General features: G+C 42.5%; 104 protein-coding genes, 5 tRNA genes and 2 pseudogenes (2 of these 111 only partly in view). 98 read left to right on the top strand and 13 right to left on the bottom strand.

The window, feature by feature from the left end; translation table 11 throughout:
* From JOD02_RS02085 to JOD02_RS02065, 6 genes and pseudogenes are all read left to right on the top strand, one after another.
* Positions 1–63 carry the end of a trimethylamine methyltransferase family protein gene (locus JOD02_RS02085; protein ID WP_204486472.1) on the top strand. 1,338 nt of this gene lie to the left of the window's left edge, so only the last 63 of its 1,401 coding nucleotides appear in the window; the start codon falls outside the window, past its left edge; it ends in the stop codon at positions 61–63.
* A 12-nt stretch (positions 64–75) separates the two neighbouring features.
* Positions 76–1,221, top strand: coding sequence for a uroporphyrinogen decarboxylase family protein (locus JOD02_RS02080; RefSeq protein ID WP_204486470.1), 1,146 nt, complete (start codon positions 76–78; stop codon positions 1,219–1,221).
* Between the two features lie 118 nt (positions 1,222–1,339).
* A pseudogene (locus tag JOD02_RS11845) lies at positions 1,340–1,492 on the top strand (MarR family transcriptional regulator); the annotation flags it as partial.
* A gap of 129 nt (positions 1,493–1,621) precedes the next feature.
* Positions 1,622–2,503 carry an ROK family protein gene (locus JOD02_RS02075; protein ID WP_243426265.1) on the top strand — a complete coding sequence of 294 codons (882 nt, stop codon included), beginning with the start codon at positions 1,622–1,624 and terminating at the stop codon, positions 2,501–2,503.
* 48 nt (positions 2,504–2,551) lie between these two features.
* The gene (locus JOD02_RS02070; RefSeq protein WP_204486466.1) at positions 2,552–3,826 is read left to right on the top strand and encodes an alpha-glucosidase/alpha-galactosidase; all 1,275 of its coding nucleotides are present in this window, start codon (positions 2,552–2,554) and stop codon (positions 3,824–3,826) included.
* Positions 3,827–3,872: 46 nt separating this feature from the next.
* The gene (locus JOD02_RS02065; protein WP_204486464.1) at positions 3,873–4,595 is read left to right on the top strand and encodes a glucosamine-6-phosphate deaminase; all 723 of its coding nucleotides are present in this window, start codon (positions 3,873–3,875) and stop codon (positions 4,593–4,595) included.
* Between the two features lie 132 nt (positions 4,596–4,727).
* Here JOD02_RS02065 and JOD02_RS02060 read toward each other — a convergent pair whose 3' ends face one another.
* The gene (locus JOD02_RS02060; protein ID WP_204486462.1) at positions 4,728–6,884 is read right to left on the bottom strand and encodes a glycoside hydrolase family 3 N-terminal domain-containing protein; all 2,157 of its coding nucleotides are present in this window, start codon (positions 6,882–6,884) and stop codon (positions 4,728–4,730) included.
* Between the two features lie 340 nt (positions 6,885–7,224).
* Here JOD02_RS02060 and JOD02_RS02055 point away from each other — a divergent pair, with 340 nt between their 5' ends.
* From JOD02_RS02055 to JOD02_RS02000, 12 genes are all read left to right on the top strand, one after another.
* Positions 7,225–8,220, top strand: coding sequence for a LacI family DNA-binding transcriptional regulator (locus JOD02_RS02055; protein WP_204486460.1), 996 nt, complete (start codon positions 7,225–7,227; stop codon positions 8,218–8,220).
* A 246-nt stretch (positions 8,221–8,466) separates the two neighbouring features.
* Entirely contained in the window at positions 8,467–9,984 is a 1,518-nt protein-coding gene (locus JOD02_RS02050) for an ABC transporter substrate-binding protein (protein ID WP_204486458.1), read from the top strand.
* Positions 9,985–10,091: 107 nt separating this feature from the next.
* Positions 10,092–13,010, top strand: a complete 2,919-nt coding sequence (locus JOD02_RS02045) for an extracellular solute-binding protein (RefSeq protein ID WP_204486457.1) — start codon at positions 10,092–10,094, stop codon at positions 13,008–13,010.
* A gap of 6 nt (positions 13,011–13,016) precedes the next feature.
* Positions 13,017–13,961, top strand: coding sequence for a carbohydrate ABC transporter permease (locus tag JOD02_RS02040; RefSeq protein WP_204486455.1), 945 nt, complete (start codon positions 13,017–13,019; stop codon positions 13,959–13,961).
* A gap of 19 nt (positions 13,962–13,980) precedes the next feature.
* Positions 13,981–14,853 carry a carbohydrate ABC transporter permease gene (locus JOD02_RS02035; RefSeq protein WP_204486453.1) on the top strand — a complete coding sequence of 291 codons (873 nt, stop codon included), beginning with the start codon at positions 13,981–13,983 and terminating at the stop codon, positions 14,851–14,853.
* An 11-nt stretch (positions 14,854–14,864) separates the two neighbouring features.
* On the top strand, positions 14,865–16,898 hold the full coding sequence (locus tag JOD02_RS02030; RefSeq protein ID WP_204486452.1) for a YIP1 family protein: 2,034 nt from the start codon (positions 14,865–14,867) through the stop codon (positions 16,896–16,898).
* Entirely contained in the window at positions 16,882–19,149 is a 2,268-nt protein-coding gene (locus tag JOD02_RS02025; RefSeq protein WP_204486450.1) for a DUF5696 domain-containing protein, read from the top strand. Before JOD02_RS02030 ends, JOD02_RS02025 begins: the two co-directional genes overlap by 17 nt.
* A 30-nt stretch (positions 19,150–19,179) precedes the next feature.
* Complete coding sequence (locus JOD02_RS02020; RefSeq protein WP_204486448.1) at positions 19,180–20,025, top strand: carbohydrate ABC transporter permease; 846 nt, start codon at positions 19,180–19,182, stop codon at positions 20,023–20,025.
* Between the two features lie 25 nt (positions 20,026–20,050).
* Complete coding sequence (locus JOD02_RS02015) at positions 20,051–20,983, top strand: ABC transporter permease subunit (protein ID WP_204486447.1); 933 nt, start codon at positions 20,051–20,053, stop codon at positions 20,981–20,983.
* A 29-nt stretch (positions 20,984–21,012) separates the two neighbouring features.
* Entirely contained in the window at positions 21,013–22,095 is a 1,083-nt protein-coding gene (locus tag JOD02_RS02010; RefSeq protein ID WP_204486445.1) for a hypothetical protein, read from the top strand.
* Positions 22,096–22,110: 15 nt separating this feature from the next.
* Entirely contained in the window at positions 22,111–24,522 is a 2,412-nt protein-coding gene (locus JOD02_RS02005; protein ID WP_204486444.1) for a beta-galactosidase, read from the top strand.
* Between the two features lie 132 nt (positions 24,523–24,654).
* The gene (locus JOD02_RS02000) at positions 24,655–26,004 is read left to right on the top strand and encodes a glucoamylase family protein (protein ID WP_341534507.1); all 1,350 of its coding nucleotides are present in this window, start codon (positions 24,655–24,657) and stop codon (positions 26,002–26,004) included.
* Positions 26,005–26,109: 105 nt separating this feature from the next.
* On the opposite strand, the gene JOD02_RS01995 is transcribed toward JOD02_RS02000, so the two are convergent.
* The 4 genes from JOD02_RS01995 to JOD02_RS01980 all read right to left on the bottom strand — a co-directional run bounded on the left by JOD02_RS01995 (position 26,110) and on the right by JOD02_RS01980 (position 30,921).
* Positions 26,110–27,345 carry a phenylacetate--CoA ligase family protein gene (locus tag JOD02_RS01995; RefSeq protein WP_204486443.1) on the bottom strand — a complete coding sequence of 412 codons (1,236 nt, stop codon included), beginning with the start codon at positions 27,343–27,345 and terminating at the stop codon, positions 26,110–26,112.
* Positions 27,346–27,426: 81 nt separating this feature from the next.
* Positions 27,427–28,005: an indolepyruvate oxidoreductase subunit beta gene (locus JOD02_RS01990; RefSeq protein WP_204486442.1), complete on the bottom strand. Its 579-nt coding sequence runs from the start codon at positions 28,003–28,005 to the stop codon at positions 27,427–27,429.
* On the bottom strand, positions 28,002–29,807 hold the full coding sequence (gene iorA / locus JOD02_RS01985) for an indolepyruvate ferredoxin oxidoreductase subunit alpha (RefSeq protein ID WP_204486441.1): 1,806 nt from the start codon (positions 29,805–29,807) through the stop codon (positions 28,002–28,004). The genes JOD02_RS01990 and iorA (JOD02_RS01985) overlap by 4 nt, the downstream gene beginning before the upstream one ends.
* 346 nt (positions 29,808–30,153) lie before the next feature.
* A complete protein-coding gene (locus JOD02_RS01980; protein WP_204486440.1) occupies positions 30,154–30,921 on the bottom strand; it encodes a DNA-methyltransferase in 768 nt (255 codons plus the stop codon).
* Positions 30,922–31,188: 267 nt separating this feature from the next.
* Between JOD02_RS01980 and JOD02_RS01975 the strand changes: the two genes are divergently transcribed.
* Entirely contained in the window at positions 31,189–32,406 is a 1,218-nt protein-coding gene (locus JOD02_RS01975) for an IS110 family transposase (protein ID WP_204486439.1), read from the top strand.
* A 102-nt stretch (positions 32,407–32,508) separates the two neighbouring features.
* On the opposite strand, the gene JOD02_RS01970 is transcribed toward JOD02_RS01975, so the two are convergent.
* The gene (locus JOD02_RS01970; protein ID WP_204486437.1) at positions 32,509–32,724 is read right to left on the bottom strand and encodes a hypothetical protein; all 216 of its coding nucleotides are present in this window, start codon (positions 32,722–32,724) and stop codon (positions 32,509–32,511) included.
* A 108-nt stretch (positions 32,725–32,832) separates the two neighbouring features.
* On the opposite strand from JOD02_RS01970, the gene JOD02_RS01965 reads away from it, so the two are divergent.
* Positions 32,833–33,417, top strand: coding sequence for a BsaWI family type II restriction enzyme (locus JOD02_RS01965; RefSeq protein ID WP_204486436.1), 585 nt, complete (start codon positions 32,833–32,835; stop codon positions 33,415–33,417).
* A 268-nt stretch (positions 33,418–33,685) separates the two neighbouring features.
* Here the strand turns inward: JOD02_RS01965 and JOD02_RS01960 are convergent.
* Positions 33,686–33,761 (bottom strand) — tRNA-Arg (locus tag JOD02_RS01960).
* Positions 33,762–34,011: 250 nt separating this feature from the next.
* On the opposite strand from JOD02_RS01960, the gene JOD02_RS01955 reads away from it, so the two are divergent.
* From JOD02_RS01955 to JOD02_RS01810, 30 genes and pseudogenes are all read left to right on the top strand, one after another.
* Positions 34,012–37,023, top strand: a complete 3,012-nt coding sequence (locus JOD02_RS01955; RefSeq protein WP_204486434.1) for a hypothetical protein — start codon at positions 34,012–34,014, stop codon at positions 37,021–37,023.
* Positions 37,024–37,111: 88 nt separating this feature from the next.
* A complete protein-coding gene (locus JOD02_RS01950) occupies positions 37,112–38,527 on the top strand; it encodes an FtsW/RodA/SpoVE family cell cycle protein (protein ID WP_204486432.1) in 1,416 nt (471 codons plus the stop codon).
* Entirely contained in the window at positions 38,466–39,968 is a 1,503-nt protein-coding gene (locus tag JOD02_RS01945; RefSeq protein ID WP_204486430.1) for a peptidoglycan D,D-transpeptidase FtsI family protein, read from the top strand. The genes JOD02_RS01950 and JOD02_RS01945 overlap by 62 nt, the downstream gene beginning before the upstream one ends.
* A 210-nt stretch (positions 39,969–40,178) precedes the next feature.
* Complete coding sequence (locus JOD02_RS01940) at positions 40,179–40,685, top strand: ECF transporter S component (protein WP_204486429.1); 507 nt, start codon at positions 40,179–40,181, stop codon at positions 40,683–40,685.
* A 173-nt stretch (positions 40,686–40,858) separates the two neighbouring features.
* On the top strand, positions 40,859–42,730 hold the full coding sequence (gene uvrC / locus JOD02_RS01935) for an excinuclease ABC subunit UvrC (RefSeq protein WP_204486427.1): 1,872 nt from the start codon (positions 40,859–40,861) through the stop codon (positions 42,728–42,730).
* A gap of 63 nt (positions 42,731–42,793) precedes the next feature.
* Entirely contained in the window at positions 42,794–42,994 is a 201-nt protein-coding gene (locus JOD02_RS01930; RefSeq protein ID WP_243426264.1) for a PspC domain-containing protein, read from the top strand.
* A 36-nt stretch (positions 42,995–43,030) separates the two neighbouring features.
* Positions 43,031–43,843 (top strand): Cof-type HAD-IIB family hydrolase, encoded by an 813-nt coding sequence (locus tag JOD02_RS01925; protein WP_204486426.1) that lies wholly within the window; start codon positions 43,031–43,033, stop codon positions 43,841–43,843.
* Positions 43,840–44,769: an HPr(Ser) kinase/phosphatase gene (gene hprK / locus JOD02_RS01920; RefSeq protein WP_204486424.1), complete on the top strand. Its 930-nt coding sequence runs from the start codon at positions 43,840–43,842 to the stop codon at positions 44,767–44,769. Before JOD02_RS01925 ends, hprK begins: the two co-directional genes overlap by 4 nt.
* 202 nt (positions 44,770–44,971) lie before the next feature.
* A complete protein-coding gene (locus JOD02_RS01915) occupies positions 44,972–46,219 on the top strand; it encodes an ABC transporter substrate-binding protein (protein ID WP_204486423.1) in 1,248 nt (415 codons plus the stop codon).
* Positions 46,220–46,290: 71 nt separating this feature from the next.
* Positions 46,291–47,205, top strand: a complete 915-nt coding sequence (gene murB, locus JOD02_RS01910; protein WP_204486421.1) for a UDP-N-acetylmuramate dehydrogenase — start codon at positions 46,291–46,293, stop codon at positions 47,203–47,205.
* 12 nt (positions 47,206–47,217) lie between these two features.
* Positions 47,218–47,967, top strand: coding sequence for a PHP domain-containing protein (locus tag JOD02_RS01905; RefSeq protein ID WP_204486419.1), 750 nt, complete (start codon positions 47,218–47,220; stop codon positions 47,965–47,967).
* A gap of 76 nt (positions 47,968–48,043) precedes the next feature.
* Complete coding sequence (gene rapZ / locus JOD02_RS01900) at positions 48,044–48,907, top strand: RNase adapter RapZ (protein WP_204486417.1); 864 nt, start codon at positions 48,044–48,046, stop codon at positions 48,905–48,907.
* Between the two features lie 5 nt (positions 48,908–48,912).
* Positions 48,913–50,019: a gluconeogenesis factor YvcK family protein gene (locus JOD02_RS01895; protein ID WP_243426263.1), complete on the top strand. Its 1,107-nt coding sequence runs from the start codon at positions 48,913–48,915 to the stop codon at positions 50,017–50,019.
* A 19-nt stretch (positions 50,020–50,038) separates the two neighbouring features.
* Entirely contained in the window at positions 50,039–51,004 is a 966-nt protein-coding gene (gene whiA, locus JOD02_RS01890; RefSeq protein ID WP_204486413.1) for a DNA-binding protein WhiA, read from the top strand.
* The gene (locus JOD02_RS01885) at positions 51,005–51,292 is read left to right on the top strand and encodes an HPr family phosphocarrier protein (protein ID WP_341534506.1); all 288 of its coding nucleotides are present in this window, start codon (positions 51,005–51,007) and stop codon (positions 51,290–51,292) included.
* A 97-nt stretch (positions 51,293–51,389) separates the two neighbouring features.
* A complete protein-coding gene (locus tag JOD02_RS01880; protein WP_204486411.1) occupies positions 51,390–52,688 on the top strand; it encodes a DRTGG domain-containing protein in 1,299 nt (432 codons plus the stop codon).
* A 13-nt stretch (positions 52,689–52,701) separates the two neighbouring features.
* Complete coding sequence (locus tag JOD02_RS01875; RefSeq protein ID WP_204486405.1) at positions 52,702–56,193, top strand: DNA polymerase III subunit alpha; 3,492 nt, start codon at positions 52,702–52,704, stop codon at positions 56,191–56,193.
* 33 nt (positions 56,194–56,226) lie between these two features.
* Positions 56,227–56,463, top strand: coding sequence for a trp RNA-binding attenuation protein MtrB (mtrB, locus tag JOD02_RS01870; RefSeq protein ID WP_204486404.1), 237 nt, complete (start codon positions 56,227–56,229; stop codon positions 56,461–56,463).
* A gap of 28 nt (positions 56,464–56,491) precedes the next feature.
* Complete coding sequence (locus tag JOD02_RS01865; RefSeq protein WP_204486402.1) at positions 56,492–56,692, top strand: hypothetical protein; 201 nt, start codon at positions 56,492–56,494, stop codon at positions 56,690–56,692.
* A gap of 52 nt (positions 56,693–56,744) precedes the next feature.
* Positions 56,745–57,704 (top strand): 6-phosphofructokinase, encoded by a 960-nt coding sequence (gene pfkA / locus JOD02_RS01860; RefSeq protein ID WP_204486399.1) that lies wholly within the window; start codon positions 56,745–56,747, stop codon positions 57,702–57,704.
* Between the two features lie 62 nt (positions 57,705–57,766).
* Positions 57,767–58,186, top strand: a complete 420-nt coding sequence (locus tag JOD02_RS01855) for an acyl-CoA thioesterase (RefSeq protein WP_204486397.1) — start codon at positions 57,767–57,769, stop codon at positions 58,184–58,186.
* The gene (locus JOD02_RS01850) at positions 58,183–59,139 is read left to right on the top strand and encodes an asparaginase (RefSeq protein WP_394355727.1); all 957 of its coding nucleotides are present in this window, start codon (positions 58,183–58,185) and stop codon (positions 59,137–59,139) included. The genes JOD02_RS01855 and JOD02_RS01850 overlap by 4 nt, the downstream gene beginning before the upstream one ends.
* Positions 59,140–59,243: 104 nt before the next feature.
* Positions 59,244–60,116 carry a sugar phosphate isomerase/epimerase family protein gene (locus JOD02_RS01845; RefSeq protein ID WP_204486394.1) on the top strand — a complete coding sequence of 291 codons (873 nt, stop codon included), beginning with the start codon at positions 59,244–59,246 and terminating at the stop codon, positions 60,114–60,116.
* 112 nt (positions 60,117–60,228) lie between these two features.
* Positions 60,229–61,113: a LysM peptidoglycan-binding domain-containing protein gene (locus JOD02_RS01840; protein WP_243426262.1), complete on the top strand. Its 885-nt coding sequence runs from the start codon at positions 60,229–60,231 to the stop codon at positions 61,111–61,113.
* Positions 61,114–61,370: 257 nt separating this feature from the next.
* Entirely contained in the window at positions 61,371–62,750 is a 1,380-nt protein-coding gene (gene rlmD, locus JOD02_RS01835; RefSeq protein WP_204486392.1) for a 23S rRNA (uracil(1939)-C(5))-methyltransferase RlmD, read from the top strand.
* Between the two features lie 196 nt (positions 62,751–62,946).
* Positions 62,947–63,042, top strand: a pseudogene (locus tag JOD02_RS11840) (Csac_0668 family 2Fe-2S cluster-binding (seleno)protein); the annotation flags it as partial.
* A gap of 204 nt (positions 63,043–63,246) precedes the next feature.
* Positions 63,247–63,723, top strand: coding sequence for a DUF6803 family protein (locus JOD02_RS01825; RefSeq protein ID WP_204486391.1), 477 nt, complete (start codon positions 63,247–63,249; stop codon positions 63,721–63,723).
* A 184-nt stretch (positions 63,724–63,907) separates the two neighbouring features.
* Entirely contained in the window at positions 63,908–64,720 is an 813-nt protein-coding gene (locus JOD02_RS01820) for a creatininase family protein (protein WP_204486389.1), read from the top strand.
* A 222-nt stretch (positions 64,721–64,942) separates the two neighbouring features.
* Positions 64,943–65,899 carry a ComEC/Rec2 family competence protein gene (locus JOD02_RS01815; protein WP_204486387.1) on the top strand — a complete coding sequence of 319 codons (957 nt, stop codon included), beginning with the start codon at positions 64,943–64,945 and terminating at the stop codon, positions 65,897–65,899.
* Positions 65,900–65,917: 18 nt separating this feature from the next.
* Positions 65,918–66,145: a DUF3006 domain-containing protein gene (locus JOD02_RS01810; RefSeq protein WP_204486386.1), complete on the top strand. Its 228-nt coding sequence runs from the start codon at positions 65,918–65,920 to the stop codon at positions 66,143–66,145.
* On the opposite strand, the gene JOD02_RS01805 is transcribed toward JOD02_RS01810, so the two are convergent.
* Genes JOD02_RS01805 through JOD02_RS01790 form a run of 4 tightly spaced genes read right to left on the bottom strand, consistent with a single transcriptional unit; the run spans position 66,131 to position 70,172 of the window.
* On the bottom strand, positions 66,131–67,222 hold the full coding sequence (locus JOD02_RS01805) for a GerAB/ArcD/ProY family transporter (RefSeq protein ID WP_204486385.1): 1,092 nt from the start codon (positions 67,220–67,222) through the stop codon (positions 66,131–66,133). The genes JOD02_RS01810 and JOD02_RS01805 overlap by 15 nt on opposite strands.
* Complete coding sequence (locus JOD02_RS01800; protein ID WP_204486384.1) at positions 67,222–67,434, bottom strand: hypothetical protein; 213 nt, start codon at positions 67,432–67,434, stop codon at positions 67,222–67,224. The genes JOD02_RS01805 and JOD02_RS01800 overlap by 1 nt, the downstream gene beginning before the upstream one ends.
* A gap of 4 nt (positions 67,435–67,438) precedes the next feature.
* Positions 67,439–68,593 carry a Ger(x)C family spore germination protein gene (locus JOD02_RS01795; RefSeq protein ID WP_204486383.1) on the bottom strand — a complete coding sequence of 385 codons (1,155 nt, stop codon included), beginning with the start codon at positions 68,591–68,593 and terminating at the stop codon, positions 67,439–67,441.
* Positions 68,583–70,172 carry a spore germination protein gene (locus JOD02_RS01790; protein ID WP_204486382.1) on the bottom strand — a complete coding sequence of 530 codons (1,590 nt, stop codon included), beginning with the start codon at positions 70,170–70,172 and terminating at the stop codon, positions 68,583–68,585. The genes JOD02_RS01795 and JOD02_RS01790 overlap by 11 nt, the downstream gene beginning before the upstream one ends.
* Before the next feature lie 190 nt (positions 70,173–70,362).
* On the opposite strand from JOD02_RS01790, the gene JOD02_RS01785 reads away from it, so the two are divergent.
* The gene (locus tag JOD02_RS01785; protein WP_204486381.1) at positions 70,363–71,001 is read left to right on the top strand and encodes a transposase family protein; all 639 of its coding nucleotides are present in this window, start codon (positions 70,363–70,365) and stop codon (positions 70,999–71,001) included.
* Here JOD02_RS01785 and JOD02_RS01780 read toward each other — a convergent pair.
* Positions 70,969–72,195: an IS256 family transposase gene (locus JOD02_RS01780; protein ID WP_204486379.1), complete on the bottom strand. Its 1,227-nt coding sequence runs from the start codon at positions 72,193–72,195 to the stop codon at positions 70,969–70,971. The two genes, JOD02_RS01785 and JOD02_RS01780, sit on opposite strands and share 33 nt — an antisense overlap.
* 134 nt (positions 72,196–72,329) lie before the next feature.
* Between JOD02_RS01780 and JOD02_RS01775 the strand changes: the two genes are divergently transcribed.
* The 31 genes from JOD02_RS01775 to atpC all read left to right on the top strand — a co-directional run bounded on the left by JOD02_RS01775 (position 72,330) and on the right by atpC (position 103,180).
* Positions 72,330–73,004, top strand: coding sequence for a transposase (locus JOD02_RS01775; RefSeq protein ID WP_204486377.1), 675 nt, complete (start codon positions 72,330–72,332; stop codon positions 73,002–73,004).
* A gap of 160 nt (positions 73,005–73,164) precedes the next feature.
* Positions 73,165–74,292: an HD domain-containing protein gene (locus tag JOD02_RS01770; protein ID WP_204486375.1), complete on the top strand. Its 1,128-nt coding sequence runs from the start codon at positions 73,165–73,167 to the stop codon at positions 74,290–74,292.
* Between the two features lie 70 nt (positions 74,293–74,362).
* Positions 74,363–74,971, top strand: a complete 609-nt coding sequence (locus JOD02_RS01765) for a serpin family protein (RefSeq protein WP_204486373.1) — start codon at positions 74,363–74,365, stop codon at positions 74,969–74,971.
* Between the two features lie 80 nt (positions 74,972–75,051).
* Entirely contained in the window at positions 75,052–76,005 is a 954-nt protein-coding gene (locus tag JOD02_RS01760; RefSeq protein ID WP_204486372.1) for an ROK family protein, read from the top strand.
* A 200-nt stretch (positions 76,006–76,205) separates the two neighbouring features.
* Positions 76,206–77,570, top strand: coding sequence for a thioether cross-link-forming SCIFF peptide maturase (gene scfB / locus JOD02_RS01755; RefSeq protein WP_204486368.1), 1,365 nt, complete (start codon positions 76,206–76,208; stop codon positions 77,568–77,570).
* 85 nt (positions 77,571–77,655) lie between these two features.
* Positions 77,656–78,840: a glycerate kinase family protein gene (locus JOD02_RS01750; protein ID WP_204486367.1), complete on the top strand. Its 1,185-nt coding sequence runs from the start codon at positions 77,656–77,658 to the stop codon at positions 78,838–78,840.
* Positions 78,841–78,918: 78 nt separating this feature from the next.
* Positions 78,919–80,010 (top strand): Gfo/Idh/MocA family protein, encoded by a 1,092-nt coding sequence (locus JOD02_RS01745; RefSeq protein ID WP_394355730.1) that lies wholly within the window; start codon positions 78,919–78,921, stop codon positions 80,008–80,010.
* 82 nt (positions 80,011–80,092) lie between these two features.
* Positions 80,093–81,064: an ROK family protein gene (locus JOD02_RS01740; RefSeq protein ID WP_204486364.1), complete on the top strand. Its 972-nt coding sequence runs from the start codon at positions 80,093–80,095 to the stop codon at positions 81,062–81,064.
* Positions 81,065–81,077: 13 nt separating this feature from the next.
* Positions 81,078–81,716: a D-sedoheptulose-7-phosphate isomerase gene (locus JOD02_RS01735; RefSeq protein WP_243426260.1), complete on the top strand. Its 639-nt coding sequence runs from the start codon at positions 81,078–81,080 to the stop codon at positions 81,714–81,716.
* A gap of 78 nt (positions 81,717–81,794) precedes the next feature.
* Positions 81,795–81,968 carry a DUF1540 domain-containing protein gene (locus JOD02_RS01730; RefSeq protein WP_204486362.1) on the top strand — a complete coding sequence of 58 codons (174 nt, stop codon included), beginning with the start codon at positions 81,795–81,797 and terminating at the stop codon, positions 81,966–81,968.
* 213 nt (positions 81,969–82,181) lie between these two features.
* Entirely contained in the window at positions 82,182–83,909 is a 1,728-nt protein-coding gene (gene iorA, locus JOD02_RS01725) for an indolepyruvate ferredoxin oxidoreductase subunit alpha (RefSeq protein ID WP_204486360.1), read from the top strand.
* Between the two features lies 1 nt (position 83,910).
* Positions 83,911–84,492, top strand: a complete 582-nt coding sequence (locus JOD02_RS01720; protein ID WP_204486358.1) for an indolepyruvate oxidoreductase subunit beta — start codon at positions 83,911–83,913, stop codon at positions 84,490–84,492.
* 67 nt (positions 84,493–84,559) lie between these two features.
* Positions 84,560–85,861: a phenylacetate--CoA ligase family protein gene (locus JOD02_RS01715; RefSeq protein WP_204486356.1), complete on the top strand. Its 1,302-nt coding sequence runs from the start codon at positions 84,560–84,562 to the stop codon at positions 85,859–85,861.
* Positions 85,862–85,882: 21 nt separating this feature from the next.
* Positions 85,883–86,317, top strand: coding sequence for an ACT domain-containing protein (locus JOD02_RS01710; RefSeq protein WP_204486354.1), 435 nt, complete (start codon positions 85,883–85,885; stop codon positions 86,315–86,317).
* Between the two features lie 21 nt (positions 86,318–86,338).
* Complete coding sequence (gene alr, locus JOD02_RS01705; RefSeq protein ID WP_204486352.1) at positions 86,339–87,454, top strand: alanine racemase; 1,116 nt, start codon at positions 86,339–86,341, stop codon at positions 87,452–87,454.
* Between the two features lie 20 nt (positions 87,455–87,474).
* A complete protein-coding gene (locus JOD02_RS01700) occupies positions 87,475–88,062 on the top strand; it encodes a 5-formyltetrahydrofolate cyclo-ligase (RefSeq protein WP_204486350.1) in 588 nt (195 codons plus the stop codon).
* Between the two features lie 186 nt (positions 88,063–88,248).
* On the top strand, positions 88,249–89,424 hold the full coding sequence (locus JOD02_RS01695; RefSeq protein WP_204486348.1) for a sensor histidine kinase: 1,176 nt from the start codon (positions 88,249–88,251) through the stop codon (positions 89,422–89,424).
* Positions 89,425–89,431: 7 nt separating this feature from the next.
* On the top strand, positions 89,432–90,088 hold the full coding sequence (locus JOD02_RS01690; RefSeq protein ID WP_204486346.1) for a response regulator: 657 nt from the start codon (positions 89,432–89,434) through the stop codon (positions 90,086–90,088).
* An 88-nt stretch (positions 90,089–90,176) separates the two neighbouring features.
* On the top strand, positions 90,177–90,716 hold the full coding sequence (locus tag JOD02_RS01685) for a hypothetical protein (protein ID WP_204486345.1): 540 nt from the start codon (positions 90,177–90,179) through the stop codon (positions 90,714–90,716).
* Between the two features lie 231 nt (positions 90,717–90,947).
* Positions 90,948–91,757, top strand: coding sequence for a cyanophycinase (locus tag JOD02_RS01680; RefSeq protein WP_204486343.1), 810 nt, complete (start codon positions 90,948–90,950; stop codon positions 91,755–91,757).
* 5 nt (positions 91,758–91,762) lie between these two features.
* Complete coding sequence (gene cphA, locus JOD02_RS01675; RefSeq protein WP_204486341.1) at positions 91,763–94,420, top strand: cyanophycin synthetase; 2,658 nt, start codon at positions 91,763–91,765, stop codon at positions 94,418–94,420.
* Positions 94,421–94,519: 99 nt separating this feature from the next.
* Entirely contained in the window at positions 94,520–95,419 is a 900-nt protein-coding gene (locus JOD02_RS01670) for a phosphatidylglycerol lysyltransferase domain-containing protein (protein WP_204486340.1), read from the top strand.
* Between the two features lie 4 nt (positions 95,420–95,423).
* Positions 95,424–96,581: a GNAT family N-acetyltransferase gene (locus tag JOD02_RS01665; protein ID WP_204486338.1), complete on the top strand. Its 1,158-nt coding sequence runs from the start codon at positions 95,424–95,426 to the stop codon at positions 96,579–96,581.
* A gap of 210 nt (positions 96,582–96,791) precedes the next feature.
* Entirely contained in the window at positions 96,792–97,106 is a 315-nt protein-coding gene (locus JOD02_RS01660) for a hypothetical protein (RefSeq protein WP_204486337.1), read from the top strand.
* A complete protein-coding gene (locus JOD02_RS01655) occupies positions 97,094–97,771 on the top strand; it encodes a F0F1 ATP synthase subunit A (RefSeq protein WP_204486336.1) in 678 nt (225 codons plus the stop codon). The genes JOD02_RS01660 and JOD02_RS01655 overlap by 13 nt, the downstream gene beginning before the upstream one ends.
* A 44-nt stretch (positions 97,772–97,815) precedes the next feature.
* Positions 97,816–98,034 (top strand): ATP synthase F0 subunit C, encoded by a 219-nt coding sequence (gene atpE, locus JOD02_RS01650; protein WP_204486335.1) that lies wholly within the window; start codon positions 97,816–97,818, stop codon positions 98,032–98,034.
* Between the two features lie 132 nt (positions 98,035–98,166).
* Positions 98,167–98,646 (top strand): F0F1 ATP synthase subunit B, encoded by a 480-nt coding sequence (atpF, locus tag JOD02_RS01645; protein ID WP_204486334.1) that lies wholly within the window; start codon positions 98,167–98,169, stop codon positions 98,644–98,646.
* Entirely contained in the window at positions 98,646–100,433 is a 1,788-nt protein-coding gene (gene atpA, locus JOD02_RS01640; RefSeq protein WP_204486333.1) for a F0F1 ATP synthase subunit alpha, read from the top strand. Before atpF ends, atpA begins: the two co-directional genes overlap by 1 nt.
* Before the next feature lie 25 nt (positions 100,434–100,458).
* On the top strand, positions 100,459–101,334 hold the full coding sequence (atpG, locus tag JOD02_RS01635; RefSeq protein WP_204486331.1) for an ATP synthase F1 subunit gamma: 876 nt from the start codon (positions 100,459–100,461) through the stop codon (positions 101,332–101,334).
* A gap of 19 nt (positions 101,335–101,353) precedes the next feature.
* Positions 101,354–102,760, top strand: coding sequence for a F0F1 ATP synthase subunit beta (atpD, locus tag JOD02_RS01630; RefSeq protein ID WP_204486329.1), 1,407 nt, complete (start codon positions 101,354–101,356; stop codon positions 102,758–102,760).
* Positions 102,761–102,766: 6 nt separating this feature from the next.
* Positions 102,767–103,180: an ATP synthase F1 subunit epsilon gene (gene atpC, locus JOD02_RS01625; RefSeq protein WP_204486327.1), complete on the top strand. Its 414-nt coding sequence runs from the start codon at positions 102,767–102,769 to the stop codon at positions 103,178–103,180.
* 17 nt (positions 103,181–103,197) lie between these two features.
* Here the strand turns inward: atpC and JOD02_RS01620 are convergent, their stop codons facing one another.
* On the bottom strand, positions 103,198–104,001 hold the full coding sequence (locus tag JOD02_RS01620) for a histidinol-phosphatase HisJ family protein (protein ID WP_204486325.1): 804 nt from the start codon (positions 103,999–104,001) through the stop codon (positions 103,198–103,200).
* Positions 104,002–104,182: 181 nt separating this feature from the next.
* Here JOD02_RS01620 and hisZ point away from each other — a divergent pair, with 181 nt between their 5' ends.
* The 16 genes from hisZ to JOD02_RS01540 form a co-directional block, all read left to right on the top strand.
* A complete protein-coding gene (gene hisZ, locus JOD02_RS01615) occupies positions 104,183–105,406 on the top strand; it encodes an ATP phosphoribosyltransferase regulatory subunit (RefSeq protein ID WP_204486323.1) in 1,224 nt (407 codons plus the stop codon).
* 78 nt (positions 105,407–105,484) lie between these two features.
* Complete coding sequence (gene hisG, locus JOD02_RS01610) at positions 105,485–106,141, top strand: ATP phosphoribosyltransferase (RefSeq protein ID WP_204486618.1); 657 nt, start codon at positions 105,485–105,487, stop codon at positions 106,139–106,141.
* The gene (hisD, locus tag JOD02_RS01605) at positions 106,125–107,429 is read left to right on the top strand and encodes a histidinol dehydrogenase (RefSeq protein ID WP_204486322.1); all 1,305 of its coding nucleotides are present in this window, start codon (positions 106,125–106,127) and stop codon (positions 107,427–107,429) included. The genes hisG and hisD overlap by 17 nt, the downstream gene beginning before the upstream one ends.
* Positions 107,422–108,483: a histidinol-phosphate transaminase gene (gene hisC, locus JOD02_RS01600; RefSeq protein WP_204486320.1), complete on the top strand. Its 1,062-nt coding sequence runs from the start codon at positions 107,422–107,424 to the stop codon at positions 108,481–108,483. Before hisD ends, hisC begins: the two co-directional genes overlap by 8 nt.
* A 3-nt stretch (positions 108,484–108,486) precedes the next feature.
* On the top strand, positions 108,487–109,080 hold the full coding sequence (gene hisB, locus JOD02_RS01595; RefSeq protein ID WP_204486318.1) for an imidazoleglycerol-phosphate dehydratase HisB: 594 nt from the start codon (positions 108,487–108,489) through the stop codon (positions 109,078–109,080).
* Between the two features lie 35 nt (positions 109,081–109,115).
* Positions 109,116–109,829, top strand: coding sequence for a 1-(5-phosphoribosyl)-5-[(5-phosphoribosylamino)methylideneamino]imidazole-4-carboxamide isomerase (hisA, locus tag JOD02_RS01590; protein WP_204486317.1), 714 nt, complete (start codon positions 109,116–109,118; stop codon positions 109,827–109,829).
* Between the two features lie 46 nt (positions 109,830–109,875).
* Entirely contained in the window at positions 109,876–110,634 is a 759-nt protein-coding gene (hisIE, locus tag JOD02_RS01585; protein ID WP_243426259.1) for a bifunctional phosphoribosyl-AMP cyclohydrolase/phosphoribosyl-ATP diphosphatase HisIE, read from the top strand.
* 164 nt (positions 110,635–110,798) lie between these two features.
* A tRNA-Phe gene (locus JOD02_RS01580) sits at positions 110,799–110,874 on the top strand.
* 17 nt (positions 110,875–110,891) lie between these two features.
* Positions 110,892–110,966, top strand: a tRNA-Gly gene (locus JOD02_RS01575).
* Between the two features lie 4 nt (positions 110,967–110,970).
* Positions 110,971–111,045, top strand: a tRNA-Cys gene (locus tag JOD02_RS01570).
* A gap of 7 nt (positions 111,046–111,052) precedes the next feature.
* A tRNA-Leu gene (locus JOD02_RS01565) sits at positions 111,053–111,142 on the top strand.
* Positions 111,143–111,322: 180 nt separating this feature from the next.
* Positions 111,323–112,027 carry a FadR/GntR family transcriptional regulator gene (locus JOD02_RS01560; RefSeq protein WP_204486315.1) on the top strand — a complete coding sequence of 235 codons (705 nt, stop codon included), beginning with the start codon at positions 111,323–111,325 and terminating at the stop codon, positions 112,025–112,027.
* 228 nt (positions 112,028–112,255) lie between these two features.
* Positions 112,256–113,170: a 4-hydroxy-tetrahydrodipicolinate synthase gene (dapA, locus tag JOD02_RS01555; RefSeq protein WP_204486313.1), complete on the top strand. Its 915-nt coding sequence runs from the start codon at positions 112,256–112,258 to the stop codon at positions 113,168–113,170.
* Between the two features lie 81 nt (positions 113,171–113,251).
* On the top strand, positions 113,252–114,184 hold the full coding sequence (locus JOD02_RS01550; RefSeq protein WP_341534505.1) for a dihydrodipicolinate synthase family protein: 933 nt from the start codon (positions 113,252–113,254) through the stop codon (positions 114,182–114,184).
* Positions 114,185–114,286: 102 nt separating this feature from the next.
* Positions 114,287–115,270, top strand: a complete 984-nt coding sequence (locus JOD02_RS01545) for a hypothetical protein (protein ID WP_243426258.1) — start codon at positions 114,287–114,289, stop codon at positions 115,268–115,270.
* A gap of 14 nt (positions 115,271–115,284) precedes the next feature.
* A protein-coding gene (locus JOD02_RS01540) for a bifunctional heptose 7-phosphate kinase/heptose 1-phosphate adenyltransferase (protein WP_204486311.1) crosses the window boundary here: on the top strand, positions 115,285–115,343 show its 5' portion. It continues 979 nt past the right edge of the window; the window shows 59 of its 1,038 coding nt (coding positions 1–59); it begins with the start codon at positions 115,285–115,287; the stop codon falls past the right edge of the window.

Here is a 115,343-nt window from a genome sequence, read left to right as displayed (position 1 = left end):
GCTTCAAAGTATGAGGAAATTGAATATATAGTAGAGCGTGCAAAAAAAGAACTATGTAAGTAGGAGAGTAGTGCTATGGATTATAGGGAGCACAATGAGAAAGCCAAAGCTGTGTGGAATGCCTATTATAAAGGAGAGCCATTTAAAGTGCCAGTGTATATCTATGCTGATGCACGAAATTGGATCTTTGAAAGAGAATTAAACAAGGAAGGCATAACTTTGTGGGATTATGTGAATTCGCCGGATGTCATGTTTGAGACTCAAGTGAAGGCTCAAGAATGGATTAGGCTTAACATCATGTCTGATAGCCCAATGGGATATCCAGAGGAGGAAGGCTGGTCTGTCAGGGTGGATTTTGAAAATTTTACTGAATTGGCTTGGCTGGGGGGTAAAGTAGAGCCTGGTATTGAGCCTCACGTGCGGCCTTTTTTGAGTGATGATGATAAACGGAAAATATTTGATAAGGGTATACCTTCGGCTTTTGATGGCTTTGGGGAAGAGGTGTTAAGGTATTATGAATACTTCCTTGAAAAGGCTAAAACCTTTGTATATAAGAATATACCTGTAAAGAACGTTTCTATGCCATATAATTTTTATGGAACAGATGGGATATTTACAACTGCATGTGGGATAAGAGGCATGACTAATTTGATAAATGATATCTACGAGGATCCAGATTATGTAGAGGCTCTTTTAGACTTTGTGACAGAGGCTATTATCAGTAGGATGAAGGAAGTAAGGAGGTATCTTGGGGAAGAAATAAAAAGTGAGAGTTTTGGCTATGCTGATGATGCTATTGTTTTGCTTTCTCCTTCCTTATTTAAGCAACTTGTATTACCAAAAATAAAACGAATATATGATGAATTTACAATAGAAGGTGGCAGGCGTTCCATTCATTTGTGTGGCGATGCCCAGCGTTTCTTCCCAATACTGCAAAAGGAATGCGACATAGTGATGTTTGATACCGGCTATCCGATAGATTTTGAACATTTGTACGATGAACTACACCCCGATACCGAAATATGGGGAGGTCCCAGCGTAGTATTGCTGAAAAACGGCAATCCTGAGGACATTAAAAATGAGGTAAGGAGAATACTTCAAACAGTGATGCCAAGGACAAAGAAGTTTGTTTTAAGAGATGCTAACGCTTTGATTCCAGGTACTCCACTTGAAAATGTAAATGCTATTTATGAAGCGTGTGAGGAATGGGGTTATTATTGAGTCTATTGGGAAAGAGGAAGAGATTGCTAAAGATATTTTATTGCTGGTATTGTATTAGGAAGCGTAAAAGAATAAAATTTATGACAGATAAGTTTTTAAACAAGGGTGCTGATGAAAGATGATAAATGACATAATAGATATCAAACAAAAAAACGTTAAAGATGTGATCAAGTGTATAAGGTTTAGTGATGACCTTACAAAAAAGGATATTTCGCAAAGGACAGGGCTTAGTTTTTCGACGGTGTCTAACATATGCAATGCTTTAAAAAGTAAGGGAGTGGTAGATGAGGTTAAAGATGTCAACAACTATAGCGTAGGAAGGACCCCTCACTTTATAAGGCTCAATTATGACCGCTTTTTTGTGCTGTGTTTGGACCTTCAACTTGAGGGTTTCTTAAAGATGGCATTGATGGATTTAAGGTATAACATCGTATTCAAACATGAGGAATATGCACTGATATTTAAAGATGCATCTGAAATTATCAGCTACAGCTACGAAAAGTTTAAATATTACGTTGGAAAACTAGGAGTTATAACAGACAATATAATAGGAGTAGGTGCTGCTATTTCAGGTATTTTTGATACCGAAAAGGAGACTGTGGTTAGTTGTGCAGTACCTATGTTTGAAAATCAACCATTAAAGCGGATGATAAGCGAATTATATGGAATGCCTGCTTATGTTGATAACGAATCTAACTTGAGCGTTATAGCCGTAAGTGCTCAAGAAGGTTTGGATAAAAACATAGTATATGTTTATATTGGAGAAGGAACAGGTCTTGGCGTTATCGTTGATGGCGTATTGTTAAGAGGACACAGGGGTTATGGTGCTGAAATAGGACATATACCTATTGGAAGATTACGTAAGGTATGTGAGTCCTGTGGAAGCTATAATTGTGTAGAAACTGACCTCAGTATCAAAGGTTTCCTATATAAATACTATGGCCGTGATGGGCTGAAAGATATTTCTGCAGGTTGGAATAAATTTGTGAGCAGTGTTTTAAGCGAAGAAAAGAAAGCCTTGGAAGTGATAAATGAAAATGGAACTATATTGGGTGAGTTGGTGTCTATCCTTGTTAACATGTTTGATCCAAGTGTAGTATATATAGGTGGGGTAATAACTCCTATATTTGATAAGCTTTTGCCTTTTGTTCAGGCAGAAGTGGAGAAAAGGTTAGTTGTAAGAGGAAGTGAGGTGCCGCCAATAAAATGTGATTACGAAAGTGACTATAGTATGTTTAAAGGTAGCTGTGAAATTTTAGTAGAAAAGTGGAACCCCATATAAAATTTACTACAATATTAAAACCAGAAATACATAGGGGAGGTATTGAAGTTGAACAAGACAAAAATTGTGTTCATTGGAGCAGGAAGCATGTCATTTGGACTGAGCGTGTTTAGGGATATATTCACTACTGATGAACTAAGAGGAAGTGAGCTGTGCCTTGTTGACATCGATAACGATAACCTTATGAGGATGTATAGGCTTGCTTTGAAGATGAATGAAGCATCAGGCGCAGGCATAAAAATCACCTGTACTACCAATAGGCGAGAGGCCCTTGATGGAGCACAATTTGTAATCAACTCCATTGCCATAGAGCGCTGCCGTCTTTGGAAATACGACTTTGAGGTGCCCAAAAAGTACGGAATTAGGCATACGCTAGGGGAAAACGGTGGGCCTGGAGGCCTTTTCTTTACGATGCGCACCCTGCCGGTCATTTTCGATATAGCAAGGGATATGGAAGAGCTGTGCCCTGACGCTTATTTCCTTAACTTTTCTAATCCCGAGAGCAGAATAATATTGGCGCTTAGCAAGTACACTAAGATTAAATGCATGGGGCTCTGCCATGGTATATTTATGGGTAGGGATACCGTAGCAAGGATCATGGGGGTTGACGAGGATAGCATTGATGTATTAGGTGCAGGGCTTAATCACTTCCAGTGGCTACTTCAGATAAGGGATAAATCCACAGGGGAGGACTTGTATCCTTTGTTGAGAGAAAAGAACAAGGCATATGACCCAAATTTTATGCCATTTTCAAGAAAGTTGTTTGAAATATTCGGATTGTTTCCGTCGTGCAGCGATGATCATATAGGAGAGTATTTGGCATATGGATGGGAAGCTGGAGAAGAGGGTTATGACTTCGAGTGGGACGAAAGGAACAGGGTTACGCTGAGAAAAGAGATAGAAGAAAGGATAGAAGGGATAAAGCCTATTCAAGATTGGTTTACGCCTTCTGGGGAAAGGGTTGTTCATGTTATTACAGGCATTCTAAACAATAAAAAGTCTTATATAGAATCGGGGATAGTTTACAACAAAGGAAGTATATCCAACTTGCCCTATGATGCTGCTGTAGAGGTTCCTGTTGTAGTGGATGCGCACGGTATACATCCTATATCTGTAGGAGAGTTACCGAATGCTATTGCTGCTCTGCTATCAACTCAGGTGTTTGTTCAACAATTAGCGGTAGAGGCAGCCGTAAAGGCTTCAAAAGAAATAGCTTTGCAGGCTCTGCTTGTAGACCCTGTGGTTAACAGCATAGATGCGGCTTATAAAATACTGGATGAATTGTGGGAAATTAATAAGCCATATATACGTCCCTGCCTATAAGCAAGGATTTGGTGAATGCAAAATGATGGGAGCAAGGTGATAATATATGGATTTAAGGATATATAGTGATTATAAAGAATTGTCGAAAGAAGCAGCAAAGTTGATAATGAACGTAGTTAATGCGAACCCGACAGGTTTATTGTGTTTGGCAGCAGGACATACACCTATAGGCATATATAAATGCCTTGTAGACTTTGCCAGAGAAGGAAAGGTTGATTTTTCAAGGTGCAAATTTGTAAGCTTAGACGAATGGGTAGGTTTGGGCATGCAAGATGAAGGAAGTTGTATAAAATTCATGCACGATAATTTATTTAACCCCCTTGGGATTTTGGAATCAAATATCGCGTTTTTTAATGGCCAAGCTTCAGACCCTGAATTAGAGTGCAAAAGGATAGATGAGTTTGTGCTTAAAAATGGACCCATTGATGTGGTGCTTTTGGGGATAGGCATAAACGGCCATATTGGCTTTAATGAACCTGGCTCTCCTTTCGATGCTTATTCCCACGTGGTTGTACTTGATGAGATAACAAAAGAAGTGGGTAAAAAGTATTTCACTGTGCAAAGGCAGCTTGAGAAAGGGCTTACTCTCGGAATAAAACACTTTTTAGAGGCTAGAAATGTTATACTTGTGGCTAGCGGAGCAGGAAAAGCTGAGATTATAAAGAAGACGGTAGAGTCACCACCTGATACTAGCCTTCCTGCTACAGCATTAAAGCTGCATAATAATTTTTATTTGCTGTTGGATAAAGAGGCTGCTTCGTTGTTGTAAAATGGTAAGTTAAAATTGGGATGAATTTTCATAGCCTAAGGTGTATGAAGCAAATATTTTTATTTATTTTGGTAATAAAAAAGGATGTGATGTCTGTTTTGATATCACATCCTTTTTCAGTTTTATTTTACATTATTTTACCAATGAAAACTCTATTGACAAGTAGTCCTTTGAGTTTTTACCCACCATTGCGATGAATTTGCCTGGTTCAGAATCAAATGTTCCATCAAGGGTTGTAAATCTTAGCATATCTTCGGTTATGGTAAAGGTTACCTTGCAAGATTCACCAGGTTCAAGCTTTACTTTTTTAAAGCCTTTAAGTTCCATAATGGGTCTAGAGCGGCTTCCTACTAAGTCTCTGATATATAGTTGGACGGTTTCGACTCCTGGCCTGCGACCGGTATTTTTGACGGTTACTGAGACATTAATTGCGTTGTCGGGAGTAAGTATATTATTATCAATTTCTATATTGCTATACTCAAAGGTTGTATATGTCAAGCCGTATCCAAAAGGAAACAGAGGAGCATTTGGGATGTCTAGATACATGGAGTAGAAGCGATCAGTACAATCTTCGCTTGGCTTTGGACGCCCCGTATTCAGTTGGTTATAATATACGGGGATTTGCCCTGTGCAATAAGGGAAGCTCATAGTTAATCGACCAGATGGAGACCTAAGTCCTAGCAATACGCTGGCTATAGCTGATCCCCCTTCAGTTCCAGGGAACCATGCCTCAAGTATGGCATGCGAATGTTTAACGACATCTCGCAAGTCCAAAGGACGCCCGTTAAATAGCACTACCACCACTTTTTTGCCCAAAGCATAAACGGCTTCTAACAGTTCTTGTTGGCGACCAGGTAGGGTTAAAAATGCCCTGCTACCGGCTTCACCGCTCATGTCTGGATGTTCTCCTAATGCCATAATTATTACGTCGCATTGCTGAGCAACTTTTAATGCTTCAATTAATTGTTCATCAGTACCGTCTTCTATTCCGCAACCGGTGGCTACCAGTAAAGTATCAGGCGGTACTAAAGCCTCAAGTCCCTGACGTAAGGTAATTGCTTCTTCATTGCGGCCTTCGCAAGACCAACCACCTAATATGTGATTTGCTTCAGCGTAGGGCCCTATTAAACCTATTTTTTTGCCTTTTACGTCTAAAGGAAGTATTTCATCATCGTTTTTGAGTAATACCAACGAAGCTACCGCTACTTCATAAGCAAGTCTCCTATGTTCTTCGCACAATAATAGCTTTTCTTCTTTTTCTGGGTCAGCAAAACGGTATGGGTTATTGAACAAACCAAGTTTCTGCTTGAGCTCTAATATACGCTCAACTGCTTCATCAATTAATTGTTCACTAATTTTTCCCTCCGCAATAAGTTTTTCAACGCAAGTTAAGTAAGTTAAACTCATCATCTCTATATCTACGCCGGCAAGTATAGCTTTTAGCGCGGCTTCTTCTTCGTTTTCGGCAACCCCATGAGGAATAAGCTCGCGTACTGCATCCCAGTCTGAAATGACGACTCCCTTAAAACCCCATTCTTTTCGTAACAAATCTCTTAAAAGCCATTTATTGCAGGTAGACGGTACGCCGTCTAGCGTGTTAAACGAGGTCATTACCATTTCACAACCTTCTTCGACAGCTGCTTTATATGCTGGCAAATATTGATCCCTTAAAGTCGAAGGGCTGAGTTCAACGGTGTTATAATCCCTGCCCCCTTCTGCACCGCCATAGCCAGCAAAGTGTTTAACACAGGACGCTACAGTGCCAAATTGATTTAAGCCACCTTTCTGATATCCCCTTACAAAAGCTCTAGCAAATAACGAATTAAGGTAAGGGTCTTCACCTGTTGTTTCCATTACACGACCCCACCGCGGGTCGCGCACTAAATCTACCATTGGCGAGAAAGTGACGTGTATGCCGGCCACACATGCTTCTTTTGCAGCAACTGATGCCGCTTGCTCCACCAATTCAGGGTCCCAGGTACAACCCATTGCAAGTGGTATAGGGAAAATTGTACGATAACCGTGTATAACGTCAGCCATGAAAATGAGGGGTATACCGTGACGGTTGTTTTTCATATAGTTTTTTTGGATTTCAATGACTTGTTTGGCCCCGCTTGTGCCTAATACTGAACCGATGCTATACAGGTCTTGCTTGCTGATGTTCATTTCTGACAAAGGACCGGTTACAGCAGAATCCACATCTTCAAAGAATGAGCCGGTTAACTGAGTCATTTGTGCCAGTTTTTCTCGTAGAGTCATATTTTTGACGATTTCTTTGAGCGATAGCATCAGCTTCCCCCTCTCGATGTATATGTGATTAGTTGAAATTGTAAATGAATTGAAGATGAACTACTTTTATAAATTTGATTATATCAAACGTTTAGTAAAAAGTAAACAATAAATTAAGTGAAATAAGAGCTGTGAATTAAGTGAAATTAAGTGCAGAGTTGTACTAAAAACAGCATTTACATTACCTTGTTTTACCAATTAAATTTTATTTAAAGCCGTGTTGACAAAAAGCGTTAACACGTTTATAATATAATCAGAAAACAATTTATATTTCACTTTTTGTTAATTTAAAAAGCTTGTGTTTTTTAAATATCCTTTATATAAAGGAGTAAATAAAGAAATGGCCACTTTGAAAGATGTTGCGCTAAAAGCAGGTGTGAGCTTAGCTACCGCATCCTATGTGATCAACGGAAAAGGCAAAATAAGTGAAGAGACGGCAAGAAAAGTATTGCAAGCAGCTAGCGAATTAGGATATATCAATTCAAAAAATCAGTTATTGAGGAAGCATTTGCCAATGAAAAACATAATAGGAATTGCTACTTCCAACTTTAAAGGGCCATTTTTCAGTGAATTGTTAGCGTGTATTGAAGAAAGTGCTATATCTAATGGTTATGTATTGATTGGCTATACCACTGCGTTTATTAGCAATGATTACTCGTTACGGCATATCTTTGACACTCACAGACCTAATGGCCTGATCGTTACAGCATATAATATCTCTGATAAAGTTCTGCTTAAGTATTCGTCTAGTGATTTTCCTATCGTAACGCTTGATAGAAAGATAGAGGGGGATTACATTTTTTCAGTAACTATAGATAACTATAAAGGTGCTTACAATATAGTAAAATACCTGCTGGAATGTGGACATAGAGAGATTGCCTTTATGGGTGGTTCCTACATGACTTATGAAACTCAAATGAGATACAAAGGATATTGTGACGCTTTAAAAGAATGTGGTATTGATCCCTCTACTCAAATTTATTGTCAAGGAGGTCGTACTATAGAAGGAGGATACAATACTGCTAAGTTACTTATAGCTCAAAACCGTATTCCGGAGGCCATGTTTTGTGATAATGATGAAATGGCAATAGGAGTAATAAAAGCTTGCGACGAAGCAGGTATAAAGATTCCAGATGACCTTTCGCTGGCAGGTTTTGACGACATTAATTTGGCAACCCATGTTAAACCGGCTTTAACTACGGTAAGGCAGCCAATAAAAGAATGGGCTAATGTAGCCGTTCAAACTTTGATAATGGCCATGCATGGAAGTAAGACGATGAAACATCTAGAGCTCACTCCTGAAATAGTGATTAGGGATAGCGTTAAAATGAAGTGATTTAAATCAAAGCCTTGTTCTAATGTGCTTTTTTACTAAAGAAAGTAAGTCTTCTCAAATAACAATAAATTTAATAATTGTTATAACAAAAATTGTGATAAGTAAAGTAGTAAATTCCAAATCATCTGCCTTTACAAATAAAAGATGAGTTATAAAGATTGGAAAGAAAGGTGTTTAGATGTCAGAGTAAAACTCTCTTCATGAGAGTTTTACATAAAAAGTCTAAAAAGGGGGTAAAAACTGGTTATGAAAAGATTATCACTGCTGGTTGTATGTATTTTAGTGGTTTCTTTAGTTTTAGCGGGTTGTGGTAAGAGTACCAACACCAAAGATACCAATCAGCCATCACAGCAAAACGGCGCATCTTCTGAAAACAAACAGGAAACATCTCAAAGTGGTACAGAAAAGAAAGAACCGGTAGTAATAAAATGGGCTACATGGGAAAACATCGTCATGGCTGAGGAGTTGGCTGCCAAATTTAACGAAAGGAACCCTGATATTAAAGTAGTAGTAGATGACTTTGGTGGATGGTTTGGAAATGAAGCTTTAGCGAAGAGAATTGCTTCAGGAGAAATGCCAGACGTATTTGAAGTCGAAAACCCATTTATTCCAATCCAGAACAAGTGGATCATAGACCTCAAGCCATTCCTGGAAAAGGATGCCGAAAAGAAGTATTACCAGAACTTGATAGATACTGCCACGTTTGATGGAAAGGTTGTTATGTTGCCTACTTATGTGTTCCTGCACGGGTTTATAGTGAACAAGTCGCTGCTTGAAGCGAATAACATCCCTATTCCTGATTATACATGGACAATTGATGAGTATAAGGATATTTTGATTAAAACTACTAAAGGTCAGACCATAGGGACCAACAGTATTGTCGAAATTCCTAAACACTTGCCGGCTCAGATGAATGACAAGCTTGGTTGGGGCTGCTGGGACGGAAGTAAATATGTGTTGGGAGACGAATGGATTTTTGCTGTAAACCTTACAAAAGAGTTGCATGATAGGAATATCGCTTTGTGGCAAATCGAGGAGCAGTTCCCCAATCCGTGGGACTTGCCAGAAGGTGCTGAAAGGGATGCCGTCTTTGAAAAAATAAAGAATGCTTATAAGGAAAAGTTTGGAGAAGAGGAATCGTACAGCGTGTTCTTAAAAGGTAATGTTGCTCTTTGGATGGATTTCTCATGGGGATTGTCTTTTGATAAAAACGAAAAATACAGTGGGTTTGATTGGGACTTCTATCCGTTCCCGGTGGCAGAGAAAGGGGATATACCACGTCCTGGTATCGTGTGTGACTCCTATGCCATATCTGCTAGTACCAAGAATCCCGAGGCGGCATTTAGATTTATCAAGTATTTGTCCTATGACCCTGCAGCTTTCGATGATAGGATAGAAATTATCGAGAATTACAATAAAGAAGAGGCAAAGAAGAAGTATCCCAATATTACTGAAGATAGGATACCGGACTTTTTAACTTTTGACCACATTCCTGCGGTTAACGATCCAACTGTGAGGGAGAAGTGGTGCAACTACAATAATGTAAAACCAGGTGTTAAGTTTATGCTTGACAATCTAGAAAGAGGATACGTTGATGGTTTCAAGTTTGTGCCTGACTTCGATACTGCTTACCACAAGACAATTGAGAAGGCTATGAGGGAAGAAATCTTTACAGGAAAGAAGACGGCTGCTGATTTAGCTGCCGAGCTTGAGAAGAAAGCCAACGACATCACCCAAGAAGCTATTAAGCGCATGCGGCAGTAATTTTAAACGTATGTAGGAGGTGTATACTGACAGTATACACCTCCTACATACCTTAATTATCACTATTTTATACATGCTTTATCTTTGTTGCGGAGGGAAAAAATAAATTGAAGGAGACAATTTCTTTAATAAACATATTATTAGCATTGACAGTACTTTTTATATATTGTTTTCAGGTAAATGAGGTATATGCAGAGATACTGGAACCAAAATATTTTGAGGTTTTGCCTGAACACAATTTGGTAAAGGATGGCCAAGTTGTAATTGTAAGGCCTGCTGATATTGCTGCTCAAGGCGGTTCAGGAATAGAGGTATTGCCTAAGGAAATGAGTAAGGGATATGGCGAGGATGTCATCTTCCTTCCTCCGCAATCAAGTTTAACTTTTGAGGTGAATATACCAAAAGGCGGAGGTTATCATATTGCTGTAGATTATCTTATTGCCCAAAATACGATGGAAAACCTAAATATTTCTGTGAGTATCAATGGTGAATATCAATTCTACGAGAGCAGGAATATAAAGTTGCCTGCTATATGGCGGGATAAGACCAAGCAGTATAAACAGGATGACTACGGCAATGACGTTTATCCATCTTCAGAAAGGGTTTTCAAATGGCAAACCGCCGTGCTGAATACCAGTATTTATAATTTAACACAACCACTAGTATTTAACTTTAAAGAGGGAAAGAATACTGTTACTATAAAGAATAATCATGTAGAACTAATGCTAGGTAGGATTACCATTTTACCCAAAATTGATACTATTTCCTATTCTCAATATAGAGAACAATATAAGGACAAACCGGTAATAGAAGATGAAATGCTGATTATCCAGGGTGAAGATTATGCAGAGAAGTCAGAGTCTTATATAAGAGGAGCCAAGAGCAATGACCATAATGTATATCCTTATCATCCGGTAAAGAAGAAAATCAACTATTTGGATCCTGAGACGTGGGCTAATCCTGGAGAGTCGGTTACTTATATATTTGAAGTGAAAGAAAGTGGACTTTATAATATACATTTTAAATACAAACAAGCTGTAAAAAAGGATTTTCCTGTGTTCAAGCATATTTATTTAGATGATAAAGTGCCTTTTGCAGAGTTAAGTGAGTATGCTTTTCCTTACAGCGGTGAAAAATACCGAAATGAAACTCTGTCTTTAGGAAATGAGAAGGTGTTGATATATTTAGAAAAAGGTACGCATAGGCTAACTGTTGAATCGACTGCGTCGCCTTATTTTGAAACCTATGAAAGCTTGGTTGGCGTTATAAAGCTTATATCCGATATAGCATTGCAAATAAAGTTTGTCACGGGAAATAAAGTGGATAAAAATAGGGATTGGAATATAGAGGAGTATGTTCCTACAATTAAGGAGGATTTGCTAAAAAGCGCAGAAAAATTGCAGAAGGAGTATGAAAGACTGTCACAAATTGCTAATAAAAAAGACAGTTATGTCCTTTCTACATTGAAAATTGCAATAGACAGATTAAGGGTATTTGCTGATGAACCTGACAAACTGGTAAACAACATAGATCAATTTTACTTAGGGGGCAACTCCATTGCACAACAGATTGCATTGCTGCTTCCCGAATTATTGAAGCAACCGATGGCAATAGATTGTATCTATGTAACCGGCGTTAATGCACAACTGCCCGAGCCTAACGTCAATTTTATGCGTTCAATTATAGAAGGTACTAAAAAGTTGGTGTTGTCCTTTACTGCAGAGAGGGAAACCAGCCAAAAAATAGAAGAGGATAAATTAAACGTATGGGTCAATCGCTCGATACCCCACGTAGAGGTATTGAGAGAAAAAATCGAAAATGAATTCACCCCCAAGACGGGTATCAAAGTCAATGTTTCGACTATGCCTGATGAGCAAAAACTCTTGCTGGCTAATTCAGCAGGTAGAGCTCCAGATGTTGTGTTGGGCGCTTCGTCATATCGGCCTTTTGACTTTGCATTAAGGGGAGCACTGTATGACTTGAGGCAGTTTGAAGATTTTGGTAAATATATAAGGGATTATCCATCTGAAATGTTCATTCCTTTTTCTATAGGAGACAGTTGCTATGCTATGCCTGAAACCGTCAATGTAAGCCTTCTGTTTTATAGAAAGGATATCCTAGAAAAGCTGAAATTGGAAGTTCCCGAGACGTGGGATGATGTTGTAAAGATGTTGCCTACCCTGTCTCGTTACGGTATGAGTTTCAATACCATGATCGCCAATGTCGGAGGATTGAAACACTTTGGAGTTACTGTGCCTTTCATCCACCAATTTGGAGGCAAGATTTACTCTGAAGATGGTATCAGGGTGGAATTAGGAGATCCTAACACCGTAAAGGCCTTCAAGTTTATGACGGATCTGTACACAAAGTATAGTTTGCCTGAAAATATAGAGAATTTTTACAACAATTTTAGATACGGCGTGACCCCCATAGGTATGTCAGATTTCAACACTTATATACTGCTTAAAAATGCTGCTCCAGAGATAATGGGGCAATGGGGCATAGCTCCGAGCGTAGGCGTCAGAAACGAGGAAGGAGAAGTCTTAAGGTATCATCCTGCGGTCAATACCTCATGTGTGATAATGAAAAGCACTAAACGCCCTAAAGAAAGTTGGGAGTTTATAAAATGGTGGATGGACACAGAAACGCAGGTAAGTTATGCCAATGAAATGCAACTAAGATATGGTCCAGAGTATATATGGACTAGTGCTAACTTAAAGGCTTTTATGCAGTGTTCTGTGATAGACCAAAATGACAAAGAGGTCATTTTAACGCAGTACCGGTATATTAAAGAGATACCAAGGAATCCCGCATATTTTGCGGTGGAACGTGAGCTGTCAAACGCATGGAATAAAGTGGTATTCGATGGTGTGCCCCCGCGTATAGCGTTGGACCAAGCCATTATTCTTTCCAACAGAGAGATCAGAAAAAAACTCAAAGAGTTTGGATATATAGACGGTGAAGGTAATCTTATCAAGCCTTTTGAGACCATCACAGCTAGTAAAATTGATAGTTGGAAGGAGTAAGTATCCATGGAGCTAGCGTTTAAGAAAAAAGAGGTAAGTCTGGAGTTTGAAAAGTTAAGCACTCAAAAAAGGTATGATAGAATAGCTATCTATACCATGTTGGTTCCTTATTCTACTTTGTTTATAATGTTTATTGCTGTGCCGGTATTGATAGCCATTATATTGTCTTTTACCTATTTTAATACGGTACAGAGGCCCAAATTTGTAGGGTTGGAAAACTACATTGCTATACTGACGCAAGATGAGGTATTTCTAAAACATGTTTTACCAAATACTATAAAATTTTCACTGATTGTTGGTCCTTGTGGGTATATACTCCAGTTTTTGTTGGCGTGGATTCTAGCTCAAATTCCAAAATGGCCCAGAACATTTTTTGCCTTGATATTCTACTCTCCTTCCCTCACTTCTGGGGTTGCGATGTCGGTAATATGGAGGGTCATATTCGCGGGCGATCAGTTTGGCTATCTGAATAATCTGTTGCTTAGTTTGAATATCATAGAAAAGCCTATACAGTGGTTACAAAATCCAGATTATTTAATGAATATAATGGTCATAGTGGCGTTGTGGGGCAGTATGGGTATAGGTTTTCTTGCCATGCTTGGAGGTATATTGAACATAGATCCTGAATTATATGAAGCGGCATATATAGATGGTATAAAAAACCGCTTTCAAGAAATCATCTATGTAACCGTGCCTTCCATGAGGCCACAGATGTTGTTTGGAGCAGTTATGGCTATAGTCAACGCTTTTAGCTCTGCTACAATTGGAGTTGACCTTACGGGTTCCAACCCCACACCTCAGTATGCCGGTCAACTCATGGTGAATCATATAGAGGATTATGGCTTCTTAAGGTATGATATGGGGTATGCAGCTGCATTGTCTGTGTTGCTATTGTTGCTGATCTATGGCTTTTCTAAGCTGGCTAATAAGATGTTTGCAAGTAATGATTGAGGGTTTGAGGTGATATTCTATGAAGTATCAAGGTACAAAGATTAACCCATCTAGGTTTGATAGGAGCCAAATCAAATTTTTTATAATATTGACGGTGCTCTCTGTATTTATGGTATTGCCTATCTTGTATATAATATCCACGGCTTTCAAGCCTTTGGATGAGCTTTTTGCCTATCCTCCAAGGTTCTTTGTAAGGCGACCAACTTTAGATAATTTCAGGAAGCTTTCAACTGTGGTCATGGAGTCAGGCATACCTCTTTCCAGGTATCTCCTTAACAGCATAGTGTCATCGGGTTTAGCGGTAATTTTATCGGTTTTTATATCGGCATTTGCTGCATATATACTGTCCAAGAAAAACTTTAAGAGTAAAAGACTGTTGTTTGAGATCAATACGCTTGCCCTTATGTTTGTACCTGTGGCTGTTAGGATTCCACGGTATCTCATTATAGAAAAGTTAGGGTTGCTTGATACATTTTTAGTTCTGGTGTTGCCGCTTATTGCTATGCCGGTAGGCGTTTTCTTGGTAAAGCAGTTTACTGACCAGGTACCCAATTCATTGATAGAGGCGGCTACTATCGATGGAGCCAATGATTTTTATATCCTCTATAGAATAGTGATGCCTGTAATTAAGCCTGCGCTTGTTACTGTAGCCATATTAGCCTTCCAGATATCGTGGAATACTGCTGAACCATCATCGCTTTATATTAATGATGACAGCATGAGGACTTTTGCTTTTTATCTAACGGCAATTACGACCGCTACCGGTAATACCGTGGAAGGGAGAGGAATTGCAGCTGCAGCATCCCTTATATTGTTTATCCCCAATTTGCTGATATTTATTCTCATGCAAAGCAAGGTAATAAACACCATGGCATATTCAGGCATTAAGTAGGAGGTATAAGTGTGTTTAGAAAGGTTATTTGCGTTTTAGCAATGATGTTATTTATCACATTTAATATAGATATTGTGTCGGCTTCGGACAGCACTCAATCCACCAGCTATACTTATACCTATTCTATAAATGGCAAGCTGGAGATAGCACAAGACGCATACCTTCCTACAATGCTTTATCTCGACTTGGGGCTTAAAGAACCTCAGGATTTATATATTTACGAAAATAAGATGTATATAGCGGATAAAGGCAACAAGAGGATAGTTGTTGTTAATTTGGATACGTCGGAGATAGAAGTTATAGGAGAGGGAATTTTGGAAGAACCTGTTGGTGTGTCTGTGGACAGGGATGAAAGGATATATGTAGCCGATTTTAAAAAGTCAGTGGTGTATAGGTTCAGTAAAGATGGGGCCCTTGAATTTACTTTTGAAAGGCCTAAAACCCCTAATTTTGGTAAAAGTGAGAGTTTTAAACCTAAAAAGGTAGCTCATGCAGACGATGGAGGAGTCTATATAGTCAGTGAGGGTACGACAGCGGGTATTATTCATTTGAGCGGGAATGGCGACTTTTTAGGGTATTTTGCTTCAAACGAGGTATACGTCAGCATTCTTCAAAAGTTGCAAGACATTTTCCTCACAGAAGCTCAAAAGAGGGTATTCTTAAGAAGGACTCCTCCTGCGTTTGGCAATATATTCAGAGGGTATGATGGGTTGGTTTATACGGTCAATAAGGGAAGCGGCGTCAACGTAAAGAAACATAGTATAAACGGGTTAAACATGCTGAAAAGGACCAAAACCAGCATCAAACTGGAAGACCCGGCTGACCTTTATGTTTGTGAAGATGGCAGAATATATGTGTTACAGGGAAATGGGCTTATCACTGAATTGACCAATGAGGGGAATCTTATTTGTACATTTGGTGGAAATTCAGAGAAGACCGATAGGGTGGGGTTGTTTGAGGTACCTAGGGGTATAGCGGTTGATAAAAATGACAATGTGTACGTATTGGACGAACAAAAAGGATTAATTCAAGTTTTTACACCTACTCCTATTCAATTAAATATTCACAAAGCAATAGATAAGTATAACAATGGCTTATATTCTGAAAGCAAGAAGCTGTGGGAGGAAGTATTGAGGTTTAACAATACTTCTTTCCTCGCCCATTTGTATATGGGAAGAATATATATGCAGGAAATGAATTACAGGGAAGCCCTTGAACACTTTAAAATAGCAGGGGTTAAGGACGAGTATTCGGCTGCTTTCTGGGAAATCAGGTATATTTGGCTGCAGGAACATCTTGGAAAAGTACTGGTGGTATTTTTGTGCCTCTTTATAGTAGGCAATGTAATTAAAGCAGTAAACAAGAAGAGAAACTTGGTTCGATTAGTTAAAACTTGGAAAGAAAGAGCGTTGAGACATAAGCTGATATTTGATATCGTGAATTTAAAATATGCACTGTATCATCCTATTGATAATGCTTATGATGTAAAGGTGGGTAAGAGAGGGTCGATTTTAGCAGCCACTATCATATACACAATGCTGTTTATTCTGTTGGTCTTAAGACAGACAGCAAGCGGGTATATCTTCTCGGTTGATGTTAAGGAATACTCTGTAATTAACACTTTAATTGCTTATGTGTTGACAATAGGGCTGTTTATAGTATGTAACTATTTGGTAGGGTTAATTCATGATGGAAATGGTACGCTAAGGTCTTTGTATATCGGTACTGCTTACAGCTTTGCGCCGGCAATTATGTTGATGCCCTTTGTTATTTTGCTTAGCAATGTGGCTACTATCAATGAAAGCTTTTTTATCTCTGGCGTGACTGATATTATAATCTGCTGGTGTGCCGTAAACATTTTCTTGATGATTGCTGAAATGCACGAGTATGAGTTTAGCAAGGCGATTTCAAATGTGCTTGTTACGTTATTTTGTATGGCAGTAGTTATTTTGGCGGCTTCGATGTTTTATTTGTTCTTGCGGCAGGTGTGGAACTTTGTGGTGGAGCTGGTTATGGAGGTGTTGATTCGTGCCAAGACGTATTAGTGTAATCCTGGCATTGGTGGCTTTGGCAAGCAGTCTGTTATGCCTTCACGCTTTAGGGGACAATTCTATACAAGGTTCTGAAGTACCAAGGGGAATAAATAAAATTGAGAAGATGGACTCAAGGGTTCCAATGGCTGACCCTGGTGGAATGGCACGAGGTGCCGATATTACCTCGCAGGATGTGCTGATTGCCAGCAACGATAGGTTAGAGCTTTATTTGAATGAAAAAGACTTGATTGTCAAAGTTAAAGATAAATCAAATGGCTATGTATGGTCCAGTGCGGCTCCCAAGGATAAAATGCAATCTTTAAATTTTGAGTGGCAAAGGATTGCTACCTCCCTTTTGACGGTTGAATATATAAATCCGTCAGGGTCTATAAGCCGTTCACCGCTTAAGCACAGTAACGCCAAGAAGCCTAAAATTAGCATAGACAAAAATGGCTTTTCTGCTGAAGTGGAATTTTACGAGGCCAAGATTGCTCTGACTGTTCGCGTGGAATTGACAGATTTGGGAATTAAAGTAACGGTGCCAGACGAGAGTATCGTTGAAAAAGGCAAAAACATACTTCACAAGTTGTATATTATGCCTTTCTTTGGGGCTGCTTACAGAGATGAGTTTCCAGGCTATGTATTAATACCCGATGGTTGCGGTGCTTTGATTAGATTTTCAAAACCAAGGCCTTATATATCGTCGTATGTTGAGCGGATTTATGGCCCTGATTTAGGTATGAAACGGCCTCCAGTGAAGACATCAATTACTAGGCAAACCGATAAAGAGAGGCTTACCATGCCGGTATTTGGAGTTGCTCATGGAGGCAAACAAAATGCCTTTTTGGCTGTAATTACCAGTGGAGAACCATATGCTGAAATAAACGTGAACCCGGCCAATTCTATTATTGACTACACTTGGGTGTGTGCGGCGTTTATTTATAGGGAACAGTATATACAGCCAATAAGCAAAACAGGCGGAAGCGTTTTTACTGCTTTGCAACCCCATAAAAACGCTGTGAATGCTACAATAGAGTACATCTTCTTATCGGGTGAAGACGCTGACTATGTGGGTATGGCAAAGGCTTACAGGCAAAAACTCTACAAAGAGGGAATTTTAACTAAATCGACAGCTGAAGGCTCTCATATTAAGTTACTGATAGAGGCGTTAATGGCTGAACCCTATAAGGGATTTATTGGGAATCGCCTAGGCGTTATGACACGATTGGTTGACGTTGAACGGTGGATAAGAGAACTTTATGATGAAGGCATAAATTCTATGTCTGTAGTATTGTGGGGTTACGAGAAAGGAGGCGTTAATGGTCATAGGTTAACAGAAACGGCAGTAGACCCTGCAGTAGGCAGCCTAAAAGATGTAAAGCGTTTAAGCGATTATCTTAACTCTAACAACGGTGAGCTGTTGTTGAAAAAGGAGATATTTAGCGGTTATGAGCATCAAATAGATAAAAGCAAATTGGCTTATCATATAGATGGCGGGGTAATAGAAAAAATAGATGCCACTATGCCCATGTTCCAACGGACATACTATCAAAGCATGCGAGGGGTACGTGAAGTACTTGATTCACTTGAAAAATATCCATATTTTATGAAAAATATAGCGTTCAGCGGGTTAGCCTCTAATCTGTTTTCTGACTTTAAAAGAGGAAATGTTACTTTACGGCATCAAATAGAAAAACAGATAGATGAAATGTTTAAAATGTCAAGTGATAGCCTTAATGAAATTGCAGTGTATGACCCTAACATATATGCTGTGAAATATGCCAACAAGATTTTTGATGTACCTATGCAGCATTCACAGTTTGCTTTTGAAACTGACATGGTACCGTTTATGCAAATAGTTTTAAGCGGCAGTAAAGAGTATTATGCTCCTCCTTTAAATTTTGGAGTTAACTCCATTGATGATGTTTTAAGGTTGATCGATTACGGGGCATATCCATCATATGTTTTAACTGAGGAGTATTCAAATAAGCTGGCATCCACGAATTTAAATTATATATATTCGTCAAGGTATAATGATTGGAAAGATTATATAATTGCAACCTATAAGATGGTGGATAATATATTATCGAAAGTTAAGGGAAAAGCCATTACAAAAAGAACAGTACCTGAAAACGGCATAGTGCTGGTTGAATATGAGGATGGTACAACGATAGCAATCAATTATACTGACAAAGATTGGAAATATAACAATGAGATTGTTGAAGGAAAATCTGCAAGAATTATAGGCATGGGTGTAAAATAATTATGACTAAGGGTGATGAAAGTGGTAAAAATGAGTTTGAGGACTAAAGAGCAGTTGATAGGGTTGGGCTTTGTATCGCCGTGGATTATCGGTTTTATAGTATTTATGATATATCCAATATTTAATACCATATTATATAGTTTTAGCGAAGTTAGATTTTTATTGAATGCTGTTCAGACTACCTTTGTTGGTTTTTTTAACTACACTGATGTGCTGTTGAAGGACCCTGACTTTAAATTGGCGTTGCCTCAATATTTTATGCAATTGCTGTTATTTGTTCCCATGGTGGTAATATTTTCGTTGATGTTATCGCTGTTGTTAAATAGCAAATTAAAAGGGCGCAGCTTTTTTAGGGCTTTGTTTTTCTTGCCGGTCATAATAATGAGTGGGCCTGTGGTTGATAACTTGAAATCCATGAATGCCATTACCCTTCAAGGGCTATTTAATTTTCCTGTTTATAAATTCATTGCTCAATATTTGCCCAGTTTTGTTTCGGTACCCATACTCTATGTTTTTAATAATGCGGTTTTAATATTATGGCATACAGGTGTGCAAACTCTTATTTTTCTATCAGCATTGCAGAAAATTGATAGGAGCATGTTTGAGGCTTCTATGGTGGATGGAGCCTCAAGTTGGCAACAGTTTTGGAAGTTAACACTACCAGTATTAAGGCCGTTTATCTTTTTGAACATTATTTACACTGTAATGGATGTTTCAATGTCAACGCTCAATCCAATAATCGTTCAAATTAAATTAGCCATGTTCAACATTAGGAAAGGGTTTGGGTTTGCTGCTGCAGCTTCATGGATCTATTTTATTATAATTTTGTTTGCTGTAATGCTTGCATACTTGTTGTTTGGTAGAGAAAAAGAGTAGCTTGCTTGAGAAAGGAGAGACTATTGTGAACGCAGGATATTTGGTAAATAAAGTAAGGAGGTATTTGATTGTAGCTAAAAAACACGGGTTAATTTTTAGAATTATTGTGTATTTACTGATGATAGGTATAGGATTTGTCTTCGTATATCCATTGCTAATTATGCTTGCCGAAAGCATGAAGGATGTGTATGACATTGTAAATCCGCTTGTAAAATGGATACCTACTAAAATATATTTCAGCAACTTCATTAGGGCATGGAATGTCCTGGGTGGATTTGATGTATTGTTGACTTCTAGTTTTTATATGTTACTTATTGCGGCTTGTCAAACTATTTCCTCAGCGCTGATAGGATACGGCTTTGCCAAGTTTAGCTTTAAGTTTAAAAGAGTCCTGTTTTTCCTTGTGATATGTACCTTTATAATTCCTGATCAGGTAACCTTCATGCCTAAATACTTGATGTTTAAGTCTTACGGGATGCTAAGGACCATATTTCCTTTTCTTGTGCCCGCATTATTTGGACAGGATATAAGAAACACAATATTTATTCTCATATTTTATCAATTTTTTAAAATGATTCCTAAATCGTTGGATGAGGCTGCACAAATAGACGGTGCTGGATTTGTTAAAATCTTTGCTGGTATAAATCTGCCGCTAGCTATCCCTGCTATAGTTGTCGTATTTGTCTTTTCATTTGTCTGGCACTGGAACGAGACATATTTGGCTGATTTGTATTTCGAGACAGCTATAAGGACATTCCCATTGACGCTGCAGAGATTTACTGAGTATTTTGCAAAACTCTATCCGGTGTCAGAGTCTGCTAATCCTCTATTGAGGTTGAATGAAAGCGTGCGCATGGCGGGAACGCTACTGTGCATAGTGCCTCTAGTAATTCTCTATGCATTTCTTGAAAGGTATTTGATTGAAAGTCTGGATAAAGTTGGTATAACAGGAGAATAAGAATCATAAATAAGGGAGAGGTAGCATACATGAAGTACGCATTGAAGGAAAACGAGAAGGAAGCACGTGAAAGATTGAGGGCTTTTTGGGCTGGTGAGAGTCTAGGGCGGCCAGCCCTTTATGTGACGGCATCCAAACACAAATATGACTTCACCTTTGAAGATAAAGGGAAAAGCAAGAAGGAATTGGATTTTTCGCCTGAATGGCATATAAAATACAATGAGTGGCAACTTGATAACACTGTATATTTAGCAGAAGCCATGCCGTGTGCCGATATTATATGGGGTGCCAACATAAGCTTGCCAGCAGTTTTGTGTGGAAGCGATTATGAATATGATGCAAATGGACAGGCATGGGTAAAACCTATGCCTGATATTTGGGAAAGGGAGTTACCCAAGTTTGACAAAAACCACCATATAATCAAGTCATTGGAAAATTGCTACTATAGGCTGGCTGAAGCAATTGGTAACAAAGGATATATAAACCCTCCTGTCATGCTGGATTCCCTTACGACGTTGTCTTTGCTGCGAACCCCAGAGGTATTATGTTTGGATATAATCGAGAGGCCAGAAACAGTGAAGAAATGGAGCAGTGTGCTAACAGATATTTATATACAGGCGTATGAACATTTTTACCAACTGCTATTAAGTCTTGGTTATGGCGAAACCAGCTCGTGGATAGGCTTAATGGCTGAAGGGCGTTTTGAAACCGTTCAATGCGATTTTGCTGTAATGATATCAACAGATATGTTTAAGGAATTTGTGATACCTGATTTGTGCAGGGTTGTTGAATATCTCGATTATTCGCTGTACCACTTAGATGGTACGAGTCAAATGAGGTTTATAGACTTAATAGCAGGTATTCCTAAATTGAATGGGATACAGTGGAATCCCGAGCCTGGAGCGGGTTCCCCGGTATCGTGGATTGAGGCATTTAGAGAGATACGAAAACGCAACTTATCTCTATACATATACTGCAATAAAGATGAGGCAATAGAGATTACAAGAGAATTGGGACCAGATGGCCTAATGTTTGTGTTGCCGCATTTTGACACTATAGCTGAAGCCGAGCAGGCAATAAAGGAAATAGAAAAAGCTTGCCAAATGTTATAGGGGAGGTTATATGCAATGATAGAGATAAAGAATAAGAGGATCATAATCGATGGAGACCCACAAATTATAATAGCCGGTGAGATTCATTATTTTAGGCTGAAACGTCAAGAATGGCAAGATCGCATCAATAAATTAAAGATGGCAGGTTGTAACGCAGTTGCATCATATGTACCTTGGATTTGTCATGAACCTGTTGAAGGGGAGTTTGATTTTACAGGTAGGACACGTCCCGAGCTTGATTTAGAGGGATTTATCAGCCTCTGTGAGAAAAACGAGCTTTTTGTATTCTTGCGTCCTGGTCCATTCATCATGGCCGAGATGAAAAACGAGGGTATACCCTATTGGGTTTACGAGAAGCACCCGGAGATAGTGCCGATTAGTTGGGATGGGAAAAAAGTCCCTACAAGGACGATAGATTACCTTGCCCCTGCCTTTTTACAAGAAGTACGCAAATGGTATGCAGCAGTGATGCCCATCATTGCTTCTCACCTCTATACAAAAGGTGGGAAGGTAATCGGCATACAGTTGGACAATGAAATAGGTATGTTGTCTTGGGTAAGCAATTGCCCGGATTTGACTGACAATGTAATAGAGGATTTTATAGGGTGGCTTCACAAGCAATATAGTAAAGAAGTGCTTCAAAAGCGTTATCCTTTTGATTTAGACAATATTTCAACGTGCCAAAAAGCTATTCGCTCTCCAGAGGAGGAGTATGCCCTTCAACTATTCCGAGACCTGGGATATTATATGAGAGAGCGTTTTGCACGATATGTTGCTATATTGAGGAGTTATGCTGAAGAGTTTGGCATTAAAGATGTGCCATTCTTTATTAATATCCATGGCACAGCGGGAGGGCGTGGGTTTACCTATCCTATCGGTATAAGCCAGCTGTTTAAAGCGTATACTCAGGGAGATGGCTATGTTGCAGGTTCTGATATTTATTTGGGCAACCTTACAATGGATAATTTTCAAGACCTTTATCTTATCAACGCGTTTATGGATGCGGTCAACAACGAGGACCAACCTTTAACCTCATTGGAATTTGAGTGTGGCGATGGCAACTATGGATTGACTTATAGCGGGCGGTACGACCCATCAGCAGTTGATTTCAAAATGAGGATGTGCATTGCTCAGGGAAATAGGATGCTGAACTATTATCTGTTCTGTGGAGGGTTTAACTATGTAATTGACCCTAGAGCCGGTGACGGTAATGGAAGAATAGCATTCACTGGTGAGCGGCATGGGTTTGCAGCGCCTGTAAGCCCCGAAGGTGAACTCAACTATACTTTTTTAAGAATGGCACAATCGATTAAGGCAGTACGAGCCGTATCAAACAAACTGGCTGAGATGCAAGAAGAGCACGACAGAGTAAGTATTGCATTTATTCCCGATTATTATATGACCGAGCATTACTATCCCAACAGCAATAGGATGAAAGAGTTAATTCGTAATCTTGAACAAAATCGGGGAGGTTATGCATGGGAAGCACTGGTAAGGGCAATGTTGCTTGCTAACTATCGTTTTGGTGCGGTGGACATCCAACATAGGGAACTTGATCCGATTAGCATTCCTGTATTGGTGGTTCCTTCGGCGAGGTATATGGATGGTAGTATCCAGAAAAAGCTGGTGGAATATTTGAACAATGGAGGTAATATTTTGCTTTATGGAGAGGTTCCGTTATATGATATGGAAGGGAATAGATGTACAGTATTAGCGGATGCATTAAATATCAAGCCGCTAGATACACATTACTCTACTGAGAGCTATTTCTTATCAGTCTATGCTGAAAATTGGGCAGCGCCAAGGCCAGAGGTGAGGGTAAATTTTGCCCAAGCGTTAGAGGGGCAAAACTCTAAAGCTATACTCCGCATAAGAGGGACAGACGAAATTTGTGGTTTGGATGCAAAAGTGGGCAAGGGGAGAGCTGTCGTTATAGCAACGGCTTATATTTGTGATATATCTCTTTATAAGTTCATTTTGAAGGAATTAGGGGTTGAGCCTATACTGTATCATGATAATCCATACCATGGGATATTTATGACATCAACTGTTAACCAGGAGGGAGAGCGTTTTATTCATATAATGAACCTGGATGGTTTTGAGAAAGAGTTTCATGTATATGAAGGGGATATTCCTCTATTTGAGGGGATAAAGATAAATTTGCAACCTAGAGAGGGAATGATGCTGCCTTTGAATGTCACATTTGGCGATATAAAAATAGTCTACTCCACTGCAGAAATAGCTGGCATAAGAGAAAATGAAATAGAATTCCGTCTTACTCAACCTAGGGATGTCATATGTGTGGCTACAAGACGTGAAATTCTACCTAGTAATGATTATATTGTTGATAAACGGAAAGACAGGTATATTATAACCTCTCTAAAAAATGCAAAGGTGGACAATAGAGTGATTGTGCAATTTAGATAATATGGTTTAAAAAGGTCCTGTTAAAACTATGTAATACTACTACTGATGTTTCAACGGGTTCTTTACTTGTATCAATTATAAATTTGTATTGAAATCAACAATTTGGCTTGGAAAAGATGGAGGGACTCGATTGTGAGAAGGCTTTTTGATAAACTTATCGAGGTGGGGGTTTGGCGCATTATGTCTATAGTGATTGTTGCTACACTAAGCGTTTTGTCTATTAAGTATGTTGTCCAGACATTAGAATTAAATAACATAGAAAACACCAATTATCCAGAGATCCTGGAACTTGAAAGTCGCAAATGCTTTGATTTCTTTTGGGAGCAAGCAAATACTGATGAAAACAGCAAAGGATATGGCTTAATAAGGGATAGGGCACCAGGCAACCCAAGGATATCTAGTATTGCATCTACAGGATTTGGTTTGACTGCAATACCTATCGGGGTTGAGAGGGGATGGATAACTTATCAGGAAGGGTATAAAAGAGTTTTAGGGACCCTGAATACTTTGCTGTACAATGTAGAGCAAGAAAACGGTTTTTTCTATCATTTTCTGGATATAGAAACGGGCAAGAGGGCATGGAATTGTGAAGTCTCCATCATTGATACCGCCATAGCTCTGTGTGGAGCTATAACGGCAGGTGAATATTTCGGAGGGGAAATAAAACAAAAGGCTGAAGAGCTATATAAAAGGGTAAATTGGCAATGGTTTGTAGATCAAAAGAAAAAACAGTTTTACATGGCATATTACCCTGAAAGAGGTTTTGAAGGGCACTGGGACTTTTATGCTGAACAATTTATGATTTATTTCTTAAGTGCCGCATCTCCTACTTATCCTGCTGATCCCGAACTGTTTTATCATTTTCAGCGGCGCTACGGTATGTACAATGGGTCTGAGAGATTCATACACTCGTGGTTTGGATCAATTTTTACTTACCAATATTCTTTTGCTTGGTTTGATTTGAGGAACATGGTGGACCGAGAGGGAATTGATTGGTGGAAAAATTCTATCCTTGCAATTAGAAGCAACAGGCAATTTTGTATTGATAATAAAGATAAATTCAAAACTTTTAGTGAAAATTCATGGGGACTTACAGCTTGTGATGGGCCAAGGGGATACAACGGAAGATACGGAGCTCCTCCATCAGGAAATTACAATACGGAGCATTTTGTAGATGGAACAGTACCTCCTGCAGGTGCGGCTGGTTCAATAGTGTTTCTACCAGAAGAATCCATTGCTGCCCTTGAAAATTATTACAATAATTACCCCGAGTTGTGGGGAGAATATGGTTTCAAAGACGCATACAATTTAGACGTTTCACCTCCATGGTATGCAAGCGATGTGATCGGTATAGATAAAGGGATTACTTTGTTAATGATAGAAAACTATAGAAGTGAGTTTGTATGGGAGAATTTTATGAAAAATGAATATGTTAAAATTGGCTTAGAGAAGGTGGGATTTAAAACAAATAGTAGGTTTTAGACATGATCAATAAGGCAGCTGAAGTGACCAGCTGCCTTATTTTTTGTAACTTGATACTAATTTTATACAAGTTTCCATATTAAATGCTATAAAGTGTATATCGGTTTAATTGTATCTATAGTCTATTATCCTCTTACTCTTCTTCTCACTTCTAGGTAATTCTCCTATGTTAACGACATCGACTTGTATGTGTATTCCTATTTTCTTCTTAAATTCTTCGGCAATCTTTCTACCGAGAGCCGTAGGATCTGCGGCCGGTTCCTTTTCTACTCTTAGCGTCATAATATCTTTTCCGTCTTTGTGTTCTATTATAACCTGATATTCGCTGCTAGCACCCTCGATATCGCGCAACAGTTCGTCTATTTGACCTGGATATATGTTTACCCCCTTTACTTTTACCATTTCATCTGTTCTGCCTAAGATTCTATCATGCCTGGGGTATGGTAGTCCACACGGACATTCACCGGGTATTAAACGAGTTATATCACGGGTTCTATATCTTAACAGGGGAGCCCCTTCCTTTCTCAAAGTGGTTATAACAAGCTCTCCATATTGGCCCTCTTCTACAGGTTCTCCCGTTTTTGGGTCAATTATTTCGAAATATAAGTAATCGTCCCAATAATGTAATCCTGTATGGTATTGGCAATCTATGGATATTCCTGGTCCATATATCTCTGTAAGCCCGTATATATCGTATATTTCTATATTGAGCTCGTCCTTTATCCTATTCCGCATTTTCTCGCCCCAGCGTTCGGACCCCATGATACCTTTTCTTAAATGAATTTTTGAACGTATTCCCCTCTTAGCAACCTCTTCAGCTATGACCAAGGCATAAGATGAAGTAGCAATAAGGACAGTAGATTTCATATCTATCATCATTTGAAGCTGTTTATCGGTATTTCCAGGCCCCATTGGGATAGCCATGGCTCCTATCCTCTCAACCCCTGTCTGGAATCCTATGCCAGCAGTCCACAACCCATAACCAGGAGTAATTTGAACTCTATCAAGAGGAGTAACCCCTGCGATCCTTAAGCATCGGGCCATCATGTCAGCCCAGTCGTTAATATCATTTGCAGTATACGGAATAATTACTGGTTTTCCCGTTGTTCCGGATGAGGAATGAATCCTTACGATGTCTTCCTCAGGAACTGCCTGCAATCCAAGGGGATAGGCCTCATTCAATTCTTCTTTGGTGGTAAAGGGTAAATACTTTATGTCTTCAGGAGACCTTATGTCATTAATGTTAATCTGTGAAGATCTGAATTTTTCTTTGTAAAAGGGGCTGTTTTCGTTCAATTTTTTAAGCATTTTTTTAAAGAGTTCAAACTGCTCTCTTCTCATCTCAGCTCATCTCCTCTCCATTTGTTAATTTTTATTGCAAACTAGAGCAGACTAATTGTCTGTCACGTTATACCATATTTGTTATATTCTTAATCCAATATTAAGAGCCTTCATATTTAAATCTACGTACTTAGGAGGTACATTCGCTTTTATTGCGTTTTCAAGAAATTTTTTGTCAAAGGGTAACAAACCTCTGGCGCATGCTACTCCAATAAGTATGACGTTTAGGGTTTTTACTGACCCCGTGCTTTCTGCTAGTGAATAACCGTCAACGAATATACAATCAGGTACCCGGAACTTTATATAGTCTTTTAATCTTTCACAATCATAAGAATTATCTTCTAATAATGCGGCGACTGGCTTGATGACTTTTGTATTTACAATGCATTTGCCGTTCAGTGATAATCTATCTAGGTTTCTAGCGGCTTCTATTGGTTCAAAACCTATTAATAGGTCAGCTTTACCCTTGGGTATAATAGGACTGCATTTTTCACTGCCTATTCTTACATGGCTTACTACGCTGCCGCCTCTCTGTGCCATACCAATGGTTTCTGAGGTACGGACAAAAAATCCCGCTTCAATAGCAGCTGCAGCTAAAAGCCTTGAAGCAAGGACTGTACCCTGCCCTCCTACTCCAGCAATCAGTATATCATATTTCATTCATCAACACTCCTTATTGCTCCTGCAGGGCATATTTGAGCACAAAGTGTGCATCCACAACATATTGATGGCTCGATTGACACTTTTCCGTTATTGATGCTGATTGCAGGGCAACCAATTTCACGGATACACTTTTTGCAAAGAATGCACCTGTCATTGAGTACTTGTTGCCTGTTAGACGGCTTTACAAGAGCTATACATGGGGCTTCAAAGATTACAGCAGAAGGACCAGTGAAATTCACTGCTTCTTTTACAGCCTCTACAGCCTTTTTGTGGTCAAAAGGATTTACTTTTGAAACATGTCTTACTCCACTGGCTATCAGTATATCGTATATACTTACTTTTTCGCTGAAAGTGTTCATCATTGTTATCCCTACTCCCGGATGAGGCTGATGCCCTGTCATGGCCGTTGTGCCATTATCCAGGACTATTACTGTTATATCTGTATTATTGTACACAGCATTAATTATTCCCGGAATCCCTGAGTGAAAAAAAGTGGAATCTCCTATAAAGGCTATGCATTTTGTATCTGGTTGTGCACGCTTAAGGCCTTGGGCTACTGTAATACCTGCTCCCATACATAGACACGTATCAATCATCTCAAGGGGTTTAGCATTCCCTAACGTATAACAACCTATGTCTCCTGTAAATATGGCTTTTTGATTTTTTAAAGCGATTTTTACGGCGTAAAACGAGGCTCGATGCGGGCATCCTGCACATAGGGTGGGAGGCCTTACAGGGAGAACAGGTGCATCTATTAAAATACCTTTATTGTTTTCATTATCGTTTTCTTCAATTCCTAAAAATCTATTTATTGCCGAACTTACTAGTTGATAGTTGTACTCTCCTGCAAAAGGTAAATGTCCCGTTTTTTTGCCCAATATAACTGGTCTACCGTAGTTCTGCGCACTGATTTCCAGCATGCTTTCCTCAATTATGGGATCCAATTCTTCAATGACTAAAACCTCTTCAAGACCTTGAATGAAATTAAGGGCAAGCTTTTTGGGGAAGGGGTAAGGGGTGCCAACTTTGAACAGCTTGACTTTGCCGCTTATGGAAGAAAGCGCTTCAGATACGTATGAATAAGCTATACCCGAAGCTACAATCCCTTTTTTACCCTCACCTGTAATAGTGTTGTAACTCATGTTGGAAAAAATATCCCCTATTTCATCCTGTAATTTTTCTAAACGTATATGCATCTTGTATGAAAGGCTGGGGAATATAACCCAACGAGGGTCTTTTATAAAACCTTCAACTTCACGTTTTTTTCTGGTCTCAGGAATTTCCAATGTGCTGCACGAATGACATATTCTGGTGGTAGGCCTTACAAAAACCGGCAGTTGAAGGCGTTCGGACAGTTCAAAAGCCGATTGTATCATTTCAAAAGCTTCTTCAGGGGTTGAAGGATCAAATACGGGTAGGTTTGCAAAGCGCGCAAAATGCCTGGTATCCTGTTCGGTCTGAGACGAAATAGGACCAGGGTCATCAGCCACGACTATGACCAGGCCGCCTTTTACCCCAATGTATGCAAGGCTCATTAAAGGATCTGATGCTACATTCAGTCCCACTTGCTTCATTGTGACAATGGCTCTAGCGCCACTATATGCTGCTCCTGCGGCTACTTCCAACGCAACTTTTTCATTTGTAGACCATTCAACGTATATATCTCCTGGGTTGTTCCTTGCAATGGTTTCTAATATTTCTGTTGAAGGAGTACCTGGATATCCTGTAGCTACATTTACGCCTGCATGGATAGCTCCCAGCGCAATTGCTTCGTTCCCCATCAAAAGCTTTTTCGCCATGTTGACCTCCAAAACGCGTATTATTTGCTTCGTTTATATTGTAATAGTTGAAGGTCAAAATCCCTCTTTGTACAAGCTCAAGACAAATTTACAATTTTGAATACAATTCTACTACATCTGTTAATATGTTGCAAGTAAAAATCCGGTTGTGGGCGCATTTTTTCCATATGATCCAATTAAGCTATACTTTACCTCTATAAAATTATAATATTGTTACCGGGTTAAAGTGACACAATAAACAACGCCAGAAAGGAACCAAAAGCTCCCATACACAAAAATATTTACACTCCCCCATTTGTTAAGGTGATGTTTGCACAAAATTTTCGTAGGTAAGTAGTTTGTTTAATTACTGGATTTGGAATTGCATTTGTTTCCCAGAGTAATCTTTTATCCGTTTAATAGCTAATTGTACATAAGAAGAATCTATTTCAATGCCAATTCCTTGTCTACCTTCTTCAAGAGCAGCAATCAAAGTGGAGCCACTTCCCAAAAAGGGATCAAGTACAATATCCTCCATGAAACTGAAAAGTTTTATGCATCTTCTAGGTAATTCAACAGGGAAAGGCGCAGGATGCCCAATTTTTTTTCTATTTTCTCCATTAAAAGTCCATACACCGTTTGTCCATTCAATAAATTGTTCTTTTTCAATTGTAGATGTACCCTTATTTTTCCTTTTCCATTGATGCTTGTACAGCAATATAATAGTTTCAACAGGAGCGATTACGTAAGGTGCAGATGCAGATAACCAGGAACCCCATGCTGTTCTGCGAGAGATATTTTGTTCGTTCCAAATGATTGTACTTTGGTATTTAAATCCTACTTCTTTAGCAATTGTAACTATGTCAGCATAAACGCTTTTTAAGCCATTTTTATTTTTATCTAAAGGAATGTTCAAACACATTCTTCCATCTTCTGCAAGTAAATCGTAAGCCTTAGCAAGCCATTTTTTACTAAATTCAAGATAATCTTCATAACTATTTGAATCATTGTGCGAACTATAATCAATTCCCACATTATAAGGTGGCGATGTTACGATTAAATTAATTTTTCTTTTCCATTGGGATAAATCTACAGTTATGAAATCGTTTTCAAATATTTTTATTTTATTATCCAAATCAAATTTTAGATTAGACTTTCATGATGCAATAGCATCACCAACAGAGGATGAAAATACTCATAAAAGTGTAGTATAATTTTTTTAGCGGCTGGTGAAGGCAGGTCGTTTTCAATCTGATGCTTCGAGCTCGAGGATTAGACTGAACCACAACGACCGGGTGCACCACAGACTGTTGCTCCTGAAGGGAAGCACGCGGGATAGAATAATCGATGGAGGTTGTTGCACCAGCCCTTCAAATTTAACAGCCGCAGAAGGATGGTATGTATGGAAATTATATATACGCACTGTTGTGGTTTAGACGTTCACAAGAAGAATGTAGTAGCCTGTGTAATTACACCGGAAGGGAAAGAAATACGTACATTCTCCACGATGACGGAAGATATACTATCTATGGTGGACTGGATAAAAAATAAAGGTTGCACGCATGTAGCTATGGAAAGTACAGGTTCATATTGGAAGCCGATTTACAATATTCTTGAGATTGAAGGGCTAAATCCAATGGTAGTGAATGCTAAACACATTAAGAATGTACCGGGCAGGAAAACGGATGTAAAAGATGCGGAGTGGATTGCAGGATTATTGCAGCATGGTTTACTGCAGGGCAGTTATATACCGCCGAGGGAGCAGCGTGAGTTGCGGGAATTAATAAGATATCGTCGGAGCTTAATAGAAGAACGTTCCAGGGAAGTAAATCGGATGCAAAAGGTATTAGAGGGGGCAAATATCAAGCTTTCTAGCGTTGCTACAGACATATTAGGGAAATCATCTCGTGCAATGATTGAAGCTATAATTAATGGGGAAGAGGATCCTGTAATATTATCTGAATTAGCACAGAAACGATTAAGGAATAAGAAAGAGGAACTTAAGAGAGCATTAAATGGGCTGATAGGGCAACACCAGAGGTTAATGTTAAAGACGCAGCTTGAGCATATAGATTTTCTTGATAAACAAATAGCTTTACTGGATGAGGAGATAAAGAGGCGAATGCTCCCTTTTGAAGAAGACCTGGAACGTTTAGATAGTATTCCTGGGGTAGGGAGGCGGACAGCTGAGCACATAATAGCAGAGATTGGTACTGATATGGATCAATTTCCTTCAGCTGCGCATCTTTGCTCCTGGGCGGGGGTAGCTCCAGGCAACAACGAAAGCGCGGGAAAAAGGAAATCGGGTAGGACACGAAAAGGTAACGAGAAGTTACGGTCTGTGTTAATAGAAGCCGCAAGAGCTGCTGCTCGCACGAAGGATACATATTTATCAGCCCAGTATCACCGTATAGCTGCCCGGCGAGGAGCCAATCGTGCTGCAGTTGCTGTAGCCCACAGTATTCTTACGATTGTGTATTATTTATTGAAGCGAAAAGAGACATACAAGGACTTAGGAGTAAACTATTATGAAGAACGTAAGAAAGAAGCAATAGTGAAACAGTCCATCAAGAAATTAGAGGCATTAGGATTAAAAGTCACCGTGGAGATTACAGCATAAGGTTTATATGTCCAATTTAATACAGTGCCGCGTAAGACCTATAGAGTAATTTTTAAAAAGTGGGATGCTATAGGTTTGTATAGTTGTTGTTTTTTGTCTTTTTTAGCAGTTTTTTATTTTCGGGATAGGATGTTCACTATAAAGCTTATCAAAAGAATAGAATAATTCTTTCTCTTTTATGTACTCCTCTAAAATTTCATTTAGAGCAAGGCTAAAGCTTTCACCATTTTTTAATGCAATGTTTTCTATAGCATGTATTATTTTTTGATCTAGTCTTATCCTTTTTTCTAAAGTGTTTTCTTTTTTAAGGTATTTCATTCTTAATTACCTCCCAATTTTATAGCCATAAAAAGTATGGCAATGATTTTTGCTGCATCTTATTATATCATATTTGTTAACATGACAAAAGAGGAGGAATTTGGAGAAATGTATGAAAAAGATGAAAATATAAAGATGAGACAATCATATGTAAGCAAAGAAGGAACGAAATATGAAGATCTTGTGATTAAACTTCTCATGAGTGATAGCTATATAAAGCAAAATGCTATAATTTGTAAAGGAGCGAAAGGAGAAAAAAGCAAGAAGATATTGCTAGAGGAAGGAATTTCAATAGATACCGAGTTGTTAAAAATTGAATATAATTCAAACAATATATCATGTAGTTTTTTATTAGATAATGATATTATTGTATACAGTAAACGAAAAGGGGCTATAGTATGTGTAATTTCAGTAAAAAAGTCTTTCCGTGAAAGAGGAGGAGAAACTGCATATTGGATGATGAAAAAGAAAGAAAGTAATAAACCTTATAAATATATTCTAGTTATCCCTGATAATGATAATGAACTATTTAAACCTAATAAACCTCAAAAAAGACACAAATGGAGAAGCATATTGACTGCCGAAATGGACGGAGTATTTGTTATTAAGCAAGACGAAGATATAGAATATCAAGAACCGTTTTTTAAGGTAGGTAAATGTCATCTTATCAATTTCATAAGAGATCAAATTTAAAGAATATAATTCTGTTTTTAAAGGGGTAAAAATTGAATTATGCATATTTGTCAAAAGCGCTATATTATATAATCGTAACTAGAAGCTTATTTTATTAGTGAGTACGAAAAATTTCATTAATGTTTTAAGTGTACGGTTAACGCTCTTTTTATTTGTGGATGACTAGGAATAATTTGGGGAAATCTCATATTTAAATTTTTTACATTTTTAATTGTGGGAAAAGTGTGGGAAAAATAAAAAGCCCTGCAATGCCAATATTGCAGGGCTTTGGTGCGCCTGGCGGGACTCGAACCCACGACCTTTCGATTCGGAGTCGAACGCTCTATCCCCTGAGCTACAGGCGCTCGTGTAGGATAATTATAGCATACAAGTGGCAGCAAATCAATATTTGGCTTAACCGATGGATTATTGAATATTTTTCCAAGTTAAGCTATAATTGAAAGAGGAGATGTTTTTTTAAGGGATACCGCTCTAAATATTGAAGTAATGCCACTTATGAATTGTTGCAGCCAATGTTTGAAGAGCAACTTTTGCGCTTTTGGGAGATTAACTTTCGTGCCTTCTTCATATTTTTGTATTTTTGGGGGGATCTGTATGAATTTACATGAATTTAAAAATCCATCGCCTACTTATCGTCCTGCGCCTTTTTGGAGCTGGAACGACAAACTGGACAAGGAGGAGCTTAAACGGCAGATAAGCGAGATGGCCCAAAAAGGTTGGGGAGGGTATTTCATGCACTCCCGTGTGGGGCTTGTGACGGGGTATTTATCACAGCAATGGATGGAAATGGTTCAAACTTGTGCACAGCATGCTCAAGCCACTCAAACCTATGCTTGGTTATATGACGAGGATAAGTGGCCTTCGGGTTTTGCAGGTGGTGAGGTACCTACCGCCAGTGAGGAATATAGGGGCCGTGCTCTAGTGCTGCTTCGAAAGGATGAGCTTACTGAGAACGATACGGTGCTTGCAGAATATATCTATAAAGGGGATGGCTATTACATATGCAAGAGGGTGTCAACGCTGGGAAATGCGTGGTTCAATGGCACATGCTATGTGGACCTGATGAATCCTGAAGCGGTTAAAGCCTTCATCAATTGTACTCATGAACGGTACAAAGAAGCTTGCGGAGAATACTTTGGCAGAGAGATTCCAGGGATATTCACGGATGAACCCTGTTATCTTATGGCAGGGCATTATAGAGTTCCTGCACTCCCTTGGTCAGATTTCCTTCCACAATTTTTCAAGGACCTGAAAGGTTATGACATTGAAGAACACTTGCATGAGCTGTTTTTCGACGTAGATGACTACCGCAAGGTTCGTTTCGACTTCTTTGACGCCGCCACACGCTTATTCCTCGAAAGCTTTACCAAGCAGTACTATATGTGGTGCGAAAATAACAACCTGAAGATGACTGGTCACTTCATGGCCGAGGATACCCTGGTTTCACAGCTTCAATGGATTGGTGCTGCTATGCCCCATTATGAGTTTATGCACTGGCCCGGTATTGATAAGCTGGGAAGGCATGTCGACCAGCTGGTGACTGTGAAGCAAGTTACCTCGGTTGTTGACCAGCTGGGCAAGGAGAGGGCCTTTTGTGAGGTGTTTGGTTGCATAGGCCAGCAATCCAGCTTTTACCACCGGAAATGGATAGCTGATTGGCAGGCTGCATTGGGCATAAGCTTTGTAAACCACCACCTGTCGCTCTATTCGATGCGGGGTGAAAGAAAGAGAGATTATCCTCCTAACTTCTATTACCAGCAGCCATGGTGGGATAATGAGAGGCGGTTTGGGGATTATATAGCTCGCCTATGTTATGCTGTATCTCAAGGGAAGAGGGATGTGGATATACTGGTTTTGCATCCTATTGCCAGCGTATGGAGCGAATATTCACCGTTGCACATGTACAATAACTTTGCGATAGAGAACGGGGTATACGATGAGCCATTTACAAACCTCTCCAAAGCGCTTATGGCTAATAAGCTTGATTTCCACTATGGCGATGAGATGATAATGGAGAGACATGCCAAGGTGGTAGACGGGAAGCTTATCATAGGGCAGCACTCCTATTCCACTGTAGTGGTGCCGCCGGCTCTTACATTGCGCTCATCTACGCTTGAGCTTTTGAAGGAATTTGCCCGATCAGTAGGCCCGGAGAGGCTGGTATTTATGCAGCCGATGCCTGAGAGGATTGATGGAAGGGTAGCGGCTATTGATTGGCCGGAAGGCATATGCAGGGTAAGGACTATAAATGATGTGATCTCCATACTCGATGGATATTACAAAGACAGGGTTAAAGTCATAGACGAGGCAACAGGGACTAATGCGCATAAGATTTTATGCCATCAACGAAGTGTGCCTCAAGGCAAAATGCTATTATTGACCAACACAGATGAAAAGCGTGAGGTGTGGGCTAAAGTTTCAGTGCCTGGGGATGGTATGCCTATCATTTTGGATTTGATGTCGGGAGAAACATTTAGGTTGCCAGCAGTTTCGCATAACGGTAGGGTTGAGTTTAGGGTGAAATTCTATCCCGCAGGTAGCCTACTTATTTTACTATCCGATACCGAAGTTCCAGCCAAACCAGCCCCTGGTTATTTAGATAGCGGTGTGCAACTAATAGAACAGCCGGATACTCTACAGTTCATTAATAATTGGCAGGTGTCGCTTTTGGAGCAAAACGTGATGCCTATAAATGATGTTACTCTATACCTTGACGGCAAACTGGTGGCACAGGATGAACCAGTTACAAAAGTACTGTACCAGTGGTTTTATAAAGCGCCTGAGGGTACGCTATTTAGAGCCGAATACACCTTTGAAGTGCTGAATGTACCAGAAGGAGAGGTGTTTGCAGCCATAGAGGTGGCCGAAAACTTGGATAGGATCACATGCAACGGAGTAGAGGTAAAGCCGCTAAAAGTGAGAGGAGAGATGGGGGCTTTCGACCAGCAGAAGAGCTGGAAGGACGTGAGCTTCACCAAGGTGCCTCTTACTGGGACGCTTATCAAGGGTAAGAACAGGCTTGTCATCAAAGGCAAAAAGCACAACAACATAAGCGGACCAGGGATGCATTTGCGTGTTGAGGATTTTGAGAACCATATGCCAACTGAGGTAGAAGCGGTATATATCGTAGGGAACTTTGCTGTGGTAGATGATGATAAGGTCAGCTTTGCAATAGATGGGTATATGAGGGAGCCCAGCAGCAAAGACCTTACTACATCGGGTTATCCCTTCTATGCCGGTAAAGCCAGGTTTAAGTCATGTGTAAGCATTAGAGCTGATGACATCGGGGAAGCAAAGAGAGTATATTTAAAGATAAATGATGTAGAAGCTGCTTGTATTGAGCTGTATGTCAATGGCAAATATTGTGGGGTAAAGTATTGGCGTCCTTATGTGTTTGATGTGACAGAATTTATAAAAGTAGGACAAAATGAAATAGAGCTGGTGGCAGCTACCACGCTTTTTAATCTGATGGGACCAAACCGCATAGCGGGAATTGAGGATGTTCTAGGTGTGGGTCCTCATACATTTATAGATTTTGCTAACTTTACAGAAAGGTACACGTTGCTTCCCTTTGGTATAGGGTCGGCTGTTGTAATGGTAAGATAGCCCCTTTTTATAAGAGGCAGGCCTCATTCTTTTGTAAGCTTTACTTTTCCTGAAAAGAAGATTAAAATATGAGGAAAGAATAGTTTACATGGAATGGAAAGGCAGTGGAGAGATGCCTGCTAAGCAATATGAGATTCTTGCGCTTATCATGAGGTATTGGTTTGTGCTGCTTATATTATATATATTCGTTCGTAGTTTGTTTTCTACAGTGAGGTATTTAAGCAGCGTCAAGGCAACGGCCCAGGAGTCAACTGGTAACATTCCTTTTATCCTGGTGCTGTTTGCCTTGACGGCTTTTATTCTTTTGTCGTTAAAAGATGAGCTTAATGTCCTGGCTCTATTGATGGGCATACTGGTATGTTCTACTTTTTTATTTCAGTATTTATTTTTATGTTACCTGTTTAAAGGAATGGATAGGTATTTACTGCTTATGGTCGATACTTTGTGTATAGTGGGTTTCATAATGCTTCAAAGATTGCAGCCTGACCTGGCGTTCCGTCAAGTAGAATGGTTTGGACTGGGCAGCATTTTTTTATTGCTTACCGTTTTATATATAAAGTTTTTTAAGTACTGGGATAAACTGAACTACCCTTTGATGGTTATTAGCATAGGAGTTTTAGTGCTGACGCTTGCTATAGGTAAGGAAATGGGCGGGGCCAAAAACTGGATACAGGTTTGGAAGTACAACTTACAGCCTTCAGAGTTTGTGAAGATTATATTGGTATTTGTTTTAAGTGCAGACCTTAAAACAAAAAAGAGCCGAGTTGAGCGTTTGCCGATACTGCTGTTTACGGCGATTATAATCCTGCTTGTGGTGCTGCAAAAAGACCTGGGAGCAGCATTCCTTTATTTTTGCCTTTTCGTATTCCTCTATTATATAGCCACTTCCGACTTGTTTATAGTGGCTGGTGCTTCTTTAATGGCTTCGATAGGTGCCGTTATAAGCTATTACCTGTTTGGGCATGTTCGTACCCGTATAGCAGCATGGCGCAATCCTTGGGCCGATGTAGAGAACAGGGGATACCAGATCGCTCAGTCGCTTATAGCCATTGCTAGCGGTGGTTGGATAGGTTTGGGGTTGGGTTTAGGCTCGCCATATGTGATTCCTGCTTCCAAAACCGATTTTATATTTGCTGCAATTTGCGAGGAGATGGGAATACTAACCGGCATATCGATAATAGGGCTCTATCTGATGATAATGGCAAGAGGGGTAGCGATTGCGCTCAAAGCTAAAAGACCGGGGGACACGTTGCTTGCTATGGGAGCTACCATATCCCTTGCCGTTCAAAGCTTTACCATAATAGGTGGGGTTATTAAGCTCATTCCTTTGACAGGAGTTACCATGCCTTTTGTCAGCTACGGCGGTAGTTCTATGTTAGTAAGCTGGGGGTTATTGGGTATAATACAGGGAATAGCTATTAAAAATGCTGGGGGAAATCAGGATGATCCTGAACAACAACGTTCCGAACAGGAAAAAGGGTACCATGGATCAGAGGAAGATTAAGAGAAACACCATTGGGGTATTCCTGGTCCTTATGGCACTTTATCTCTCACTGATTGCTTATTTTTGTTATGCCGTGCTATTTTATGGGAGCAGATGGTTTGCCGATTCATATAATACCCGCGTAAAGTTGGATGAGAAAAATCCCCAGGTCATACCCGGTACCATCATGGACAGAAATGGTGTAGTGCTGGCAGAGACCAAAGAGGAACTTATAAAAGATCCTGCAACCGGTAAAATTGAAAAATACTATCTCAGGGTTTATCATGATAGTGCTGCTAGTGTAGCCCATGTAGTTGGGTTCAATCACAGTAAATATGGGCGAATGGGCGTAGAGGCGTTTTATATCTATTATCTAATGGGATATAATAACAGCCTCCTAGAGAAAATATACCAAAAAGCTTTTTTGCCTCAGGAACGGGGAAACGATGTGGTCTTAACAATCGATTTCAGGATTCAGGATTATGTCAGCCAACTTATGAGGAAACAGGGCAAAAAAGGAAGCGTTGTATTGCTAAACCCTAAAACCGGTGAAATACTCACTATGGTGAGCTATCCCACTTTCAATCCCAACAATATGGAAAGTGTGGATGATGATAGCTTAGTGAATAGGGCCACTCAGGGGCTTTATCCTCCAGGCTCAATATTTAAGGTGGTTACAGCAGCTGCGGCGATGGAAAACTTGGAAGACATACGCCAAAGGAAGTTCAACTGTAATGGCGCTGTTGAGTTCGATGGCGCAAGGATACAGTGTTACAAAGGAGAGGCGCATGGTGAGCTGGATTTGGCTCAGGCGATGGCGGTTTCGTGCAATACGACATTTGCAAATCTAGGAGTAGAGATTGGATGGAAAAACTTACTGAGAACAGGTAAAAAATTTGGGTTTAATGAGGATTTCCTGTTCTCTGATATAAGGATGAAGCCTAGTAGCCTTCATCTCAACTATAAAACCAGCAAGCAAGAAATGGCTTGGACAGCCATAGGTCAAGGCAGGGTTTTGGTAACTCCCCTACACATGGCAATGATAGCAGCCGCCATCGCTAATAACGGAGTTATGATGGAACCAAAGCTTCTATACAGAGTAGTGGGGCGCAATGGCAGTATACAGAAGCAAATGGAACCTGGGGGATACAAGAAAGTTGTGGAGGAAGAAGTTGCTGGGGCTTTGAAAAATATGATGGTCAAGGTGGTACTGGAAGGTACAGGGAGGCAGGCACAGTCTGATAAGATAACCATCGCAGGGAAGACTGGTACGGCAGAGGAAGGCTCGGCAGGTCAACCCAATAAGAATCTTGCCTGGTTTGTGGGATTTGCTCCTGTCGATAACCCCTCGCTAGCTATTGCAGTTTTATTGGAGGATGTGGGCCAAGGAGAAACCGGTGGTACGCAGGCAGCGCCTTTGGCCAGGAAGGTACTTGAAAAGGCGATTGAACTGGGCTATTGATTTTTCTCCCTCTTGGTAAGCCGGAAATCAAGTCTGTATGTGAGGTATAAGTTTATTTTAAGAACATCTACTCAACATTTGACAAGACATCAGAATTGTCTATTGACAAGACAGGTTTTAAGAGGTATAATGTGTTAATAAATTGACAAAGTATAGATTTTCAAAGGGGCTGAATAAATGGTAGCACCTTAAAAAGGAGGGAGAAAATCCATGATGAAGACCAGGGATATAGTTGTAGGAGGGTTGCTTGCCGCCGTTGCTATTTTAATTCCTCTGCTTTTTGCCAATACGCCTCTCATGGTGCACATTCCACCCTTTTCTGCCACCATAGCCTCTCATGTCCCTATATTGTTGTCCATTACTGTAAGCCCGGCGGTGGCGATATTTACAGGGGTGGTGTCGGGGTTGGGCTTTATGCTCCGAACGTCTCCAGTTATTGGCGCTAGGGCCTTGATGCATGCTATATTCGGCGGGATTGGTGCATACGCTTACAAGAAAGGCATGCCGTTTTACATGGTGCTTTTGATTACAGCACCTCTACATGGATTGCTTGAAGCGCTGGTGGTGTTGCCCTTTGGATTTAACTTATATCAGGGATTTGTTGTAGTAGGAATAGGAACTGTGCTTCACCACCTAGTGGATTCTGCCATAACCTTGGTGGTGTACAGTACGCTTACTCGGTTGTCGCTCTTAAAGCCGCCCCTTAACCTAAAATAAACGCCTGCTTTATTTTTCACATGTCAGCAGTTGGAAGGAGCCTCTCAAGGTATGGCTCCTTTTTTATCGTCCAAACCCGGGAGGCGTTTAAAGGGTCGTTATAAAGATGAATTGTAGCATAAAATGTGATAAAATAAGTTACAAGATTCAAGCTCAGAAAGGCAGTGTTGGGTATGGAGCGTTTGATGGAGAAGCTGAAAAATCTTCCAGACCATCCAGGCGTGTATTTGATGAAAGACGAGGCAGGCGACGTCATATATGTGGGCAAGGCGGTATCGCTTAAAAACAGGGTAAGGCAGTATTTTCAATCTTCTCGTAACCATTCGCCTAAAATCAGAATTATGGTAAGCCAAATACGAGATTTTGAATATATATTGACTGATTCGGAACTGGAAGCTCTCATACTGGAATGCAACTTGATAAAGAAATATAAGCCTAAGTACAACGTACTGCTTAAGGATGATAAGACCTATCCTTATATAATGGTTACCACCGAAGAGGAATACCCCAGGGTGGTCGTTACCCGTAGGGTAAATAAGGATAAAAACAGGTATTTTGGTCCCTATACCAGTGCGAGGGCGGTAAGGGAAACCATTGAGCTTATGCGCAGGATATTCCCTATAAGGTCATGTAATAAAGCGGTAAAGGAAGGGGTAAGAGAAGGACGTCCCTGTCTGTATTTTCACATAAATCAATGCTTGGGGCCTTGTCAGGGCAATGTCAGCAAGGCGGAATACCAGGCCATGGTCAAGGAGATATGTAAGTTTCTTGACGGGAAACACGACGATTTACTGGAGGATTTGAGGATAAAGATGTCCGAAGCAGCCAACAACCTGGAATTTGAAAAGGCTGCACGATACAGGGACAGGATTTATGCCATTGAAAGGGTGATGGAAAACCAAAAGGTGGTGTATGCATCCTCAGCAGAGGATATGGACGTGATTGCCTTTGCTCAAGGGGAAGGGAATACAGTAGCCCAGGTGTTTTTTGTACGCAATGGAAAGCTGATAGGAAGCGAGCGGTTTGTCCTTGATGATACGAGAGATACGGAACTTAAAGAAATAATTTCGTCTTTTATCAAGCAGTTTTATATTATGTCTTCCTATATTCCCAAGGTCATTTTAGTGCAAGATGATATAGAAGATGCCGATGTTGTCATGAAGTGGCTGTCCGAGAAAAGGGGTAGTCGGGTTTATATCCATGCGCCTAAGAAAGGGGATAAAAAAGAGTTGGTTGACATGGCGTTCAACAATGCTCAGGACGCTTTGCGCAATCTAGAGGACAAGTTGAAAAGGGAAGAAACCAGGACTTTTGGAGCAGCCAAGCAACTGGCCGAATATCTTGGGCTCGATAAAGTACCTTACCGCATAGAGGCCTTTGACATATCCAACATTCAGGGAACAGAATCGGTGGCATCTATGGTGGTATTTGAAGGAGGGAAACCCAAAAACAGCGATTACCGTAGATTTAAGATAAAAGTGGTGGAGGGTCCAAATGATTTTGCCAGCATGGCTGAGGTGATTGAAAGGCGCTTTAAACGGGGTATAGAGGAGCTTGAAGAACTGAAAAAACAGGGAAAATCTCCTGAAGATGGAAAGTTTTCGAGAATGCCCGACCTGGTGCTCATTGATGGGGGTAAAGGGCAATTGAATATTGCTGTCAGCGTTTTGAGAAGGCTCGGCCTTGTGGATATACCTGTTATCAGCTTGGCCAAAAGGCTGGAAGAGGTGTATGTAGAGGGGAAAAGTGAGCCAGTCGATATACCTAAAAGCTCTGATGCACTGCATCTACTGCAACGTATCCGCGACGAGGCTCACCGGTTTGCCATAAGCTACCACCGCAATTTGAGGGAAAAAAACAGTTTGCGTTCAATACTAGAGGATATTCCAGGTATTGGGCCTAAACGCAGGGCAGCGCTGCTTAAATGCTTTGGCACATTGGAGGCTATAAGAAACGCCACAGTAGAAGAGCTGGCCAGTGTGGAAGGCATGAACATGCGGGCGGCGCAGAATATCATCGAGTACTTGAGAGGAAATGCTGAATAAAAAACGCTGGACACCTGTTTAGCTAACACTGTATACTTATATTAAATGGAGGAGGTGTTCATATTGAAAAAACTTTACCTTTCAGAGACCGATAAAAAGATTGCAGGCGTATGTGGGGGTATTGCAGAGTATTTTGGCATTGATTCAACTCTTGTAAGGCTGGTATGGTTATTGGCGTCAATCTTTTTAACCGCTTTTGTCGGGGGAGTTATTGCGTATTTGATTGCGTGGGCAATTATTCCGCGGCGTCAGCAAACGCTATGACTTTCAAATTACAGGATTTTGACGGGGTGACAGAATTTGAAATACAGATTGGTCGCAATAGATTTGGATGACTCGTTGCTGAATGATGACTTATCAATTAGCCAAGAAAATTTAGAAGCGGTACGCTGCACCATCGAGAAAGGTGTTAAGGTGACCATAGCTACAGGCAGAATGTTTAAATCAGCCCTTCCGTATGTGCAACAGTTGGGAATCAATGTTCCGGTTATTACTTACCAAGGAGCACTGGTTGTAAATGCTCTATCCCGCGATGTGCTTTTGCATTGCCCTGTACCTTTAGACCTGTCTCGAGAGATTGTCAAGGAGAGCAAAAAAAACAACATACACCTTCAGGTTTATATTGATGATGAGTATTATTTTGAGGAGCATAACAAGTATTCTGACTTGTATTTTAAAGTCAGCGGGATTCCAGGAAAGGCTGTGGGGTCCCTGGATGATTTCCTGGTAAAAGAGCCCACAAAGCTTATAATGATTGATGAGCCAGAAAACATTTTAAAGTGGATGGAATACTACAGAGAAAAATTTTCCGGGAAATTACAGGTAACCATCTCTAAGGCGCACTATCTTGAGTTTACCAATATAGAGGCCACAAAAGGAAATGCGGTAAAGTACCTTGCAGAAATGTACGGTATCAAACCCGAGGAGGTTATCGCAATAGGCGACAGCTTTAATGATATACCCATGCTTACTTATGCTGGCCTGGGTGTGGCTATGGGCAATGCGCCTGAAATAGTGAAATCACACGCCGATTATGTAACTTATTCAAACAATGAAAACGGGGTTGCTTATGTGCTTGAAAAATTTGTATTAGGGGGGAGGGATACTTTTTGAATTCTGTGCCGGTTGAAGATATCATCAAGGAATTTGACCTTGAGGTCATATACATGGGAGACAAACCCAAAGTACGCATTACCACCAGCGATATCAACAGGCCTGGGCTTCAATTTGCCGGTTTTTTTAATTACTTTGCTAGCGAAAGGGTTCAGGTAGTGGGGAAGACCGAGATGACATATCTTGATGGTTTAGACCCCCAGGTTCGTTTTGAGAGGTTGTGCCAGTTCTTTAAGTACGATATCCCCTGCCTTATAGTATCCCGCGGTATGGAAGTACCTGATTACCTGGTAGAAGCCGCCAAGAGGTATGATCGGCCAATCTTTCGTTCACACTTGGTTACCACCAATCTGGTCAGCAAGCTTACCAGCTATTTGTCGTCTGCGTTGGCGCCTAGGATAACGCGCCATGGCGTGCTGGTCGATGTCTACGGCGTAGGGGTTTTTCTGATGGGTGAGAGCGGTATAGGCAAAAGCGAGACAGCCCTGGAACTCATCAAGAGAGGACATCGCCTTGTAGCCGACGACGCCGTTGAGATAAAGAAGGTGGCTGATAACAGGTTGATCGGAGAAGCCCCTGAGCTTATAAGGCATTTCATGGAGATAAGGGGAATAGGAATAATAGATATTAAGGCCATGTACGGAGTGGGTGCGGTCATAAACAACAAGCCCTTGGACCTTGTGATACAGATGGAACTGTGGGATGACAACAAGGAGTATGACCGGCTGGGACTTGATGAGGAGTACATCGAGATTTTGGGCGTTAAGCTGCCCAAAATAGTGTTGCCCGTTCGGCCAGGGAGGAACTTGGCTATAATAGTCGAGGTGGCAGCCCGCAATTTCCGGCTTAAAAACATGGGCTATCACGCTGCTCGCGAGCTGGAGAACAGGCTCAATGCTTTGATACAGATGAACAGGGAAGGATGAATTTTGCCGTATTTTTGGGTTCCTGATGATTTTTTGTGCTTTGATAGGGCCGGCCTGTCTGCGTTTGAAAGGGATACATCTATTAAAGTAAAGGAATACGGTATAAGCTATACAAATATAAATGGAGTAAAGGGTTTTACAACAATTTGTAGGGGGAGCCTCATCCCTTGCAGGGCGGAAACAACTCGAGGGGAGGGGCGATATGAATTTTAAAGTAAAACCATTTACTCTTTTTTTATATGTGGCATTACTGGTTATTCTTATGGTGTTGCCAATGTTAATAGAAAATTTAAGGAGCCTCCCTGACCCTTTGGAACTCCTTTTTAGAAAAAAGCTTGAATGGACAGGTTTAATAACCTTGTGGAATGTAAACTTCATAGACTGTGGAACGGGGAACAATACCAGATGGCTAAACCTTCAGATTGAGAAGTTTGAAAAGCAGAATCCTGGCGTATTTATTGATGTCAGGAACATTACCCCCGAGCGGATGAAGATGTATTTCCAGGGAAATGTAAAGGAGAACATCCTTCCCGATATCATCGCTTTGCCGGTGTATGAGGATATAATACCCCTTGATCTTTTGATAGACCTGAATGAATTTTTCAGCCAACAAGAGTTAGAAAGGTTAAATCCCGTTGCCTATAAGCATGTCGTGAGGGGCGGCAAAATGATGGGGGTACCTTATATGATGGGAGCCTATGCCCTTGTATTTAATGTTCAGCTGGCACATGAAAAGGGGGTTAGCATCCCCCAAGGGCAGGTGGACTATGTATTTTTGGATTCAGCGGTGAGGGCCATGACTTTTACAGAGAAGGCGGGCAGGGCTGAAAAGCGATACTACGGCTTTTGTGCATACTCGGAGCCATATAGTCGGCCTTTGTTGAGTATTATTCACAATGGTCAGGATAAAATAGTAGATGAACGGGTTTGTGACTACTTGATACAATGGTATAGGGATGGAGTTTTTCCATCAGGTATGACGGATTTTTCTTATGACCAGGCCTGGAACCTTTTTGCGGGTAAGGGCACAGTAGGCGTAATGCTAGCAAATACCAGAGCTATATATCAGATGCGGGCTTTGCAAAGGTTGGGTAAAGGATTTGAAATAGAAGTAAAAAATTTACCAGCAAATGAGAAGGGACTGTTTGTTGACCAAGTTGCGTCATTCGGGATACTTAGGACGGATAACCCAATAAAGCTAGAATTGTGCGTGTCTTTTTTGAAGGGGTTGCTTGAGGAAAAGGCGCAGAAGGAATTGAAGACCATAGGCATGTTCCCGGTGATCACTGCTGTAAACGATATATACGCTGACGACCCACAGATGCATCAACTGGAGGCCTGGCTTAGAAATTGCGCGTATGGGCCAGGAGATGAGAAAGTAGTACAGATTTTGGAAAAAGAATACGAAAGGCTGAGGCAGGAACTCAATGCCATTGACGCTTGCCAATAAGGTTAAAATGATTTAAACTTAATGTTGTTGTATCAAGGGTAACCTAAATTTGGATAAACGGGAGTTGTGTCATGAACATCCATGAGGTGTATAGAGAACTATCACGAGTCATTCCTGGGGAACAGCTACTTAAAGATGAGTCCATGAAAAATCATACGTCTTTCAAAATAGGTGGGCCCGCCGACTTGATGGTTCTTCCCTCTGAAGTCGAACACATCCGGCATACTTTGAAAGCGTGTCAAAAATGGGGCGTACCTTTTATAGTGATGGGTAATGGTTCCAATCTGCTTGTGAGGGATAAGGGCATAAGAGGTGTGGTAATTAAGATTGCAGGTACTTTCAATGGGATATGGGTTGAAGGATGTCGTATAAGGGCCCAATCAGGAGCGCTTCTTTCTGTACTCTCCAAAAAGGCGTTACAGGCTGAGCTTAGAGGGTTGGAGTTTGCAAGCGGTATACCTGGAACGCTGGGTGGGGCTATAGCGATGAATGCGGGGGCTTATGGAGGAGAGATGAAGGATGTGGTGGAATGGGTCAAGGTTATGGATTATCAGGGAGAAGAGCTTTGTCTGACTAACGCTGAACTTGAATTCGGCTATCGTACCAGTATTGTACAAAAGAAAGGCTTTATAGTGCTGGAAGCTGGTTTGGCTTTGAGCCCCGGAAATTTTGAAGAGATAAGGGAAACCATGGTCGATTTGACGCGAAAAAGGCAGGAGAAGCAGCCTCTTTCTTTACCAAGTGCGGGTAGCGTTTTCATGCGTCCCCCGGGACATTTTGCGGGTAAGCTCATTGAAGATGTAGGGCTTAAGGGTTTTAGAATAGGTGATGCCCAAGTGTCCGAAAAACATGCGGGATTTATAGTCAACCTGGGTAATGCCACCGCAAAGGACGTGTTGGATTTGATTGAGTTTATCCAGCAAAAGGTTAGGGAGAAATACGGCGTTGAACTAAAACCGGAAATCAAAGTGGTAGGCGAGGGATAAAGGGGAGATGTTATGGAGTATCACTTGATAGCTGATTACCATACCCATACACGTTACAGCCATGGGAAAGGTACAATTGAACAAAACGTCATTGCGGCGCGAAAGAAAGGGCTCAAGAGGATCGCCATAACCGATCATGGGTTTAGGCATGTTGGAATAGGTATGCGTATTGAAGATATAGACAGGATGAGAAGAGAGATTGACGTTTTGAGAAAGAAATATGACGATATTGAGATACTGTTTGGGATAGAAGCAAATTTGACTAGCATGGAAGGGGATATAGATATACCGGAGGAGTACATAGGCGCATTTGACTTAATTTTGATGGGCTTTCACAAAGCGGTTGTGCCCCGTTCTTTAAAAGATGGATGGAAGTTGTTTTTTAAAAATGCTATGTGTTCATTGGTACCTATCTGTGATGCCGAGAAGTTGCGCCATGACAACACCATGGCCATTATACGTGCCATGGAGCGTTATCCCATCCACACCATCACCCATCCTGGCGCAAAGATAAACATAGACACACGCCTTCTTGCAAAGCATGCCGTTAAACATAATGTTTTTTTAGAGATAAATAGCAGCCATGGTTTTATGACTGAAGAGTATGTAAAAGTTGCAATGGAAGAGGGGGCTAAGTTTGTCATAAACAGCGATGCCCATACCCCTGAAAACGTAGGCAATATGGCCAAAGGCATAATGATTGCTCAAAAAGCGGGGGTTTCTCCTGCCAGGATTTTAAATTCGCAAGATTTTTTGTGGTAAATGTGTTATAATGTAGATGTAATATGGTTTTAATACAGGCAGCGTAATACATACCAAGAAAGGTAGGTAGTAGGGCATGCGCTTTGTGATAGTCACTGGCCTGTCGGGAGCTGGTAAAACCCTGGCTATTCGGTATATGGAGGATATGGGTTTTTTTTGTATTGATAATTTGCCTCCAAAACTGATCCCCAAATTTGCTGAACTATGCTATCAATCTTCAGGCAAGATTGATAAGGTTGCGATAGTTGTGGATATCCGTGGTGGGGGATTTTTTGACGACCTTTTTGAGTGCCTGTACAATTTGAAAGAATTGGGGTATGACTATGAAATTCTCTTTCTCGATGCTGCTGATGATGTGCTGATCAAGCGCTATAAGGAAAGTAGGCGTATGCATCCCCTGGTAAAAGAAGGAAGGATAATACAGGGGATAAACATGGAGCGTGATAGGCTAAGGAGCGTTAAGGAAAAGGCTACCTATGTCATAGATACCAGCTATATGAGACCCAGCCAGCTCAAAGAAACCCTTTTCAACCTGTTTGGTGACAATCAATCTACCCATAGTATGGTCATTTCGGTGGTTTCATTTGGCTACAAAAATGGCATTTTGCTGGATGCCGACTTGGTGTTTGACGTGAGATTTCTTCCAAACCCGTTTTATGTAGAAGCCCTCAAAAATCAAACGGGGAAGGACCCCGATGTTAAAAAATATATTTTTTCTTTTTCTGAAACCCAGATATTTTTAAACAAACTGGAAGATATGCTTAACTTCTTGATTCCTTACTACATTAAGGAAGGTAAGTCTCAATTGGTAATTGGAATAGGGTGTACAGGCGGTAAACACCGCTCGGTGGCTATAGCCGAGGCTATCTATGAAATGCTCAAAGGGAAAGGACATCGCGTAGATATTGCGCACCGAGATATGCAGAGTAGGGAAGAGTGATGAATATGGAGCTTATTGCAGGTATAGCTATAGGAGTGGTAGTGGGCTCCGGCCTTGCGCGGGTATTTAAACTTTTGAAACTTGCACAGCCATCAAGCAAAAAAACTGAACAGCCCCCACGCCGTAAGAACGGGTTGTCGAAAGGGCCAAAAGTGGTGGCCATAGGCGGTGGGACTGGACTTTCTACCCTGCTTAGGGGACTTAAGCTGTATACCTCAAATATAACGGCTGTTGTGACGGTGGCCGATGATGGCGGCAGTTCGGGAATGTTGAGAGAGGATTTGGGGATATTACCGCCTGGGGATATAAGAAACTGCATACTGGCCCTTGCAGATGTAGAGCCCATTATGGAGCAATTGCTTCAGTACCGTTTCAAGGAAGGCTCACTTAAGGGCCAAAATCTAGGTAATTTATTGATAGCCGCCATGGTGGATATAGCAGGTGGATTTGTGAATGCCATAAAAGAAGTAAGCAGCGTCCTTGCTGTCACTGGTCGCGTGCTGCCGGTGTCCCTTGAAAACGTCCACCTGGTAGCTCTTTTGGAGGATGGCACTGTAATCCATGGCGAGTCTAAAATTCCCCAAGAACAGATGAGGAAGAACAGCCCTATAAAAGAGATATTAATGGACAATCCTGATTGCAAAGCGCTGCCTGAGGTTATAGAAGCTATCAAAGATGCCGATGTAGTGGTGCTGGGGCCAGGTAGCCTTTATACCAGCATTATCCCAAACCTGATAGTAAAGGATGTGGCGCAAGCACTTCAGCAAAGCCAGGCTTTAAAGATATATGTGTGCAACGTTATGACTCAGCCTGGTGAGACGACGGGATATTCTGTAGTAGACCATGTCAACGCCATCATAAAGCACAGCGGAGCTAATATAATTGACTTGGTTTTAGTGAATCGTTCCAATTTTCCGGATGAGCTGTTGAAAAAATATAAACTAGAAGGCGCCGTGCCGGTTGATTGTTCGGACATACACAAATTGAGAGACATGGGTATTAAGTATGTGCAGGCTGACCTGTCTGATTTTTCAAGCGGCCTTATTAGGCACCATCCCCAGAAACTTGCCCATGAGGTCATCAGGCTTGCCCAAGAAGCCGTGAAAAGCTAGAATATGGAGTTGAGCTTTTATGTCTTTTTCTTCTTCTGTAAAGAGCGAACTGTGCAATACTCCGCTGGGTGAGCGTTGCTGTGTAATGGCAGAACTGGCTGCCTTTGTTCATATGAATGGGACGATGCTGTTTTTAGGCAACAATGAAGTAGGGGTGTATTTCAGCACCGAAAACGCTGCGGTAGCTCGCCGTATATTTAAATTGGTTAAAGGCAGATACAAGGTCCAGCCCGAGATACTTGTACGGAAGAATCAAAGATTAAAAAAGAATAACGTATATATGGTAGCGGTTTTAGATTCTTTGGGAGCAAGGACACTTTTAGAGGATGTTCATGTGCTTTACAAGGACGAGCTGGGCAATACCAATATCTATGAAGGAATTAAGTCGGCGTTTGTCGAAAACGAATGTTGCAGGCGAGCTTATTTGCGCGCCACTTTTCTGGGGGGTGGCTATATAAGTGATCCTGAAAAGAACTACCATTTGGAAATAGTAACCCATGGTTTGGAGTATGCACAGGCTTTAAGTGACTTGATAGAGCGTTTTAATTTGCGTGCCAAAATTGTTGAGAGGAAGGGCAACTATGTGGTGTATTTTAAAGAAGGGGAAAATATAGCGAATTTTCTTAATGTCATAGGTGCTCATCAGGCGCTGCTAGAGCTGGAGAACATAAGGGCCTGCAAGGATATGCGTAATAACATTAACCGTATTGTGAATTGTGAAACCGCAAATTTGGGCAAAACCGTGAATGCAGCCGTAAGGCAGATAGAGAATATAGAGTATATACGCCAGACCATTGGGCTGCATATGCTTTCGCCGCAGCTTCGTGAAATTGCGGAGTTACGGCTTAAGTACAGAGATGCCACTTTGAGGGAATTGGGTAGCATGCTCACTCCTCCCATCGGAAAATCGGGGGTTAATCATCGTTTGCGGAAGCTGGATGAAATTGCCGATGCGTTGAGAAAAGAGAAAAAGGAGGAGATGTAAGTGCTGGAGGCCAGGTTTACTATAGAGCATCAAGCCGGATTGCAAGCCCGTCCGGCTGCTTTGTTCGTGCAGGTTGCCAGCAGGTTTGTGTCTCGCATATGGGTGGTAAAGGGGCTTAAAAAGGTAAATGCCAAGAGCATCATGGGGGTTATGTCCCTGGGTATAAAGCAAGGAGATGAGGTTACCATCATCGTCGAGGGTGAGGATGAAAGCAAAGCCATGTCTGCCATACAGCGCTTAATTGCCTCCAACTTTTCAGAGGTACCGCACAACAGTGCCTCATCGTGATTTTATTGTGTAATGCGCTTTCTATTGTATAAGGGGCGAGAAAGTGTTACAATAGTGTCGAATTATGTAATGTGTAATGTTGTAGAAGGGTGAGGACATGAGCACCAAGCACAACCTTATAATTGAGTATATAAAAAACCTGGAAGTGGGAACGCGTATCTCGGTTCGCAAGATTGCTCAACAGATGGGGGTTAGCGAAGGCACAGCCTATCGAGCCATAAAGGAAGCCGAGAACCTGGAATATGTGAAGACCCTTCCACGGGTGGGTACAGTTCGCATAGAAAAAGTTGAAAAAAAGGACATTGAACGGTTAACCTATGCAGAGGTTGTGTCCATTGTGGATGGAATGGTTCTGGGCGGCCGAAAAGGGCTGGATAAGACGCTGTCGCGATTTGTGATAGGGGCTATGACCATCGATGCTATGAAAAAATACCTTTCTTCGGGAAGCCTCTTAATTGTGGGGAACAGGGAGGAAGCACACCGCCTCGCACTGGAAAACGATTGTGCTGTTCTCATTACCGGTGGCTTCTCGTGTAGCCAGGAGATACGCGAATTGGCAGATGCCAAGGAGCTTCCGGTTATAACCTCAACGTATGATACCTTCACCATTGCCACAATGATCAATAAGGCCATATCCGAGCGGATGATAAAGAAGGATATTTTGCTGGTCGAGGATATCATGGTGTCCGATCCACACTATCTCAGCGTTGAGGATACCATTGAAAGGTGGAGAATGCTGTTTTACACTACTGGCCACAGCAGGTTTCCGGTAGTTGACCGGAATCACCATGTGGTAGGGATTGTCACTTCTAAGGATATAGCAGATGCTGAGGGAAAGTCAATTCAGGAGCTCATGACCCCGAATCCGATTACGGTAGGGCCTAAAACCACCATAGCCTATGCCGCACACCTAATGATCTGGGAAGGTATAGAGCTGCTTCCAGTAGTGGAGAACAAAAAGTTAATAGGAATAGTGACAAATCAGGATGTGATAAAGGCCCTCCAGTATATGAGCAGCCAGCCGCAGGTAAGCGAGACGCTGGAGGATATGGTGCTCAAAGGGTTTCAAAGTAAGAAGATGGAAGACGGGATGGTGTTTTACGGTTCAGTGTCGCCGATACTGTTAAGCCAGATAGGTACCGCCAGCTGGAGTGCTATGACTATGCTTATGGCTACTGTGGGCAGCGTCGCTCTAAGAAAGTACAAGCAGTGGGATATAATACTGGATAGCTTCACTGTATATTTTGTAAAGCCGGTGCAGTTGGATGACCAATTAGAAGTAATAGCCAGGGTGATTGAGGAAAGTCGGCATTTCAATAAAGTTGAGGTTATCTGCTACCGCAATAAGGAATTGGTAGGTAAGGCGTTGTTGTCTGCCAAGAGCATGAAGAGGTAAGGAGGCTGGCGAGATGGGCGATTTCGTACACCTGCATGTCCATACCGAATACAGTTTGCTCGACGGGGCAGCGCGGATACCACAATTGCTTGATAGGTGCAAAGAGCTGGGCATGTCCAGCATTGCCATAACGGACCATGGTGCCATGTACGGCGTTGTGGATTTTTATAGGGAGGCAAAGGATCGCGGTATTCACCCCGTAATAGGCTGCGAGGTCTATATAGCACCCCGTTCCATGTATCATAAGGAAGCGCATACCGATAGTAATTATGCCCATCTGGTATTGCTGGCTGAGAATCAGACTGGTTACCAAAATTTGGTTAAATTAGTTTCGATGGGATTTTTGGAGGGGTTTTATTATAAGCCGAGGATCGATTACGACGTCCTGGCACAATACAGCGAGGGGTTGATTGGTTTAAGTAGCTGTATGGCCGGCGATATTCCCAGGTTACTGCTTGGTGGCCAATACAGGCAGGCAAAAGAGCTGGCTGTGCGCCTTGAAAGAATTTTTGGAAAAGGGAATTTCTATCTAGAGTTGCAAAACCATGGGTTAGAGCAGCAGCGCATTGTCAATGAAAGCCTAATGGCCTTAAGCAGGGAAACCGGAATTCCCGTTGTGGTTACCAACGATGTCCATTATGTCGATAGGGAAGATGCTGAGGTTCACGATGTATTGCTGTGCATACAGACTGGCAGTACCATTGATGAACCCAATCGCATGAGGTTTGAGACTGATCAGTTTTATCTTAAGTCCCCTGACGAGATGATGAAGCTTTTTAAAGATTGCCCGGAAGGCATCGCCAACACGGTTGCCATAGCACAGCGCTGTAAAGTGGATTTCGATTTCAATACCATACATCTGCCAAAGTACGATGTACCAAAAGGGTATACGGCAGCCGAGTACCTGAGGCATCTCTGTTATGAGGGACTAAAAAGGAAGTATTCTCCTGTAACCCATGAAGCCCAGGAGCGCCTGGAATATGAGCTCAGCGTCATCGAGCAGATGGGTTACGTGGACTATTTTTTGATAGTGTGGGACTTTATAAGGTTTGCGCGGGAACGGGGGATTATGGTAGGTCCAGGCCGCGGAAGTGCAGCCGGCAGCATTGTGGCCTATGTTTTGGACATCACCCAGATTGACCCACTGCGCTACAACCTGCTTTTCGAACGCTTTTTAAATCCCGAAAGGGTTACCATGCCCGATATAGACGTGGATTTCTGCTTTGAAAGGCGCCAGGAAGTGATAGACTACGTAACCGAAAAATACGGCAAGGATAAGGTAGCGCAGATAATTACCTTTGGTACCATGGCGGCGCGGGCCGCAATAAGGGATGTAGGCCGGGCCCTCAATTTTCCCTATGCAGAAGTGGACAGGATAGCAAAGATGGTGCCTTTTGAGCTGGGCATGACAATCCAAAGGGCGCTGGAGATAAATCCCGAGTTGAGAAGGCTTTACGAACAGGATACGCGCATAAGGAAGCTCATTGATACTTCAAAAAAGCTGGAAGGCTTGCCTCGCCATGCCTCAACCCATGCAGCAGGCGTGGTGATATCCAAAGAGCCTTTGACAAAATATGTTCCCTTGCAAAAGAACGACGATTGCATAACCACGCAGTTTGCCATGGGTACATTAGAGCAGCTAGGGCTTTTGAAGATGGACTTTCTAGGGCTGCGTACACTGACGGTTATACGAGATACCTTAGAGCTCATCAAAACCAACACAGGGAATGAAATAGACATCGAGAATATTCCCCTGGATGACAGAGGCGTTTATGAAATGTTGTCAGAGGGTGATACCGACGGCGTATTTCAGCTTGAAAGCGCAGGGATGAGGCAGTTTCTTAAAGAGCTGAAGCCCAGCAATTTTGAGGACATAATTGCCGGCATATCGTTGTATCGCCCTGGTCCGATGGACCAGATACCTCAGTATATCCACAACAAAAACCATCCTGAAGATATAAAATATATACATGAGGCATTGGCTCCTATTCTCGATGTCACCTACGGCTGTATAGTGTACCAGGAACAGGTTATGCAGATTGTGAGGGAGCTGGCCGGGTATTCATTGGGACGTTCTGACCTGGTCAGGCGGGCCATGGCCAAAAAGAAAGCCGAAGTGATGGAAGAAGAAAGGCACAATTTCATATACGGGTTGGAAGATGAAAACGGCAATGTGATAGTACCTGGAGCTGTAAGAAAAGGTATCCCTGAAGACAAGGCCAATCGCATTTTTGATACCATGGCTGAGTTTGCGAAATATGCCTTTAACAAATCCCACGCGGCGGCCTATGCGCTGGTGGCATACAGGACGGCGTGGCTGAAATGCCATTATCCGGTTGAATATATGGCTGCTCTAATGACCAGCGTAATGAACAATACCGATAAAGTTGCTGCATATATTCAATATTGCAGGAAAAAGGGAATAGAGGTGTTGCCGCCAGACGTAAACGAAAGCCATGCTAAATTCACAGTGGTGGACAATAAAATAAGGTTTGGGCTGGCGGCGGTGAAAAATGTGGGCTTGTCAGCCATAAATGCCATCATAGAAGCCAGGGAAAAGAAAGGCAAGTTCAAAAGCTTTACCGATTTTTGCAGGAAGGTGGACAGCAGCGCACTTAACAAGAAGATGGTGGAAAGCCTTATAAAGTGTGGAGCATTTGATTCTCTCAAGGTCTACCGTTCGCAGTTGATGGCGGCTTATGAAAAGATATTGGACAGCGTAAACCAGGAGCGCAGAAAAAATGTCGAAGGCCAGCTTTCGCTTTTTGAAAGCGGCTACCATGCTGAAACCGAAAAGCTGAACCAGGACCCGTTGCCTAATATAGAGGAGTTTCCTTTGAAGGTGCGCCTCAATATGGAAAAAGAGGTGACGGGCATATATATAAGCGGCCATCCCTTGAGCGAATTTAAGGATATAATGGATGGTATGAATACCACACTAGAATTGCAAGGATTGAAGGCGTCTGAAGGCGAATCAGAACATGAAGCAATAATAATGGACAATGGTTTGGCTGATGGTTCGCCATTTACAATAGGCGGCATCATTGTGAGCAAAAAACTTAAAACCACCCGCAACGACGAGGTCATGGCGTTTATAACGCTGGAGGATTTATACGGCAGCGTGGAGGTCATAGTTTTTCCAAGCGTCTATGAAAGATACCGGCCATTGCTTGAAGAGGATAGTACGGTGGTCATAAAAGGCAGGCTTAGCATAAGGGAAGATGAAGAACCAAAGGTTGTAGTGGATGAAGTGCAGCCCCTGGTTAGGACTTCTTTAAACAAAAGGCTGTATTTGAAAATTGAGAAGGGGAGCAAGATAGATATAAACCGGCAGATATGCCCAATTTTACGCCGCTATCGTGGGAATATTCCTGTGTACTTGTTTATAGAGGCGACGGGGAAAAAATTTTTGGCAAACAGGGACTTGTGGGTTGAAGGGCACCCTGAGCTGTTAAAAGTTTTGTCGGATGTTTTGGGACAAAATTGCGTAAAATTAATAGGATGAATGATGTTTTAGGCTTGAGGGAGGGATTAAATTATGGATGATCAGGCTGTTCTGGGTGACTATATATGCGTTTTGGCTCTGGAAGACGGGGTGAGCATCATTGGCATGACCAGAGGAAAAGACACCAAGTTTCATCACACTGAGAAGTTGGATAAAGGCGAGGTGATGATAGCTCAGTTTACCGAGAATACCTCAGCTATTAAGATAAGAGGAAAAGCGAGGATTTTAACAAAATACGGGGAACTGATATCTGGTAGGGACCAGGGATGACTGTCTCTCCAAAAAGGAGGACCTTGCGATGTGGGTGGTAGTGTATATGGTCCAAGGTAAGGAGATGGCCGAAAAAGTAGGGGATCTCTTGACAAAAGAAGGGTTTTTGATTAAGATAAAACCCATATATAAAAATGTTGCACCTGAAGAGAATTATTATAGGGTAATGGTTCCGAGGTCTGAGGCAAGCGAGGCGCAAAAGGTGTTGATGGAGAATAAGTACCTGTGAAGCTCATATGTTTGTTTAAAACAATTATTCTATAAACAGGAGGAATAGATACATGAAAACCATAGGCGTTTTGACCAGCGGCGGAGATGCCCCAGGGATGAACGCCGCCATCCGCGCAGTGGTGAGAACGGCAATTTACAATAAAGTGCGCGTTTTGGGCATAAAGAGGGGCTTTAATGGGCTGATACGCGGTGAAATCGAAGAGATGGATGTTGGCTCAGTGGGTGAGATCATACATCGCGGAGGTACTATATTGCACACTGCTCGGTGCGAGGAGTTTAAGACCGAGGAGGGCTTGAAGAAGGCATATAACATCATCAAGATTTTTGGCATTGACGGGTTGGTGGTGATAGGAGGCGATGGTTCTTTTAGAGGTGCAAGGGATTTGAGCAAATTTGGCGTGCCTGTGGTAGGGATTCCCGGTACCATCGACAACGATATAGCCTGCACAGACTTTACCATTGGTTTTGATACTGCTGTAAACACCGTTCTTGATGCCTTAAATAAGATTCGCGATACCGTGACGTCCCACGAGAGGGTCAATATCATTGAGGTCATGGGGCGCAATGCAGGTGACATAGCGTTGTATGCCGGATTGGCTGGCGGAGCAGAGGGTATAATCGTGCCAGAAATACCCTTTAATGTGGATGACATATGTAGAATACTCATTGAAGGAAAAAACAGGGGTAAGGTATCCTATATCTTGATTGTGGCAGAGGGTACAAAAAATTCATTCCAGCTTGCCAAGGAGATAGAAGAGAAAACAGGGCTTGAGGTCAGGGTGACGGTACTTGGGCATATTCAACGTGGCGGCAGCCCTACTGCGGCTGATCGAATACTTGCCAGCAGAATGGGGGCATATGCGGTCAAGTTGCTGCTTAATGGGAAGACCAACAGAGTGGTTGCCATACGCGGTTCACAAATAGTAGACTATGATATCGACGAGGCGTTATCGATGAAGAAAGAATTCAATCAAGAGTTATATGAACTGGCTAAAGTCCTTTCTATTTAGATTCAGCAATTACTTTGTGAACTATACTTTAAATATTTTCTTTGTTTTTTGGAGATGATACCATGTTTACGGTGGATACAAAGATTAGGGTACGGTACAAAGAGACCGATAGAATGGGTGTGGTCCACCACTCAAATTATTATACATGGTTTGAAATTGGGAGAAGCGAGTATATGCGTGCGAGAGGTATGACCTATCGCAGTATGGAAGAAAAAGGCTGGTTGTTGCCGGTAGTGGAGACGCGATGTTTTTACAAGCAGCCAGCCAAGTACGACGATATTGTGGTGATACGCACGCATATGAGTGAGTTCAAAGGAGCAAGGATAAAGATGGAGTATGAGGTGATAAGGGAAGAGGATGGGGCTTTGCTGGCGCAAGGATATACGGTGCATGCCATTACCGATGCCAACTTAAGGCCGGTCAATATGAAAAAAGCAGACCCTGACCTGTACAGATTTTTTATTGAGTGTTTGGAGGGGTGAATGATTTGAGTGAGGTATTGGTGGAAGAATACAGAGGGGAAGTAATAGAAAATGTACATAGGGGGTTTATATGTGGCATTTCTGATACTGGGGAGGTAGTCTATTCGGTAGGTGAGCCTGAACGTATAACATTCATGCGCTCTACCGCTAAACCTATTCAAGCTATTCCGGTATTTAAGTTAGGCTTAGATGAAAAATACGGGTTAACAGGAAGGGAAGCAACCATACTGTGTGCATCCCATATGGCAGAGCCATTTCATATAGAAGTGCTTGAATCCATAATGAATAAGACGGGTATTCCCGAAGATTTGCTGATATGCAGCGCCAGGCCCAGGAGAATATATCACAACTGTGCGGGTAAGCATTTGGGCATATTGATGCTTTGCAAGGAATTGGGATATAAAATGGAGGACTATTGGAGCATTGACCATCCCGTTCAACAGCTCATCAAACAGCACATCGCCACAATATCTGGATATCCCGAAGAGGACATTCAAATTGGCGTTGATGGTTGCGGTGTGCCGGTATTTGCTATGCCCCTCATATTTATCGCCAATGCATATCTTAGGTTGGCTTGTCCTGACCTTATAAGGGATGCTCACGTTAGAGCTGCAGTAGAAAAGATTACTAGGCTTATGAATGTATATCCCGAAATGATAGCCGGTACCAATGGCCTTTGTTCCTTGTTACTTCAAGATGACAATATAGTGGCCAAAGGGGGAGCCATGGGGATTTACTGTTTTGGGCTCAAAAAAGAAAGGTTGGGTTTTGTGTTGAAAATTGAGGACGGATCTTCTGATGAGTGGGGTATCATCATTGCCGCTATACTTGAGCAGATTGGCTATGACAATAAGGAGACGATTCAGAGACTGAGGGCAGCCTTTCCTGATGAAATTAAAAACGATAACGGCAGGATAGTTGGGATTCGCAAGGTGAAGTTTAGATTAGGGTAAACTATTTGTTATGTGGTTAGAGCACTTTGGTTAACTAGTCTTAAACAGGCCACATAGTTTTTATGTGCTGAGGAATTTAAAAAAAGATGAGGGGGGTAAATAACATGAAGCTGGGAGTCAGTTCTTACAGCTATAGCCGCTGTAAACTAAGTTCGTTAGAGGTGTTAAAAAAAGCTAAGAAAATGGGATTTGAAGCGGTTGAATTTGCTGGCTTGTCTACTCCGCCAGAGGGGGAAACAGTGCTTACATATGCCGAGCGAGTACGAGAGGAAGCCGAAAAGCTGGGCATTAAAATTATTAATTACGCTATAGCGGCGGATTTTATCAACGGTTCAAATGGTGACCTTGAAAAGGAAATAGAAAGGGTAAAGGAAGAAGTGAGAGTTGCGAAAGCGCTTGGGGTTCCCTGTATGCGACATGATGCTAGTTGGGGTTTCCCAAAAGAATATCGAGGCCCCAGAGGTTTTGATGATGCCCTTCCAAGGTTGGTGGAGGGATGTAGAGCAGTTACAGAATTTGCTCAAGAATTGGGAATAAAGACTACAATAGAAAATCATGGGTTCTTCTGTCAAGACAGCGAACGCGTTGAAAGACTGGTGAATGCCGTTAATCACCCTAACTTTGGTGTATTACTTGACATTGGGAATTTCTTATGTGTGGATGAGGATCCGGTAAAAGCAGTGGGAAGGCTGCTTCCTTATGTTTTCCATGTGCATGTAAAGGATTTCCATGTGAAATCGGGTATGCTCCCCAACCCAGGAAAAGGATGGTTTAAATCCAGGGGCGGTAATTATCTTCGTGGTGCTATTATAGGGCATGGGGATGTGCCAGTCATTCAGTGTCTGAATCTATTGAAAAGCGCAGGATATAACGGATTTTTGTCTATTGAATTTGAGGGCATTGAAGACCCAATTACTGGTATCGCAATAGGTGCTGAGAATTTAAGGCGCTATGTAGAAGAGGTAATGAAGCTATAAAAAACTATTTTAGGAATGAAAAACTTCTTAAAACCAGCCCATAGGTAACAGTTCATTGCTTTCCCGAATATACTGTAGTGATAGCAATGTCAATAAGGGAGGTAATTGAACCATGGAATATCCTATGGGCTATTTTTATCCTTTACAGCAATGTCCTCCTGGCACCATGCCATATATCATAAGGCCAGGAGATACTTTCTTTTCATTAGCGAGAAGATTTAATACCACGGTGGCCGCAATCATATCTGCTAATCCAGGGATTGATCCTAATCGGTTACAGATAGGTCAGAGGATATGCATACCTATGCAGCCACAATTTCCACCCTGTCCTGAAGGGAACTTTTATACCATTCGGCCAGGGGATACCCTGTTTTCCATTGCGCGGCGGTTTAATGTCTCAGTGGATGACATTTTGGAGGCCAATCCCGGCATTGATCCTGAGAACCTGAGGGTTGGGCAGGTCATCTGCATACCCCTTGCTGTACCACCGGTTACCTGTCCTGCCGGCACATTTCCTTATGTAGTAAGGGCAGGTGATACCTTCTTTAGCTTGGCAAGGAGGTTTGGCACTACGGTTGCGGCCATAATGGCGGCCAATCCAGGTGTTGACCCAGAGGGGTTGCTAGTAGGCCAGACGATATGCATACCAGGTGCTGCACCACCTGTATGCCCTGCAGGTACAACGCCGTATATAATAAGGGCGGGTGATACTTTCTTTAACTTAGCAAGGAGGTTTAACACCACTGTAGAGGCCATAATAGCGGCTAATCCGGGAGTAGATCCCAACAGGCTGCAGATAGGCCAGAGGATTTGTATACCAACTGCTGCACCACCTGTATGCCCTGCCGGCACAACGCCGTATATAATAAGATCAGGGGATACCTTCTTTAACCTAGCAAGGCGGTTTGGTACTACGGTTGAAGCCATTATAGCAGCTAATCCAGGTGTTGACCCCAACAGGTTGCAGATTGGTCAAAGGATATGCATACCCGTGTGAGCAATTTTTAAATGCTGATAAAAGGGGCTGACGTGTTTAGCCCCTTTTTTATTTTTTGAAGGATAAGAGGCAAGTTTGGTACCATCCTATTCAGACTTTAATTGTAGTGAAAACTTTGTGTGAAAGGTAAGGCTTTATTAAATAGAAGGATGTGTTAAAATAAATTAAGATATATCGGTTTAATATTTCTTAACACTATTGGTACATTGGCGTGGTAAAAACAATCATTAAACACAATTTTTAGAAGGGTGAAATTGATGAAACAAAAAGATATGCCTGTTAGCCAAAATCAGGAATATGAAATGACCATCGAAGATATAAGCGTTGATGGAGAAGGCATAGGTCGGATAAACGGATTTACCATGTTTGTACCAGGAGCTCTGCCGGGCGAGAAGGTGAGGATTAAGGCTTTAAGAATAGGCAAGAATTATGGGTATGGCAAACTGCTGAAGATAATTGAACCATCACCGGATAGGGTGGTCCCACCATGTTCTTATTCAAAGCAGTGCGGTGGATGCTCTATTCAACACCTTTCATACAATGCACAGCTCAAGTTTAAGACCCGTCGGGTGCGTGATGCTTTAGAGCGCATAGGGAAGATCACAGGCGTAAAGGTGCATGACACTATCGGTATGGTTGAGCCATGGAGATACCGTAATAAAGCCCAGTTTCCTGTAGGGAGGGCTGGCAGTTCATTGGCCATTGGTTTTTTTGCACCCAAAAGCCATGATATTGTTGATATGGATAGGTGTATGATAAATCATCAAATTAACGACAAGATAATTGAGGTAATAAGAAATTTTATACAAAAGTACTCCATTCCTGTATATGATGAGTGTGCTCACCAAGGCATCGTACGCCATGTTGTAACTAAAGTGGGTTTTAAAACTGGACAGGTGATGTTTGTTATTGTAACAAATGGAAAAAACCTACCGCATAAAGATAAGCTCGTCGAGCTTTTAAGGAACAATATACCAGGTATAACCAGCATTGTGCAGAATATAAATTCTAAAAAGACCAATGTAATCTTGGGGCAAGAGAACATCACTTTGTGGGGACAGGACTATATTGTCGATATCCTGGGCCGATTAACTTTTAAGATATCGCCCCTCTCGTTTTTTCAGGTAAATCCGGTACAGACTGAGATCTTGTATAATAAAGTATTAGAGTATGCCACATTAACAGGTAAAGAAACGGTTATAGACCTCTATAGCGGAATAGGTACCATTTCGCTGTTTTTGGCACGTAATGCCCATAAAGTATATGGCATAGAGGAAGTGCCTCAAGCGGTACAGGATGCGTGGGAGAATGCCAGGATAAATGGCATAACAAATGCTGAATTCATAGAAGGGAAAGCCGAAGTAGTGATCCCCGAGCTGGTGAACTCGGGTTTGCATGCCGATGTGGTGGTGTTGGACCCACCCAGAAAGGGATGTGAAGCCGAGGTGCTGGAGGCCCTAGCGCGTATGGCGCCGCAAAGGATTGTTTATGTATCCTGTAACCCAGCGACTCTTGCAAGGGACTTAAAACTTTTAACTGAACACGGATATGAGGTGGTTGATGTACAACCGGTGGACATGTTCCCGCATACGACTCACGTGGAGTGCGTGGCATCGCTCAAAAGAAAACATAAATAAGTAAAGCCTTGAACTGCAAGGATGTTGGTGAGAAGAGGTGAGTTATATGGATATGAGATTCATAGAAGGGGCAGCAAAGATCGAACAGGATTACGGATACTTCCCCACATTCCATGATGATGACATAAAGGAGATTCGCATCGTACCCGGGAGGATTGAGATAGTGGTGAAGATGAATACCTTTCCCAAAGCTTTAATGAAAAATTCCAATTGTAAAGTGAATAATCCAATGGGCGTTTGCTGCCATAAGGTCATCGAGGAAGCAATCAATAAAGGACTAGCAATGAAATAATTGTTTACAAGACGTTATTAAAATTTATTCCTGTATTTTCTTTTGCTTGCTTCTCACAGTCCGAAACACGTGTAGTGCGTACAAAGATGGAAGATAACTGGTGCCGTAAAAGCTGGTTGGATGATATCGAAATGTTGCTATCTTCATAAAATCTTCACATATTTATCCTATAATTGAGCAAAAAATGAAGGAGGTCATGAAAGCATGAATACAATGACACATTATATGGAATTACTCGCAACAAACCAACCCTGGAATCTCATTATTTTTATGGCCATCCCGGTCATTCTTGCTGAAACCATAGCTGTTTCAGAATTAGCAATACTATTCAGTAGGAAGCTCGACGGTGGGCTCAGAAAATTGAATAGAATTGCTGGAATTTTAGCAGGACTTTATTTCGTCGGAATTTTTATTTACCTTTTCTTTAATGCAGTAATACCTTTGACTGTTTCTGGAGGTTGGAGAGGGCCGGCTGATGTAATTGCTGTGGGTTTTTATCTATCAGGTGTTGTACCGCTTCTGGGTATAGCGCTTTTAGAATTGGGAGTAATAGCAAAAAGCCGTGATGAGGTTGACAAACTGAAACTCCATGCAATATTCGTAGGAACTTTTCTAATTGTTGCTCACATTGCAATGATATTTGGAATGCTAAACCCAGCCTTATTGGAGATGAAAATGTAAAAGTAACAAATGTCAAAAAACTGGGAATGTCGTTTATTTAGAATAATTTAATGAACATTTCAGTTAGGTCTAGCTGAACGTCAAAAAGGATATATCCAATTTAAGGGGATATATCCTTTTTTGATTTTATATGGTAAAATATACTTGTGATTTGTTTAAACTGTAAAATAAGGGGGAGTTGTTTATGCGCTGGGAATATTTGGTGCCTCGGGATTTTAAAAGAGCTGTAGAGGAGCATGGCCTCTGCATTGTCCCGACCGGATCTCTAGAGCGGCATGGAGAACATCTGCCTTTCGGATGTGACATGATTATCACCCACACAATAGCGTGCAGGGCTGCAGAGATTGAGCCTGCGGTCGTGTTCCCACCCTACTTCATGATGCAAGTCCACGAAGCTGCTTGCTTTACGGGCACAGTGAACTTTCCCCAGGCTTTTGCCATTGAAGCATTGAGCTTACTATTAAAGTCCATTGCCTCCAACGGATTTAAAAAGATTCTTATTGTAAATGGCCATGGAGGCAATAGGCACATGCTGGACTATTTTGCCATGAGCCGACTGGATGAGCCAACAGATTATATCCTTTACTATACCAATATTGGTGAGGGGCTTACAAGTGAGGAACGCGCCAGAATAAACAGCCTGTGGGAAACAGATGTTATGGGACATGCTTGTGAAATGGAGACCTCACTTTTTATGGCCTGTTGCCCGGGCAAGGCAAAATTGGAATATGCTCCGCAGAACACGGTTGAACCTTTGAGGCGCTTTAAACATTTATGGGAACACGGGGTACATAACGCCCTTTGGTGGTACGCAGACTATCCGGAAAACGTGGTAGGCAATGCCAGCTATGCCAGCGAAGAAAAGGGAAAGGTGGTACTTGACATTTATGTTGCAGCGCTGGCCCGTGCAATAAAGGCGGTCAAGGAAGACAAGGAAGCTCCAAGGCTTCAGGCAGAGTTTACCCATCGTATGAAAAATAAGGGAACAGGGGAGTAAATTAACCTCAACTGGCAGTTGTTCAAATATCAGCTGGTACTTGCTCTCAGCATCACCCTGTCTTTGTCGAATTTCCTTTGGGCAGCCTGCTCAAACATATCCACCAATTATGCTTAAGCAACCTGTTAAACAGTATTTGAAAAACGAATTTAACATGGAAGTAGAAAATTAAATGAGCTTTTGAAGCAGTAACGAATGGCAGTTAACAGGAGGGGTGGTTTAATGCCAAGAAGATACAATACTACCGCGACATGGATGAAAATGATGTATATATTCATCCTATTTATGGTGTTTGTGATAGCCAGGCTGTCCAGCGAGGAGGTGGCCAAACCACCTGCAGAGGGAAATACTGCTGGGAATGGCCAAATAACGCCGGCTACAGAAAGCGGTGAAAAAGTCCCAGGTAGCAACAGCGAGCGTGGTTTGGCAGTACACTTTATCGATGTGGGGCAGGCCGACAGCATCTTGATTACAATGGATGGGGCCGCCATGTTGATAGACGCCGGCAACAACGAGGATAGCCAGCTGGTGGTGGATTATATAAAGGCAAGGGGGATAACTACTCTGGAGTATGTCATCGCCACTCATCCACACGAGGACCACATAGGCGGGATGGATGCCGTGATAAAATCTTTTGAAGTAAAACACATAATAATGCCCAAAGTAGAGAGCAATACAAGGACATTTGAGGAAATGCTGAAAGCCATATCTAATAAGGGCTTGAAGATTACTCCTCCGGTACCCGGTACTGTATATCCACTTGGAAAAGCCGAATTTGTCGTGCTTGCTCCCAACAGCAAGCGGTATGAGAATACCAATGATTACTCTGTCGTTGTAAAGCTGAGGTACGGCGGTACGTCGTTCTTGTTCACCGGAGATGCAGGGTTTGAATCTGAGAACGAAATGGTTGAAAAGGGGTATGATTTGCAATCGGATGTGCTTAAAGTTGGGCATCACGGCAGCGCCTATTCAACTTCCAAAAAGTTTTTGCAAGCTGTACAGCCGCAAATAGCCGTGATATCGGTCGGAAAAGGCAATGACTACGGTCATCCGGCGCCCGAAACTATTCAAAAATTGAAGCAAGTGGGGGCAAAGATATATAGAACCGATGAGCGAGGGACTATAGTTATAACCAGCGATGGGGAAAAGATAGAGGTATTTGCCTATAAAAACCAATAAATGTCAGGAGGGTGTTCAATGAAAAAGGTCATCATAGACAGGTTTGAGGGAAATTTTGCTGTCTGCGAGGATGAAGACAGGAAGATGATCAATGTAGAGAGGTCAAGGCTGCCCGAGGGTGCAGAGGAAGGTACCGTCCTGGTGCTTAAAGTGAGCGGTGAGGACATCGAGATTGAGATAGACCACGATGAAACCCGTGCCAGAAAGATGAAGATAAAGGAGATGATGGACTCACTGTTCAGCTGACTCCGTTGTGTTCGCCTTATTTTTATTCTTCAAGGATAAAAGCAGTAAAATGAGGGGGATGGCAAACTGGAAGGGTATTGAATAATAAGGCCACACATTTTCGGCCCAATTGAACATTTCGAATATATTTTCGTATATCCATATAGAAAGTACTACACAGAATGTCAATAACGCCGTGGTGAGCTTCCTGTAATCGCCTGCACCTATGATATCAGCCAACATGGTTGAGGCGGCATACAGACATATGGCTATCTTTATTCCTCCTCCTATTAGCAGGTTTATATCAAATAGCGGCTCCAGGTTTATGCCTGGAATGAGCACCGACGTTATGTGGGGTACATAAGTTGCCTGGTATATGAAATGGCTCCCCAATGCGGTTATATCCCTGAAAAAGATGAACAGAAACAGCCCGGTGGCTGACAGCGCTGACAGGGCGGACACTCTTCTTAAATTCTCTCTTCTGTTTAAATGTGGAAATATCATTAAAAAGGCGATTGTCTCGCCGAAAGGGAAGGTCAAAAATGCATAAGCCGCCTTTATTACGGGCTGTATGCCGTTTTCCAGTAATGGTAAAAATGCGGTAAAATCATGGACGGTTACGATACCTATGCTGATGAGAACTGCTATAACCGGGATGACCGGTACAAGTATCTTGCTTACCCTGCTCACCACCTCTATCCCGCTGTTTACCGCGTATACAATAATTATGGCAAAAATGACAATGATCACTTCTAATGGGGTATATAGGTATGCAGTTGTGGTCATGAAGGACCCGAAATTTCTGAGCACCAGTGAAGCCAGGTGTGTAAAATACCATACATACAGTAGGGCAAGCACATTGCCCAGTACTTTGCCCAAGTGGCTTTTCAAAATCTCCGCAAAGTTTTTGAAGGGGTTAAGAGCAGAGATTGTGGCATACATCCGTAAAAGCAATGTGCCGCCTATTCCCCCGATAATTATAGCCAACCATCCATCGTTTTTTGCGCTTGTTATCGGATTGATGATGAGCGTACTACCAAATAAAAAGCCTGTCATGAGCATAAACAGCTGCAAGCTGGATATTTTTTCCTTTTCCATTACTTTATCACTCCGATTGCCTGTAAAATTTTCTGTATCCACTCGGCAGGGCTGCTGGGCCTTTTGCCTATTGATATTAAGAATCCCAAGATCAGGCTCAATACTGCGATAAAGGTATAGGTGGCAATCACCCGGAACGATTCCTTAGCTTTTATAAATTTCCGCACATCATGTATGCTTAAAACTGCAAGAATTGCTAAAATTAGCATCATATGGTCACTCATCTTTTATCATGGGACTTTTGATGAGTCCCGAACGCCTTATCTTTAAATTTACGACTATGTCAACAGGAAGTTGGCTGAATATATCGTTCCACTGGTCCATTATTTGTTTCCAGTATTGAGGATGGTATTTATGCACAATTTTGCCAAATCCAAATATGTCGCTGGAGTATTCTTTCTGCGCTTTTCTGATAGCCATAGCGATTTCTTTTTTGACTTCTTCGCTTAAAGCTTTCTGCAGCATATGTATGTCTTGCTGAAAGCTCAGTACTCCCTTTCCTGTATATTCTGCTATATTGCCTTCAAGGTTAACGTAAATTGACAGCCTGTAGGGTTGGCCGTTTTTAAATTTGACGTCTATTTTTCCGTTGGAATTCAGTACCTGTATGGACATTTTACCGCTAGCCACCGGTATTGTAACAACTGTGCTTTCTACTTTGTCGGTTGCAAACAAAAACCCCCTTGTCTCGTACTGGTTTAGCCATCCTACCAGCTTTCCATCTTTGAAGACGGCTGTACCTTCTGCTTTGACGGTTTTTTCATTTTCCTTGGTTATCTGTCCTATAGTAATCTGCCTGCATTTGTTTTTAACGTCTTTAAACAATTCTATCAGCATCGTGCGCTTTACCTTTGCCCTCAACTTTGTGTTTTCTATCGTCCCCTTTATATACATCGCCGGGATGGCATCCATCTCGGGCTGTATCTTTAAAATGTCTTCAGGGCTGCAGCCCCTTGCTACCAGCACATCCGCCAGGTATTCTACCTGATAATCCCTGTGCAGGAAATCCAGCGCCTCATTGATGCCTTCTCGACAAAGCTTCTCTCCAAGGATGATTACCTGGAGTGTGCTCAAAAACAGCCTCTTGTCCACTACCGCTTTCATGCTTATCAAGGCGTCTGAAATGGTTTCACCTTTGTAGGATTTAACAAATACCGGTTTGGGCTGCGCCATTCCCCCTTTCCCTTGGCTGGAAGACGTGGATTGCAAAGCCGCCGGTTCTATCACCTGCACCGTTACGATTATCTTTCCATCTTCTGATTTGTCAATCCCAAGTGCAGTAACTATGTTGATGTCTATCAAATCCACGTTGTCCCAGCATCCGGTCAAAAGCGCTGACAAAATCAACAGTGTTATTATCTTAATCTTCACTTATCTCATCTGCCTCCTGGCGCTTTATTCCCACTGTACCCTTTGTGTCTTCGGTGAATAGTATTTTGGGCCGTGTGAGCATCACCCATATGGGTGCCGTTAGGAGTGAGTCCTTAAGGTCAGAAGCTGTAAGGGGAGAAAAGGGTGCCATATAAGGTATGCCGAAGGAGCGCAACCTGCATAGGTGTATGAGAACAGCCACGGCTACAAAGGAGATGCCAAGGAATCCAAGAAAATTGGCAGCTACCAGGAAGACAAACCTAAGCAACATGGTAGCCCTGATAAGCGGCGGCACTACAAAGTTGCATATTGCTGTTATGGCCACCACGATGACCATGAGGTTGCTGGCGATCCCTGCGGCAACTGATGCCTCGCCCAATACGATAGCCCCTACGATGCTGAGCGCTTGCCCTATCGTTCTGGGCATGCGTACGCCGGCTTCGCGTAAAAGTTCAAACGCCGTTATCATCAGCACAGCTTCTACAAACGGCGAAAAGGGTATTCCCTGGCGTGAGGCGGCTAACGTGATTATGAGCTTTATTGGGATTACGGTATGATGAAAGCTCACCAGCGCCACGTACATAGCCGGCAACAGGTTGGATATGACCAGCGCAAAAAGCCTGAGCAACCGCATAAACGTTGCAAAAAAGGCGTGGTCGTAGTAGTCGTCAGATGTCTGGATGGACTCTATGAAGATATAGGGGACTGTCAGTATATAGGGTGTACCGTCGCACAGTATCGCTACCCTGCCTTCCAGCAGTTTTGCCACCAGCTTGTCACATTTTTCGGTGTTGCCCACGATGGGGAAAAGGGTTAAGCGGTTATCGGCTATATATTGCTCTATATATCCTGTATCAAGGATGGCGTCGGTTCTAATCTTTTTAATCCTCTTCCGTACTTCCTTGACGATTTCTTCATTTGCGATTCCTTTGATGTAGCATACGCAGACATCGGTTTTGGTCTGAACGCCCAGCCGGATTATCTCAAACTTGAGGTTTGGGCTTTTGATTCTTTTCCTGATGAGTGCCATATTGGTGGCGAGGTTTTCAACAAAGCCTTCACGCGGACCTCTTATGGCAACCTCGGTATCGGGTTCATCGATCTGCCTGCCCTGCGTTGCTTTTACATCCACGGCTAACGCGCATTTTACCCCATCCACACAAAGCACCGCATTTCCCGAAACGATTTTATAGACCGCCTGCTGCATGTTTTGAATCTCTTCAAAATCGCTGCCGCTTATGGCGCACTCCTTAATGCGTTGAAATGCCAGCTTTGGTTCACCGTGCACTTCGGTTTGGGAAAAATACTCGATTATGGGGCGGATTATGTCACGATTTAGTATGTTTTTGTCAACGAGGCCGTCAATGTATGATACCAGTATTCGCACCTCATCATCTTCACCTTTACCGCAAACTATGTGCCGTACCACAAAGTCATCACACCCCGAGAAGATTTCATCTAGCCTTTCTTTTACTTTTTCGATATTTTTGGGCAGAGGTTCATCCAGGCCGGTATATATCGTGTCTATGTTTTCTTTGGGGGTTCCGCGCCTAAAAAGGCTTTTAATCATGTTAAACATATCCTCACCACCCATTTTGTAGTATAACCGCTAGTAGGAAATACATGCACGAGACTCAGCGCTGAGGAGTAAAAATTTTTCGTGCTAATTGCAGGATAAAATACGACAAACTCCTTCAAAAAAGTGCTAAATATGGTATAATAATACTATAAGAAGTCAGCAAAATTGCACTTTTGGGAGGGGATTGGGGTTGGTAACGAGAAAAGAAAAAAGAGAAGCAGAAAAGAACACAAATTTTTTTCTCGAGTTCATAAGAATTAAGAATCATTTTTTTAAGGATTTAAATGAGAGACTTAGGAATGTAAAAGATCCCAGACATAAGAGCTATATCACTTATCTTCCAGACGTTATACTTTTTGTAATGATAATAAAGAATATAATGGCATTAACGTCTATGAGGGAGATGACGGAGGAATTAAACAAAGATGAATGTATAAAAAATATTGAGAAAGTTTTGGGAGTAGAGAGCCTAGAGGAATTACCCCATTATGATACTATAAATGATTTTTTATCTAAGTTGGAACCGACTGAGCTTGAAAAAATTAGGGTATATATGATAAAAGAGTTACTGAAAAAGAGATGTTTTGAAGATTTCAGGATACGAGGGAAATATTGGGGAGTAATATTTGATGCGACAGGACTTTATTCATTTAAGGAAAGGCATTGCGAACACTGTTTGAAGCGGGAATATGTAAATAAGGAAACTGAGGAAGTGACGACGGTATATATGCATCAAGTGCTTGAGGCCAAGCTTGTTATTGGGGATATGGTATTTAGTATAGGGACAGGAGAGTTGTCAAGAATTTTGTGTCTGATTAAAGTAACGTAACTGGAAAATTTGTTGTATTTCATAAATGTGAGCATTTATCATTGGTACCGCTTTTTTCCATTTTGTCCGCCTTAAGTTTTCCCTCTGTAAATATATGTTAATTTCCAATACCTCGACAGAGTTAAAGTAACCACCCGACCTTATCCGAATTTTTTCAACCAGGCTATTAATACTCTCTACACTGTTGGTAGTATAAATATGCTTTCTCAAGGATTCGGGATATTTAGTGAAAGCCATGTAATGTTCTGCTTTCTCCATAAGAAGGTTCATATATCGGCTATATTTACTCTTAAAGTTACTGCAAAGTTCATAAAACTTTTGAACAGCTTCATCAAAGGAAGAAGCAAACTTTATTTTATCGAGTTCTTTATTGAATTCTGTGGCATCAGCTTTGGTCATATATTTGCGGATATTTCTCTGAAGGTGTACAAAACAGAGCTGATGGTCAGCATATGGATATACAGCTTTGACCGTGTCAATAATTCCAGGGAAATCATCGCTTACAACTACTAAAACTCGTTTAAGACCGCGATTTATCAAGTCTTCAAAGACCTTGTTCCAATCGGCTCTGTTTTCTTTACCGAAGAAGGTGTAAAGGCCAAAGATATCTTTTTTACCTTCCATATCGATGCCAAGGACTATGTAGCATGCGGCTTTCTTTACTTTTGAGCCGTCCTTTATCTCACAGTGATAGGCATCGATGAGTAATGCAAACACCGATTCGGGTAATTCTCGTTGTTTGAAAAGGTCTAACTCGCTTTTTAGGTCATCTTTGATTTTGTCGAGTTCATCATCAGAATAAGGGAGATTGAGGCTTTTGAGGGTATTTAAGAGGGAAGATTCTGAATAACCGTTGACAACAAGGGACATAAGGAGGTCTGTATAGGATTCATCCACCCTTTTATACGGTTCAGGGAGGATGTGAGGTCTGAAATCGCCAGTGCGAGTTCTTGGGACAGAGATTTCCAGGTTACCCATAGGTGTACCAAGTTTTCTATCATAAAAGCCGTTACCTTTGTCATTCTCGTTTTTCAAGAGATAGATTTGGCGTTCAGACAACATAAACCAGTCGAGCAAATCCTCCAGCAATTTTTTCAAGGCAGGGCGAGATGGGTCCGAATCAGAGCAATACTGATTTAATACTTTTTCAACCGCCATATTTTTAACTGTTTGATAATAGGTATTTTTATCCATAATTACCAGCCTCCTTTGTAATTTCATTATACACCAGACACGATTTTATTTTAACACCCTAGGGAACAGAGTTTATAGAGAATGAGGGAGAAGAAGTCAGCAAGCAAGATTGTGAATTAAAGGCCTTTTACAGGTTGGCGGGGAAAATAAAGAGAGTTTTCAAGAGGCTGCCCATTTGTATTTTAGGGGACAGTCTTTATGCCTGTGAAGGTGTGTTTAAGTTATGTGATGAGTATAGGTGGAAATTTTTGATAAGGTATAAGGAAGGACGGATAAAGAGCGTGGGGGAAGAATTTGAAGCTATAAAGAAGATAGATGGGATGAGTTTCAGGAAGAGAGAAGGAGATATAGAACGAGAGGATAATATTTTTTGGGCTAATGAAATATCATACAATGAAAGGGTAGTAAACTTAATTGAGTTTGTTGATACAGAAGGAGATGGTGAGAATAAACGTTATGTTTTTATTACCAACATAAAGGTAACGCAGAAAAATGCCCTGGCACTTGTTGGCGCAGGGCGAAGTCGATGGAAAATTGAAAACGAAGGATTCAATCGACAAAAGAATTTGATATATGCCATAGGGCATATAAACAGCTACAACTACAACGCTATGAAGAACCATTATCTGCTTACGCAGATTGCGGACATATTGATGCAGCTATACACCAAGGGAGCAAAAGTACTTAAGGTTATCAAGAAGACTATAAAGCACATATCCTTGCATCTGTTAGAAGATTTAAGGACTAAGGTTATAACAGATGAGGATATGGTCAGTATAATGAAGCCGATGCAAGTAAGGTTCACGTAGTATTTACATTATAGCAGAGGAGGTGGTGTGAAGGGAAGAAAAGTTTTTAAAAATTTAAATAAAAAGCAAAGGTAAGACCTTAGTTGGTCTTTTTGGCGCAAAAGAAAGGGAAGTATACTGGAAAAATTTAACATAACAAATACAGGAAAAATACCATTATATGAAATCAACAAAAAATTTACTCCTCAGGGCTGATGAGGGACAGTTGTTGTTGACAGACGAAAAAGGAGAAATAATCAGAAGTCTTTCACTTATGAATGTAATAGATCAACTCAGTTCTACACACAAGCGAGAAAAAGAGGAAAGGATTAAAGCGAAAAGATTAGCAAAAAATACCTTGATTGTCACAGGTTTAATAATAGATATGTTGCCTTTTGGTGTTGTTTTAGCTTCCCCACCGGGTAAAATAGTGAAATGCAACAGGGTTGCAAGAAGGATATTATTAGAAAAATTTTCAAACCAAGAGGAAGTAGCCGCTTTAATAAACGGTGCATACAAAGATAAAATAATTGAAAGCGGGTCAGGAACTTATTATAGGATAGAAGTGAGTCCTTTGAATGAAAAGACAAATAACGTTCTTGTCGCTTTTATAGATGTATCCCGTGAATATACACTGCTGAACCGAATAAAGGAAATGCAAGAGGAGCTAGAAACGGCATTTTTGGCAATGCTTCCGGACCAGCGTATAGAGGCCAGGCTGAAGTCCATACCGGAATATATGGATGAATATGACGAAAATACCGGCATGATCAAAATAACTGGCATTATAGAAGACGGTTGTTACAGACATGTAGTAAACATGCTTAAGTTATTAGCAGATGCCTTTAAACAGGGGCTGATGGAACTGCCTGGCGTGAATAAGAATACCCTGGTTCAGGCTACTATACTTCACGACATCGGAAAGGTGCAGCCGGATTTAAAGGTAGGCGACGTAGTAAATCCCAAAGAAGTATTTGAACAAGGTTTTTACCATGCGTTTAGAGGGGCTTCTTTGAGCAGGTCGTTGTACGATATAAACGATGAGGTGTATTATTTGATAAAGTATCATCATCATGGTGAGAATGAACTGCCTGCTGATTTCCCTGATTATTTGCTGGTTATGCACAGGTTTTTCCGGCTTATAGACGGGCTTTCTGCAGGCATAACGCGCAGGGGATCCATGGTAAAGATGAGGATAAAAGGCACAAAGATTCATGTTAGAGAAGAGAGCAGCTTCCCTGCTTATAACCAGGAATTTGAGATGGATATTTATACGGGACGGACTATAAGGTGCGATATAAAAAAATAAAAAAATGAAACTTTTTATCCCCCTTATCGTCAATTCTAATGAAAAATAAACTTAAAAGGGGGAGATGATTATGAGGATAAAGCATGTGGCGTGTATGTATATTGTTGTTTTTGTTACAGCAGTTATATTGACTTCATGCAGCATGATAAACTGGGCATCCATTGCTGGGTCTAAACTTCCACCTCCTGCTGAAAAGGTGGATGAAAGGCTGGTGGATGCAAACATCGAGTTCAGCTTTAAGTTGTTTAATCAGCTAATTGGTGACCAGGTAAAGGATAACGTGTTTATCTGCCCTGCAAGCGTGAGTCTGGCTTTGAGCATGACGTACAATGGTGCCGATGGTGAAACAAAAGAGGCAATGGCCCAAGCTTTACAGTTACAGAACATGAGCATAGAAGATGTCAATAAAGCCAATGCAGACCTGCTAACCATACTTCAAAACCCTGATCCCGACATAAAAGTATCCATTGCTAATTCAATTTGGATAAGGGAAGGGGTGTCATTTTACAAGGAGTTCTTGGATGTAAATAAACGATTTTACAACGCATATATAGAGCACTTGAATTTCTCATCTCCGCAAGCCCCCAATATTATTAACAATTGGATAAAAGAGTGCACAAACGGAAGGATAGATAAGGTTATAGAGGATCCGTTAACCAAAAGATTCTCTAAAGGTTAACGGTTTTTTTGTATTGTGTTTTATATTAACATATTGTATTATTTGGTATAGGAATTTGTTAAATTGGGGAGGTATAGCAGATGTATTACATAGGAATTGACTTGGGAGGAACTAATATAGCTGTAGGATTGGTTGATGAAGAAGGGAAGATTATACATAAGGATAGCGTCCCTACTTTAAATGAAAGGGAATATCCTGAAATAATCAAGGATATGGCCATGCTTTCGTTGAAAGTGGTGAAGGACTCCGGCGTTTCTTTAAAAGAAGTAAAAGCCATAGGAATAGGGAGCCCGGGGACACCTAACAATGAAGAAGGCATTTTGGTCTATGCAAACAACCTTAAATTCAGAAATGTTCCAATGCGGGCTGAGATGCAGAAATACATAGACCTTCCTGTCTATCTTGACAACGATGCAAACGTGGCTGCACTTGCCGAAAGCGTGGCAGGGGCCTGCAAGGGAGCAAAGCACTCTGTTACCATTACGCTAGGTACTGGTGTAGGCACTGGAGTTGTGATAGATGGCAAAGTTTATAGCGGTTTTAACAATGCTGCTGCTGAAATGGGACACATGGTGATTGTGGTTGACGGTGAACAGTGCACATGCGGAAGAAAAGGTTGCTGGGAGGCTTATGCTTCTGCCACCGCTTTGATACGCGAGACGAAAAAGGCGGCTGTTGCCAACCCCGATTCCTTGATAAACAAGCTCGTTGATGGGGATTTGTCAAAGATAAATGCTAAGACTCCGTTTGATGCCGCAAGACAGGGAGATAAGGTTGGGTTGCACATTGTGGAGGAATATATGAAATACCTCGCTGAGGGCCTAGCAAACGTGGTAAACATATTCCAGCCAGAAATTATAGCCATAGGTGGTGGGATTTCGAAAGAAGGAGAATACCTGCTGGCGCCACTCAGGAAATTAGTGAGCCAAAGGGTCTATACGGTTGAGGGTGTGCCTCAGACCAAGATAGTTGCCGCAAAGCTGGGTAACGATGCAGGCATAGTGGGTGCAGCAATGCTGGGGAAGATGTACTAAATTGATACGGCTGCTAAAATTACACATTTTGAATAAACCCGGGGGAGAATGTTTTAAAGTTAGATGTTCTCCTCTGTTTTTGTTTTCAATAGACAAGTTTGGTATTTGGTGATATCATTAACTTGGTATTATAACTTGCTGCCTAACAGCAGATGATAGGCTCTTATTTATAATGTTTTATGTAAGGGGGAAACTTAAGAGTGGTACATGCTTTTGAGATGAATGGGCTTTACATCGCTGTAGATATCAACAGCGGGAGTGTGCACAGCCTTGACAGGCTTACATACGAAATCTTAAAGGCGTTTCCGTATGATTTTTCGACAGACAGGGCAATTGAGAAGTTTGGAGATAAATTTGGGGTGGATAGCGTTAAAGAGGCGTGTGAAGAGATTGAGCGGCTTATAGAGCAGGGAATGCTATACAGCCCCGAATTAGACGAAACATTTCTTTCCCGTCAGCTAGAAAACAACAACGGCTTAAAGGCGCTGTGCCTTCATGTGGCACACGATTGCAATTTAAGCTGCGAGTACTGCTTTGCCTCTAAAGGCAGCTACTGTTCCCAAAGGAGGCTCATGCCTGAAGAAGTGGCTTTTAAAGCCATGGAGTACCTTGCCCAAAATTCCGGAAACAGGAAAAACATAGAGGTGGATTTTTTTGGAGGAGAGCCGCTGCTCAACTTTGATGTGATCAAAAAGGCGGTTGCTTACGGTAGGGAGCTTGAGAAACGTTACAATAAAAAATTCTATTTTACCATAACCACCAACGGCACTCTTCTTAATAGGGAAAAGATCGACTATATCAACGAAAACATGGACAACGTTGTCATCAGCCTGGATGGGCGGAAACATGTCCATGATGCCATGAGGTACTACAGAAACGGAAAGGGAAGCTACGACGAGATTGTAGAATTGGCCAAGGAACTGGTAAGCGGTAGAGGTGGCAAAAACTACTACATAAGGGGGACGTTTACAAATAGAAATTTAGACTTTGCTGAGGATGTTTTCCATATAGCTGGATTGGGTTTTGAAGAGGTATCGATAGAACCGGTGGTGGGCAGTGGTCAGCCATTTCACATCACCGATGAACATATATCCGTAATTCTTGACGAGTATGAAAGGTTGGCCAGAAGAATAGTGGATTATATAAAGGCGGGACATAAGCTTAAGTTTTACCACTTCAATATAAACCTTTACGGGGGGCCATGTGTGCAAAGGAGGATTGTGGCGTGTGGGGCAGGCTTTGAATACCTTGCAGTATCGCCTGAGGGGCGTTTCTATCCCTGCCATCAATTTGTTGGGCAACCCCAGTTTATAATGGGAGATGTATTCAACGGTATAGATGACCCGAGGGGATGGGCCGACCGGTTTAAAAGGTGCAATATCCTGACAAAGGAAAAGTGCAAGGATTGCTGGGCTAAATATTTTTGTTCTGGCGGGTGTCATGCCAACGCCTATTTTACAAACGGAAGCATTAACATTCCAAACGAGCTGGCCTGCATCATGCAGCGCAAGAGGATAGAATGTGCACTAATGATAGACGTGGCGCTTTCCCTTGAAAGCGCTTGATTATGCCTTTCGTTGCCATTTTAAAATAGGTAGGGTAACGAATGGGTTTGGTATCACAAAAGCTTATGAAAGAGGGGTGTAAAGCTTGAAGATCGTCTTGGTGCCCGATTCGTTTAAAGGGACTTTTTCTTCCCTGGAAGTTATCGAACATTTAGAAGAGGTGGCAAGGAGGCACTTTTCACCTTTAGAAGTGGTGAAGGTTCCTATTGCCGATGGCGGCGAAGGGACGGTGGATGCGCTTGTTATGGCCGCCAAAGGTGAGTACAGGATGGTTGAAGTGATGGGCCCGCTACCTGATATGCGCGTCAAAGCCAAATACGGCATAATTCATGGTAAAACAGCGGTAATTGAAATGGCTCAAGCATCGGGGCTGCCCCTTGTCCCAGCTGAAAAAAGGGATCCCTTGAATGCTACTACTTATGGTACGGGAGAAGTCATAAAGGCGGCCCTAGATGAAGGCATCCGGGACTTCATTATAGGAATAGGGGGTAGTGCCACCAACGATGGCGGGATCGGCGCTGCTCAGGCGTTGGGGGTTAAATTTCTGGACAGGTCGGGCAAGGAAGTGGGATTTGGTGGCAAGTATCTGCAATTTATTGATAGGATCATCATAGATGACATAGATCCATGGATTAAAGAAAGCACTATCACTGTCATATGCGATGTCAGCAATCCCCTCACAGGACCTCATGGCGCCACCGCCGTGTATGGCCCACAAAAAGGGGTAACTGAAGAGAACTTCGATATTTTGGAGTCGGGAATGAAAAACTATGAACGGCTAATCAAAGAGACCACAGGGATGGATATGAGCAAGGTCCCGGGTTCGGGAGCGGCAGGGGGGCTTGGGGCTGCATTGGTAGCCTTCTTTGGAGCCGTACTAAAGCCGGGGATTGATACCGTTCTTGACTATGTGAAGTTTGATGAGCTGATCGAGGGAGCGGACCTTGTTATAACTGGCGAGGGCAGGATTGATGGGCAATCTGTATACGGCAAGGTGCCTGTGGGAATAGCTAAACGTTGTAAGCATAAAGGGATTAAAGTAGTTGCTATAGTAGGAGGGATGGGCCCAGGGGCACAAAAAGTATACGACTATGGGATATATAGTATTATGCCCACCGTGAATGCTCCTATGTCGCTGGATGAGGCCATTGATAGGGCTCAAGAGCTTTTAAAAGACGCTGCTGACAGGATGTTCAGGTTTATAAAGCTTGGGATGGAGCTTAATCGACCCTACGACTCCGATAAATTATCAAAGAATTTGAGCTGTTGAAAAAAGGTCTTCGATGTGGTAATATCTTAAGATGTAAGAGGTAATTTTACCATTATAAGTGAGGAGGGTTCAACAATGATCTTAAAAGATAAGGTGAGAGTAGGAATTATAGGATGCGGGGGAATAGCCAACGGCAAACACATGCCAGGATTGGCTAAGCTAGACTGCGTTGAGATGGTAGGGTTCTGTGACATTATAGAGGAAAGGGCCCAAAAAGCTGCCGCTAAATACGGTTCAAAAGATGCTAAGGTTTATACTGACTACAGAAAACTTTTAGAGGATAAATCAATAGATGTAGTACATATATGTACTCCCAATAAGTCGCACGGGTACATAACAGTTGACGCCCTTGAAGCGGGCAAACACGTCATGTGCGAGAAGCCAATGGCTAAGACGGCAGCCGATGCTCGCAAAATGGTTGAAACTGCTAAGCGTACGGGCAAAAAATTGACCATTGGCTATCAAAATCGCTTCAGGCCGGATTCGGAATACCTGTATACCCTGTGCAGGAACGGAGAATTGGGTGAGATATACTTTGCAAAAGCTCATGCCGTAAGGCGCCGTGCAGTTCCCACGTGGGGCGTATTCCTGGATGAGGAGGAACAGGGTGGAGGACCGCTCATCGATATAGGTACCCATGCTTTGGACCTGACGCTGTGGATGATGAATAACTATAAAGTAAAGAGCGTCATGGGTACTGTATATCACAAGCTTTCTCAACGTGAAAACGCTGCTAATGCCTGGGGGCCATGGGATCCCAAGAAGTTTACTGTGGAGGATTCGGCGTTTGGCTTCATAGTCATGCAAAACGGTGCGACCATCATTTTGGAAGCCAGTTGGGCATTGAACACTTTGATGGTGGGCGAAGCCAAGACCACCCTGTGCGGGACTGAAGCGGGAGCTGATATGTGGGATGGCCTGCGCATAAACGGAGAAAAATACGGCAAGCTGTATATAACCAAACCAGGGCTTGACGCTTCTGGCGTAGACTTCTATGATGCTAGTGCAGTTGAGTCACCTGGTGATAAGGAAGCCAGATTGTGGATCGAGTGTATAATAAACGATACCGAGCCGCGGGTGAAACCCGAAGAGGCATTGGTTGTAACCGAGATCCTCGAGGCTATATACCAGTCAGCCAAGACAGGAAAGGCTATATATTTTGAAGAATGAGCGCACTAAATATAAAAGAGGGGGAGGGTGTAATGTCCCCTCCCCTTTAATTTTTTAAGCTTCGGGGAAGGGGAATTGGCGTATGAAAGATGGCTATCTATTAGGTATAGACATTGGTGGTACCAAATGCGCTGTCGTGTTGGGTGATGAAAACGGTAGGATATACAAACGATATGCCTTTCCCACCCGTGAACAGGGGGGGCCTTATGGAGTCATTGAGAAAATAATCCAAACTGCTGATACTATATTGGACGAGCTGTCTGTTAGTATAGATGATGTGAGAAGTGTAGGAATCAGCTGTGGAGGGCCTCTTGATACAAAAAGGGGGCTTATACTGTCACCACCCAATCTGCCAGGCTGGGACGAAATTCCTATAGTAGACATATTAAAGGACAGGTTTAAAAAGGATGTTTTTCTAGAGAACGATGCTAATGCATGCGCTGTTGCAGAATGGAAGTTTGGTGCTGGACGCGGTTGCAACAATATGATATTCCTCACATTTGGGACAGGGTTAGGGGCTGGACTGATAATAAATGGGAGGCTTTATAGGGGAGCCAGTGATATGGCAGGAGAAGTAGGGCATATAAGGCTTGCGCCTGATGGACCTGTAGGATACGGCAAGGCGGGTTCTTTTGAAGGTTTTTGCAGCGGTGGGGGAATTGTGCAACTGGCCCGTCATGAAATCATATCCAGGTTAAGGCGTGGGGAAAAGGTTGCATTTTGTCCCACCGAAGAAAAAGCCAATACTATTACGGCTGCAGATGTAGGGCTGGCTGCTTTTCAGGGTGATCCCGTTGCAATTCACATCTTGCAGACCAGTGGAAGGTACTTGGGTATGGGACTGGCTATACTTATCGATATATTGAATCCTGAGCGCATAATACTGGGTGGCATATTTGCAAGGTGTCGAGAATTCATTCAGCCTGCAGCAGAGGAAGTTTTAAAAGCCGAGGCGTTGCCTTCTTCTTATCAGGCATGCCAAATATTACCAGCCGGATTGGGCGAAAGAATAGGAGATCTGTCAAGTTTATGTGTAGCTATGGGTATTGTATAGAGGAGGTTTTCTGATGGGGAATCCCATGAACATTTTTCAAGAGTTAATGGATAGGTATCCTGCTTTAAAAGAATGCAGAGAGGATATCTTAAGGGCATACGAAATTTTAGTTGAGTGCTATCAAAAAGGGAATAAGGTCTTGATAGCAGGAAACGGAGGAAGTGCTGCCGATGCAGAGCACATAGTGGGCGAGCTGATGAAAGGGTTTATGAAAAAAAGAGTGCTTCCTGATACTACTAAACAGCTTCTACTGAATAAAAATACTTCTCTAGGAAGTATATTGGCTGAAAAGCTCCAAGGGGCGCTGCCGGCTATTGCCTTGACTTCTCAGTCTTCAATCTTTACCGCTTTTGTCAACGACGTTGACCCAGACTTGGTTTTTGCCCAACAGGTTTTAGGGTACGGCAGGCCTGGTGATGTGTTTATTGGGCTGACGACATCGGGCAATTCTCCTAATATCTTATATGCGGCCTATTTAGCCGGCGTTCTGGGCCTTAAGACCATTGGTTTTACGGGAAAAAGTGGGGGAAGGCTGAAGGACTTATGTGACGTAACCATACGGGTGCCGGCCGACTCTACACCTAAGGTTCAAGAATTGCATTTGCCGGTTTACCATGCCCTTTGTGCTATGGTGGAGGAACACTTTTTTTGAGTAAAGTTGATTTTGCGAATAAAACCCTCCTAAAATACTAAATCTAATATAGAGAACTTTTTGGAGGAGGGATGTGTAATGGAAGGCCGAGTGGAAAAAAGGAATCAGCCTCTTTCTGGGGTAAAGTGTGTGGTAAATACTTGTCATTACCACATGGATGGTGATTATTGCGGTGCTGCCAAAATCGAGATTCAACCGCGAAACGCTCGAACCACTCAGGAAACCGATTGTGCCACTTTTGTTCATAAATAAGCATTGATTTGTTTAAAGTCGATGAGGGGTATGCCCCGTAAAGGGCATGCCCCTTTTTGTTTAAAAAGTGGCGTTTAGGCCTTCCTTTTTTTAATGGGTTGATTTATAATTTAAAAGTATAATTATTGCATACAAGGTGTATATAAACCCTCATAAAGAATGAAACCTCAACATCATTGAAAAATAGGATTGTAAAAATGTTGGAGGGATAGCGTGAAGAGGTTGATGTTAGGGAATGAGGCAATTGCAAGGGGAGCATACGAAGCGGGGGTGAGGGTGGTAGCGGCCTATCCTGGCACTCCCAGCACGGAAATTACTGAGTTTGCCGCTAAATACGAGGAGATCTATGCCGAGTGGTCGCCCAATGAAAAAGTTGCCTTGGAGGTAGCCATTGGCGCTTCATTTGCCGGAGCAAGGGCTATGGTAGCGATGAAACATGTGGGGCTCAATGTGGCAGCAGACCCATTATTTACCGTTTCCTATACAGGGGTCAATGGAGGGTTGGTCATAGTAGTGGCAGATGACCCTGGGATGCACAGCTCCCAAAATGAACAGGACAGCCGCTATTACGCCCGTGCGTCTCAGGTACCTATGCTAGAACCTGCTGATAGCCAGGAGGCTTTGGATTTCGTCAAGTTTGCCTTTGAGCTCAGCGAAAGATACGATACCCCTGTAATTGTAAGGCTTACCACCCGTGTTGCCCACTCACAAAGCATAGTGACCCTGGGCCAAAGGGTGGATATTCCGCTTAAAGAATACAAAAAGCTGCCCGATAAAAATGTGATGATGCCAGCCATGGCCAGGAAACGCCATATTGAAGTAGAAAAGCGTATGAAGGCTTTGGCTGAAGCCGCCAATGATTTGTGGGTTAACCGTGTTGAGATGGGGGATATCTCTATAGGCATCATAGCCAGCGGCATAACATATCAGTATGCTAAAGAGGCTCTGCCCAACGCTTCGTTTTTAAAGCTGGGTATGGTAAATCCTCTGCCACGAAGGTTGATTGAGTCGTTTGCAAGCAAGGTACAAAAGCTGTATATTATAGAGGAACTTGATCCGGTGCTTGAAGAGCAAATTAAAAGCTGGGGGATTCCTGTCACCGGTAAGGAGATTTTTCCTGTACAGGGCGAATTGAGCGCCAACATTATATTAGAAAGAATCGCGGGCAAGGTACTCAATGTAAGGCCGGTGCAGGACCTTCCGCCACGGCCACCTGTTATGTGCCCTGGTTGTCCTCATAGGGGTATATATTACGTCATGAAAAAGCTAAGGCTTCATGCGACAGGAGATATTGGGTGCTATACTTTGGGAGCTTTGCCGCCACTGGAGGCTATTGACACGTGTGTGTGTATGGGAGCTAGTGTGGGCATGGCTCACGGAATGGAAAAGGCTCGAGGCAGGGACTTCTCTCATAAGCTAGTGGCTGTCATTGGCGATTCTACATTTATACACTCTGGGATCACAGGGCTTATAGACATAGTGTATAACCGAGGAGCTTCCACCATAGTCATACTTGATAACTCTACCACCGGCATGACGGGACATCAAGACCATCCAGGAACAGGACGTACACTCAAGGGTGATGTTGTGCCGCCTCTTAACCTGGTGAACTTGGTAAGAGCTATAGGAATAGAGCACGTTAGGGTGGTTGACCCCTTTGACCTAGAAGAGGTGGAAAGGGTGCTTAAGGAGGAAACGCAGAGGGAGGAGCCCTCAGTGGTCATTGCACGGCGCCTATGTGCTCTGCTGTCCAAGGAGGTGAAGGCCCCTCTATCCATCGATGTGGGTGCTTGTCGGCTTTGTGGCCTTTGCCTGCGTCTGGGTTGTCCTGCCATTGAGAAAAAGCCAGATGGTATGTACATCAACCAGGCTCTATGCAATGGATGTGGGTTGTGCGTTAAGGTTTGCAAATTTGGTGCAATAAGAGGGGTAGGTGAGTAATATGGATACCAAAAGCATACTCATAGTAGGTGTTGGCGGACAAGGGACCCTTCTTGCCAGCAAGGTATTGGGGAGCCTATTTATGGATTTAGGATACGATGTCAAGATATCTGAGGTTCATGGCATGGCACAGAGAGGGGGCAGCGTGGTCACGCATGTAAGATACGGCACAAAGGTGTTTTCTCCACTGGTGGAGCCGGGTACTGCTGACATACTGCTGGCTTTTGAAAAGATGGAGGCGCTGCGGTGGATACATTTTTTGAAGGAAGAAGGCAGAGCTGTAATAAATTTGCAGGAAATAGAGCCTATGCCGGTGATAATGGGGACCTACGAGTACCCCAAAGATTTAGAAGGTAGGATTCGTGAAGTTTGCCCCAATGTAATATTCTTTGATGCTTTGGCCGTTGCAAGAGAGCTGGGAAACATAAAGGTGACCAATATGGCTTTAATAGGCGTACTGGCAAAGGTGCTAGGTATTGGGTCTGAAGCTTGGGAAAAAGCGATAAAAATGGTTGTACCTCCTAAAACAGCAGAGGTCAATTTAAAAGCGTTTTATGCTGGATACAATTCATCATCGTTATGAGTTGTTCCTGATGCCTTGCAATATCGTGTATGTAGAGGAAGAATAGCAATAAGGAAGGTGTAGTAAAATGTTGTATTGGGATAAGGCACACGAATGTATGGATCGGCAGCGGCTTAGGGAGCTGCAGTCGCGTCGTTTGGTTGAGACGGTACGGCGGGTGTACCACAACGTGCCGTATTATCGCCAGCGAATGCAGGAGATGGGATTGGTTCCTGAGGATATAAAGGGTGTGGAAGATTTACACAAGCTGCCTTTTACCACCAAACAGGACCTAAGGGATAATTACCCTTATGGCACCTTTGCTGTGCCCTTGAGTGAAATCGTGAGAATACACGCTTCTTCTGGCACAACCGGTAAACCTACTGTAGTGGGTTATACTCGTAAGGATATCATCACCTGGTCGGAGCTTATGGCCAGGACCCTGGTGTGCGGGGGTACCACAAAGGAGTCGGTGATACAGATAGCTTATGGTTACGGCCTGTTTACCGGAGGATTGGGAGTACATTACGGGGCCGAACGAATTGGTGCCTCGGTTATCCCAATTTCTGGCGGCAATACCAAGAGGCAGATCATGATCATGAAGGATTTTGGCACCACTGTACTGGCGTGTACCCCCTCTTATGCCCTGCACATAGCTGAGACCATGGAAGAAATGGGAATAAAAAGGGAAGAGCTTAAGCTACAGTATGGAATTTTCGGTGCCGAACCGTGGAGCGAAGGCATGCGCAAGGAAATAGAATCAAAGCTTCAGATATCCGCTATAGACATATACGGTTTAAGCGAGGTTATAGGGCCGGGGGTTGCCAGCGAGTGCCAGTATAAATGCGGGCTCCACATATTTGAAGACCACTTTATACCCGAGATAGTTGACCCTGAAACGGGTGAGGTGTTGCCTGAAGGAGAGGAAGGGGAGTTGGTAATCACCACCATTACAAAAGAGGGGCTACCCGTGATACGGTATCGCACCAGGGACATATCCGCTTTGAATTATGAACCCTGTAAGTGCGGGCGTACCCATGTTCGGATGAAAAGGGTGTTGGGCAGGACTGATGACATGATTATAGTGCGAGGGGTAAATGTATTTCCTTCTCAAATCGAGAACATACTTATGGAAATCGGAGAGACTGAACCGCATTATCTGTTGGTGGTTGACAGGGTAAACAACCTGGATGTGTTGGAGGTGTGGGTCGAGGTATCCAACAAGCTGTTCTCTGATGAAGTCCGCAAGCTGGAGGAACTAAACCGCAAGATAACCAATGAGATACAGAGCGCGCTGGGGCTATCGGTCAAGGTTAAGCTTGTCGAACCAAAGACGATAGAGCGTTCAGAGGGCAAGGCTAAACGCGTAATTGATAAGCGAAAGCTGTAAAGGAAGGGAGGCAAAAATCCCATGACCCAAATATCGGTGTTTTTAGAGAATAAAAAGGGCAAGCTGGCTGAAGTCACCAAGGTGCTGGCCGAGCACAACATTGATATGTGCGCTATATCCATAGCCGATACCACAAACTTTGGCATATTGCGAATTATAGTTGATAACCCCGAGAAGGCGCTAGAGGTATTGCGTGAAGCCGGCTATACGGTGAACACCACCGAGGTGCTGGCGGTGGAAGTGCCCGATAGGCCTGGAGGTCTGCACAGAGTGCTAGAGATATTAAGCAAAGGGGATATTAGCGTGGAATACCTGTATTCTTTTGTGCGGCGGCCTGCCGAGCGAGCCCTGATACTGTTTAAAGTAGATGACCTAAAAACGGCTAAAGAAATATTGAAAAAGGAGAACGTCAGCGTATTGACGGTGGATGACGTAAATGGTTTGGGAACAAAATGATTGGGATTCAGGTGGTTTGTGATGCGACCCAGTAAGGTGATAATCGACCTTGCAAAGCTTGACAGGAATATAAGGAATATAAAGCGCTTGTTGAAACCCTCTACTCATCTGATGGCAGTTGTGAAGGCCGATGCTTATGGACATGGAGCCGTTGGTGTAGCGCATCAGGCTTTGGCATCGGGAGCTTCATGGCTGGGCGTTGCTATACCCGAAGAGGGGGCAGAACTTAGGGAGGCTGGTATTACTGCCCCCATTCTAGTGCTTGGAGGCATAGACGAGACCCAAGTAAAGACGGTGGTGGAGTACGATTTGACCCAGTGCGCCTTTTCGCTTGAGGTGGCAAGGCTTTTGAACTATGAGGCTCAGCGCCTGAACAAGATAATAGCTATACACCTCAAGGTGGATACAGGCATGGGGCGTATAGGGCTGGTTGACATTGAAAGCATAAGAAGGTTTTGTACCGAGATAAAGTCTTACAGCCATTTGAGGCTGGAGGGAATATTCACCCATTTTGCAGCAGCTGATGAGGAAGACAAATCGTTTACCAATCAACAGATGAGCCGCTTTTTGAAAGTGCTTGATACCCTTCGTAGTGAAGGCATAGATTTCAAATGGGTTCATGCCGCCAACAGCGCTGCCATTATCGATTGCCCTGATACTCATTTTAACCTGGTACGCGCGGGAATTGCCATGTACGGTTACTATCCTTCACCTCATGTTGATCATTCGAGGGTGCATCTTGAACCGATACTTCAGTGGGAAACCAAGGTGGTACACGTAAAAGATATAGACAGGGGTGATAGTGTCAGTTACGGTAGGACTTTTATTGCCCAGAGACCCATGCGCATTGCGACCCTTCCGGTGGGCTACGCAGACGGATACAGCCGTTTGCTCAGCAACAAAGGGTGGGTTTTGATACGTGGCCATCGGGCTCCCATTGTTGGGTTAGTGTGTATGGATCAGGTGATGGTAGATGTCACTCACATTCCAGAGGTAAAACCAGGTGATACAGCGGTGCTCATTGGAAGCCAGGGTGAAGAGGTTATCTCGGCTGAAGATATCGCAAGACTGTGTGACACCATCTCGTATGAGGTTTTAACGGGTATAGGACGCAGAATACCTAGGATTTACGTATGATAAAGAGAAGGGGCTGATATATGTTGATAGACAAGGTAGAGGCTGTGACGAAGGAAGACATAAGGCGAGTCATGTTGAGGCGCAGACGGGAAACGAGCCAGGAAGAAATCGATGAAAAGAGCAGGCGCATAGCGGAGGTCCTGCTGTCTTTGGATTTTATCCGAAATAACCAAACCTTCATGGTTTATGTAAATATGCCAGGGGAGGTAAGAACCGAAAGAATAATCGAAGATTTGCTAAAAGCAGGGAAGACGGTGGCGGTACCTGTCTGCATACCCCAAACGGTTGACCTGCTGGCTTCTGAGATAAAGGGGCTTGATGAACTTGTGCCCGGACATTATGGTATACTTGAACCCAAGAAGGAATTTATAAGGCCTATAGACCCAAGGACTTTGGAAGTGATAATAGTACCCGGTATTGCCTTTGATATACGCGGGAATCGAATAGGTCATGGAAAGGGATACTACGATCGCTTTTTGAGAAAAGTTTCACCTTTTGCCAAAAAGGTAGGTTTGGCTTTTGAGTTTCAAGTGATGCCCGACGTGCCTGTTTGCCATTTTGACGTTCCTATGGACATGATTATAACTGAAAACGGTATGAGAAAATAGCATAAACAAGTTTCCAGTATGATGGAAACACGCATACACCATAAAAGGCACAGAGCTTTAAGCCCTGTGCCTTTTAATTTTTTATTTAACCAAAGCATTTTCATTGTCATTTGAAAGAGGAATTTTTACTATTTTGTCGAATAAAAAGTAACTGTAATAAATCTTTATGTATGCGAGGGAGTGAATTTGAGCGAAGAAATAAGCCTTGAACAATTGGATGAGATAGTAAAAAAGACCATTGAGGCTCTTGAAAACGGTAAGAAACAGATATTTGAAATTGCTGAAAGTGCCCGGCAGGAATGGAAAGACCTGGAGGCAAAGCTAGCCGAGCTGCAAGGTAAAGTAAAAGAGGCGGTAGAAGAAGTAGAGAAGCTGGCAAGGTTGGAAAAAGAAAGCCGTTACAGGCTGATGGTAGTCAGCAAAAATTTTAAACTTTACAGCGAGGATGACATCAAGAAGGCTTATGATGCTGCCAGGGAGTTTCAGATTAGACTTGCTCTTAAAAGGGAACATGAGCAGAACCTGATTGCCCAGAGAACCGAGCTTGAAATGCGCATTCGCCGCACAAGAGAAATTGTGGAAAGAGCCGAATACCTCGTCACCCATGTGGCTGTGGCCATGAACTACCTTGTAAATGCACTGACAAATATAAGCAGTACAATACACGAACTACAGAAGAAAGAGATGATGGGCATAAGAATAATCACAGCTCAGGAACAGGAACGGCAGAGGCTGGCTCGAGACATCCATGACGGCCCTGCGCAGTCGCTTTCGAATGTTGTGCTCAAGTGCGAACTGTGTGAAAAGCTGCTGGAAAGGGATGTGGAAAGAGCCAAGCAGCAAATAGGCGAGCTAAAGCAGCTTGTAAAGTCCAGCCTCCAGGAAATACGGAGGATCATATTTGACTTAAGGCCCATGTCGCTGGACGATTTAGGCCTAGTGCCTACTTTAGAGAGATATGTGGCTACTTTTATTGAAGAGACTGGGATAGATGTGACGTTTGAGGTTTATGACTTCGACAAGAAATCTGTGGATAAAGTAGTTGAAGTGGCGGTGTTCAGGATCATACAAGAAGCGTTGAACAACATAAAGAAGCATTCAAGAGCCACAAGGGCAAGCATTAAAATGTACATCAAAGATGGTTCTTTAATCGTCAGAATTGTTGACAACGGTATAGGCTTTGATAAAGAAAAAATGGAGGAACAAAAAAGGGCCAATATCCACGAAGGAGGATTTGGCATATATGGCATGAAGCAGCGAGCTGAGCTGCTAAAAGGGAAATTGACCATTCAATCTCAAGAAGGGAAGGGCACGGTAGTTTTGCTTCAAATACCTATTGATACTAATGAAAAGGAGGTTTAATGAATCTATGGAGCATACTAAAATAAAGGTGCTCATCGCTGATGACCATTCCCTTTTCAGGAAAGGGCTCGAACAGCTTTTGGAACTGGAAAATGATATAGAGGTAATTGGGGAAGCCTCCAATGGTAAAGAGGTGATTGAAAAAGCCGTTGAGCTTAATCCCGATGTGATTTTGATGGATATAAACATGCCTATTAAAAACGGTATAAATGCCATAAAAGACCTTAAAGAGAAAGGATGCCCTGCTAAGATAATAATGTTAACGGTGCATGACGATCAAGAATACCTGCTGGAAGCGATAAGGACAGGCGCCTCAGGGTATATAATGAAGGATGCGGACGTTGACCACCTTTTAAAGGCCATCAGGGACGTTTACAGGGGTGAAACTTACATACAGCCCAACCTTTCCGGAAAACTCATAAAGGATTTTGATAGGTTAAATTATTATTCGGTAAGAAAAGAGTTTGAACAATACAATTTGACTCCGCGGGAGATTGAGGTCTTGTTGCTTATAGCCGATGGTAAGAACAACAAGGAAATCGCCAATGAGCTATACATAAGCGAAAAGACGGTTAAAAATCATGTCTCAAATATATTTAAGAAGTTGGATGTAAATGACCGTACGCAGGCCGCCATATATGTGTTAAAAAATCACCTGAAATGACGTTTTTAATCCGCTCCTCCCCTTTAAAATTGCCTGGCAACGATATTGTTTTTGTAGTATAATAAACCTGGAAGGGGAGGGGATAAAAGTGGGACTTATAAGACAGGGTTTGAAACTGCTAGGGACTCATGCTGTGATGTCATTGGTACAGTTTATATTCATGCCGGGTTTGTTCGGTATTTTTGATGAAAACGAGGTGTATCAATGGATTGTAGGCCTCGTTTATATAGCCATTTTCTGGCTGGTCATATATGCTGATATGAGCAACAGGGGATTAGATGATGCTAAAAAGGACGCTTTTGCTCCGTATAAGGGATTTATAGCTGGCCTTATTGCAGCTGTTCCTGCGATTGTCTTATATCTCCTTGCCATGGGAGCGGAACGCCCACATAATGCTATTAACTTGTTTGAGGTGATTTTGAGGGGTTGGCTGGTGCCATATACCAAGATTTTCGTGACTTTTGAGAAAAATATGCCAGATATAGCCATAATACCGATTGCGGTGCTTCCTGTTATATCGGGTATCAGCTATATTGATGGGCTTCGCAAGAGAAAGAAAATTTTAGAAGCCTTGAAAAGGGCAGAAGCTATGAGGGCCCAAAGGTCAAAGGTAAATATGAGTTTTTGATATAGAGCATCTCAGCTACCTCCATTTCCTTGATTAAAATCATCTGTTGTGGAGTTATCTGTTTAATAGGAGCAATCCTAATAGATGAGACAGAGATTATTATAAATGCCATTCCCTAAAAATACACCCATCTTGGAAGGGTGTATTTTTTTTGGCAAAACGGCATGGAATAATCTTCTATATTTTTGGAAAAATAAAGGTATTGTATTAGTGTGGATGGAGGAGCTGGTTATGGAGGAAAAAGTAGAGGGTAAGCTTATGATCATCGGTGGGGCGGAAGATAAAGAAGGTGAATGTGTAATTTTGAAAAAGCTGGTAGAGTTGGCAGGAGGACAAAATGGAAATATAGTGGTCATGACTGTGGCCACCGACTATCCCGAGGTCATAGGAGAGGAATACACCTGTATATTTAAGCGGCTTGGAGTAAACGAAATAAATGTCATACATATAGATTCAAGGCATCATGCCAATGAAGACAGCCTTGTGGACAAGATAAATGCCGCTACATGTATATTCTTCACCGGTGGTGACCAGCTACGTATTACCTCCCTCTTGGGAGGCACTAAGGCTGAAGAAAAGTTAAAAGAGGCATATCGTCGTGGTGTGGTCATTGCTGGGACAAGTGCAGGCGCTTCAGTTATGAGCGAGACCATGATCACCTCTGGCAAAGATGATGATGCTCCTAAGAAGTGTACATTGAAGATGGCTCCAGGGCTAGGGCTTTTAAAAGATGTCGTAATAGACCAGCACTTTGCTCAGAGGGGCCGAATTGGACGCCTGCTTACCGCTATAGCGCAAAACCCGCACATGCTTGGCGTGGGAATTGACGAGGATACGGCTATTATAATTGATAGCGATGCTGTATTTGAAGTAATAGGTTCTCATGCGGTAACAATACTTGATGGCAAATCATTGGATTTTACCAATGTTTCAGAGCTTAAGCCAGATGAAATACTGGCGCTTACTAACGTTGTAATGCACGTGCTTCCAGCAGGCTTCAGGTATGACATTAAATACCGTAGACCAATAATCAGGAGGTAATTGCTTTGAAGATTTGTGAGATTAAGGCATTCAAAGGGAGGAACATTTACAGCCATCAAAAGGTAATCAAAATGGTGGTGGACCTGGAAGACATGGTGGATGTAGCCACAAAAGACATAGAGGGGTTTAACGACGCTCTGCTTAAATTGCTGCCCGGCCTGTACCAACACCACTGCTCTCTTGGTTGCCCTGGTGGCTTTATCGCCAGGCTCGAGGAAGGGACATACCTGTCACACGTCATTGAACACTGCGCTTTGGAGATACAGAGCATTCTAGGATACGATGTAAGCTTTGGCAGGGCAAGGCAGGTCATGGATTCAACTAAGTATACCATTGTGTACGCCTACAAAAACGAGGTGGCAGGTGTGGAAGCAGGGAAGTGTGCTGTTCAACTGGTGGAAGCGTTGTGCAAAGGTCACTCTTTTGACCTCAGTTCACATCTTAACAGGATCAAAGAAAAAGCCGTGAAGAACGAATTAGGACCCAGCACTAAGGCCATTGTTGAGGCTGCATTGGGAAGAGGAATCCCGGTTATGAGAATCGGCAATGGCAGCATATTGCAACTGGGATATGGAAAATATCAAAAGCGGATAGAAGCCACCATAACCGAAAACACCAGCTGTATTTCGGTTGACATAGCCTGTGATAAGACATTGACCAAAGAGATATTGAAGGAAGCGGGGATACCTGTCCCTGAGGGCAGCGTATGCACCACAATTGAAGATGCGCTCCAGATAGCGGAGGAACTGGGGTATCCCGTGGTCATAAAGCCTGAAAAAGGAAATCAAGGAAAAGGAGTATCGCTCAATCTCACCACTCCTGAGGAGGTAGTTCAGGCTTTTAAGATTGCCAGACAAGTAGATGAAAACATTATAGTGGAGAAATATATCAAGGGCAATGATTACCGCGTATTGGTAGTGGGCGGTAGAGTGGTGGCGGTTGCCCAGAGAATACCTGCCCATGTGGTGGGCGATGGCGTACATACCATTGCCCAATTGGTAGAGATGGTGAACAAAGATGAAAGGCGAGGCGAAGGCCATGAAAAACCGCTTACCAAAATTAAGATAGATGAGATATCGCTGATGCTTCTCAAAAAGCAGGGATATACCTTGGACAGTATTCCTCCAGCCGGCAAATGGGTGTATTTAAAAGCCAATGGCAATTTAAGCACCGGTGGAGAGGCCATCGATTGTACCAATAAGATACATCCTGTGAACTGCGAAATTGCAGTAAGGGCAGCGCAGATAATAGGGCTTGACATTGCCGGAATCGATATTGCTTGCCCTGACATCTCCAAACCGATAGAAGAAGGCGTGGGAGCGGTGATAGAGGTAAATGCTGCGCCTGGTATTCGCATGCACCTTTATCCGTCCAAAGGCAAGCCTAGAAACGTAGCCCAAAATATCATAGACATGCTTTTTCCGCCAGGGAGCAGGCACTCAATCCCTATAATATCGGTTACTGGGACAAACGGGAAAACCACTACTGTACGCATGATCGCTCATATATTAAGAACGCAAGGCTATACTGTGGGAATGACAACCACTGGCGGAGTTTATATAAACGACCACTGTGTCATGAAAGGTGATACCACGGGTCCTGCCAGTGCAAAAATAGTCTTGACGGATAAGAGGGTGGAAGTGGCTGTACTGGAGACTGCCCGTGGTGGCATCATCAGGTCAGGATTGGGGTATGACCTGAGCGATATCGCTGTCTTGACCAACATCAGCGAAGACCATCTGGGGATCGACGAGGTCTATACCCTTGAGGATTTGCTGCATGTAAAGTCGCTGGTGGTAGAAGCTGTAAAGACCAATGGGTATGTAGTGCTGAATGCTGATGACCCCATGGTGGTGGAAGCCGCCAAACGAGTGAAAAGCAACATAATATACTTTTCCAAGCAAGAAGACAACATCATCGTACACAGACACTTAGTAGCCGGCGGGTTGGCCGTATTCTTAAAAGGACAACATATAACTATCGCTACAGGAGACGGATTTATACAGTGTATGGATGTTTCCAGAATACCGGCTACTTATGGAGGAAAACTGGTGTATAATATTGAAAATAGCCTTGCTGCCGTCAGCGTTGCCTATGCCATGAAGATACCCATAGAGACCATCCAAAAAGCGTTAGCTTCCTTCTATGCCGATGAGATTCATAACCCTGGTCGGTTTAACGTATTCAATATAAGGGACTTCAGGGTGGTGGTGGACTATGCACACAATATCAGCGGGTATACCCACGTAATAGAAGCCATAAAGAAGATGGGTGCTTCACGAACAGTGGGGATTATAGGGGTTCCAGGGGACAGGCAGGACAGCAGCATAAGGCGCATAGGGTTTATAGCCGGCAAAGGGTTTGACAGGGTAATAATCAAGGAAGACGTGGACTTGAGGGGTAGGCGTAGGGGTGAGGTAGCAAAACTGCTAGAGGAAGGGGTATTGTCTGCGGGGATGGATCCTAATAACGTAGAGGTAATTCTTTCAGAGGTGGAGGCGCTCAAAACCGCTATAAAAAGGGCAAAAACAGGGGATTTAATTGTGATATTCTATGAGAAGCTAGAACCGATAATGGCTACTATAAAAGAGGTGCTGTCAAATGTAGAAGCGGAAACAACCAGCGATGAGAATCATATGATGCTGGGACTTACTAGGCTATAATAGAGAAAAATCGATTACTACCCCGAATATTAGTAAAATTTGTGTTTGAACAGTTCAAAATGATGTTATATATTGAAGATAGAGAAAGGGGTAGTAACGGTGGATATACATTTCAAGGAAATAGAGCTGGGGGATAAACCTGTATTTGACCATTATTTTTCTTTGAGGCACTATGAGAATTCCGAGTTTACATTTACAAACATGTTCATATGGCGGCATGCTTTCAACTTGAGATTTTCGATAATTGACGGTTGTCTTTGTATTATAGGGAGGTTTGGTGAAGACTTCCATTTTTCTTTTCCGCCTTTACCAGGAGAAAACAGCAGGGTAGACGGTGCCGTTTATAAGTTGGTGCAATATTTTAAAGAACATGGATATCCCTTTGTCATGAAGGGAGTTACCCACGTTACCAAAAAGATAATTGAAGAAGCTACACCTGGCATTTTCAGATATGAGAGAGACCCCAACAATGATGACTATGTCTACCAAACACAAGACCTCATTTACTTGAAAGGCAAGAAATACCATCAAAAGCGAAATCACATCAATAAGTTCTTGAGAAGCTATCAGTACACCTATGAACCGGTGTGTGATAGCAATATAGAGGAATGCATACAGGCCGAGCTGGAATGGTTGGAAAATAAAGGTCTGGCTCCTGGGCTGGAATATGAGAAGGTGGCTGTCCTTGAAGCCTTGCGTAATTTTGATGCATTAAAGCTCAAGGGCGGTGCCTTGAGGATTGACGGCAAGATCCAGGCTTTTTCTTTAGGAGAACTTCTAAATCCTGAGATGGCGGTCATTCACATAGAAAAGGCCAATTCACAATACCACGGGTGCTATGCCATGATTAACCAGCAATTTGCTGAGCATTGCTGGAAGGATGTGCCTTACATAAACCGTGAAGAGGACATGGGTATACCGGGATTGCGCCAGGCAAAGAAATCGTACCATCCGGTCAGGATGGTAGAAAAGTACACCGGATACCTGTTGGGGGAATGACCATATGGAGATAAGGTTTGCTCAACCTGATGATATGGTGCAAATAAAAAAGCTGTGGGAATACTGCTTTGACGACCCTTCTGAGTTTGTTGACTGGTTTTTCAGGAAGAGATACAGAGATGAAAATACATTGGCGGTTTACCAAGGTAAAGAGGTTCGTTGTGCACTGCAACTCTTGCCTTATAAAATCATGCTGAGGGGACAGAGCGTAAAGACCTCATACCTGGTGGGCCTTTCAACCTGGCCACAGTACAGGGGGCGAGGCGATGCAGGGACACTCATCCGTCATGCTTTGGAGGTTATGCGCATGCGACAGGAGTGGGTGTCCATTTTGTTGCCCTTTCGCTATGATTTCTACAGAAAATATGGATGGGAGATATGTTACCACCACTTGATGTATAGTGGAGACCGAGAGATATTGGGTAAGGCAGGCAAAATTATATATGATATAATTCCGACAGAGAAAGGGCATATACCTTTAATGAATGACTGTTACAAAAAATTCATGGAGGCATATAATGGATATGTGGAGAGGGATGAAGGTGACTGGGATCGGTTGTTGGATGACCTCCATATAGCCGGTGGTACTGGATATATGGTAGTCAAGGATTCCGAAACGGTGGGTTATGTGCTTTTTGAAATTTCAAACCGCCGTTGCAAGGTTCGTGAGCTCGTTTATACTACTCCTGAAGCCAAAAATGCTTTGCTCAGGCTTATTGCCAACCACTATTCCCAGGTTGATTCCATTGTATGGAATGCACCGCCCGACGATATTACATATATGGATATGTCAAATCCCAGGGGAGTGATGTACAAACAGCCTTATGTGATGGGGCGTATTGTGGACGTAAAGCAAGCATTGAGGATATTGAAACCTTTAAGGGAAGTTGATTTGAATATCCAGGTTATAGACCCTGTATTGGAATGGAACAATGGCGTTTTTAACCTTTGTAGTGTTGGCGAAGTTATAGAAGTGACTTCATCTTCTGTATCTCCGCAAGCTGTGATCCCCATCACAACGTTTACCCAGTTGCTTTGGGGCTATATAACTCCAGCGCAGGCTTATAAGCAGGGCAAGCTCGATGTATTGGATGAGAAAGCGATTGAATATTTGGAAAGGATATTTACACCCGCTATCAATTACATAATAGAAGATTACTAGAGCCCTTTAGAATTTTAACCTGCGTCATAGTAATAGAGCGCTATATACGATTTTTGACCAATGCTTTTTCTTTTTAGCCAAATATGAATCAAAATTTCACATTGACAACTTCCCAACAACTTTTTATACTTGAATTTATACAATAAAACGAAATTATTTATGGAGCAGAGGATTGTAAATAAAGTAAAGTTGCAGGGTGGTATCAGGGACTTGAAGGTTGTTATGATTTTGGCCGGCTTGACAGGCGGCTTTTTTATTGAAATGGGAGTGATGCGCTTGACCGAGGCGGTAATAAATGGAATCCTCAGGTCAGGAAAGATGGACGGAAAATTTTTTATGAAGATTGCTATAAAAAATTTTGTTATTTTACTTATTTTGGCATTGACGGCTGCATGGTCGGTAACGCTTCTGTTGTCCTTAAGTGCCGGAATGGTGTTGTACATATTTTTTTATGTTATAAAGAAAAACCTCTCTGTTGGGAAGACTACTAAACAGAAGGGAAGCGATGGCATATGGAAGGAATAGATATAAATCCGAAGGTGTGGTTTACCATACCAATAATGGATGGGATACCTGTAACCGACGCCGTGTGTATATCGTGGATTGTAAGCGTAGGGCTTATTATCTTTGCTTTTGTGGTAAGATTTTACATTTTTCCACGGTTTCAAGAGGTGCCGACGGGGTTTCAAAACATTCTTGAGCTATTGGTGGAATGGGTTTACAGTTTCTCACGCGACACGGTACATGAGTTCAGCAGAGAGCTGGCACCTTACATCGGTACGCTGGTGCTTTACCTAGGTTTTGCAAATACCATTGAGCTTTTGGGATTGAGACCTCCTACTACTTACATTGCAACCACCTTTGCGTTGTCCATCATCACCTTTTTCCTGATTAATGTCTATGGTATTAGGAAGAAGGGCTTGTGGGGCAGGATAAAGGATTACGGCAAGCCTGTTCCATTTATAGCTCCTATTAAGGTGTTGACCGATTTAGCAGTACCTGTATCTTTAGCTTCCCGAATGTTTGGAAACATCTTGGGAGGACTGGTGGTGATGGAGCTGATTTACAAAGTAGTTCCTGTGGTTATTCCTTCGTTTTTATCGATATACTTTACTTTGTTTGATGGATTTATACAGACATTTATATTCATTACTTTATCATTGACCTTCATAGGAGAAGCCATTGAGTGACACTAAGATTGTAGCAGGGAAATTTGTCAGGAGGTGAACTTGAAATGGGATTAGCTGCGATTGGTGCTGGACTGGCTGTTTTGACTGGTTTGGGTGCAGGCATAGGGATGGGGATTGCTACTGGCAAAGCCGCTGAAGCTACTGGAAGACAGCCCGAAGCCGTAAACCAGATCAACAGGATCCTGCTTTTGGGCTTAGCTCTTACGGAGTCCATAGCTATATATGGCTTTGTAACTGCATTGCTGATCATCTTTTTGCAATAAGGTTTTTTACATTAACAAAATAAACCCAAAATTCTTATCGTGAGAAGAGTTATTTACTTTGATAACTCCTTTCTCACGAAATATTCTTTTTTTGATATTAAAACAAAATTTTAAGGAAATGGTGAAGAAAGCATGAAAGAATACCTTTGGACGTTTATCTTCCATATAATCAACGTCGTTATATTGTTTTTCTTTTTAAAAAAGTGGCTTTTTAAGCCGATAAAGAGCTTTTTAGATAAGCGTACCCAGAGCTTTGAGGCAAAGATAGAGGAGCTTAAAAGGCGTGAAAGCGAAATTGAGGAAAACAAGCGCTTATCCAGAGAGGAGCTTGAGAAGGTACGTCAGCAGGTAAGGATTATAATGGAGCAGGCTGAACGTACAGCGCAGGAGCGCATACAGGAAGCGCAGCAACAAGCTCAGCTACAAGCGGAGGCTATGCTGACACAGGCAAGGCGCCAAATAGAGCAGGAACGAGAGAGAGCCATTGAGATGCTCCAGGCACAAGCTGCCAATTTGGCTGTAGAGCTGGCTTCCAAGGTTTTGCAAAGCAATATAACCCCTGAACAGAATAAAGCCATAATAGAGAAATTCCTAGAGAAGGTGGAAACATGATGACAACAAACGTCGAAACAGGGACTTTATGGTCGGCTTTTCCACTAGATGATGCTACTGTTGCACAGATAGAAAATCGATTTGCAGATTTTTTGGGTCGGAAGGTAAAGCTCAATTTAAAGGTTGACCCCGAAATAATAGGCGGAATTATAGTAGCCATTGGTGATAGGATATATGACGGAAGCATAAAAGGCCAGCTGAATAGGATGAAGGAACACCTACTAGGGCTTCAAAAAGGTGATATGGCTGAACTAGGGATTGACATTAAGTCCTCAGTCCAGCTTCTCGATATGGACTCGGTTGGAGAATTCATTAGAGACAGGATTCAAGAATACCAGCAAGAATTCAATGTTGAAAGTATTGGCCACGTAATACGTTCAGGGGATGGTGTGGTATTAATAAGTGGTTTGAGCGATTGCAAGTATGGCGAGCTTCTAAGATTTGAAGGCGATGTCTTCGGTATCGCCTTTAACCTTGAAGAGGATATGGTGGGGGCTGTGTTGCTCAACAACCAGAATTCTGTAATTGAGGGCACGATTGTTTACAGCACCGGTCGAGTGGTTCAGGTACCTGTGGGTGAGGGTTTGCTGGGTAGGGTGGTCAATCCCCTGGGACAGCCCCTTGACGGGAAAGGCCCTATTCGCGCTGAAGCCTACAGGGAGATTGAGCAGAAGGCTCCTGGCATATATGAAAGGGATGTTGTGAATCAACCTTTGCAGACCGGCCTGCTGGCCATAGACTCCATGATACCTATAGGGAGAGGCCAAAGGCAACTCATCATAGGCGATCGCCAGACGGGCAAGACGGCTATTGCGCTGGACACGATAGTCAACCAAAGAGACAAGGATGTAATATGCGTATATGTGGCCATAGGCCAAAAGGCCTCCACGGTATCCCAGGTCATCAACACCTTAAGGGAAATGGGTGCTATGGATTACACCATTGTGGTTTCGGCGACAGCCAGCGATTCGGCTCCCATGCAGTACATTGCCCCTTATGCGGGCTGTGCAATGGCAGAGTACTTCATGTACAAGGGGAAGGACGTGCTCATCGTTTACGACGATTTGTCCAAACACGCCATAGCCTACAGGACTTTGTCGTTGCTGCTGCGCCGTCCTCCGGGGCGAGAGGCCTATCCAGGAGATATATTCTATTTACATTCCCGCCTTCTGGAGCGTGCAGCTAAACTGAGCAAAGAGAAGGGCGGTGGGTCGTTGACGGCGCTGCCCATAATAGAAACCCAGGCCGGTGATATATCGGGATATATTCCTACCAACGTGATCTCAATAACCGATGGCCAGATTTTTTTGGAAGACGAGCTGTTCTTTGCTGGTATTCGTCCAGCCGTAAATGTTGGATTGTCGGTATCAAGGGTAGGGAAGGCGGCCCAGATCAAAGCCATGGCCAAAGTTTCGGGTACTTTACGCCTGGAGCTTGCACAGTACCGTGAATTGCAGGTATTCTCCCAGTTTAGCTCAGAGCTTGACCCTTCAACACAGGAATTGCTGGCTCAGGGAGAGAGGATCACCGAAATGCTCAAGCAGGAGCAGTATCACCCGATGGATGTAGTCCATCAGGTAATACTGTTATATGTGGTAACCAGAAAGATGCTTCTGGATGTACCCGTAAACAGGATTCAAGAATTTAAGCAGCAGTTTATCGAGTATATGGAGTGTTACCATAGAAATATCATTGAAAATATACGACGGACCGGCGATATAACTGAAGAGGATATGGCCGAGATAGAGGCTGCTGCGAAGGATTTTAAACAGACATTCTTGAAGTGATAAAGATGTGCAGGTGATTATTGTTATGTACAACGTAATTGAGATCAAGCGAAGGATCAGGACCATACGTCAAACGCGCCAGATAACCAAGGCCATGTACCTCATCGCTTCGTCTAAGCTCAGCAGGGCCATGGAAAAATATAGGGCTAATCACGTATACTTCGAGAAAATACGCTCTACTCTCAAAGACATCATAGTTCATAGCCCTGGAATCGACCACCCTTTTTTTGTGCCGAAGGGAAATGAAAGGGCTGCCTATCTGGTCATTGCAGGAAATAAGGGGCTGTGCGGTGCTTACAACCACAACGTGCTGCAGACAGCCCTTTCGCACATACAGCAGCACGGTGGTACTGTTGATATATTCGTGGTGGGCCATGTAGCCCGTGATTTTTTCAAGCGAAAAGGCTATAATGTCAACGATGAGTATTTGGATGCAGCAGAAAATCCGAATTTTCACTATTCAAGGGATATGGCTGAGCAGCTAATAGATGCCTATAGCCAAAATAAGATGGATGAACTTTATATCGTCTATACCCACATGGAATCGACGGTGAAGCAGACCCCGAGGGTTATAAAGCTGTTACCGGTGGAACTTTCGGCATTTTTAGATGTCAGCCTCGATGTGGAGTACCGTGCCGATATACTCTATCATCCCTCACCCAAAGCTGTGCTTGACCTGCTGATTCCTAAGTATCTTCTGGGATTCATATATGGGGCATTGATACAGTCTTTTGCCAGCGAGCAGCAGGCCAGGATGATGGCAATGGATACCGCTACAAATAACGCGGATGACATGATAGCCGAGTTGCAGATCAAGTACAATCAGGCACGGCAGGCAGTTATTACCAATGAAATTTCCGAAATAATGGGTGGCGTAGCTGCACTTGAAAAGCGGTTCTGATAAAGGAGATGAGACATATATGGAATACAAAAACAAGGGAAAAGTGGTGCAAATTGTCGGTCCAGTAATTGATATACAGTTTGAATCGGAAGATATGCCGGCCATACTCAATGCCGTGAAAATAGTGGACGGTACAAGGGTGGTGTGGGCTGAGGTGTCTCAGCATTTAGGCAACCGCAAGGTGCGCTGCATTGCCCTTGAAGCTACAGATGGCTTAAAAAGAGGGCTGGAAGCATATGATACAGGGGCTCCCATTTCGGTACCTGTGGGTAAGGAAGTGTTGGGCCGGGTTTTCAATGTTCTGGGAGAACCGATTGACGGCAAGGGGCCTGTAAATGCGCAGGAGAGGGTTCCTATTCATCGCCCTGCACCGCCTCTTGAAGAGCAACGTCCGGCTACCGACATACTCGAAACCGGAATCAAGGTTATAGACCTGCTGGCTCCCTATCCAAAAGGTGGTAAGATTGGACTGTTTGGTGGAGCTGGCGTGGGTAAAACGGTGCTCATCATGGAGCTCATACACAACATCGTCACCCAGCATGGTGGGGTTTCGGTGTTTACAGGTGTAGGTGAGCGCACTCGAGAGGGGCATGAGCTGGTGACGGAGATGACGCAGTCGGGTGTGCTAGAAAGGACGGCTCTGGTGTTTGGCCAAATGGATGAGCCACCGGGCGCTAGAATGCGTGTGGCTTTAACAGGCCTTACCCTTGCCGAATACTTCAGAGACAAGGAAGGACAGGACGTACTTCTTTTCATAGACAATATATTCCGTTTCATCCAGGCAGGAGCTGAGGTGTCCGCACTGTTGGGAAGAATGCCTTCGGCTGTTGGGTATCAACCTACCCTGGCTGTGGAGGTTGGGGCACTGCAGGAACGCATAACGTCCACCAAAAACGGCTCCATTACATCGGTTCAGGCGGTGTATGTGCCTGCAGATGACCTGACCGATCCTGCTCCTGCAACCATATTTGCTCACCTGGATGCCACCACTGTTCTCTCAAGGCAGATTGCCGAAATGGGCATATATCCCGCAATTGACCCATTGGATTCCAGCTCGAGGATACTTGACCCGAGAATAGTTGGCAAGGAGCATTACCGAGTGGCACGCAAGGCCCAGGAAATTTTACAGCGGTACAAAGAGCTACAGGACATAATAGCCATACTTGGTATGGAAGAGCTCAATGAAGAAGACAGGCTGGCTGTCTACAGGGCGCGTAAGATACAGCGATTCTTGTCTCAGCCCTTCCATGTAGCGGCCACATATACCGGAATAGAAGGAAAGTTTGTTCCACTTAAAGAAACCATAGAAGGTTTCAGGGCTATTGTAGACGGAGAGGTGGACGATATACCCGAAGCAGCATTTTTCATGGTAGGGAACTTGGACGAGGTGTTTGAAAAAGCCGAGAGGATGAGGAAAGCGAGTTGATAAAAAATGGCAAGTGAATTCTATCTTGAAGTCATAACCCCTGAGAGGACTTTTTTCAGGGGAAACGTGGAGATGGTGATAGTAAACAGCTCTGACGGCGAATTGGGAATAATGAAAGGGCATGTCCCAATGGTAGCTTTGGTTGCCATTGGGACGCTTAAGATCAAGCAAAACGGTAAATGGCGTGAGGCGGCTATAAATGAAGGTTTTATGGAGGTACGCCCCGATGAGACCATTATTCTATCTCATTCGGTGGAATGGCCGGAAGAGATAGACGAAAAGCGTGCTCAGGCCGCCCTTGAACGGGCACAGCAGAGGATACGCCTGCGCAGGAGCATGAAGGAATATTATCAGTCAAAGGCCGCTATGGCCCGAGCAATGGCCAGGCTCAAAGTCAAAAAGCGTTACAACATCGATTAGCCGCTTAATTATCGAGGTCATGTTATGGCCACAAATTCAGGTTGCATGCCCGTGAAAGAGGTAAGGGTGTCAAACCCTGACCTCTTTATTTCTTGAAGAGCGGTTTCAAACTTGAATGCCACATGTTCGGGAGTATGGGCATCTGAACCGAGCGTGATGATCCTACCACCCAACTCCCTGTATCTTGCAATTATATCAGGATGGGGCATAGGTGCCTCTGATGCATGGCGGTAGCCAGATGTGTTGACTTCCAGCCCTTTACCTTTGGAAATAAGGGTTTGTAATATCTCATCCACTAAGGAAGTACACAGAAGATGATCTGTCTTCTCAACGGGAAATGGCGAATACCTTTTTATATAATCTAAATGCCCCAAAACGTTGAATTCGTTGAAAGACTTAATAAGCTTCAATATTTCCTCGTAGTATTCCTTATAGCTCTCTTCTTTTGTTTTACCCTGATAAAATACCCCCCAGTAAGGGTCAACGCCTCCCACCAAATGAACCGACGCTATCACAAAATCGAATGGGTAAGAGTTCACTATACTGGCACACTCATCAAGGATATGGGGCTGCAAGCCTATTTCTATTCCCTTTTTTATCACCAGTTGCCCTTTGAACATATTCTGCATTTTTTCTATGTCTTCAAAATAACTATCTAGCATCCTAATATCAAAAGGAGGAATGGTTTTGTCTGGCCAGTCTATGTCTATGTGATCCGTAAAGGCTATTTCTTTGAGCCCGGCTTCAATTGCTTGCAAACATGCTGCTTCCATAGACATATGACTATCTAACGAATATGTGCTGTGAACGTGGTAGTCCAACAATTTCTATCCCTGCCTTCAATAAATTAGTTTTATAGATTCATTTTATAGTCTTTGTTTTTTATAGTCAATAAAGCAAATTTACATTTGACATGATCATGAAGTTTATAATATAATATACCCAAGTTCGACGCTTTATCAATTTAATTAGTTAAAGAGTTAAATTAAGTGGAGGTTATCGATGGTAGGCAAATTAAAATTGAGCCTTCCGGAAGGAGTGCAAGATTATCTTCTTGATGAGTGTTACAATAAGCGTAGAATAGAAGATAAGATCAGAAAATTTTTTTATCTGAGCGGATATAATGAGATAGAGACACCTGTAATTGAGTTTTTTGATGTATTTGCTGGTGTAAAGCCTTCTATTGATCAAGAGCAGATGTTTAAATTAATTGACCCAGAAGGCAGGATTCTTGTATTGCGTCCAGATATCACCATGCCCATTGCTAGAGTTGTCGGAACCAAAATGACAAACAATCCGCTTCCTCTGCGACTGTTCTATTTGGGGAATGTATATAGATATGGTGAATTTCAGGGAGCTAAACAACGTGAGGTGGCACAGGCGGGTATAGAACTTTTAGGCGTTAACGGTCCAGAAGCTGATGCAGAGGTAATAGCAATGGCTATACAAGTATTTCTGGATTTAGGGCTTGATGAGTTTCAAATCGATGTAGGTCAGGTGGAATTTTTTAAGGGATTAATCGAAGAAGCAGGAATGCCTGAACAAGAAGTTGAAGAAGTCCGAAATCTAATTGACCAGAAAAACATGCTAGCACTTGAGATGCTTCTTAAGAGCTTACCCATTTCGGAGCATATCAAAGATACCATATATCGGCTGCCACAACTTTATGGAGATAGTCGAATTTTAATAGAGGCCAATAAAATCTCTCGAAGCCCGAAATGCAAGGACGCTCTTGAAAACGTATATCAAGTATATGGGATTTTAAGAGACTATGGGTTTGACCGTTATGTCACTTTTGACTTGGGAATGGTTCAGAGCTTTAACTTTTACACCGGTATCATATTCAGGGGAATCACAAAGGAGCTTGGCTATCCAGTGTGTGGTGGCGGCCGGTATGACAGGCTGGTATCAGAATTTGGGCGCGACCTGCCGGCTACAGGGTTTGCAGTGGGGATAAAGCGCCTTCTCATAGCTCTGGAAAGGCAGGGCAAATTGGAGGAGATACCACCCGTAGATGTACTGGTGGTGGCTGAAAGTGGACAGATGGGTAAAGCGTACGAATTCATGCAACAGCTCAAAAGAAAAAACAAGAGGGTGGAGATGTTTTTGCCCACAGATGACTTCGCAAGCCCTCTGGATTATGCGAGAGAAAGGCGTATTCCCAAAGTGGTAGAGTTTAAAGATAAAGAGGGGATGGTTGAGCACGAAATCAATCTTAATATATAAGTTAAAAAGCTATTCAAAATGTTTGTATTCCTTCTTGTAATTTATATTTTCAATTTTACTTCACAGAGAGAGGGGAGCATTTCGTTGATAACTATAGCTCTTGCCAAAGGAAGGCTCATGGAGGAAGCTGTGGACGTTCTAGAAGCTGCGGGAGTTGACTGCGGCGAGCTTAAAGAGCCGTCAAGAAAACTGATCTTTTTTACCCCTGACCAGCAGATTCGCATGATACTGGTCAAACCCAGCGATGTTCCAACGTATGTGGAATACGGCATAGCTGATATGGGCATTGTAGGAAAGGATACATTGCTGGAGGAAGGTCGTTCTCTGTATGAAATGCTGGATTTGAGGTTTGGCCAGTGCAGGCTGGTGGTGGCCGGTTTTCCAGAAAAACAGGATATGTGGATCACACGCTCTCATACCCGTGTCGCTACAAAATACCCCAATATAGCGCGCAACTATTTTGCCCGCAAAGGCAAGAACGTGGAGATTATAAAGCTTAACGGGTCGGTAGAGTTAGGCCCATTGACGGGATTGTCAGATGTAATTGTGGACATAGTGGAGAGCGGCAGGACCCTTAAGGAGAACGGGCTCGTCATACTGGAAGAGATATGCAGTATAAGCGCTAGATTGGTGGTCAACCGTGTCAGCTTAAAGACAAAGCACACAGAGATAAAGCCCCTTATTGATAATATTCAGATGGTAGTGGAGGAACTTCAAAATGATAAGATTAATTGATGGAAGAGGCAAGGATACCACTTGGGTAGCGAGCAAGCTCAACCGTCGCTGGCAAGTATCTTTTGAGAACAAAAGGGAGATTGTCTCTAAAATACTTTCAGCTGTCCAGCAACGGGGTGATGAAGCGGTATTGGAATTTACCGCTCAGTTTGATGGAGTGCATTATGCTAGCGCACAAGAGATGCTTGTATCCCAAGAGGAGATCCAAGAAGCATATTCAAAAGTAGACGACCATTTTCTAAGAATACTTAAACAGGCCAAAGACAATATTTGGAAATTTCACAGCAAACAGCTTGAAAATTCCTGGACAGTATTCGATGAAAATGGCATAATGTTGGGGCAGCGTGTAATGCCCTTGGAGCGGGTTGGAGTCTATGTACCAGGAGGGCGTGCAGCTTATCCCTCGTCAGTGTTAATGAATGTGATCCCCGCCAAAGTGGCAGGTGTGTCGGATATCGTCATGGTCACACCACCCGCGAAGGATAAAAAGGTAAACCCTCATACCGTGGTAGCAGCCTGTGAAGCGGGGTGCAGCAGAATATTTAAGATAGGAGGGGCACAGGCCATAGCAGCATTGGCTTTCGGTACTGCCACCATACCCAAGGTGGACAAGATAGTAGGGCCGGGTAACATTTATGTGGCTCTGGCGAAAAAAGAGGTATACGGCTATGTGGACATCGATATGATAGCCGGCCCCAGCGAAGTAATGGTGCTAGCTGATTCTTCTGCTAATCCGGTTCTTGTGGCGGCTGACCTCATGTCACAGGCCGAACACGATCCAATGGCTTCTGCGATTCTTGTAACCACATCTTTTGAGTTGGCAAGCCATGTGCTTGAAGAACTGCAGAGACAGGTTGAGGGTTTAGCAACGAGGGATGTTATACGGGTTTCGTTGAGGGATTTTGGAGCCCTTATTGTAGTGGATTCTATCCAGCAAGCTATAGAGCTTGCAAACGCCATCGCTCCAGAGCACTTGGAGTTGGCCGTACACAACCCCTTTGAGATTCTGGGGTCCATCAAACATGCGGGTTCCATATTCCTAGGGCATTATACTCCTGAACCAGTGGGGGATTATATGGCTGGGCCTAACCATGTGCTTCCTACCGGGGGTACGGCGCGTTTCTTCTCCCCCCTGGGAGTGTACGATTTTGTGAAGAAATCCAATGTAATATTTTATACTGAAAAAGCGTTAAAAGCCGTGGCTCATGATGTCATAGAGTTTGCAAACAGGGAAGGTTTAGTTGCTCATGCAAATTCCATAAAAGTGAGGTTAAAAGATAATGGCTGAATTTTTGCGTGATGATATTAAAGATTTAAAGCCATATAAGGTTCATAACATACCCTATAAAATAAAATTAGATGCTAATGAAAGTCCCTATGACCTGCCAGATGCTATAAGGCAACAGTTGGCAAAAGAACTGATGGAGGGGTGCGGATTTAACAGATACCCTGATTCAGATGCAACCGCCTTAAGGGAGGCCATTTCTCGATATTGTGGCGTATCACCAGATGAAGTCATGGTGGGAGTAGGGTCAGACGAATTAATAAGGGTTACAATAAGCGCCTTTGTAGGAAAGGGAGATGTGGTGCTGTGTCCCAGCCCATCATTTGCAATGTACGGAATATTTACCCGTATAGCGGGGGGTATCCCCGTAGATGTGCCGCTGGATGATAATTTTAATTATGATATGGATGCATTTTATAAAGCGATAGAACAGCACAAGCCAAAACTTGTGTTCGTATGCTCTCCCAATAATCCTACAGGCAACGTTATCGATAAGGCTGACCTTATGAACTTAATCAAAAATTTTAACGGCGTGGTAGTGGTGGATGAGGCCTATGGAGAATTCTGCGAAGAGTCGATTGTCAGCCAAAGCGTCAATTACCCTAATGTTTTGGTTCTTAAAACTTTTTCGAAGGCTTTTGGGCTTGCCGGCCTCCGCATAGGATATATGATAGGAAATCGAAGGCTAGTTGAAGAGGTATATGCTGTAAAACCTCCTTACAACATAAACAGCTTCTCACAGAGGGTTGCACAGCTCGTGCTTGAAAACGTCGACGTCTTTCGTATCAGGATTGCTACAATAGTGAATGAAAGGGAGCGATTGTACCACAGATTAAGCGCTGTAAAGGGAGTAGAGGTTTATCCTTCAAAGGCCAATTTTTTGCTGATAAAGGTTGATGATGGCGAAATGGTCTACAAAAAACTGAAAGAGCAAGGTATACTGGTTCGCAACTTCCCAAGCGACCCTAGACTAAAAAGTCATCTACGCATCACGGTAGGTATAAGGCAGGACAACGATACCTTTGTAGAAGCGCTAAAGTGCATATTGGAGGGATAAGTGATGGATCAAAGGATAGGCAGAGCAGAAAGGCATTCGATGGAAACAAGTGTAAGGGTGGAGATAAACCTGGAAGGCCAGGGACAAGCTCGGATAGATACCGGTATCGGATTTTTTGACCACATGCTCAACATCCTAGCAGGGCACAGCGGCTTTGACCTTACTGTGGAATGTCACGGTGACTTAAATGTTGACGGCCATCACACGGTAGAGGATGTGGGTATCGTCTTGGGGAGAGCTTTTGCGCAGGCCCTTGGGGACAAAAAAGGAATATGCCGTTACGGGACGTCTTTTATACCCATGGATGAGTCGCTGGCCATGGTAAGCCTGGATATAAGTGGTAGGCCGTATCTGCATTGGGATATACCGCCGATTGCTCCTATGGTAGGAAATTTTGACACCCAGCTTGCTGAGGAATTTTTCAGGGCTTTCTCCAGCCAATGTGGAGTTACGCTACATATAAGGGTTTTGTACGGCAAAAATGCCCATCACATGCTGGAAGCCGTCTTTAAAGCTTTTGCCCGGGCCTTACGTCAGGCGGTGAGTATAGAAAAAGGGGTGGATAAAGTTCCTTCTACCAAAGGAATAATTGATTGATAGTATCTTTAAAAATACAGGAGGCAATTTGGGATATGATAATATATCCGGCAATAGACATAAAAGAAGGGAAATGTGTTCGTTTAAGGCAGGGCAGGATGGATCAACAAACAGTGTACAGCGAAAATCCGGTAGAAGTTGCTCTGCAATGGAAAGCCAGGGGTGCGCGATTTCTCCATGTGGTGGACCTGGACGGCGCATTCCAAGGGCATTCGCAAAACGAAGGTGTTATAAAGGAAATAGTAAAAAGGACAGGTATACCTGTTCAGGTGGGTGGCGGTATACGCTCTATGGAAAGGATAGCCTTTCTTTTGGAGGAGATTGGAGTGGCCAGGGTTATACTGGGCACAATAGCGATAGAGGATCCCGCATTGATTGAGCAGGCTGTGAAGCGTTTTGGGACATCTATAGCCATTGGCATAGATGCAAAAAATAATCGAGTAGTCACAAGAGGTTGGGTAAATGAAAGCGATGTAACGCCAGTAGAGCTGGGTAAAAAAGTTAAAGAGATGGGCGTGGAGACAGTAGTCTATACCGATGTGCTACGTGATGGGACGCTGGAGGGGCCAAATATATCATCTACTAGAGAGATGGTAGAAAAAACAGGCCTCAGTATAATAGCATCAGGTGGTGTAAGCTCTCTCGAACACATAGTTCAGCTTAAGTCAATCGGAGTGGCTGGTGTCATTGTAGGTAAGGCCCTGTACAGCGGCAATATAAACTTAAAACAAGCCTTAGAATTGGAGTAAAGTACAGATTGATGTAAACGTTGGCGAAAGGGAGGAATTTTTACTCATGTTGATGGATGAGGTGAAATTTAACAGCGATGGACTGATACCTTCCATTATTCAGGATAAAAATACGGGAGAAGTGCTGATGTTGGGCTATATGAACCGCCAGGCATTGCAAAAAAGCCTTGAAACCGGAATAACTCATTTTTGGAGCAGAACCCGTAGAAAATTGTGGATGAAAGGAGAAACTTCGGGCCACATTCAGAAAATAGAGGAGGTATTCATCGACTGCGACGGCGATGCTCTGTTATTTAAGGTAGAACAGGTTAAGGCTGCCTGCCATACCGGCTATAAGTCCTGTTTTTATCGGTGTGCTGATAAAGTCAGCGATGAATGGGTCGTAAAGGGGGAGAGGGTGTTTATTCCTGATGAAGTGTACGCTGATGCAAAAAAGGAAAATGAACATAAAGTGAATAGTATGGCTGAACAACCTTCTTCGGAAATGCATAAGGAATTATTTGAAAAACAAAATTGTCCTGATACGAAGGCCTCGGTATTGCGGGAATTGTATGACGTTATAGTGGACAGAAAACTGCATCCCAGAGAAGGGTCTTATACATGTTATCTATTTGAAAAAGGTATTGATAAAATTTTAAAAAAGGTAGGAGAGGAAGCATCTGAGGTGATTATTGCAGCAAAAAACAGGGTAAAATCTGAGGTTATATACGAAGTAAGTGACCTTATGTATCACCTCTTAGTTTTATTGGTTGAACAGGGGATAACTCTTGATGAAATATATGATGAATTGAAAAGGCGAAGATAGAATAAAGGATATTTATAAAGATAATGTGAGATTTTAAAAGAAATGTAAAGATAATCAAGATAAATCCACGTGGATTGTTTTTGACTTATAGTCACAGGTACTATATACTAGAAAGAGTCAGAAGACGTTATGATAAGGTGACGGTGAAAAGGGGCGGGTAGTACGCCTCGGTAGCTCAGTTGGTAGAGCAGCGGACTGAAAATCCGCGTGTCGGTGGTTCGATTCCGCCCCGAGGCACCAACATGAAAAGTTAATATGCGGGAATAGCTCAGTGGTAGAGCGTCACCTTGCCAAGGTGAAAGCCGCGGGTTCGAATCCCGTTTCCCGCTCCAGTATGGCGCCGTAGCCAAGCGGTAAGGCAGAGGTCTGCAAAACCTCGATTCCCCAGTTCGAATCTGGGCGGCGCCTCCAAATTTTTGCCGGAGTGGCGGAACTGGCAGACGCACAGGACTTAAAATCCTGGGGTCTGAAGAAGACCGTGCCGGTTCGAGTCCGGCCTCCGGCACCAGATTGAAATATTCGGTAAGTTGTAACGGATTAACCTCCTCACACAAATCCAGTGTTGGTGAGGAGGTCGTTTTTATGGGTAGATAAAAATACTAAGCTTCGTTAAAGGGACTACATAAGCTCTTGAAGTGACCTGGAAAGGTGTACTAGATAGTGGACAATTTAATAATGGGAGATGGGTATGAAGCCACTTGAAAGAATTTCTAGAACGGAAAAGATTGTAAATAGTTTGAAAGAATATATTGTTTCAGGAGAATTCAAAATTGGAGATAAATTCCTAACAGAAATGGAAATAAGTAAACAATTAAATGTAGGTCGTTCCACTGTGAGAGAAGCTCTAAGGGTTCTTCAAACAATGGGATATATCGAATTAAGACCGGGACGAGGTGCTTTTGTCCTTAAGACGAGAGAAGATGAGATAGGTAATATAGTAAATTGGTTTACTGAACATGGTGTGGAAATCATGGATTTTATGGAAGTGCGAATGTCTATTGAAACACTGGCTGTTAGGTTGGCTGCTGAAAGAAGAACAGAAGAACATTTAAAAGAAATGGAGGAGTTATATAATGAATTTGAACAGGAAATAAAAGACAAGAAAGATGCAGTAAAGTTAGCATTGCTAGATGAAGCTTTCCATAACTCTATAGCAAGAGCGTCAAATAATAAATTGTTGGTAAGTATTAGCGAAAAGGTGGCAAGAGCTTTTGGTGATTACAGGAGAATGGCTTTTTCTGTTACTGAAAATGCCATCCATGCGCTTGAGCCGCATAAAGAAATAATGGAAGGGATAAAGGAAAAGGATGTTAAAAAAGCTGAAAGTGCGATGGTAAGACATTTGGAAATATCTTTAGAAGATATAAAAAAAGTAATGAGGGCGAATTCATGAGGGAAGGAGGTGAAGGGTAAGAATAAGGAGATTGATATGGAGAAGAAGAATAAGAGGTTATATCTAATTGTATGATGTCAGATATGAATAAAAACTGACCTAAGATACTAAAACATGTATTTTTTAGGAAAGCATATACATAAAAAGGTGTAATCGCTTTTTATACAAGTTATAAAGTTATTTTAAAATTTGCAAAGAAATCTCTGTAGTGTAAGGAGTGTGTGGTATATGAAAAAGAATTTTGGGAAGATTCTTTTACCAATTATTACACCTTTTAAAGAAAATGAAGAGGTAGATTATGAAGTATTTAAGGAATTATTGAATTATTTGATTGAAAATAATTGTTTTGACACATTGATCGTTACAGGAACAACGGGTGAATTTAATACTTTGACGTTTGAAGAACGGGTAAATCTCTTTGAAATTGCAGTTAAAGTATTAAACGGGAAGAAACCGATAATAGCAGGTACTGGGTGTGGATCAACAAGGGAAACAATTGCTTTAACTAAAGCTGCAAAATCCCTGGGAATTGATACTTGTATGATAGTCGCACCGTTTTATTGTAAGCCCACTCAGCAGGCTATTAAAGAACATTATCTTGCAATTGCTGATGAGTGTGATGTGGATATTCTACTTTACAATATACCCCTTTTTACTGGTGTTAATATAGAGCCTTCTACTTTAAGAGAGCTTGCAAAGAACAAGAGATTTATAGGGATTAAAGATGAGGCTGGGGTAAATCCTGTTCAGTTGACGGATTATTACTATGCGGTGAAGGATATAAATCCAGATTTCTTGCTTATCAATGGAGATGATATAATGTTAATGCCTACCATTGCACAAGGCGCAGTGGCTATAGTGAGTGGAGGTGCTCATATACTTTCTAAAGAAATAAGGCAGGTGTTTGAGCTTTGTGCTGCGGGTAAGTTAGAGGAAGCTATAGAGATATACAGAAAGATATTTTTATTCTGCAAGACGAATGGGATTAATGGACGGATACATCCAAATTCCATGTTAAGGGCGGCGATAGAAATAGTGACGGGTATTAAAGTAGGTAAACCAAGAAGGCCTCTTGATGGAATAAATGAAGCTGAAAGGCAGATTCTTTTAAATACATTAAGGGAAATAGGTTTAATTAAATAACATTTCCAGCCTTTATAGTTTTTTAATTTCTGCAAAATAAATGACTTGTTATTTTTGGTAAAAAGAAAGTAGGTGTTTGAAGTGGGTAAAGGTGATGATATAAGAGGTATTATAGTACCATTGCTTACACCATTTGATAAGTTTGAGAAATTAGATGAAGGATTATTTCGCAAACAGGTGAGGTATTTGTTATCGTGTGGAGTGCATGGGTTAAGTCCAGGAGGAAGTACCGGCGAGGGGGCCATGGTAAAAGACGAGGAACTAGCCCGCATGATAGAGATAATAAGAGAAGAGGATACACGTGGAATTAAAGTAATTGCAGGTATAATTAGATGTTCGGTGCGTGATGCTATTAGTGCAGGTCTTATTGCTAAAAAGGCAGGAGCCGATGCTTTAATGGTAACGCCTGTATTTTATAATGTGCTTGTACCCAATGAAGAAGGTAATTACTTATACTTTAAGAAGATCTCCGATGAAGTTGGACTTCCTATTATAATTTACAATGTTATTCCTCAAAATCCAGTATCTGTGAATATGTTTCTCAAACTTTTGGAGATTGATAACGTTATTGGGATCAAGCAAAGCATTGGTGGCATTATGGAGATGTATGCAATGAAACAAGCATGTAAAGATAAGGGACTTGTTTTTGCTGCAACAGATGAAATGCTTTTTTCCTGTTTTGAATTAGGAGCAGATGGGGCAATTTCGGCAATCTTGTCTCTTTTTCCAAGGATTGCAGTAAAAATGTGGAACTTGTGTCGTGCAGGGAAGTATGAAGAAGGGATAATGCTTCAAAATAAAGTATATCCCGTATGGAAAGCAATTGGGGGACCTCAATTTACGGCGAAAATGAAGGCTGTATTAAAAGCAGTGGGAAGAGACTGTGGTTATCCGTTGAGCCCCATGTTAGAATGCGATACAGATTTTATTTTAAGTATAAAATCGCAGTTAGACGAGATTATTGCTGAAGAGGAATCAATAGATAATCTTTTGATATGTAAAGAATTGAATTAGTGGTTAAAAGAGTGGCTAATAGTTAAAGAAAAAGAGAAATTTGTTATTACCTAACGGAAGATTATTAACAATTGAATATAATGATGTGAGGGTGAGGAAAAGTTGATACCGAAGGAACATTTGAGGCCACAGCGATTGGACCTTTCCAAAACCAAAACCTATAGCGCCAGGGAGCGCGTTAACCTGGTCACCATAGAAAACCTTGCACGTCCGGGGATAGACCCTGTACCCGAGTGGAACAATGCCGAATTTGATGAGCTGGTGCAGCGCATTGTAGAAGCGCGCCAAAAAGGTAGGCCGGTTGTATGGTTCATAGGTGCTCATGTGATAAAATGTGGGCTGTCACGTTATGTGATAGAGCTAATGAGGCGTGGATTTATAACCCATGTAGCAGGAAATGGGGCTACAAGCATTCATGATTTTGAGTTGGCTTATTTAGGTGGTACATCTGAGCACGTGCCGACGGCAATCGAAGATGGTACTTTCGGCATGTGGGAGGAAACCGGTGCATGGATGAACCAGGCTATCAAGCAAGGATATGCCATGGGATTAGGCTATGGAGCCTCATTGGCTTACTTTATTGACCGCCATCCTGAGCTGTTCCCATACAAGGGCGACTGCATTATATACAATGCATACAAACTGGGCATACCGGCTACATACCATAAGACAATAGGAACGGATATAATTGATGAACACCCAACGGCTGATTTTGCGGCATTGGGAGGGGCAAGCGGCATTGATTTTGCCATATTTTGCAACAGCATAGCCCAGCTGGAAGGAGGCGTATTTTTAAACTTTGGTTCGGCCGTCACTGGTCCAGAGGTATTCTTAAAAGCCTTGGCCATAGTGCGCAATCAGGGTTATACCGTGAAGCATATAACCACTGCCAACTTTGACATAATTCCATTAGGAGATTACAGGTCTGAGGTGAGCAAGGACCATTTCCACTATTATTATCGTCCTAGGAAGAATATAGTCAATCGTCCTGTCAGCTTAGGCGGCAAAGGGTATTATATAGAGGCAAATCACATGGTAAGCATTCCAAACCTGTTTGCGAAATTAACAGCTACGGTTAACGGCTAAGAGGTGAATCTTCAATGGTTGATATATATGGCGGTTTTTCATTTGCCAGGCTAGAGCATCTGCTAAATGCCAT

The sequence above is a fragment of the Caldicoprobacter guelmensis genome, assembly GCF_016908415.1.
Classification (GTDB): Bacteria; Bacillota; Clostridia; order Caldicoprobacterales; family Caldicoprobacteraceae; genus Caldicoprobacter; species Caldicoprobacter guelmensis.
The sequence above is the reverse complement of the archived record's forward strand: the minus strand, read 5'-3'. Positions and strand labels throughout refer to the sequence as shown.

What these genes read in the sequence shown, in the direction of transcription:
- JOD02_RS02055 (WP_204486460.1), top strand. Translation starts at nt 7,225, where the DNA reads ATGGCCACTTTGAAAGATGTTGCGCTAAAAGCAGGTGTGAGCTTAGCT.
- JOD02_RS01680 (WP_204486343.1), top strand. Translation starts at nt 90,948, where the DNA reads ATGGAGGAAAAAGTAGAGGGTAAGCTTATGATCATCGGTGGGGCGGAA.
- JOD02_RS01865 (WP_204486402.1), top strand. Translation starts at nt 56,492, where the DNA reads ATGTGGGTGGTAGTGTATATGGTCCAAGGTAAGGAGATGGCCGAAAAA.
- JOD02_RS01735 (WP_243426260.1), top strand. Translation starts at nt 81,078, where the DNA reads ATGGGGAATCCCATGAACATTTTTCAAGAGTTAATGGATAGGTATCCT.
- hisD (WP_204486322.1), top strand. Translation starts at nt 106,125, where the DNA reads ATGATAAGATTAATTGATGGAAGAGGCAAGGATACCACTTGGGTAGCG.
- JOD02_RS02075 (WP_243426265.1), top strand. Translation starts at nt 1,622, where the DNA reads ATGGCATTGATGGATTTAAGGTATAACATCGTATTCAAACATGAGGAA.
- JOD02_RS01915 (WP_204486423.1), top strand. Translation starts at nt 44,972, where the DNA reads ATGAATTTTAAAGTAAAACCATTTACTCTTTTTTTATATGTGGCATTA.
- hisB (WP_204486318.1), top strand. Translation starts at nt 108,487, where the DNA reads ATGGATCAAAGGATAGGCAGAGCAGAAAGGCATTCGATGGAAACAAGT.
- hisA (WP_204486317.1), top strand. Translation starts at nt 109,116, where the DNA reads ATGATAATATATCCGGCAATAGACATAAAAGAAGGGAAATGTGTTCGT.
- atpG (WP_204486331.1), top strand. Translation starts at nt 100,459, where the DNA reads ATGTACAACGTAATTGAGATCAAGCGAAGGATCAGGACCATACGTCAA.
- JOD02_RS01655 (WP_204486336.1), top strand. Translation starts at nt 97,094, where the DNA reads ATGGAAGGAATAGATATAAATCCGAAGGTGTGGTTTACCATACCAATA.
- JOD02_RS01700 (WP_204486350.1), top strand. Translation starts at nt 87,475, where the DNA reads ATGTTGATAGACAAGGTAGAGGCTGTGACGAAGGAAGACATAAGGCGA.
- JOD02_RS01765 (WP_204486373.1), top strand. Translation starts at nt 74,363, where the DNA reads ATGAGGATAAAGCATGTGGCGTGTATGTATATTGTTGTTTTTGTTACA.
- JOD02_RS01995 (WP_204486443.1), bottom strand. Translation starts at nt 27,345, where the DNA reads ATGAGAAGAGAGCAGTTTGAACTCTTTAAAAAAATGCTTAAAAAATTG.
- JOD02_RS01875 (WP_204486405.1), top strand. Translation starts at nt 52,702, where the DNA reads ATGGGCGATTTCGTACACCTGCATGTCCATACCGAATACAGTTTGCTC.
- JOD02_RS01740 (WP_204486364.1), top strand. Translation starts at nt 80,093, where the DNA reads ATGAAAGATGGCTATCTATTAGGTATAGACATTGGTGGTACCAAATGC.
- JOD02_RS01880 (WP_204486411.1), top strand. Translation starts at nt 51,390, where the DNA reads ATGAGCACCAAGCACAACCTTATAATTGAGTATATAAAAAACCTGGAA.
- alr (WP_204486352.1), top strand. Translation starts at nt 86,339, where the DNA reads ATGCGACCCAGTAAGGTGATAATCGACCTTGCAAAGCTTGACAGGAAT.
- JOD02_RS01895 (WP_243426263.1), top strand. Translation starts at nt 48,913, where the DNA reads ATGGAGCTTATTGCAGGTATAGCTATAGGAGTGGTAGTGGGCTCCGGC.
- atpD (WP_204486329.1), top strand. Translation starts at nt 101,354, where the DNA reads ATGGAATACAAAAACAAGGGAAAAGTGGTGCAAATTGTCGGTCCAGTA.
- hisC (WP_204486320.1), top strand. Translation starts at nt 107,422, where the DNA reads ATGGCTGAATTTTTGCGTGATGATATTAAAGATTTAAAGCCATATAAG.
- atpE (WP_204486335.1), top strand. Translation starts at nt 97,816, where the DNA reads ATGGGATTAGCTGCGATTGGTGCTGGACTGGCTGTTTTGACTGGTTTG.
- JOD02_RS01690 (WP_204486346.1), top strand. Translation starts at nt 89,432, where the DNA reads ATGGAGCATACTAAAATAAAGGTGCTCATCGCTGATGACCATTCCCTT.
- hisZ (WP_204486323.1), top strand. Translation starts at nt 104,183, where the DNA reads ATGGTAGGCAAATTAAAATTGAGCCTTCCGGAAGGAGTGCAAGATTAT.
- iorA (WP_204486441.1), bottom strand. Translation starts at nt 29,807, where the DNA reads ATGGCGAAAAAGCTTTTGATGGGGAACGAAGCAATTGCGCTGGGAGCT.
- JOD02_RS01840 (WP_243426262.1), top strand. Translation starts at nt 60,229, where the DNA reads ATGGAATATCCTATGGGCTATTTTTATCCTTTACAGCAATGTCCTCCT.
- JOD02_RS01940 (WP_204486429.1), top strand. Translation starts at nt 40,179, where the DNA reads ATGATGAAGACCAGGGATATAGTTGTAGGAGGGTTGCTTGCCGCCGTT.
- rlmD (WP_204486392.1), top strand. Translation starts at nt 61,371, where the DNA reads ATGAAACAAAAAGATATGCCTGTTAGCCAAAATCAGGAATATGAAATG.
- JOD02_RS01975 (WP_204486439.1), top strand. Translation starts at nt 31,189, where the DNA reads ATGGAAATTATATATACGCACTGTTGTGGTTTAGACGTTCACAAGAAG.
- JOD02_RS02060 (WP_204486462.1), bottom strand. Translation starts at nt 6,884, where the DNA reads ATGCTATCGCTCAAAGAAATCGTCAAAAATATGACTCTACGAGAAAAA.
- pfkA (WP_204486399.1), top strand. Translation starts at nt 56,745, where the DNA reads ATGAAAACCATAGGCGTTTTGACCAGCGGCGGAGATGCCCCAGGGATG.
- JOD02_RS02010 (WP_204486445.1), top strand. Translation starts at nt 21,013, where the DNA reads ATGAAGTACGCATTGAAGGAAAACGAGAAGGAAGCACGTGAAAGATTG.
- JOD02_RS01760 (WP_204486372.1), top strand. Translation starts at nt 75,052, where the DNA reads ATGTATTACATAGGAATTGACTTGGGAGGAACTAATATAGCTGTAGGA.
- JOD02_RS01800 (WP_204486384.1), bottom strand. Translation starts at nt 67,434, where the DNA reads ATGATGCTAATTTTAGCAATTCTTGCAGTTTTAAGCATACATGATGTG.
- JOD02_RS01820 (WP_204486389.1), top strand. Translation starts at nt 63,908, where the DNA reads ATGCGCTGGGAATATTTGGTGCCTCGGGATTTTAAAAGAGCTGTAGAG.
- JOD02_RS01955 (WP_204486434.1), top strand. Translation starts at nt 34,012, where the DNA reads ATGAATTTACATGAATTTAAAAATCCATCGCCTACTTATCGTCCTGCG.
- JOD02_RS01990 (WP_204486442.1), bottom strand. Translation starts at nt 28,005, where the DNA reads ATGAAATATGATATACTGATTGCTGGAGTAGGAGGGCAGGGTACAGTC.
- JOD02_RS01950 (WP_204486432.1), top strand. Translation starts at nt 37,112, where the DNA reads ATGGAATGGAAAGGCAGTGGAGAGATGCCTGCTAAGCAATATGAGATT.
- JOD02_RS01560 (WP_204486315.1), top strand. Translation starts at nt 111,323, where the DNA reads ATGAAGCCACTTGAAAGAATTTCTAGAACGGAAAAGATTGTAAATAGT.
- atpC (WP_204486327.1), top strand. Translation starts at nt 102,767, where the DNA reads ATGGCAAGTGAATTCTATCTTGAAGTCATAACCCCTGAGAGGACTTTT.
- JOD02_RS01855 (WP_204486397.1), top strand. Translation starts at nt 57,767, where the DNA reads ATGTTTACGGTGGATACAAAGATTAGGGTACGGTACAAAGAGACCGAT.
- JOD02_RS02005 (WP_204486444.1), top strand. Translation starts at nt 22,111, where the DNA reads ATGATAGAGATAAAGAATAAGAGGATCATAATCGATGGAGACCCACAA.
- JOD02_RS01780 (WP_204486379.1), bottom strand. Translation starts at nt 72,195, where the DNA reads ATGGATAAAAATACCTATTATCAAACAGTTAAAAATATGGCGGTTGAA.
- atpF (WP_204486334.1), top strand. Translation starts at nt 98,167, where the DNA reads ATGAAAGAATACCTTTGGACGTTTATCTTCCATATAATCAACGTCGTT.
- uvrC (WP_204486427.1), top strand. Translation starts at nt 40,859, where the DNA reads ATGGAGCGTTTGATGGAGAAGCTGAAAAATCTTCCAGACCATCCAGGC.
- JOD02_RS01770 (WP_204486375.1), top strand. Translation starts at nt 73,165, where the DNA reads ATGAAATCAACAAAAAATTTACTCCTCAGGGCTGATGAGGGACAGTTG.
- JOD02_RS01810 (WP_204486386.1), top strand. Translation starts at nt 65,918, where the DNA reads ATGAAAAAGGTCATCATAGACAGGTTTGAGGGAAATTTTGCTGTCTGC.
- mtrB (WP_204486404.1), top strand. Translation starts at nt 56,227, where the DNA reads ATGGATGATCAGGCTGTTCTGGGTGACTATATATGCGTTTTGGCTCTG.
- dapA (WP_204486313.1), top strand. Translation starts at nt 112,256, where the DNA reads ATGAAAAAGAATTTTGGGAAGATTCTTTTACCAATTATTACACCTTTT.
- JOD02_RS01965 (WP_204486436.1), top strand. Translation starts at nt 32,833, where the DNA reads ATGTATGAAAAAGATGAAAATATAAAGATGAGACAATCATATGTAAGC.
- JOD02_RS01710 (WP_204486354.1), top strand. Translation starts at nt 85,883, where the DNA reads ATGACCCAAATATCGGTGTTTTTAGAGAATAAAAAGGGCAAGCTGGCT.
- JOD02_RS02035 (WP_204486453.1), top strand. Translation starts at nt 13,981, where the DNA reads ATGAAGTATCAAGGTACAAAGATTAACCCATCTAGGTTTGATAGGAGC.
- rapZ (WP_204486417.1), top strand. Translation starts at nt 48,044, where the DNA reads ATGCGCTTTGTGATAGTCACTGGCCTGTCGGGAGCTGGTAAAACCCTG.
- JOD02_RS01730 (WP_204486362.1), top strand. Translation starts at nt 81,795, where the DNA reads ATGGAAGGCCGAGTGGAAAAAAGGAATCAGCCTCTTTCTGGGGTAAAG.
- JOD02_RS01945 (WP_204486430.1), top strand. Translation starts at nt 38,466, where the DNA reads ATGATCCTGAACAACAACGTTCCGAACAGGAAAAAGGGTACCATGGAT.
- atpA (WP_204486333.1), top strand. Translation starts at nt 98,646, where the DNA reads ATGACAACAAACGTCGAAACAGGGACTTTATGGTCGGCTTTTCCACTA.
- JOD02_RS01825 (WP_204486391.1), top strand. Translation starts at nt 63,247, where the DNA reads ATGAATACAATGACACATTATATGGAATTACTCGCAACAAACCAACCC.
- whiA (WP_204486413.1), top strand. Translation starts at nt 50,039, where the DNA reads ATGTCTTTTTCTTCTTCTGTAAAGAGCGAACTGTGCAATACTCCGCTG.
- JOD02_RS01970 (WP_204486437.1), bottom strand. Translation starts at nt 32,724, where the DNA reads ATGAAATACCTTAAAAAAGAAAACACTTTAGAAAAAAGGATAAGACTA.
- JOD02_RS02050 (WP_204486458.1), top strand. Translation starts at nt 8,467, where the DNA reads ATGAAAAGATTATCACTGCTGGTTGTATGTATTTTAGTGGTTTCTTTA.
- JOD02_RS01715 (WP_204486356.1), top strand. Translation starts at nt 84,560, where the DNA reads ATGTTGTATTGGGATAAGGCACACGAATGTATGGATCGGCAGCGGCTT.
- JOD02_RS01665 (WP_204486338.1), top strand. Translation starts at nt 95,424, where the DNA reads ATGGAGATAAGGTTTGCTCAACCTGATGATATGGTGCAAATAAAAAAG.
- JOD02_RS01845 (WP_204486394.1), top strand. Translation starts at nt 59,244, where the DNA reads ATGAAGCTGGGAGTCAGTTCTTACAGCTATAGCCGCTGTAAACTAAGT.
- JOD02_RS02040 (WP_204486455.1), top strand. Translation starts at nt 13,017, where the DNA reads ATGGAGCTAGCGTTTAAGAAAAAAGAGGTAAGTCTGGAGTTTGAAAAG.
- JOD02_RS01720 (WP_204486358.1), top strand. Translation starts at nt 83,911, where the DNA reads ATGGATACCAAAAGCATACTCATAGTAGGTGTTGGCGGACAAGGGACC.
- JOD02_RS01805 (WP_204486385.1), bottom strand. Translation starts at nt 67,222, where the DNA reads ATGGAAAAGGAAAAAATATCCAGCTTGCAGCTGTTTATGCTCATGACA.
- JOD02_RS01790 (WP_204486382.1), bottom strand. Translation starts at nt 70,172, where the DNA reads ATGTTTAACATGATTAAAAGCCTTTTTAGGCGCGGAACCCCCAAAGAA.
- JOD02_RS02080 (WP_204486470.1), top strand. Translation starts at nt 76, where the DNA reads ATGGATTATAGGGAGCACAATGAGAAAGCCAAAGCTGTGTGGAATGCC.
- murB (WP_204486421.1), top strand. Translation starts at nt 46,291, where the DNA reads ATGAACATCCATGAGGTGTATAGAGAACTATCACGAGTCATTCCTGGG.
- JOD02_RS02020 (WP_204486448.1), top strand. Translation starts at nt 19,180, where the DNA reads ATGAGTTTGAGGACTAAAGAGCAGTTGATAGGGTTGGGCTTTGTATCG.
- JOD02_RS01905 (WP_204486419.1), top strand. Translation starts at nt 47,218, where the DNA reads ATGGAGTATCACTTGATAGCTGATTACCATACCCATACACGTTACAGC.
- JOD02_RS02065 (WP_204486464.1), top strand. Translation starts at nt 3,873, where the DNA reads ATGGATTTAAGGATATATAGTGATTATAAAGAATTGTCGAAAGAAGCA.
- JOD02_RS01815 (WP_204486387.1), top strand. Translation starts at nt 64,943, where the DNA reads ATGCCAAGAAGATACAATACTACCGCGACATGGATGAAAATGATGTAT.
- hisIE (WP_243426259.1), top strand. Translation starts at nt 109,876, where the DNA reads ATGTTGATGGATGAGGTGAAATTTAACAGCGATGGACTGATACCTTCC.